At 70.3% G+C, this 114,612-nt stretch carries 106 protein-coding genes and 1 tRNA gene (2 of these 107 running past the window's edge); 64 read left to right on the top strand and 43 right to left on the bottom strand.

The window, feature by feature from the left end; genetic code table 11:
• From AHOG_RS17480 to asnB, 4 genes are all read left to right on the top strand, one after another.
• Positions 1-466, top strand: the end of a protein-coding gene (locus AHOG_RS17480; RefSeq protein WP_093942318.1) for a DUF6002 family protein. The gene continues 920 nt to the left of window position 1, outside the view; only the last 466 of its 1,386 coding nucleotides appear in the window; its start codon lies beyond the left edge, outside the window; its stop codon occupies positions 464-466.
• A gap of 23 nt (positions 467-489) precedes the next feature.
• Positions 490-1,521: a hypothetical protein gene (locus AHOG_RS17475; protein ID WP_093942317.1), complete on the top strand. Its 1,032-nt coding sequence runs from the start codon at positions 490-492 to the stop codon at positions 1,519-1,521.
• Positions 1,522-2,296: 775 nt separating this feature from the next.
• Positions 2,297-2,893: a hypothetical protein gene (locus AHOG_RS29525; protein WP_211290432.1), complete on the top strand. Its 597-nt coding sequence runs from the start codon at positions 2,297-2,299 to the stop codon at positions 2,891-2,893.
• Between the two features lie 178 nt (positions 2,894-3,071).
• A complete protein-coding gene (asnB, locus tag AHOG_RS17465) occupies positions 3,072-4,901 on the top strand; it encodes an asparagine synthase (glutamine-hydrolyzing) (protein ID WP_093942316.1) in 1,830 nt (609 codons plus the stop codon).
• Between the two features lie 71 nt (positions 4,902-4,972).
• Here asnB and AHOG_RS17460 read toward each other — a convergent pair whose 3' ends face one another.
• On the bottom strand, positions 4,973-5,944 hold the full coding sequence (locus tag AHOG_RS17460; RefSeq protein ID WP_093942315.1) for an ArsR/SmtB family transcription factor: 972 nt from the start codon (positions 5,942-5,944) through the stop codon (positions 4,973-4,975).
• A 59-nt stretch (positions 5,945-6,003) separates the two neighbouring features.
• Between AHOG_RS17460 and AHOG_RS17455 the strand changes: the two genes are divergently transcribed.
• Positions 6,004-7,209 (top strand): MFS transporter, encoded by a 1,206-nt coding sequence (locus AHOG_RS17455; protein WP_093942314.1) that lies wholly within the window; start codon positions 6,004-6,006, stop codon positions 7,207-7,209.
• A 406-nt stretch (positions 7,210-7,615) separates the two neighbouring features.
• Here the strand turns inward: AHOG_RS17455 and AHOG_RS17450 are convergent, their stop codons facing one another.
• From AHOG_RS17450 to AHOG_RS17440, 3 genes are all read right to left on the bottom strand, one after another.
• Positions 7,616-8,026 (bottom strand): arsenate reductase ArsC, encoded by a 411-nt coding sequence (locus AHOG_RS17450; protein WP_093944545.1) that lies wholly within the window; start codon positions 8,024-8,026, stop codon positions 7,616-7,618.
• A 277-nt stretch (positions 8,027-8,303) separates the two neighbouring features.
• Entirely contained in the window at positions 8,304-9,389 is a 1,086-nt protein-coding gene (gene arsB / locus AHOG_RS17445; RefSeq protein ID WP_093942313.1) for an ACR3 family arsenite efflux transporter, read from the bottom strand.
• Positions 9,386-9,754: an ArsR/SmtB family transcription factor gene (locus AHOG_RS17440; RefSeq protein WP_093942312.1), complete on the bottom strand. Its 369-nt coding sequence runs from the start codon at positions 9,752-9,754 to the stop codon at positions 9,386-9,388. Before AHOG_RS17440 ends, arsB begins: the two co-directional genes overlap by 4 nt.
• An 84-nt stretch (positions 9,755-9,838) precedes the next feature.
• On the opposite strand from AHOG_RS17440, the gene AHOG_RS17435 reads away from it, so the two are divergent.
• The 8 genes from AHOG_RS17435 (at position 9,839) to AHOG_RS17400 (ending at position 17,640) form a co-directional block, all read left to right on the top strand.
• Positions 9,839-10,285 (top strand): ArsI/CadI family heavy metal resistance metalloenzyme, encoded by a 447-nt coding sequence (locus AHOG_RS17435; RefSeq protein ID WP_093942311.1) that lies wholly within the window; start codon positions 9,839-9,841, stop codon positions 10,283-10,285.
• Between the two features lie 512 nt (positions 10,286-10,797).
• Positions 10,798-11,712, top strand: a complete 915-nt coding sequence (locus AHOG_RS17430; RefSeq protein ID WP_211290431.1) for a hypothetical protein — start codon at positions 10,798-10,800, stop codon at positions 11,710-11,712.
• A complete protein-coding gene (locus AHOG_RS17425) occupies positions 11,709-13,115 on the top strand; it encodes a UvrD-helicase domain-containing protein (RefSeq protein ID WP_245856281.1) in 1,407 nt (468 codons plus the stop codon). Before AHOG_RS17430 ends, AHOG_RS17425 begins: the two co-directional genes overlap by 4 nt.
• Positions 13,116-13,367: 252 nt before the next feature.
• Complete coding sequence (locus AHOG_RS17420; RefSeq protein WP_093942309.1) at positions 13,368-13,664, top strand: type VII secretion target; 297 nt, start codon at positions 13,368-13,370, stop codon at positions 13,662-13,664.
• Entirely contained in the window at positions 13,664-14,842 is a 1,179-nt protein-coding gene (locus tag AHOG_RS17415) for a DUF6973 domain-containing protein (RefSeq protein WP_093942308.1), read from the top strand. The genes AHOG_RS17420 and AHOG_RS17415 overlap by 1 nt, the downstream gene beginning before the upstream one ends.
• A 1-nt stretch (position 14,843) precedes the next feature.
• Positions 14,844-15,290, top strand: a complete 447-nt coding sequence (locus AHOG_RS17410) for a hypothetical protein (protein WP_245856280.1) — start codon at positions 14,844-14,846, stop codon at positions 15,288-15,290.
• A gap of 1,136 nt (positions 15,291-16,426) precedes the next feature.
• Positions 16,427-16,780 (top strand): helix-turn-helix domain-containing protein, encoded by a 354-nt coding sequence (locus AHOG_RS30355; protein ID WP_342746034.1) that lies wholly within the window; start codon positions 16,427-16,429, stop codon positions 16,778-16,780.
• A gap of 104 nt (positions 16,781-16,884) precedes the next feature.
• On the top strand, positions 16,885-17,640 hold the full coding sequence (locus tag AHOG_RS17400; protein ID WP_157736883.1) for a site-specific integrase: 756 nt from the start codon (positions 16,885-16,887) through the stop codon (positions 17,638-17,640).
• On the opposite strand, the gene AHOG_RS30270 is transcribed toward AHOG_RS17400, so the two are convergent.
• The 3 genes from AHOG_RS30270 to AHOG_RS17395 all read right to left on the bottom strand — a co-directional run bounded on the left by AHOG_RS30270 (position 17,635) and on the right by AHOG_RS17395 (position 20,341).
• A complete protein-coding gene (locus AHOG_RS30270; protein ID WP_281258031.1) occupies positions 17,635-17,760 on the bottom strand; it encodes a hypothetical protein in 126 nt (41 codons plus the stop codon). The two genes, AHOG_RS17400 and AHOG_RS30270, sit on opposite strands and share 6 nt — an antisense overlap.
• Positions 17,761-19,074: 1,314 nt before the next feature.
• Positions 19,075-19,599, bottom strand: a complete 525-nt coding sequence (locus tag AHOG_RS28705) for a GNAT family N-acetyltransferase (RefSeq protein WP_157736882.1) — start codon at positions 19,597-19,599, stop codon at positions 19,075-19,077.
• Entirely contained in the window at positions 19,592-20,341 is a 750-nt protein-coding gene (locus tag AHOG_RS17395; RefSeq protein WP_093942305.1) for a GntR family transcriptional regulator, read from the bottom strand. The genes AHOG_RS28705 and AHOG_RS17395 overlap by 8 nt, the downstream gene beginning before the upstream one ends.
• A 383-nt stretch (positions 20,342-20,724) precedes the next feature.
• Between AHOG_RS17395 and AHOG_RS17390 the strand changes: the two genes are divergently transcribed.
• The 20 genes from AHOG_RS17390 to AHOG_RS17300 all read left to right on the top strand — a co-directional run bounded on the left by AHOG_RS17390 (position 20,725) and on the right by AHOG_RS17300 (position 33,476).
• Positions 20,725-20,916, top strand: a complete 192-nt coding sequence (locus AHOG_RS17390; protein ID WP_093942304.1) for a helix-turn-helix domain-containing protein — start codon at positions 20,725-20,727, stop codon at positions 20,914-20,916.
• A complete protein-coding gene (locus AHOG_RS17385; RefSeq protein WP_093942303.1) occupies positions 20,916-21,380 on the top strand; it encodes a DUF3307 domain-containing protein in 465 nt (154 codons plus the stop codon). The genes AHOG_RS17390 and AHOG_RS17385 overlap by 1 nt, the downstream gene beginning before the upstream one ends.
• Positions 21,381-21,405: 25 nt before the next feature.
• The gene (locus tag AHOG_RS17380) at positions 21,406-22,149 is read left to right on the top strand and encodes a DUF4097 family beta strand repeat-containing protein (protein ID WP_093942302.1); all 744 of its coding nucleotides are present in this window, start codon (positions 21,406-21,408) and stop codon (positions 22,147-22,149) included.
• A 196-nt stretch (positions 22,150-22,345) separates the two neighbouring features.
• Positions 22,346-22,549 (top strand): hypothetical protein, encoded by a 204-nt coding sequence (locus tag AHOG_RS17375; protein ID WP_157736880.1) that lies wholly within the window; start codon positions 22,346-22,348, stop codon positions 22,547-22,549.
• On the top strand, positions 22,546-22,743 hold the full coding sequence (locus tag AHOG_RS17370) for a hypothetical protein (protein ID WP_093942300.1): 198 nt from the start codon (positions 22,546-22,548) through the stop codon (positions 22,741-22,743). Before AHOG_RS17375 ends, AHOG_RS17370 begins: the two co-directional genes overlap by 4 nt.
• A 79-nt stretch (positions 22,744-22,822) precedes the next feature.
• On the top strand, positions 22,823-23,086 hold the full coding sequence (locus AHOG_RS17365; RefSeq protein ID WP_157736879.1) for a hypothetical protein: 264 nt from the start codon (positions 22,823-22,825) through the stop codon (positions 23,084-23,086).
• A gap of 106 nt (positions 23,087-23,192) precedes the next feature.
• On the top strand, positions 23,193-23,444 hold the full coding sequence (locus AHOG_RS17360; RefSeq protein WP_093942298.1) for a hypothetical protein: 252 nt from the start codon (positions 23,193-23,195) through the stop codon (positions 23,442-23,444).
• 16 nt (positions 23,445-23,460) lie between these two features.
• Positions 23,461-23,682, top strand: a complete 222-nt coding sequence (locus AHOG_RS17355) for a hypothetical protein (protein ID WP_157736878.1) — start codon at positions 23,461-23,463, stop codon at positions 23,680-23,682.
• A 357-nt stretch (positions 23,683-24,039) separates the two neighbouring features.
• Positions 24,040-24,189, top strand: a complete 150-nt coding sequence (locus AHOG_RS28700; protein WP_157736877.1) for a hypothetical protein — start codon at positions 24,040-24,042, stop codon at positions 24,187-24,189.
• Entirely contained in the window at positions 24,186-24,410 is a 225-nt protein-coding gene (locus tag AHOG_RS17350; protein WP_093942296.1) for a WhiB family transcriptional regulator, read from the top strand. Before AHOG_RS28700 ends, AHOG_RS17350 begins: the two co-directional genes overlap by 4 nt.
• A 94-nt stretch (positions 24,411-24,504) precedes the next feature.
• Positions 24,505-24,843 carry a hypothetical protein gene (locus AHOG_RS17345; protein ID WP_245856279.1) on the top strand — a complete coding sequence of 113 codons (339 nt, stop codon included), beginning with the start codon at positions 24,505-24,507 and terminating at the stop codon, positions 24,841-24,843.
• A gap of 488 nt (positions 24,844-25,331) precedes the next feature.
• Positions 25,332-25,778 (top strand): hypothetical protein, encoded by a 447-nt coding sequence (locus AHOG_RS30010; RefSeq protein ID WP_245856278.1) that lies wholly within the window; start codon positions 25,332-25,334, stop codon positions 25,776-25,778.
• Positions 25,775-27,970 (top strand): hypothetical protein, encoded by a 2,196-nt coding sequence (locus AHOG_RS17335; RefSeq protein WP_093942294.1) that lies wholly within the window; start codon positions 25,775-25,777, stop codon positions 27,968-27,970. The genes AHOG_RS30010 and AHOG_RS17335 overlap by 4 nt, the downstream gene beginning before the upstream one ends.
• 397 nt (positions 27,971-28,367) lie before the next feature.
• Complete coding sequence (locus AHOG_RS17325) at positions 28,368-28,793, top strand: RapZ C-terminal domain-containing protein (RefSeq protein ID WP_093942292.1); 426 nt, start codon at positions 28,368-28,370, stop codon at positions 28,791-28,793.
• Positions 28,794-28,889: 96 nt separating this feature from the next.
• On the top strand, positions 28,890-29,273 hold the full coding sequence (locus AHOG_RS17320; protein WP_093942291.1) for a hypothetical protein: 384 nt from the start codon (positions 28,890-28,892) through the stop codon (positions 29,271-29,273).
• Complete coding sequence (locus AHOG_RS17315) at positions 29,270-29,518, top strand: hypothetical protein (protein ID WP_093942290.1); 249 nt, start codon at positions 29,270-29,272, stop codon at positions 29,516-29,518. The genes AHOG_RS17320 and AHOG_RS17315 overlap by 4 nt, the downstream gene beginning before the upstream one ends.
• Positions 29,515-30,498: a bifunctional DNA primase/polymerase gene (locus AHOG_RS17310; RefSeq protein WP_157736876.1), complete on the top strand. Its 984-nt coding sequence runs from the start codon at positions 29,515-29,517 to the stop codon at positions 30,496-30,498. Before AHOG_RS17315 ends, AHOG_RS17310 begins: the two co-directional genes overlap by 4 nt.
• Before the next feature lie 172 nt (positions 30,499-30,670).
• Complete coding sequence (locus AHOG_RS28695) at positions 30,671-30,826, top strand: hypothetical protein (RefSeq protein WP_157736875.1); 156 nt, start codon at positions 30,671-30,673, stop codon at positions 30,824-30,826.
• A gap of 200 nt (positions 30,827-31,026) precedes the next feature.
• On the top strand, positions 31,027-32,271 hold the full coding sequence (locus AHOG_RS17305; protein ID WP_093942288.1) for a DUF3631 domain-containing protein: 1,245 nt from the start codon (positions 31,027-31,029) through the stop codon (positions 32,269-32,271).
• Entirely contained in the window at positions 32,271-33,476 is a 1,206-nt protein-coding gene (locus tag AHOG_RS17300) for a tyrosine-type recombinase/integrase (protein WP_093944542.1), read from the top strand. The genes AHOG_RS17305 and AHOG_RS17300 overlap by 1 nt, the downstream gene beginning before the upstream one ends.
• Positions 33,477-33,557: 81 nt before the next feature.
• On the opposite strand, the gene AHOG_RS17295 is transcribed toward AHOG_RS17300, so the two are convergent.
• Positions 33,558-33,631: transfer RNA gene (locus AHOG_RS17295), tRNA-Pro, on the bottom strand.
• Positions 33,632-34,500: 869 nt separating this feature from the next.
• Here AHOG_RS17295 and AHOG_RS17290 point away from each other — a divergent pair.
• Positions 34,501-35,427 carry an aminoglycoside phosphotransferase family protein gene (locus tag AHOG_RS17290; protein ID WP_093942287.1) on the top strand — a complete coding sequence of 309 codons (927 nt, stop codon included), beginning with the start codon at positions 34,501-34,503 and terminating at the stop codon, positions 35,425-35,427.
• Here the strand turns inward: AHOG_RS17290 and AHOG_RS30550 are convergent.
• Together AHOG_RS30550 and AHOG_RS17280 are read right to left on the bottom strand one after the other, a co-directional pair.
• Positions 35,402-36,088, bottom strand: coding sequence for an RNA polymerase sigma factor (locus AHOG_RS30550; protein ID WP_093942286.1), 687 nt, complete (start codon positions 36,086-36,088; stop codon positions 35,402-35,404). The genes AHOG_RS17290 and AHOG_RS30550 overlap by 26 nt on opposite strands.
• A gap of 441 nt (positions 36,089-36,529) precedes the next feature.
• Positions 36,530-37,162 (bottom strand): TetR/AcrR family transcriptional regulator, encoded by a 633-nt coding sequence (locus tag AHOG_RS17280; RefSeq protein WP_093942285.1) that lies wholly within the window; start codon positions 37,160-37,162, stop codon positions 36,530-36,532.
• Between the two features lie 72 nt (positions 37,163-37,234).
• Here AHOG_RS17280 and AHOG_RS17275 point away from each other — a divergent pair, with 72 nt between their 5' ends.
• Positions 37,235-38,077, top strand: a complete 843-nt coding sequence (locus AHOG_RS17275) for an alpha/beta hydrolase (RefSeq protein ID WP_093942284.1) — start codon at positions 37,235-37,237, stop codon at positions 38,075-38,077.
• A 17-nt stretch (positions 38,078-38,094) separates the two neighbouring features.
• On the opposite strand, the gene AHOG_RS30545 is transcribed toward AHOG_RS17275, so the two are convergent.
• The 3 genes from AHOG_RS30545 to AHOG_RS17260 form a co-directional block, all read right to left on the bottom strand.
• Entirely contained in the window at positions 38,095-38,634 is a 540-nt protein-coding gene (locus AHOG_RS30545; protein ID WP_211290429.1) for a GNAT family N-acetyltransferase, read from the bottom strand.
• 231 nt (positions 38,635-38,865) lie between these two features.
• A complete protein-coding gene (locus AHOG_RS17265; RefSeq protein ID WP_093942283.1) occupies positions 38,866-39,444 on the bottom strand; it encodes a hypothetical protein in 579 nt (192 codons plus the stop codon).
• Positions 39,411-40,349 carry a hypothetical protein gene (locus AHOG_RS17260; RefSeq protein ID WP_093942282.1) on the bottom strand — a complete coding sequence of 313 codons (939 nt, stop codon included), beginning with the start codon at positions 40,347-40,349 and terminating at the stop codon, positions 39,411-39,413. The genes AHOG_RS17265 and AHOG_RS17260 overlap by 34 nt, the downstream gene beginning before the upstream one ends.
• Positions 40,350-40,452: 103 nt before the next feature.
• Between AHOG_RS17260 and AHOG_RS17255 the strand changes: the two genes are divergently transcribed.
• Complete coding sequence (locus AHOG_RS17255; RefSeq protein ID WP_157736874.1) at positions 40,453-41,271, top strand: hypothetical protein; 819 nt, start codon at positions 40,453-40,455, stop codon at positions 41,269-41,271.
• Between the two features lie 154 nt (positions 41,272-41,425).
• Here AHOG_RS17255 and AHOG_RS17250 read toward each other — a convergent pair whose 3' ends face one another.
• Both AHOG_RS17250 and AHOG_RS17245 read right to left on the bottom strand, forming a co-directional pair.
• Positions 41,426-42,094, bottom strand: coding sequence for an HAD family hydrolase (locus AHOG_RS17250; RefSeq protein WP_157736873.1), 669 nt, complete (start codon positions 42,092-42,094; stop codon positions 41,426-41,428).
• Positions 42,095-42,349: 255 nt separating this feature from the next.
• Positions 42,350-43,645, bottom strand: coding sequence for an SMI1/KNR4 family protein (locus AHOG_RS17245; RefSeq protein ID WP_093942279.1), 1,296 nt, complete (start codon positions 43,643-43,645; stop codon positions 42,350-42,352).
• 840 nt (positions 43,646-44,485) lie between these two features.
• Here AHOG_RS17245 and AHOG_RS17235 point away from each other — a divergent pair.
• Entirely contained in the window at positions 44,486-45,955 is a 1,470-nt protein-coding gene (locus AHOG_RS17235) for an SDR family oxidoreductase (RefSeq protein ID WP_245856277.1), read from the top strand.
• A 433-nt stretch (positions 45,956-46,388) separates the two neighbouring features.
• Here the strand turns inward: AHOG_RS17235 and secA2 are convergent, their stop codons facing one another.
• The gene (gene secA2 / locus AHOG_RS17230) at positions 46,389-48,818 is read right to left on the bottom strand and encodes an accessory Sec system translocase SecA2 (RefSeq protein ID WP_245856276.1); all 2,430 of its coding nucleotides are present in this window, start codon (positions 48,816-48,818) and stop codon (positions 46,389-46,391) included.
• 783 nt (positions 48,819-49,601) lie between these two features.
• Here secA2 and AHOG_RS17225 point away from each other — a divergent pair.
• On the top strand, positions 49,602-50,537 hold the full coding sequence (locus AHOG_RS17225) for a proteasome assembly chaperone family protein (protein ID WP_093942276.1): 936 nt from the start codon (positions 49,602-49,604) through the stop codon (positions 50,535-50,537).
• 96 nt (positions 50,538-50,633) lie between these two features.
• Here AHOG_RS17225 and AHOG_RS17220 read toward each other — a convergent pair whose 3' ends face one another.
• Complete coding sequence (locus AHOG_RS17220; protein ID WP_157736872.1) at positions 50,634-51,662, bottom strand: helix-turn-helix transcriptional regulator; 1,029 nt, start codon at positions 51,660-51,662, stop codon at positions 50,634-50,636.
• 1,693 nt (positions 51,663-53,355) lie between these two features.
• On the opposite strand from AHOG_RS17220, the gene AHOG_RS17210 reads away from it, so the two are divergent.
• Genes AHOG_RS17210 through AHOG_RS17200 form a run of 3 tightly spaced genes read left to right on the top strand, consistent with a single transcriptional unit; the run spans position 53,356 to position 56,183 of the window.
• Positions 53,356-54,396, top strand: a complete 1,041-nt coding sequence (locus tag AHOG_RS17210; RefSeq protein ID WP_093944540.1) for a FecCD family ABC transporter permease — start codon at positions 53,356-53,358, stop codon at positions 54,394-54,396.
• On the top strand, positions 54,397-55,188 hold the full coding sequence (locus AHOG_RS17205; RefSeq protein WP_093942273.1) for an ABC transporter ATP-binding protein: 792 nt from the start codon (positions 54,397-54,399) through the stop codon (positions 55,186-55,188).
• The gene (locus AHOG_RS17200) at positions 55,185-56,183 is read left to right on the top strand and encodes an ABC transporter substrate-binding protein (RefSeq protein ID WP_093942272.1); all 999 of its coding nucleotides are present in this window, start codon (positions 55,185-55,187) and stop codon (positions 56,181-56,183) included. Before AHOG_RS17205 ends, AHOG_RS17200 begins: the two co-directional genes overlap by 4 nt.
• Before the next feature lie 155 nt (positions 56,184-56,338).
• Here AHOG_RS17200 and AHOG_RS17195 read toward each other — a convergent pair whose 3' ends face one another.
• The 3 genes from AHOG_RS17195 to AHOG_RS17185 form a co-directional block, all read right to left on the bottom strand.
• Positions 56,339-58,225: a serine/threonine-protein kinase gene (locus AHOG_RS17195; RefSeq protein WP_093942271.1), complete on the bottom strand. Its 1,887-nt coding sequence runs from the start codon at positions 58,223-58,225 to the stop codon at positions 56,339-56,341.
• Positions 58,226-58,642: 417 nt separating this feature from the next.
• Positions 58,643-61,684, bottom strand: coding sequence for a glycine--tRNA ligase (locus AHOG_RS17190; protein WP_093944539.1), 3,042 nt, complete (start codon positions 61,682-61,684; stop codon positions 58,643-58,645).
• Between the two features lie 247 nt (positions 61,685-61,931).
• Positions 61,932-62,411: an acyl-CoA thioesterase gene (locus AHOG_RS17185; RefSeq protein WP_093942270.1), complete on the bottom strand. Its 480-nt coding sequence runs from the start codon at positions 62,409-62,411 to the stop codon at positions 61,932-61,934.
• Positions 62,412-62,699: 288 nt separating this feature from the next.
• On the opposite strand from AHOG_RS17185, the gene AHOG_RS17180 reads away from it, so the two are divergent.
• The 5 genes from AHOG_RS17180 (at position 62,700) to AHOG_RS17160 (ending at position 68,895) form a co-directional block, all read left to right on the top strand.
• Positions 62,700-63,722, top strand: a complete 1,023-nt coding sequence (locus tag AHOG_RS17180; RefSeq protein WP_093942269.1) for a hypothetical protein — start codon at positions 62,700-62,702, stop codon at positions 63,720-63,722.
• 143 nt (positions 63,723-63,865) lie between these two features.
• Entirely contained in the window at positions 63,866-65,557 is a 1,692-nt protein-coding gene (locus tag AHOG_RS17175) for an alpha/beta hydrolase (RefSeq protein WP_157736871.1), read from the top strand.
• An 819-nt stretch (positions 65,558-66,376) separates the two neighbouring features.
• Positions 66,377-66,991: a tyrosine-type recombinase/integrase gene (locus AHOG_RS17170; protein ID WP_093942267.1), complete on the top strand. Its 615-nt coding sequence runs from the start codon at positions 66,377-66,379 to the stop codon at positions 66,989-66,991.
• A gap of 101 nt (positions 66,992-67,092) precedes the next feature.
• Positions 67,093-67,641, top strand: a complete 549-nt coding sequence (locus AHOG_RS17165; RefSeq protein ID WP_093942266.1) for a GrpB family protein — start codon at positions 67,093-67,095, stop codon at positions 67,639-67,641.
• 735 nt (positions 67,642-68,376) lie between these two features.
• Positions 68,377-68,895, top strand: a complete 519-nt coding sequence (locus AHOG_RS17160; protein ID WP_093944538.1) for a DUF4231 domain-containing protein — start codon at positions 68,377-68,379, stop codon at positions 68,893-68,895.
• 255 nt (positions 68,896-69,150) lie between these two features.
• Here AHOG_RS17160 and AHOG_RS17155 read toward each other — a convergent pair whose 3' ends face one another.
• Positions 69,151-69,522, bottom strand: coding sequence for an ArsR/SmtB family transcription factor (locus AHOG_RS17155; RefSeq protein ID WP_093942265.1), 372 nt, complete (start codon positions 69,520-69,522; stop codon positions 69,151-69,153).
• 145 nt (positions 69,523-69,667) lie between these two features.
• Positions 69,668-70,066, bottom strand: coding sequence for a VOC family protein (locus AHOG_RS17150; RefSeq protein ID WP_093942264.1), 399 nt, complete (start codon positions 70,064-70,066; stop codon positions 69,668-69,670).
• Between the two features lie 195 nt (positions 70,067-70,261).
• Between AHOG_RS17150 and AHOG_RS17145 the strand changes: the two genes are divergently transcribed.
• The gene (locus AHOG_RS17145; protein WP_093942263.1) at positions 70,262-71,344 is read left to right on the top strand and encodes an Rv2578c family radical SAM protein; all 1,083 of its coding nucleotides are present in this window, start codon (positions 70,262-70,264) and stop codon (positions 71,342-71,344) included.
• Positions 71,345-71,450: 106 nt separating this feature from the next.
• Here AHOG_RS17145 and AHOG_RS17140 read toward each other — a convergent pair whose 3' ends face one another.
• Together AHOG_RS17140 and AHOG_RS17135 are read right to left on the bottom strand one after the other, a co-directional pair.
• A complete protein-coding gene (locus AHOG_RS17140) occupies positions 71,451-71,825 on the bottom strand; it encodes a hypothetical protein (RefSeq protein WP_093942262.1) in 375 nt (124 codons plus the stop codon).
• Entirely contained in the window at positions 71,774-73,219 is a 1,446-nt protein-coding gene (locus AHOG_RS17135; protein WP_169725874.1) for a helix-turn-helix domain-containing protein, read from the bottom strand. The genes AHOG_RS17140 and AHOG_RS17135 overlap by 52 nt, the downstream gene beginning before the upstream one ends.
• A gap of 588 nt (positions 73,220-73,807) precedes the next feature.
• On the opposite strand from AHOG_RS17135, the gene amcB reads away from it, so the two are divergent.
• Both amcB and amcA read left to right on the top strand, forming a co-directional pair.
• Positions 73,808-74,935 (top strand): cyclophane-forming radical SAM peptide maturase AmcB, encoded by a 1,128-nt coding sequence (gene amcB / locus AHOG_RS17130; RefSeq protein ID WP_211290427.1) that lies wholly within the window; start codon positions 73,808-73,810, stop codon positions 74,933-74,935.
• Positions 74,901-75,086: a multiple cyclophane-containing RiPP AmcA gene (gene amcA, locus AHOG_RS30540; protein WP_093942260.1), complete on the top strand. Its 186-nt coding sequence runs from the start codon at positions 74,901-74,903 to the stop codon at positions 75,084-75,086. The genes amcB and amcA overlap by 35 nt, the downstream gene beginning before the upstream one ends.
• On the opposite strand, the gene AHOG_RS17120 is transcribed toward amcA, so the two are convergent.
• From AHOG_RS17120 to AHOG_RS17105, 4 genes are all read right to left on the bottom strand, one after another.
• Positions 75,083-75,748 carry a pentapeptide repeat-containing protein gene (locus AHOG_RS17120; protein WP_093942259.1) on the bottom strand — a complete coding sequence of 222 codons (666 nt, stop codon included), beginning with the start codon at positions 75,746-75,748 and terminating at the stop codon, positions 75,083-75,085. The two genes, amcA and AHOG_RS17120, sit on opposite strands and share 4 nt — an antisense overlap.
• 301 nt (positions 75,749-76,049) lie before the next feature.
• Positions 76,050-78,677: a cellulose binding domain-containing protein gene (locus AHOG_RS17115; RefSeq protein WP_169725873.1), complete on the bottom strand. Its 2,628-nt coding sequence runs from the start codon at positions 78,675-78,677 to the stop codon at positions 76,050-76,052.
• A 395-nt stretch (positions 78,678-79,072) separates the two neighbouring features.
• Positions 79,073-79,720 (bottom strand): hypothetical protein, encoded by a 648-nt coding sequence (locus AHOG_RS17110; protein ID WP_093942257.1) that lies wholly within the window; start codon positions 79,718-79,720, stop codon positions 79,073-79,075.
• A gap of 349 nt (positions 79,721-80,069) precedes the next feature.
• A complete protein-coding gene (locus tag AHOG_RS17105) occupies positions 80,070-80,879 on the bottom strand; it encodes a helix-turn-helix domain-containing protein (RefSeq protein ID WP_093944536.1) in 810 nt (269 codons plus the stop codon).
• Between the two features lie 139 nt (positions 80,880-81,018).
• Between AHOG_RS17105 and AHOG_RS17100 the strand changes: the two genes are divergently transcribed.
• Positions 81,019-81,387 (top strand): nuclear transport factor 2 family protein, encoded by a 369-nt coding sequence (locus AHOG_RS17100; protein WP_093942256.1) that lies wholly within the window; start codon positions 81,019-81,021, stop codon positions 81,385-81,387.
• A 138-nt stretch (positions 81,388-81,525) separates the two neighbouring features.
• Here AHOG_RS17100 and AHOG_RS17095 read toward each other — a convergent pair whose 3' ends face one another.
• From AHOG_RS17095 to yczE, 3 genes are all read right to left on the bottom strand, one after another.
• Positions 81,526-82,002 (bottom strand): PPOX class F420-dependent oxidoreductase, encoded by a 477-nt coding sequence (locus AHOG_RS17095; RefSeq protein WP_093942255.1) that lies wholly within the window; start codon positions 82,000-82,002, stop codon positions 81,526-81,528.
• Complete coding sequence (locus AHOG_RS17090; RefSeq protein WP_093942254.1) at positions 81,999-82,574, bottom strand: NADPH-dependent FMN reductase; 576 nt, start codon at positions 82,572-82,574, stop codon at positions 81,999-82,001. The genes AHOG_RS17095 and AHOG_RS17090 overlap by 4 nt, the downstream gene beginning before the upstream one ends.
• Before the next feature lie 100 nt (positions 82,575-82,674).
• Complete coding sequence (yczE, locus tag AHOG_RS17085) at positions 82,675-83,358, bottom strand: membrane protein YczE (protein WP_093942253.1); 684 nt, start codon at positions 83,356-83,358, stop codon at positions 82,675-82,677.
• Positions 83,359-83,492: 134 nt separating this feature from the next.
• Between yczE and AHOG_RS17080 the strand changes: the two genes are divergently transcribed.
• Positions 83,493-84,035: a MarR family winged helix-turn-helix transcriptional regulator gene (locus AHOG_RS17080; RefSeq protein ID WP_093942252.1), complete on the top strand. Its 543-nt coding sequence runs from the start codon at positions 83,493-83,495 to the stop codon at positions 84,033-84,035.
• 243 nt (positions 84,036-84,278) lie between these two features.
• On the opposite strand, the gene AHOG_RS17075 is transcribed toward AHOG_RS17080, so the two are convergent.
• The gene (locus tag AHOG_RS17075; protein WP_093944535.1) at positions 84,279-86,822 is read right to left on the bottom strand and encodes a glycoside hydrolase family 3 N-terminal domain-containing protein; all 2,544 of its coding nucleotides are present in this window, start codon (positions 86,820-86,822) and stop codon (positions 84,279-84,281) included.
• Between the two features lie 469 nt (positions 86,823-87,291).
• On the opposite strand from AHOG_RS17075, the gene AHOG_RS17070 reads away from it, so the two are divergent.
• The 5 genes from AHOG_RS17070 (at position 87,292) to AHOG_RS17050 (ending at position 91,543) form a co-directional block, all read left to right on the top strand.
• Positions 87,292-88,590 (top strand): ABC transporter substrate-binding protein, encoded by a 1,299-nt coding sequence (locus tag AHOG_RS17070; RefSeq protein WP_211290426.1) that lies wholly within the window; start codon positions 87,292-87,294, stop codon positions 88,588-88,590.
• Entirely contained in the window at positions 88,587-89,483 is an 897-nt protein-coding gene (locus AHOG_RS17065; protein ID WP_245856275.1) for a carbohydrate ABC transporter permease, read from the top strand. The genes AHOG_RS17070 and AHOG_RS17065 overlap by 4 nt, the downstream gene beginning before the upstream one ends.
• Before the next feature lie 2 nt (positions 89,484-89,485).
• Positions 89,486-90,382 (top strand): carbohydrate ABC transporter permease, encoded by an 897-nt coding sequence (locus AHOG_RS17060; RefSeq protein WP_093942251.1) that lies wholly within the window; start codon positions 89,486-89,488, stop codon positions 90,380-90,382.
• A 79-nt stretch (positions 90,383-90,461) separates the two neighbouring features.
• Positions 90,462-91,073 (top strand): hypothetical protein, encoded by a 612-nt coding sequence (locus tag AHOG_RS17055; RefSeq protein ID WP_157736869.1) that lies wholly within the window; start codon positions 90,462-90,464, stop codon positions 91,071-91,073.
• Between the two features lie 269 nt (positions 91,074-91,342).
• On the top strand, positions 91,343-91,543 hold the full coding sequence (locus tag AHOG_RS17050) for a DUF6243 family protein (protein WP_093942249.1): 201 nt from the start codon (positions 91,343-91,345) through the stop codon (positions 91,541-91,543).
• A gap of 247 nt (positions 91,544-91,790) precedes the next feature.
• Here the strand turns inward: AHOG_RS17050 and AHOG_RS17045 are convergent, their stop codons facing one another.
• From AHOG_RS17045 to AHOG_RS17030, 4 genes are all read right to left on the bottom strand, one after another.
• Positions 91,791-92,066: a hypothetical protein gene (locus AHOG_RS17045; RefSeq protein ID WP_093942248.1), complete on the bottom strand. Its 276-nt coding sequence runs from the start codon at positions 92,064-92,066 to the stop codon at positions 91,791-91,793.
• Positions 92,057-92,479: a hypothetical protein gene (locus AHOG_RS17040; protein WP_157736868.1), complete on the bottom strand. Its 423-nt coding sequence runs from the start codon at positions 92,477-92,479 to the stop codon at positions 92,057-92,059. The genes AHOG_RS17045 and AHOG_RS17040 overlap by 10 nt, the downstream gene beginning before the upstream one ends.
• A 175-nt stretch (positions 92,480-92,654) precedes the next feature.
• The gene (locus tag AHOG_RS17035) at positions 92,655-93,836 is read right to left on the bottom strand and encodes a helix-turn-helix domain-containing protein (protein WP_093942246.1); all 1,182 of its coding nucleotides are present in this window, start codon (positions 93,834-93,836) and stop codon (positions 92,655-92,657) included.
• A 411-nt stretch (positions 93,837-94,247) separates the two neighbouring features.
• Complete coding sequence (locus tag AHOG_RS17030) at positions 94,248-95,360, bottom strand: Gfo/Idh/MocA family protein (RefSeq protein ID WP_093942245.1); 1,113 nt, start codon at positions 95,358-95,360, stop codon at positions 94,248-94,250.
• A gap of 314 nt (positions 95,361-95,674) precedes the next feature.
• Between AHOG_RS17030 and AHOG_RS17025 the strand changes: the two genes are divergently transcribed.
• A complete protein-coding gene (locus AHOG_RS17025; RefSeq protein WP_184450939.1) occupies positions 95,675-96,031 on the top strand; it encodes a VOC family protein in 357 nt (118 codons plus the stop codon).
• A gap of 30 nt (positions 96,032-96,061) precedes the next feature.
• Here AHOG_RS17025 and AHOG_RS17020 read toward each other — a convergent pair whose 3' ends face one another.
• Together AHOG_RS17020 and AHOG_RS17015 are read right to left on the bottom strand one after the other, a co-directional pair.
• Positions 96,062-97,114, bottom strand: coding sequence for a LacI family DNA-binding transcriptional regulator (locus tag AHOG_RS17020; RefSeq protein ID WP_093942243.1), 1,053 nt, complete (start codon positions 97,112-97,114; stop codon positions 96,062-96,064).
• Between the two features lie 425 nt (positions 97,115-97,539).
• Positions 97,540-98,733, bottom strand: a complete 1,194-nt coding sequence (locus AHOG_RS17015) for an EamA family transporter (protein ID WP_093942242.1) — start codon at positions 98,731-98,733, stop codon at positions 97,540-97,542.
• A gap of 278 nt (positions 98,734-99,011) precedes the next feature.
• Between AHOG_RS17015 and AHOG_RS17010 the strand changes: the two genes are divergently transcribed.
• Positions 99,012-99,908 carry a LysR substrate-binding domain-containing protein gene (locus AHOG_RS17010; protein ID WP_093942241.1) on the top strand — a complete coding sequence of 299 codons (897 nt, stop codon included), beginning with the start codon at positions 99,012-99,014 and terminating at the stop codon, positions 99,906-99,908.
• A 287-nt stretch (positions 99,909-100,195) separates the two neighbouring features.
• Here the strand turns inward: AHOG_RS17010 and AHOG_RS17005 are convergent, their stop codons facing one another.
• The gene (locus AHOG_RS17005) at positions 100,196-102,031 is read right to left on the bottom strand and encodes an amidohydrolase family protein (RefSeq protein WP_093942240.1); all 1,836 of its coding nucleotides are present in this window, start codon (positions 102,029-102,031) and stop codon (positions 100,196-100,198) included.
• Positions 102,032-102,095: 64 nt separating this feature from the next.
• On the opposite strand from AHOG_RS17005, the gene AHOG_RS17000 reads away from it, so the two are divergent.
• The 4 genes from AHOG_RS17000 to uvrA all read left to right on the top strand — a co-directional run bounded on the left by AHOG_RS17000 (position 102,096) and on the right by uvrA (position 107,903).
• Complete coding sequence (locus AHOG_RS17000) at positions 102,096-102,641, top strand: hypothetical protein (RefSeq protein WP_093942239.1); 546 nt, start codon at positions 102,096-102,098, stop codon at positions 102,639-102,641.
• Between the two features lie 625 nt (positions 102,642-103,266).
• Positions 103,267-103,872 carry an ATP-dependent Clp protease proteolytic subunit gene (locus AHOG_RS16995; RefSeq protein WP_093942238.1) on the top strand — a complete coding sequence of 202 codons (606 nt, stop codon included), beginning with the start codon at positions 103,267-103,269 and terminating at the stop codon, positions 103,870-103,872.
• A 166-nt stretch (positions 103,873-104,038) separates the two neighbouring features.
• On the top strand, positions 104,039-104,656 hold the full coding sequence (locus tag AHOG_RS16990; RefSeq protein WP_093942237.1) for a PadR family transcriptional regulator: 618 nt from the start codon (positions 104,039-104,041) through the stop codon (positions 104,654-104,656).
• 727 nt (positions 104,657-105,383) lie between these two features.
• The gene (uvrA, locus tag AHOG_RS16985; protein WP_093942236.1) at positions 105,384-107,903 is read left to right on the top strand and encodes an excinuclease ABC subunit UvrA; all 2,520 of its coding nucleotides are present in this window, start codon (positions 105,384-105,386) and stop codon (positions 107,901-107,903) included.
• Between the two features lie 61 nt (positions 107,904-107,964).
• On the opposite strand, the gene manD is transcribed toward uvrA, so the two are convergent.
• The 4 genes from manD to AHOG_RS16965 all read right to left on the bottom strand — a co-directional run bounded on the left by manD (position 107,965) and on the right by AHOG_RS16965 (position 112,402).
• Positions 107,965-109,197, bottom strand: coding sequence for a D-mannonate dehydratase ManD (manD, locus tag AHOG_RS16980; RefSeq protein WP_093942235.1), 1,233 nt, complete (start codon positions 109,195-109,197; stop codon positions 107,965-107,967).
• 145 nt (positions 109,198-109,342) lie between these two features.
• Positions 109,343-110,221 (bottom strand): carbohydrate ABC transporter permease, encoded by an 879-nt coding sequence (locus tag AHOG_RS16975; protein WP_093942234.1) that lies wholly within the window; start codon positions 110,219-110,221, stop codon positions 109,343-109,345.
• Positions 110,221-111,111 carry a carbohydrate ABC transporter permease gene (locus tag AHOG_RS16970; protein ID WP_093942233.1) on the bottom strand — a complete coding sequence of 297 codons (891 nt, stop codon included), beginning with the start codon at positions 111,109-111,111 and terminating at the stop codon, positions 110,221-110,223. Before AHOG_RS16970 ends, AHOG_RS16975 begins: the two co-directional genes overlap by 1 nt.
• A 1-nt stretch (position 111,112) precedes the next feature.
• Positions 111,113-112,402 (bottom strand): ABC transporter substrate-binding protein, encoded by a 1,290-nt coding sequence (locus AHOG_RS16965; protein ID WP_093942232.1) that lies wholly within the window; start codon positions 112,400-112,402, stop codon positions 111,113-111,115.
• A 718-nt stretch (positions 112,403-113,120) separates the two neighbouring features.
• Between AHOG_RS16965 and AHOG_RS16960 the strand changes: the two genes are divergently transcribed.
• Positions 113,121-113,927: an IclR family transcriptional regulator gene (locus AHOG_RS16960; protein WP_211290425.1), complete on the top strand. Its 807-nt coding sequence runs from the start codon at positions 113,121-113,123 to the stop codon at positions 113,925-113,927.
• 179 nt (positions 113,928-114,106) lie between these two features.
• On the top strand, positions 114,107-114,612 hold the 5' portion of the coding sequence (locus tag AHOG_RS16955) for a class I SAM-dependent methyltransferase (protein ID WP_093942230.1). 286 nt of this gene lie beyond the right edge of the window; 506 of the gene's 792 nt are visible here — the first part of the coding sequence; it begins with the start codon at positions 114,107-114,109; the stop codon falls past the right edge of the window.

The following is a 114,612-nucleotide window of genomic DNA, read 5'->3' as shown; positions in this document are numbered from 1 at the left end:
GTACGCCATGCGGCCGGACGGCGTGTGGGTTCAAGACCGCTCCGACCACTTCCCCCACCGCACCTGGTCTCCGCAGGAGACGCTGGAGCACACCTTCTACACCCACGAACCGGCCACGGCCGCCGAGATGAGCGGACTCGTCTCCGCCCATGGCGGGACGGGAGTCGTGGTGTCCTTGCTGGAATGCATGGACCGGTACGCGGAATGCCGCGCGCTGTTGAGGGCGAGCGCGGTGCCGCTCCCCGAGGACCCCCGTGACCTCACCGAGTGGTCGTTGGTCATGGCCGTGACCGGAGTGCTGAACGCGATCGACCGCGGACTGCTGCGGGACGCCGACGGCGTGACCATTCACGCCTCCGGCACGTACGGCCGCGACGACTACACGCCCCTCCCGTCCGAGTGGATCAACCATGTGGACGGCGCGGCGCAGGTGCTCGACGCCGTGCTCGACAGGGCCCACACGTAACGGATCGCAGATTGGTCTCGGCAATGACGGACAGCCCCAGCCACTTCATCCGGGAGAACTCGGGGATCACCGAACTCCGCGAGCGGGCAGGCACCGCCTACCTGGGAGTCAAGGAGGGACTGACCTACATCGCGCCGTTCGTCGAGGACCAGTTCCTGGTTCGGCAGTCCGGGGAGCGGACCGAACCGATCGGAGAGTTTCCCGACCTCGCCGATCGGTGGTCCTCGATCGACGCGGACGTGGCGGTCCTGGTCGCCCCCACCGACGTGGTGAACAAGCTCGCCGAGCCTGGCGACATCCGGGCCGTGTCCCGAATACACCAGGTGGTGGACACCAGTCGCGGCGCCCAGGACGTGCTGTCGCGGCTCTCGCGTCGCGAGGTGAGACGGCGCAGGCAGGCGGAGAAGGACGGTTTCGGCTACGACGTGTCCCATCAGGACGAACACTTCTTCGAGTTCTACCGGAACATGCATGTGCCGACCATGCACAACCGGTACGGAGGCAACGCCAGGAGTGTGGCGGAGGAGAAGGCCTTTCGCACTCTCTTCCGAGAGGGCGTGCTGTTCCGGGTGCACAAGTCGGGGGAGTGGGTGTCGGGGAGCGTCAGCCAGATCGACAGGCGGAGCCGCACGCTCAACGCTCGGCTGATCGGGGTCAAGGCAGGCGACGACCGGTACCGTTCCGCGGGCGCGCAGAACTACGTCTACCACGCGATCCTCGACTGGGCCGCCGAGGCGGACGACATCGACATCGTCGACTTCCAAGGCTGCGAACCGTTCCTGACCAAGGGAACCCTCCAGTACAAGAAGCGGTTCGGAACCACGGCGATCATCCCCGCGAACATCTTCGGCGATCTGCGGATGCTCATCCGGCTGAAGTCGCTGACACCGTCGGTACGCCGTTTCCTGGTGAACAATCCCGTCCTCGCCGAAGGGCCCGACGGTTCTCTGGTCGCGAAGTACTTCCACGACAAGGCGAACGACCTCCGGTCGGACATCCCGCACAGCTCGCCGGGGATCACCGGAACGTCGATCACCGACCTCGACGAGCTGTAGCGAACGAGGCTCGGCACCCACCACGATTGGAGTCGCAGTCGATGCCCCACCCTTGGTTCGGCGAACTCCGCCTGCCCCCGCCCGCACCGGCCGACCACATCCGCGACACCGTCCGCGGCGAGATCAGCGAACTCGGCAACGCGCCGCACACCGTCCTTCCCGCCGCTCCCTTCGCACTGACCCGGACGTCCTACGCCGAGATCTTCCGGGCCGCCCGCGCCCTGCTGGACCTGCTGCGCCGGACCGTGCTGGAGATCGCGCCCACCTCCCAGGGCCGGATGGCGGTCCTGGGAAGCACCGAACACGACTACCCCCTCTTCCTCGACGACACCGGGTTGGAGGAGCGCTACGCGGACTGCATGGCGCGACCGGACATCGTGATCGGTCCGGACGGTCCGCGCTTCCTCGAGTTCAACGTCAGCGGCGGATTCGGCGGTGCCGTCCCGCTGCACTGCCTGTACAAGGCGTGGCGCACGCTCTACGAGCGACCGGACGGCGGGCTGCCCTATTCGTTCCACGATCCGTTCGCCGCCCGTGCCGCGCTGTTCTCCGACGTGTGCGACGAGTTGGCGCTGCCCCCGAGGCTCGCGTGGCTCGCCACTGTCCGCGATCTCCAGCACACCGACTCCACGTACTACTTCGACGTGGAGGTCGACTACCTGAACCGGCGAGGCTTCAGCGCCCGCCACGTCGAGCCCGAGGAACTGGACCAGCTCTGGGACGGGCCCCCGGGCCTGCGCTATCCCCTGGGGTTGCGCCACTTCACGGTCTCCGAATGGGACGAACTCGGCATCAGCATCGAGCCGGTCCGGCGGGCTCGAAGAACGGATGCCTGCTGCTGGCCCCGCAGACCGCGGAACTGGTCGCCAACAAGCTGGTCATGGGCATGGTGTCCGAGGGACGGCCGTGGATGTCCGCCGCCGACCGTGCGCTCGTCGACAGGTACCTGCCGTGGACCCGGATCCTCACCGACCGCCGCACCACCCACGCCGGGAAGCCGGTCGACCTGCTCGCCCACACCATCCGATACCGCGAGGACCTCGTGCTCAAGCGGGGCATCGGCCTGCAGGGCCAGCAGGTCTTCCTTGGCAGGGACACCTCGTCCGAACGGTGGACGAGCCTCGTCGAGGGTGCCGCCGCGGCGGGCGACTCCATCGTCCAGGAATACGTTCATGCTCAGCACTGTCCGCTGTTCGTCGTCGAGGACGGGGTCGAACAGCCGCGAGAGATCGCCGTCGCACCCGTGCTCAGCCCCTTCCTCTTCGGCGGACGGCCCGGCGGCCTCTGGGCGCGGTTCTTCACCACGGGAGCGGTCGGGATCATCAGCATGGACGGCCACGGGGCGTTGGACAACGCCGTGGTCGCGGTATAGGTCCGGCAGCCTCGTTCGTGGGCGGTGGACGACGGCGATTCCTGGGATTCGGCGACCGGTGGGGCGACGTGTGCGCCGTCCAGCCTCGCGGATCGAGGCGTCGATCCGATGCGGTGCGGGGAGTTCCAAGAAGGACGGTGTCGCGGCTCGCGCGCACCGGCCACGAGGGGAGCAGCGGATGTGCGGGTTTGTCGGCTGGCTGGACTTCGCCAGGGACCTGCGTGGCGAGCAGCGGATTCTCGACACGATGACGGACACCATGGAGGATCGCGGCCCCGACGGCCGGGGAACGTGGCTCGGCCGACATGCGGCACTGGGGCATCGGAGGCTGTCGGTGATCGACCTCGCCGGTGGTGCCCAACCGATGATCTCGGAGGTCGGTCCACAGCGAATGCCCGTGGTGCTCGCCTTCGCCGGAGAGATCTACAACTTCGTCGAGCTGCGTGCGGAACTGATCGCACTCGGCCATGAGTTCCGAACCCGGTCGGACACCGAAGTGGTGCTGCACGCCTACCTGGAATGGGGTGCGGACTGCGCCGAACGGCTCAACGGCATGTTCGCCTTCGCGGTGTGGGACTCGGTTCTCGACGCGATGGTGCTCGTCCGCGACCGCCTCGGCGTCAAACCGCTCTACTACGCGCCGACACCCGACGGCGTGCTGCTCGCCTCCGAGCCGAAGGGCATCCTGGCGAATCCGTCGTTCAAGGCGTCGCTGACCACGGAGGCACTGCCCATCCTGCTGAACTCGCGTCTCGCGCTCCCCGGCGAGACTCCGATCAGCGGGCTGCGTGAGGTGAAACCCGGCCACACCGTGCGCATCGATCGGCGGGGCTGCCACGAGACTCCCTACTGGCGGCTGTCCAGTCGACCACACACCGACGACTTCGACACGACGCTGAGCACCATCAGGGATCTGCTGGAGGACACGGTCGAACGGCAGCTCGTCGCGGACGTCCCCCGGGCGGCGATGCTCTCCGGCGGCCTGGACTCCAGTGTGGTCGCGGCCATGGCGATGCGCCGCATGCGCCGCGACGGCGAAGGGCCGCTGATCACCTATTCCGTTCGATTCGAGGGCGAGGAGAACGACTTCCGGCCGACGGCGCTGCGACCGGAGCGCGACGCCCCCTACGCCGCGTCGGCCGCGCGGCATCTCGGCACCGAGCACGTCGAGGTCGTGCTCACCGCCGCTGATCTCGCGGCTGCCGCGCCCGCCGCGCGCCGGGCGCGGGACCTGCCCAGCCTCGGACAGTTCGACACCTCGATGTACTCGATGTTCGCCGCACTGCGGGAGCGGTGCACGGTCGCGCTCTCCGGTGAGGCCGCCGACGAGATCTTCGGCGGCTACCCGTGGTTCCACGCCTCCGACCTGGTGTGGCGTGACGGGTTCCCCTGGCTGGGCGACGCTCCCCGGCTGGCCGACTGCCTTTCTCCCGATCTCCGGGCGGCGCTGCGTCCGGCCGAGTTCGAGGCCGACCGCTACGCGACGCTGCGCTCCCAGGTACCCCGGTTGCCCGGCGAGGACAGGCTGAACGCCAGGATGCGCGAGGTGCTGTTCTTCAGCCTGCAAGGTCCGCTGTTCACCCTGCTGGAGCGCAAGGACCGGATGAGCATGGCGGTGGGACTCGAGGTCCGGGTGCCGTTCTGCGATCACCGCCTGCTGGAGTACGTGTGGAACGTGCCGTGGTCGATGAAGGCGGCCGACGGCAGGGAGAAGAGCCTGTTGCGCATGGCCGCCGCGGACCTGCTGCCGCCGGAGATCCTGAACCGCAGGAAGAGCGCGTACCCGGCCATGCACGACCCGCGTCAGGAGACGCTGGCCCGGACCGCCGTCCGAGAGCTGGTGGCAGACTCCTCGTCACCCCTGTCCGGCCTGCTCGACCACGATCGAGTGCTCAGCCTGGCCGCCGACCAGCACTCGACCATGACCCATGCGAGCACCGCGCACCTGCTCACTCCGTTGCTGGAAGTGGACACCTGGATGCGGGAGACGGGTCTCGACGTCACCTGAGCTCGGGCGGGATGCCGCCGCCTACCAGGGCGGCACGGGCTCCCGCCGGGCGGACCCGGCCCCACCGACGCTCAGCGGTCCTGCTGCGCCTCGACCAGGAACTCGCCGGCGTCGGTGCGGTAGTAGAGCACCGACCGCCCGGCGCGTCGCCGCCAGATCAGGCGTGCGTCCCGCAGAACCTTCAGGTGACGTCCCACCGAGCCGAGGGCCTGCCCGGTCAACGCCACGAGATGCGTGGTGCTCTTCGGCGTGTCGAGCAGCATGAGCAGGTCGGCTCGCGTGGTTCCGAGCAGGGCACGCAAGGCCCGGGGGGCCGGTGCCCGATCCGCCTCGACCAACGGTCCGTGACACGGATAGGTCACGGCGTAACGCCGCGGCTTGTCCCAGGAGACCCAGCCCTGACGCGACGTCACGGGAACGAACAACACCTTCGCACCGGAGATCTGCTGTGGAGGATGACGATAGGCGTTGATCTGCAGCCTGCCGTCGCCAAGCCAACGCATCCCCGGACGCAGATCGTCCAGGGCGGCCGCCCAGCCGCCTCGGGTCAGTTGCCGTGCCCGAGCGACGATGTCCGCCTCGATGATCCGCCGACGCCGGGGCCAGTAGGGCAGCACGGTCTCGTTCCATACCCATTCCAGCAGGTCGGCCGCACGATCCGGCAGGTCGGGGCGGTCCAGTTCACCGGGCAGCGGACCACGCAGCGACACGGTGAGGTCGGCGCGGGCCGCATCGGGCGGGGTCCTCCGCAGCTCGCGCAGCTCCTCCGCGAACGGCTGCTCGCCTTCCCCCAGCGGGGTGGGGGTGAGGAAGTCCGCCATCCAGCGGCGCGCGAACCCGCCCCGCACCAACAGGGCGGTGATCGGGTCGTCGGTCAGCAGCTTCCGGTAGGCACTCTGGTGAACGTCGAGCCACGCGCGTTCGCCGGGGTGCGCCGCCGTTCCCCGCTCCAAGGTGAGCAGACTCGCGGTGGCCTCGGCCAACGCGGAGACGACGAATCGGCTTCCCGCGAGAGAATCCGTGTTGATGCGCCACCAGCCCATTGTTTCGCCCCCATGAGAAACAGTGGCCGCTGCGCGGCGGCGTCGTCAAGAGTTCAGCCATGCGCACCTATGGAGAACTGTTCCGGACACCGGAGTTCAGCCCGTTCTTCCTGACCGTCTCCGTGCAGATCGCGGCCATGACGGTGAGCCAGCTCGCCCTGGGAACGTTGATCTACGAGGTGACCGACTCTCCGCTGCTCTCCTCGCTCGCCATGTTCGGTCCTTCCCTGGCGCAGGGTATCGGCGCCCTCACGTTGCTGTCCGCAGCCGATCGACTGCCTCCCCGCGTCACCCTGGTGGGGCTGGCGCTGCTCGCGAGCATCGGCACCGCGGCCCAGGCCGTTCCCGGCTTACCGGTGTGGGGAGTCTTCGCGCTGCTGATGGTGCTGGGACTGCTCGGCTCGTTGAACGGCGGTGTGCGTTACGGACTGCTCAACGAACTCCTCACCGACGAGGGTTATCTACTCGGGCGTTCGGTCGTGAACATGTCGGTCGGAGTCACGCATATCTGCGGATTCGCGCTCGGGGGCGTCCTCGTGGCGTTCCTGACCCCACGAGGCACGCTGCTCGTCGGCTGCGCCCTCTATCTCGTCGCCGCGGTGGTCGCACGACTCGGCCTCACCCGCCGCCCGCCGCGGGCGGCCGGTCGACCGTCTGTCGCCGAGACCTGGCGTAACACCGCCGTGCTCTGGTCCTCCAAGCCACGCCGCCACGTCTACCTGGCCCTGTGGGTGCCCAACGGGTTGATCGTCGGTTGCGAGTCCCTCTTCGTCCCCTACGCGCCGGGCCATGCGGGTCTCCTCTTCGCCTGCGCCGCGGTGGGGATGCTCGCCGGGGACACCCTGATCGGCCGGTTCGTCTCACGGCGGTGGAAGAACCAGCTCAGCATTCCCCTGCGGCTGCTGCTGGCCGTCCCGTACCTCATCTTCTTCCTGCACCCGGGCCCGCCGCTGGCTGTGACGGCCGTCGTCCTCGCGTCGATCGGATACTCGGCGAGCCTGCTCCTGCAGGAGCGCCTGATGGCGGTCACGCCGCCCGAACTCAGCGGCCAGGCCCTGGGGCTGGACTCCTCCGGCACCCTCGGCATGCAGGGCGTGGGCGCGGTCCTCGCCGGTGCCGTCGCACAGTTCACCTCGCCTGCGACGGCGATGGGCATCATGGCGATCGCCTCCGTCGCGGTCACCGTCGCCCTGATCCCCGCACTCCGGGCACCGCTCCCGCGACGCGACGCCGACGTCCTCGGCGCGCGATCCACCGGCGAATGAGACGCCGATGCATCCGGTGCGGAACGTGTCCCCGTCACCGATCACGACGGCGGCGACGGGGGCGTTCCGGAGGTGGGAGTCGCCGGAGTACCGGCGGCTCCGTGATTCCCGGCCTGTGACCGCGTGGTGCGCCGGCGGTGGAGACGCCGTTTCCGACGGCCGGGTATGGCCGTCATCGGCTTCCGTATCGGGTCACGCGGAACGGCGCGGGAGACACCCGGATACGGTGCCGGCCCGTGACGTGCCGGAGGTGATCGCTGATGAGCGGCCGGGCGGTGTCGGAGGCCTGGACGAGTGTCGACGACGACCTGGAGGCAACGTCGGCGTCCGGGGTCGGGCATCGATCACCCGGTCACCCCGGGCGCGGGTTACCCGAGGCGCCGGCCGGGCAGCGTGTGTCGGCTGTTCAGTCGGAGACGGCGGTGAGTTCGGTGAGCAGGGTACGGACGCGTCGGTCGATCTCGTCGCGGATCGGCCGGACGGCGTCGAGGCCCCGACCCGCGGGGTCGTCGAGTCGCCAGTCGAGGTAGCGCTTGCCGGGGAAGACGGGGCAGGCGTCGCCGCAGCCCATGGTGATCACGACGTCGGCGGCCTGGACGGCCTCGGTCGTGAGGGGTTTCGGGAACTCCTTCGTGAGGTCGAGACCGAGTTCGCCCATCGCCGCGACGACGGCGGGGTTGATCGAGTCGGCGGGGGCGGATCCGGCGGAGCGGACGACGACCCGGCCTTCGGCGTGGTGGTGGAGCAGGGCCGCGGCCATCTGGGAGCGGCCGGCGTTGTGGACGCAGACGAACAGCACCTCGGGAAGTTCGGACACGGTGGCTCCTTCGTTCTCAGCGGTGGCCTGGAGGCGCGGGGTGGACCGCGGCGCGAGCACGGCCGGCGGAAGTGGAGGGAGGCGGTCTCGGCGAGTCGATCCAGTCGTGGTGGCCGAGGCCTGCCCCGGTGTCGGCGCGGCAGACTTCGTCGAAGCGGGCGGCGGGCCGAGCGTTTGTGCGCGTCGAGTCGTGCCCGCACCCGTGGTCGACCGAGGCGGCAGCGCTCCATGTCGACGCCCGGTCGGCCTGCGCGGCGGTGGCTGTTCGGTCAGGCGGCTACGCGGAATCGGGGGAGGGACGGGTGAAGCGTCGACGTAAGGCCAGGGAGACGTAGACCAGGCCGACCAGGACGGGGACCTCGATGAGCGGGCCGACGACTCCCGCCAGTGCCTGGCCGCTGGTGGCACCGTAGGTCGCGATGGCCACGGCGATGGCCAGCTCGAAGTTGTTGCCCGCCGCGGTGAACGCCAGTGCCGTGGTGCGTTCGTAGCCGAGTCCGACGGCCTTGCCGAGGGCGAAGCCGCCGCCCCACATCACCGCGAAGTACACCAGCAGCGGCAGGGCGATGCGCAGCACGTCGAGCGGGCGGCCGAGGACCTGATCGCCTTGCAGGGCGAAGAGGACGACGATGGTGAACAGGAGGCCGTAGAGCGCGACCGGGCCGATCCGGGGTAGGAACCTCGTCTCGTACCACTGGCGGCCCTTCGCCTTCTCCCCGAAGTGTCGGGTCAGGAATCCCGCCACCAGGGGGACTCCGAGGAAGATCAGCACACTCTTGGTGATCCGCCAGCCCGACACGGCGAGGTCGGTCTGGGCGAGGCCGAGCCACCCGGGCAGCACCGCGAGGTAGAACCAGCCCAGGACCCCGAACATGAGGACCTGGAAGACCGAGTTCAGCGCCACCAGGACGGCGGCGGCCTCGCGGTCGCCGCACGCGAGGTCGTTCCAGATGACGACCATCGCGATGCAGCGGGCCAGTCCGACGATGATCAGCCCGGTGCGGTACTCGGGCAGGTCCGGCAGCAGCAGCCACGCCAGGGCGAACATCAACGCCGGGCCGATGATCCAGTTCAGCGCCAGGGAAGACCACAGGAGCCTGCGATCGGCGGTGACGGTGTCGACGCGGTCGTAGCGGACCTTCGCCAGCACCGGGTACATCATGATCAGCAGGCCTGCGGCGATCGGCAGGGAGATCCCGTCGATCGACACCGCGTTCAAGGCGGTGTCCAGGCCGGGGACGGCCCGACCCGCGAGGAGACCGGCGACCATCGCGACGGCGATCCACACGGGCAGGAACCGGTCCAGGGTCGAGAGCCTCCCGACCAGACCCGGCTGGGCGGTGGTCTGCTCGGCGACGCTCACGTCGAGATCACGGCGGCGCGGCCGGCGGGCGTCAACACCGTGGACAGTCGGGACAGCACTTCGGGATGGACGCGGTAGTACACCCAGGTGCCCCGTCGTTCGCCGTCGATCAGCCCGGATTCGCGCAGCACCTTCAGGTGGTGGGAGATCGTCGGTCCGGTGACGTCGAAGGCGTCGGTCAGGTCGCAGACGCAGGCCTCCCCGCCGGCATGGGAGGCGATCAGCGAGAGCAGGCGCAGTCGGATCGGATCGGAGATGGCCTTGAAGATCTTCGCCAGCTCGACCGCCTGCGCCGGTGCCAGGGGTTCGCGGGCCAGTGGGGAGCAGCAGGCGTCCATCGCCGCCACCGGCAGTTGCTTCGACATGTGTCTATATTGACAGTCTTCGAGATAGAGGGCAAGCTGCATCCCGTCTTGTTTCGATAGTCATCTATCCAAGGGAGCTCGTTCATGTCTCGCGTCCAACTAGCCCTCCGCGTCGGCGACCTCGAGGGCTCGATCGCGTTCTACTCGACGCTGTTCGGTGCCGAACCGGCCAAGCGGCGCCCCGGGTATGCCAACTTCGCCGTCACCGAGCCCGCGCTCAAGCTCGTCCTGCTCGAAGGAGAACCCGGCCAGGCCACCGTGCTGGATCACCTCGGCGTCGAGGTCGCCTCCACCGACGAGGTCGACGCCGCCTCCCGGCGGCTCACCGGCGAGGGCATGGAGACCCTGGTCGAGAAGGGCACCACCTGCTGCTACGCCGAACAGGACAAGGTCTGGGTCCACGGCCCCGGCCAGGAATCCTGGGAGGTCTACACCGTGACCGGCGACTCCGCCTCCTACGGCCAGGACAGCCCCACCGCGGCCGCGGCGGCCTGCTGCGACGCCGACACCGACTCCCCCGCGGTCGGCTAGCTCGTCCGCCCGGGGGTGGTGCCGCCGGCGTGCACCGCCCCCGGCGATGACCGGACCCTGCGCCGGAAGAGACCAGCCGTCGACCAGGGTCCGCCCCAGGGGGCGACGACTCGACCACATCGGCTTCCCACGCTTTGAAACCCGCCGCGCTCCTGATCCACGACCGTCGGCCCGTCGGATCAGCCCGGCGCCGCTGATCACCCCGGTGTGGGCGCACACGCCCGAACTGGGCGAGCAGTGCTCACACCAGTGCTCCACGAGAGGACCGACGACCAGCCAGCCCGCGATCGGCCGTCGGTCGAAGGCGGGCGGCGACGGCGACGGCCAGGGCGACGGGCAAGCCGCGGGCCCGTGGCGACCATGGTGCGCGGCGACCAGCTGCGCGGCGACCAGCTGCGTGACGGACAGATGTGCGGTGAGCGGACGCGGGGCCCGAGGCAGGGCCACCGAGGCCACCGGGCGGCAGGACGAAGAAGACCCCGGCGGAGACCGGTGAGCGAGAAGGTCGCGGCGTGGCTCAGAACGGTGCCTGCCTGCCAGGCGGACATCGCCAAGCGCGGCAGGGAGCCGGCGAGCAGCTGCCCGCCCGGGGCGATGACGTACCTGCCGCGACCCAGGCAGCCGCCCGATGCGGCCGGAAGTCCAGCGGCGTCGAGCTGGCCGAGGTGTCGTTGTGGCTCAACACCATGCACCCCGGCATGCGGGCACCCTGGTTCGGCCTGCACCTGCGGCGCGGCAACTCGCTCATCGGTGGGCGACGAGCGGTCTACGCGGGAGAGGACGTCGCCTCGGCGGCGAAGGCGTGGCTGAAGACGAAGGGCGGGTTGGCACCGACCCCGTTGCCGTTTCGAAAGGACGGCGTGGAGCAGCCGCTGCCACCGGACGCGGTGCACCAGTTCCTCCTGCCGAACCCGGGATGGGCGGCGGTCACCGGGATAAGCGAGGCCAAAGACCTGGCGGGCAGCGAGGTGGCGCAGCTTGCTGCCTGGCGGCGGGGTGTCCTCCAACGGCCGAAGCGCAGTACGGCGCACCTGAACAAGAACACCGGCGAGCCCAAGATGAAGAACGGCCGGCCCCAACCAGAGGCGCCGTCCCAGTTCACTCGGCTGCGCGACGCCGCCAGGCGGGTGGAGTTCCTGTGGGCGCTCGTCGTCGAGCGAATGGAGATCTCCGAGCAGGCGATCGCCCGCCGGATCGACGTCTGGGGCGCTGATCCGACCGATCCCGAGTTCGGCTTCCTGCGGCGGCCGGAGCACGCGGTGCAGAAGGAGCAGGTCTTCGAGGACCTCTTCCACGCCGTCGACACGCCCTACTGGCGGTTGAAGACCGTTATGGACGCCTGGTGTGCGCTCTGGTTCTGGCCGGTCGACAAGGCTGCGTCGGTGGACCGGGCACCGGCAAGACCATCGTTGCTCTGCACCGAGTGAAGCACCTCGCCGAACAGCTGTCGCCAGGCTCAGACAAGCCGATCCTGCTGACCACCTTCACGAAGAACCTCACCACGGACCTGCGTGCCCGCCTTGCCTCGCTGCTGGAGCCCGAGTTGCTGGCCCGCGTTGAAATCACTCACATCGACCAGCTCGCCGCACGAGTTCTCAGCGAGAGCGTCGGCGTCGGTAGGCAGCGGGTATTCGACACCGTGGCGCTCGGCGTCCTCCGTCAGGTGCTCGCTGAGGTCGACGACCAACGCTGGGACGCCGAGTTCCTTCTGGAGGAGTGGGATCAGGTCGTTCTCGGCCAGTCACTGAACACCCGCAAGGCATACTTCGATGCCCGTCGCGCAGGTCGCGGCCGATCGCTCACCCGCCCGGAACGCAACCAGATCTGGAAACTGCTGGAACAGTTCACCGTACGTCTGGACAAGGAAGGCATCGAAACCTGGGGCCAGGCTGCGGAGCGGGCGGCTCGCCTCGCGATGGAGCGGGCTGCGAAAATCGAGGCACGGCGGGACAACGAGGCGGTTGGTGGCGCGGAGGAGGCCCAGCCCGACGACAGTTCGGGCAGGTGCTATCGCAGTCACCGCTATCGGCATGTGGTCGTCGACGAGGCCCAAGATCTCCGCGCCGCTCACTGGACGATGTTGCGTGCCATGGTCCCGAAGAGTCCCAATGACCTGTTCATCGCCGGCGACACCCACCAGCGCATCTACGACCATCAGGTCACCCTCGGCACGGTGGGTGTCAACATCCGTGGTCGTTCCTCACGGCTGACCCTCAGCTACCGCACCACGCGGGAGATCCTCGCTCGCGCGATCGGAGTCGTCGATCCGCAGAAGGTCTCCTACGACAACCTCGACGACGGTGCCGACACTCTCGAGGGCTATCGCTCGGTGCTCCATGGTCCAGCCCCCGAACTCGCGGCCTGCTCATCATGGGAGGACGAACTGATCCAGCTCGCCGCAGCCTTGAAGAATTGGCGCACAGAGATCTCCACTGGAGACAACGGGATTCGGCGCGACCCCCGCGGCAACGTGGCAGTCTGTGTCGCGGATCGGGACATGGTCGCCCAGGTCATGAGCTATCTCGCGACGCAGGCGGAGATCAGTTGCGCCGAACTCACCAAGGACGGCCCCAAGGGCGATGGTGAGGTTCACGTCGGCACCATGCACCGCTTCAAGGGACTCGAGTACCAGAAGCCGGCGATCGTCGGCGTGTGCGATGGCGTCATTCCCCGCACGGCCGTGATCGAGCGCTACCGGAAGGAGGATCAACAGCGCTCCGCTCGCGAGGAACGTAAAGCACGCTCGCTGCTTTTCGTTGCCGCGACCCGTGCCCGCGACACGCTGAGGATCAGCTGGTATGGCAGGCCCAGCCCGTATCTGCCGGTGTAGACGACGCGACGGCTAGCGTCGCTTCGTCAATCCCTGGGTAGGTCACGGCTCCGTGAGGAGTCGGGAAAGCACTGTTCGTTGACTGTAGCGACATGATCGACGCAGAGTAACCATGGGGCCCGTTGCGGCGTGTGATGACGCCACGTCAGGTCGACAGTTCCGGTTCCGAAGGAGAGTTCCCGGATTTCCGGCAATCACGGATACAGCCTGCGGTGTCGTTGATACCCTCGGTAGGGGAGGGAGGGGGGAAGGGTGACGGATTTCGAGGTCGATCCAGCAGCGCTGCGCGCTGCGGCTGACGCCGCGCAGCAGGCAGCGGATGTCGTGCGAACGCTCGACTTGGGTCGGGTGACGGAGCTCGCCACCGCGCTGCCGGGGACGGAGTCCGCTGGGACCGCCGGTCAACTCGGTCCGCATTGGGAGGACAGCTGCGCGAGTTGGGCCGAGGGCATGAACTCCTACGCGGCGAACCTGAACTCGGCCGCCGATGACTACCAGGAGCGAGACGATGCGAATGCGCATGGTTTCGGCCAGACGGTAGGCGGTTGATGGCCACTTGGGACGAGATCAGGCAGTGGCGGCCGGACATGATCGGTCAGGTCGGTGACCATCTCTCCGCACAGAACAAATTGGTCGTCGGTCTGCAGGACGAGCTCGATGGCGCCAAGCCGGCTGAGTGGGGCGGGGATGCGGCGGAGGCTGCGGAGAGTGATCTCCGGGCCCGTCGCCAAGCGCTTGAGGACCTCGTTGCTCGACTGTCCGCTGCAGTGACGATCATTGATGACACTGAGAGAGCCGTGCAGGATCTGGTCCGCAGCGTCGAGGCGACCGAGGAGCACGCATTGAGGAACGGATACCGGATCGAGAACGGCGAGGTCGTCGAAACTGCGGATTCCGAGGGATTCCTCATGCTCATGACCCTGCACGCGGAGGTGCAGGGCATCCTGGGCCGTGCGGCCACGATCGACACCGAGTTGAACTCCGTGCTCGCACACATCCTGTCCGGTGAGATCGACGACGCGGGAGCGACGACGCTGGCGGAGGCGGCGGAGGCTGGCGAGGACCGTATCGTCGATGAGCAGCGGCATCGCGATCTGCTAGCCGAGTACCAGGTCAGGACTGACGATACGACCATGTGGCCAACCGGTCTGGCTGGCTGGATCGCGGAACTGAGAGACATCCCGCAGGAACGGCTTACCCAGACCGAGGCGCAGATGCTCGACGACCTGCAGAAGCGCAAGGGACTGCTCGGACTTCAGGAGTTCGGCGACATCCGACAGGATGCACTGCATGTCTCGGAAAGCATGTTCGAGGGAAAGGGCGGGACCGATGGGCACGCGGACGCGTTCCGGCACGCCTACTGGAATGCTCTGATGACACAGCGTTACGGCGAGCAATGGGCGGGCGAGTTCGCCACCGCACATGAGCGGAACCCGGCCGGCCACCACATCCCGGTGGCCATGGATCTGCACAATAATGAGGTGGGCCGCGAGATCGCGGGAGCCAATCCGGACGCTAGTTCCGAGGAGTTGGCCGCATTGGTCGAGCAGGCGGTCACGGATGGCAGAATGGTGGTCATCGACAAAAACGACACCCTAGTGCCATCCAATCAGGTGAACCCGGGCGAGACCCGCGATACCAGTGGTGACCCCTGGCCGACGGACAATCCTGGGCGCGGCGACGACCACGACCCCGGCGAACCGTCGGCGACTCCGGACCAGTACTGACATGCGCTTGATATTGCCCCTGCTTGCACTGCTCGCCCTGGTGGCGGGATGCGGCGCGAACACCTCGGGAGTGCAGGTGGAGTTCGACGTGGAGCTCGAGACCGCGATCGTCGAGTTGGGCCGGTCCGGCGGCTCGCGGCCGTTCAAGGAGCTGGCCCCCGGCGACTGGACCTCCGTGCACGTCCTCACCGGACCCGCGACCGGTGCGTCGATCGAGAGAGAACTGGGTCGACCCGTCGAGATGACGGGTGACGGTACCTACGACGGTGACTACGTCCAGGAGGGCAACCTCTTCGTTTTCCAACGCGACGACGAGATCGTGCGGATGGTCAGCCTGGGTCAAGTTGCCGCGCTCGGTGTGGGTGAGTACCGGGATGACGTGGTCCTGCAAGAGCAGGACGGTGCCATCAAGATGGTCGACCCGGATGGACGTCCCGCAGGCCGCTGACCGGGCTTCCGCTGAGATCGGCCGCCGCTCTTGGACGCTTCGACAGGTTCGGGCATGGGCGCTCGATCGGGTGATCGGGCCTTTGTGGTCTGCGTGACGCGGGGCGATAGGCCAAGGCGTGTGTGCTACTCGGGCCCGTGGGTGAGCCGATCGAGTCGGTGGTGAGGTTCCTGCGGGACATGCGGGCGGGGCGGTCGAACGTAGTTGTGGTCGCCACGATCCTCCCGGAATCCTCCCGCTTGCGGACATTTCGGCTGATCATTGGAGCGTTACGTGGTCACGACTACGGTCAACCGTCAGGCCTGAGCGGTCCCTCGTGCTGTCGTCTCCGGACGAGCAGCTGTGGTGCAGCGTGGCGACGTGGTCGAGTGCATCATCGAGTACATCTCGATAGCGGGCTGCGGCATTCCGGAGTGGCGGGAGCGGGCTTCGACTCGGCGACTTGAACGCCAGATGGGCCTCGGGGATGAGCGCGATCGGCGTGCCCCAGCGCCGGACTCGCGGCGCGGTTGGAGCGTCCACTGGACGTCCTTCTGCGCGGAGCTTCGGGGAGGGAAGCGTCTGCCGACACGCTGGATCAGTCTTAAGTAGATCTCGGGCGAGTCGTCCATGATGTCCGGATATCGGCGAGCCCGCCAGACTGTGCCAGCCGATCAGCCCTGATCGGGCAGGGTCGCACCCGGCCTTCACAGCCGGGCCTCATTGCGGCTCGAAGACGCGGGGCACGGTCAGCACGAACGTCGGGTCGCACCCGGCCTTCACGGCCGGGCCTCATTGCGGCCACCGGACCGCATACGCGCTGTCCCTGCGGGCGCCGGTTGTACCCGGCCTTCACTGGCGGGCCACATGCGGCCGCCCGGACTGCCGGGTGCTGGGGACGCGCCGCGAGCGTTGCCCCGGCTTTCATGGCCGGAGCCTTATTGCGACATCTAGATGGCCATCGTCCTGGCGTCCCGTGGCGAGTTGCCCCGGACTGTGCGGGCTTGGCCGTACTGCAGGTCGACCGACCGGAGCCTCGGGATCCGCTTGATCATCGCCGGGTGAGGTGTCGGGTCTGAGGGGGTGGAAAGTCGTGGTTCTGCTGTCGAATTTCGGCTTTCTCGGCGGAGTTCAGGGGTGTCAGCTCCGACTCGCCTGTGGAGGTCTTCGTGAACCTGATCGACAGCGGCACTGCCTACCGTCCTCCTTCGCGGTCACGAGGGGCGTCGTCTGCGGCGCCTGGGCCTGAGTCGGGTAGCTCGACTATCTCTAGGACTGGAGAGAAGGCGGTGAGTCCTCGGGACAGGTCGGTGTTGTTGTACAGCCCGGCCGAGGCGGCGCGGTTGTTGGCGGTGCGGGAGTCGTGGTTGCGTCGTGCGGCCGGGCGTCGGTTGATTCGGTGCACGTTTCTCGGTAAGCACCTGCGGTTCTCTGAGGCTGACCTGACGGCGGTGATCGCTGCCGGAGCCCGTCCTGCCCGCGACGTCCGTCGGTCGCGTTCGGCGCTCTGAGCTGCCCGGCTGTGGGTTGGGCGGGTAGCTGGCTCTCTGTGGTGATTGGAGCGTCCATGGTGTCGTGGCGCGTCCGCGGCACGGCGGGTGAAGGGAGAAATGCGGTGGCATGGGTGGAGAAGCGTGGCACGAGGTCATGGCGTGTGCGGTACGTGCGTGACGACGGCACCCTCGGATCGTTGCCGGGCTTCGCGACGAAGCGAGCCGCTGCCGATCACGCCGAGGACATGGAGAGCGATCAACGACGAGGCAACTGGATCGACCCCGCCGCCGGCCGACTCACTCTCGCGGAGTGGAGCGTTCCCTGGATGGACGCGCTGGATCTCGCCGCCAACACGGAGAATCAGTACCGCAGCCTGCTACGCAATCACCTGCTTCCCCGGTGGGGCGACGTCGCCATCGGGGACATCACCGGCATCGCGGTGGCCGCTTGGTCGAAGAAGGTCCGTGCCACCGGTCACGCCCCCGCGAGTGTCGCCACCATGGTCAAGCTCCTGTCGATGCTGTTGGCCGACGCCGCCGACGAACGCCTGATCCCCGCCAACCCGATCCGCCCCAGCCGCCGAGGACGCCGCCGACGTACGCGCGCCCCCGAACGGCAGTGGGCCACCCACGAGCAGGTCCTCACCATCGCCGATCAGGCCACCGCCCTGGGCGGCGCCTGGGCGGGGACCCTCATCATCACCGCCGCCTGGACCGGCGCCCGCTGGGGCGAACTCCTCGGGCTGCAACGGCACAACACCCACCTCGACGACGCCCGCATCGTCATCGACCCCGACCACGGCGCCCTCCACGAGATCAACGGCAAATTCAGTCTCGGCCAACCCAAGACCGCCGAATCGTCTTCATCGCTCCTATGAGGAGTTCCAACCACGGCCCGTATATCCCTCGTTGGTGTCCTCACGAGTCTTCATCGCTCCTATGAGGAGTTCCAACACGACGTCGAACGGCCGCCGATCCTGCCGTACCCGCGTCTTCATCGCTCCTACGAGGAGTTCCAACTGGAACGCCGGAATGGAGCTCGACGGCTGCGCCGAGTCTTCATCGCTCCTACGAGGAGTTCCAACATGCGCCGCTCGCCGACCTGCCAGAGTCCGGCCCCGTCTTCATCGCTCCTACGCGGAGTTCCAACGGCATGCGGATCGCGAGCCTCGCCCGGTCGAGCAGAGGTCTTTATCGCTCCTACGAGGAGTCTTGCCTGCAACTGTGGGGCTCGGTGATCTGCCGTTGAACGAGTGGGGGGGGGGGGCGTCCGGGAGGTCGCTGCTCGCGGCGCGGTGACGCTGGTTGGATCAACGGTGTGGCGGGCCACCACCTTGGTTCCGATCTCGGCCGCGCGGCTTGACCGGTGCTGGGCGGGGTCCCATCGAGGTGAACCCGCAATGCACCGGCTACCCGTGTCGACTCGCTCTGGCATCCGAGCCCGCAGGAGGTCGGCCATCGGCCCATCGGGCTGGGGCGGGATTCGCCGGTTACGGCCGGATCTCGTTGTGGTTGCTCGGTGCCCGTCGGCTTGGTCGGCTTCGACGAGCTGCTGGGAGCAGCTGGTGGGGGGCGGAAGGGGTGCCTCCGGGTGTGTTCGACGACGCTGAACCACGTCCGACGGTTCCCCGAGGGGCTCGACCCTGCCTGCCGTGAACGTAGTGGCGCGGGTGGCGGCTCTTGCGAGGCGTCGTTCATATCGAAGGGTTCACCGGTTCGGTGAGGATGGGGTCGGCGTCGGCCCTGGTCAACCGACGATGGTGATCTTCGTCGGCGGGCTGTCGATCGACTGGGGGATCCGGGGGAGCGCCCCCGGCGGGCCCGGTCTGATCACCTGCTGAAAATCTCCGCCACTTTGCTGCCCCAAGCCGTACCGGATACCGTGGGCAGGAGCGAACCCGGGATCGTTACCTGTTAGTGACCTGGCGGGTGTCGCCGGCGCGACCCCATATCGCGTTCGTCAAGCGGATCCTCCCAGAATCCTCCCAGAACCGGTCGCAAGCCGCCGAGAAGGCCACAGTGGACGGACGAGGAAGATCGACATCGGCACACGAAAAGCCCCGCTGACCTGGGCTTTCGCCTGGTTCAGCGGGGCTTCGCGACCGTCGGGACGACAGGATTTGAACCTGCGACCCCTTGACCCCCAGGACGTTGGGTCAAGTGCTGACCTGCGCGAAGTGCTTCTCCTCAGGTCTGCCTGATGGTCTGCTGTTGCTGTTTTCTCCACCGTCGCGACATCGCATGGTCCACAGGTGGTCCACGGGCTCAGCGGACGGGTATCCGGCGGAGCGCGGCCCTTGCAGGGGAAAGCTCTAAGTGAGGTATGGAATCTCGATTTGCTCGGCTACTGGCCGCTCAAAGAGTGCTCCGCTGCGACGCCCTGGGATGTGGACCGTGCCCATGTAGAAGAACCCCTGATTCAAGTAATACTGATGTAGATCCGCGTTCGTCTTCCATGCGTCAAGTCTGAGCTTGCCGACCTTGCCAAGCGCGTAATTATTCGCCCAATTCAGCATTGCGCCACCTAGGTTTCTTCCCGCGTATTTCCTTGTGGTGGCCATTCGCGAAAGGTACAGGGCCGGTGTTGCGTCTTTCCAGAATGGTTCTCCTGAATCGCCAAGCGTGATCGTTCCGGCCAGTTGGCCGGCTGGTGACTCAAGCAGCCATACTTTTCCTTCTCGTATTCTCTCCGCCATCCTTTCTCGCGGATCGACTATGGGAAGCGACCATTGATCTAGTCCCCTTTCTGCAATCCACAAAGAGCGCTCCTCGATCAAGGACGCTGCTTCATTCAGGTCTTCAATTGCGGCCAATCTCATCCGAAATCGGTCACTCATTTTTCCCTCCGACGACGTACTCAAGTTCCCACCGGTCGCCAGGAAAAATGCTCACCATGTGTCGAACAGGAGTATCGTCAATCCTGAAAGACGTTCGAACATGTTGAATCACGTAGACGCCGGGGGCGACGTCCAGACTCTCAATCTCAGCGGAACTTGGGCGCCGGCACGTTACGTGATCGACACTTTTACCGTCCATGGGAATACCCAGCTTGGCCATCACGTGTCGACCCCCGGTAGGGATGTCGCTGGGATCGGCGATCGGGCTTCCTGCCACGTGGCTGCGCACGAAATATGAGTCCGCAAGAGCGTAAGGGATTCCGTTCACGCTGCGAACCCGTTTCCGGGCGATCAATGCAGTACTGCTAGAGACTTCGAGCTTCTCGGCGATACGCTCATTAAGAAGCGTCTCGACAGAGATGGTCTGGCTAGCCGTCATTCCTTGCTTCTCAACTGCGGCAACGAAGGAATCAATGGGCTGACGGTTGTCTTCGAAGCGGGTGAGGGGAAGACGAACCCGAGTAGGCCGGTACACGGTGGTGCCGTGACGCGCGCGGCTCACGACGTAGCCCTCGTGAAGCAGCAGCGTCAGCGCGGTGTTGATCACCTGCTTGCTGACCCCGTAGGTCTCTTCCATCTGCGGCCGGGTCGGTAGCTGATCGCCGTCGGCAAGCGCGCCGCTGTCGATCTTTGCCGCCCACTCGGACGCTATCCGCTGGTAGGAGGGTGTTTCGAGCCCCATCGGTGCACCTCCGGCACTGCTCCAAACGAGTGATAGAACATGTTCATTCTATTCAACCACTTGCGCGGGGCGGGCCGCCATGGTCACTATGAACATGTTCAACATGCAGTGCGGCGGATGAAGGGCCTCCTTATGACGGGGCCGCGCACCGCCGCCGCGTTCATTGACAAGTTCAGAGGGGTAACGACGCCTGCACCCCTGGCAGCGCTCTGCGATGACCCGCGTTCGATGCGGTGAGCGGATGTGTGGCATTGGACGCCGATGTTGGGAGATCGAAAGCTGAGGTTACCCCCGTATTGTTCTCTGGCACTTCCCGTGCCGGATGTTTCGTTGATCCCCGGTGTGTCCGGAGGTCTTCGTCTCGTCCGTGAAGGGAGACAGGGATGCAGTTTTATCGAGTGAAGGTCGCCGCCGAGATCTTGGATGTGTCGCCGGCGACGGTGTATCGAGAAGTCGGCGCCGGTGCGCTCACTGCGTTGCGGATTCGTGGTGCTGTCCGCATTCCCGAGGCATCGCTTCTGGCGTATGTGCGGGAGCGCGAGATTCCGTCGGGCGTTGCGTCGGCGGTGACGTGATGGTGGTGGACCTGGTGTCGGCGGTGACGTTCGCCGTGGTGCTGCCTGGCCTGTTGGTCGCGCACATGGTGGCGGATCATTGGTTTCAGTCCTCACATCAGGCGGGTTGCAAGGGCCTGGTCGGGTGGGCGGGTCGTCGAGCGTGTGCGGGGCATGTGGCGGTGTACACGACAGTCACGGCCGTGGTGGTGGCAGTGCTCTGGGTCGCGTTCGGATTGGCGATCACTCCGGCCGGTTTCGTTCTGGGGCAGGCGGTGAGCGCGATCACGCATTACTGGGCAGACCGTAGGTCGACGCTGAAGAAGTTGGCTGAGGTCACTGGCAAGGGCCAGTTCTACCGTCTCGGATCTCCTCGGGAGAACCGGGATGACAACCCGTCGTTGGGGACGGGCGCGTATGTGCTCGATCAGTCGTGGCATCAGGGGTGGTTGTTCGTCGCTGCTCTGTGCACGGCGTTGATCTGATTCGAATAGGGAATGGGGAGTCACAGTGGATTCAGTTCGTGTGCTTGACGGTGATAGTGCGCGTGCCGTTGTCGTGGATGTCGGAGCGGGGAACGTGACGGTTCGTGCCAGTGATCGTCCGGGCATCACGGTCACCTTGTCACCGATGTCGCCTGGTGACGAGGTGGCCGCTGGGCTGATCTATCGGGCTGATGCCCGGTGGGACGGCGGCGTGGTGCGCATTTCGGTGCCCCGGCCGACGGGGGGCGGCGTGGTGACCGGCATGACGGTGATCAACGGTCGGATCGTCGGCGCTCAGATGGCCAATGGTCACGTGTTCGGCGGGGCGGTGTCGGTGCTGGTCGAGGTTCCGACGGGTACGGCGATCTCGGTGACGACCGAGTCCGCCGATGTGCGGACCCTGGGCACGGTGTCGGAGGCGTGGGTGTGGACGGTCTCGGGCGATGTGGCCGTGGACACGGTGTCATCGCTGGTCGCGCAGACGGTCTCTGGTGATGTTCGGTCGTCTGTCGGTCCGACGCTCGTGGACCGGGCGCGAGTCAAGACGACCTCGGGCGATGTCGATCTGCGTGCGAGCGGCCCGGCGTCGGTCTCGACCGTCTCTGGGGACGTGCGGTTGCATGGGACCGGTCCGTCGGCCGATCTGACGGCGCGCACGGTCTCCGGTGACATCACGATCTCCGCCGACCCGTCGGCGCGCATCGCTCCCATCGCCCGCACGGTGTCCGGTCGGGTCCGGACGCCCGCCGTGCAGGGCCGTGGGTGGTGATGTCGGTGTCGGTGGAGCTGTGGCCCGGCCGGTGGGAGGTCGCCGACCGGGTCGCTGACGGGCGGATCGCGCTGGACGCGGCGATGACCGCCCGCCGCCGCTGCCGGGGGGCGTGTGGCCGGGTGATGCCGTATTGCGTTCCGCCCAGCACCGATCGGCGGTGCTGGGACTGTTTCACAAAAGAAGGGAATTCGGAATGAAGATGGTTGCCGTGGAGAAGCTCACGCTTGGTCATCAGATCATCGTGAATGACACTCGGTGGGAGATTGTCATCGTGAATGAGTTCGACCGAAAGAATCCCACCTTGGTGCGACTGTGGGTGTGCGCGCCGGGCACCGCAGGGCGGACGAAGTCGAAGCCGCTGACCTTTCGCACCGGGGAGAAGGTGCGGGTGGCATGAGGCGCGATGATCTGCTGCTGTTCAGATCCAAGATCAAGCCTCTGCACGCGGCGATCAACGCGAAAGACATGAAGACCGCACAGAAAATCATCGATTACCTGTTGCGGGAGGCGTCATCTCCGGCGGCGATGATCGAGGTTCTGGAAGAGATGCACCTTCGGGTCAAAGGACGCCCGTTCGACGGAAAGAAGTGACGGACCGGGCGGGATGCCCTGAGAAAGCCCCGCCCGGACCCTGCCTCATCCCTAGACGAGACGTGAGAAGGGTACACCCATGCGCATTCCAGATTTGCTCGCACCAACGGACGCGCTCACGCTGCTGAAGGAGCTGCCGAAGTCCATCGCGGCAAATTCGAATCGACGCGCCGAGATCAAGGCGGTCAGCAGACTGATCAGCGCTTCCGTGGAACTGGGAGAGCGAATCTATCTCCCCGGAAAGACGCGTCGTCTGAGGCCGGATGCCAAGCCTGCTGACATCGCTCAACTGAAGGAGATGTCGCGGGAGATCTACCGCCGCGCCAAGGCACTCGGCTACTAGCAGTTCGCCCCGCTCCGCAGGCGGACCGCCCGTTCGAGTCGGGCCGGGGCACCGCGACCCGTCGTCAGACGGCGTCGAGATCAAGAATCACGAAGGGATCATCAGCATGTCTTTCCTGGGATCGGTCGGAAAGAATCTGTCGCGCAAGGCGATCGAGAAGGCGCGGGGCAAGCTGGCCAGTCGCGGTGCCCGGCCCACCTGCATCAAGTGCGGTAAGCCGTCGGCGCCGGTCGGGAAGAAGGGAGACTTCGACGCGACCTGCGGCGGGGGCCGCTGCCACAAGTGGGTCCAGGACGGCATCCGCCGCAGCGATCCCGTTGTCCTGCGAAAGATCGGATTCGACGCCGACGATCTGTGAGAATGGAGAACGTGTGATGGCGAAGAATTTCGGAGTGACCGACGACGGGTCGGGCGGATTCTGGGTTCGCGTGCACGGGAACGCGGGAATGGTTCTTCTCAGCGTGAGCAAATCTGGCCGGGTGATCACCGCGTCGGGTGCGGCGGTGAGCGACGCCGACATGAAAGCGGTTCTTCACGTTCTGGCGTGCATGGGGAAGACGGCACTCGCGAACAGGGTCAAGAGGCAGATGACATGACGCGGATTGCTGCTGGTCGACTCGCTGTGGGAGATCGATTCCTGGAAGACCGTATCCGCATGCCGGTGAGAATCACCAACGTTCGCCGTTTCAGTGACTGTGTCGAACTCGGGATCGAGGCGGCCGGGACGGCTGGTGCGAACCACTACAGCCTGACGAGCGTGATCTACAAGACCGCGAAGATCGTACAGAAATTGTAATGCCCCGGCCCGGCGGGCTTCCGCCAAGAAATCCCCGCCGGGCCGGGCTTCTTCCCTCCCATCCGATGAAAGGGAACTACCGATGGTACAGCGAATATCACCCTCACCCGCACGCCTGGTCCTACGGTGGCTGACCGTCCCGGCCGGAGTTGCTTACGTGCTGATCACCGTGGCCACCCTGGCCGCGCGCATCGTGGCCGTCACCGCCGGCCTGATCGCCGAGGTCGCCGACCGGCTCGCAGCCGCCGGGGACATCGCCCGCGCCGATGCTCACCTGACGGCGCGACCCGACGGGGGGTTGCGATGACCCGCGACTGGCGTAGCAAGGGCGAGTGCCGCAAGCACGACCCGGAGGTGTTCTTCCCAGTCAGTTTCCGAGGAGTGCAGAACGCCAAGCAGATCTGCGGCCGGTGCCCGATCACCGAGCAGTGTTTGACCTGGGCCTTGACCACGGGTGAGGACCACGGCATCTGGGGCGGGACCACGTCTGAGGAGCGGCGTGCTCTGCGGCGGAAGAAGGCCGCGTGATGGCGGAGGACCCGGACCGCACTGACAGCGTCCACGGCCACCTCATCGATGAGGTGATGCGCCGGATGGAAGAGATGCGCAAGCGGGACAAGCGATGACCGGCGGGCACGTCGGCCTGGTCGTCGTCGGAGTGGCAATCATGCTCGCCGGTCTCGGCCTGGTCGCGGTGTGGCGATCCGCGCGCCGAACGGTGCGCACCGCCGAGCGAACCACACGGGAGATCACCCGGATGACCGTCGGTGCCCTGCGCACCGTGGTGGCCGCCGTGGTGATCGTGGCCATCCAGTACACGGTCCTCACCGCCGAAGTCGGCCTGGTGTGGCACTGGTGCGTGCTGGCCGTCCCCGGCCTGCTCGCCGGGGCCGCCACCGCGCGACTTCTTGGAGCCACCACCGACACCCGACCGATGCTCGTGAGAGGAGTCCGACGATGACGACACAGACCAAGGGGAGCGCGTACCCACCCGCCATCGCGGACTTGCTACCGCGTGCGCGCGAGATTGCCGACGAACTCGGGTCTGTTCCGAGCCGGAACCGCGTCATGCGTGAGTTCCGCATCGGTGGGCCGAAGGCGACGGCGATCGTGGATGTGCTGCGGGCCGACGCCGAGCGGACCACCGAGAGCGGACCGGCTCGGCTTCACCTCGTCCAGAGTACCGATGCCGACGAGTCGACGGCTGCACCGACCGGCGGTGAGGCTGCACCGACCGGCGGTGAGGCTGCACCGACCGGCGGTGAGGCTGCACCGACCGGCGGTGAGGACGCACCGACCGGCGGTGAGGACGCAGGAGCAGACCCGGAGTCTGATCCGGACACGACTGTTGTCCCGTCGAGCACGGCACCACGTGACGACAACGCCGAGCAGGTGACGCCAGAGCAGGTCAGACCAGTCGTAGACCCAGGCACGCCCGCTCCGGTCGAGGTGCGAGAACGACCGAGGAAGCCCCCGGCAGCGTGGCCGGTGCTGCTGTTGGCGCTGCCCGCGTTCGTCGCGATCTGGTCGGGCTGGGTCGGTCTGGGCGAGCTGACGGGGTTCGGGGTTGTGAACCCGCTGCCGGGGATCTGGGACTCGCTGGCGCTGAACACCGCGATCACTCTCCCAATCGGGATGGAGGTCTACGCGGCCTACGCCTTGCGGGTCTGGCTCTCTGGTGACGTTCCGCCCGAGGCACGCAGGTTCGCTCAGGTGTCTGCGATCGGGTCTCTGATCGTGGGTGCGGCGGGACAGGTGGCCTATCACCTCATGGTCGCGGCGGGCATCACTGCCGCGCCGTGGCCGATCACTGTGGTCGTCGCGTGTCTGCCGGTGGCCGTACTCGGGATGGGCGCCGCCTTGGCACATCTGCTGCACGCACGGAGACACCGATGAGCGCGCAGGCGCACCCCGCCGACGATGAGGGACGCGACAACGTCGTTCCGTTCCCGTCGTCGGCGGGTCATGACGAACAACCCACCACCGCACCCGCCGAGTCGGGTGCGGTGGTGGGGCCGGTGCTGCACGGTGAACTCGTCGACGCCCCCCCGGTGCCGCCGACGGTGCTACCTCCATGGCTGCGGGATCGGGCCACGGCCTCGGCGACGGTGCGATGGGCGGCGGACTTCGCCGGGCGGCACGCCCTGTTCCACTTGGTCCGGCTGCCGGTGTACGGCGCGCGCATCGCTTGGTGGACCGTCCGTGGGGCGGTCATCGCGGTGGGACGGGGGTGGCGGTGGATCACGGCGCGCGATGAGTTCGCCGACGAGATCCGCGCCCACCGCACGGCGGGACGCCTGGCCGAGGCGCGGGAGCTGAACGCGCTGCGGCGGGAGGTGCGTCGCGGACGGATGAGGCTGAGCGCGGTCGGTCTCCTCGTCGGTGCCGGTGGTATCGGTGCCGCGTGGGTCTGGCTGCCCGCGTTCGGCACCTGGGCGACCCTCACCAGCTTTGCCGCCGTGGGTGGTGCGGCGTGGCTGGGGCATCCGGTGGGCGCTCCCATCGCGACGGCGGCGCCTTCTCTGCCTACTCGGGTGGATATGACCGCCGACATGCTCACGGCCGCTCTGCGGGCGGCCGGGCTGGTCAAGGGAGAGGCGACACCGGCGTTGGTGACGCCGATCCTGCGGGACGGTCGCGGGTGGGCGACGACGTTCGACCTGCCGCGCGGCGGCGGGAAGACCGCCGCCGACGTCCTGTCCCGCCGCGACACCGTGGCCGCCGAACTCGGAGTCGACGAGATCCAGGTATTGATGTGGCGGGTTCGCGCCGCTGCCGGCGGACACGCGGGCCGGGTCGGACTGTGGGTGGCCGACGACGACCCGTACCTCGGTACGCCCACGCCGTCGCCGTTGGTCGACGCCCCGCGGTTCTCGATCTGGGAGCCCATCCCCTTCGGACAGGACGCACGCGGACGCCGCATCGACCTGTCGTTGATGTGGCAGTCGATGTTCTTCGGCGGCTTGCCACGCCGGGGCAAGACGTTCGCTCAACGGCTGCCCAGTGCCGCCGGGGTACTCGATCCGTGGGTGCGGCACTACGTCGCCGACGGCAAGGGCGGAGCGGACTGGATGCCCATGCGGTCGGTCGCCCACCGCCTGGTCATCGGCGCCGAGGATGAGGCGATCGCCCGGTTCATCGCGATGGTGGACGAGCTGATCGTCGAGATGGGACGGCGGTTCACCGTTCTGGGCTCCCTGCCGATGTCGGTGTGTCCTGAGGGCAAGCTGACGCCGGAGATCAGCCGCAAGTACGACATGCCCGTCACGATGATCACTATCGATGAGTTGCAGGAGTATCTGTCCGCGATGGACAGCAAGACCCGTGAGGAGGTCGTCGAGAAGCTGTGCAGATTGGCGCGTCGTGCCCCGGCGGCCGGGTTCATCCTCAACGCCGCGAGCCAGCGGCCCGACGCAGACTCCGTGCCGACGAAGCTCCGGGAAATCATCACCTACCGGTACTGCACACAGGTCGTCGACCGCACCTCGTCAGACATGGTGTTGGGCAAGGGCAAGGCCGCCCAGGGCGCGGACGCATCGATCCTGTCCGAGGACCACAAGGGCGTCGGGGTATTGGTCACCGGACCGGGGAGCTTCGAGATCCCCCGGTGCGACTTCATGGACGTCCCCACGTTCGCTGTCATCTGTGCTCGTGGCCGGGTGCTGCGGCAGAACGAGGGGACGTTGACCGGGGACGCCGCCGAGGACACGGTGGCCGCCGCCGAGGCGGCCGGGGTGGAGATCCCGCCCGTGCTGGCCGACGTGCTGTACGTCATGCACGGCGTGGCCCGGATGCACACGACCACGATCCTCGATCGGCTCGCCAACGCCGACGAACACCGGTACGGCGGCTACACGCCCGAGCGTCTGGCGGTCGAGCTGGAACGCGCCGGCGTCGAGCGGACCGGCACTCAGGTCAAGATCGACGGCACCAACCGGGCCGGGTACCGCCGTGCCGATCTGGAAGCCGCCGTCCCGGCCGGGGCAACCCTTCCCCGACCGACTTCCGATACCGAGGGTGACGGAGTAAAGGGGGAGGGGTCTACCCGACCCGCTACCGACGGCGAGAGTCACACCGACGGCGGGTAACCCTCTCCCTCTACCCCGGTAGAGGCCCCGGTAGCCCCTTCCCACCAGCGCGGTAGCGGGAGGTAGAGGGGTCCGCCGCTGGCAAGCGAAACCCTGTGTCGAGCCGCTACGCGGCCATCTCATCCCAGAACCGGCGGTCACACAGTGCGTGACCGCCCGATGCCTCACACCCAACCGACAACTACAGAAAGTGACGAATCGCTATGTCTGACTCGGCGCGCTGCGACGTTCCCCGGTGGGACGGCAGCGGACAGTGCCCCGGCCGCCAGATGTGGGCCTGGCGGCACGGACGACCGGAATGCCACCTGCACATCTGCGACCGGCACTACCTCCTCCTCCCCGCCTCGCTCCGGCGTAGCTGGAAGCACATCGGAGACGACCAGTGGGGGGGCCTCTGATGAGCCGTCATGTCATGCCCGGCCGACGCGGCCACACCGTCGTCATCGGCTGGGACCGACCGCTGAACACGTTTTTCGCGCAAGTGTTCGACCCCGGCGGGGAGGTGATGATCGACCGGGGCGACGACCGCGACGTGATCAGCACCCCCGCCGACGCCATCGACCTCGACCTCACCGGACTGCACGCGACGGTCCGGGCCGTGGTGCTCCGCGCCCCAGGAGCGGCCGCGCTGGTCGACGAACTCACCGCCGACGTCGTAGCCCGGCCGACCGGGTCGGGTGTCCGTCTCGCGATCGGGTGCGCGGGCGGGCGACACCGCTCCGTCACGCTCGTCGAAGCGATCGCCGCTCGACTGCGCGAACGCGGCTACCTCGTGCGCATCACCCACCGTGACATCCACCGGCCCCGCGTCATCAAGCGATGACCGGAGATGTCCGGTCTCGGCTGCGTGCCGCCGCCCTCGTCGCCCGCGCCCGCTGCCTGCCCTGCACCCGACCAACACCCACGGGGAGATGCGATAATGATCGACTTCGACGAGCACGCCTGCCAGATGCCGGAGCTGCTGCGCTGGATACACCCTGCGCGTGATCCGCGACACCAGGACGTCCGCACCATCTGGGCGGAGGTCCCCCAACAGCACCGGGCGCCACTGACCGAGGGCTGCGGACAAGACCGTCCCTTCGTGCCTCTGCTGATCAAGGTGCGCTTCATCCGTCAGCAGGACGGTGACTGGTCGGTGTCCGTCACCATCGGCGGCCCGCAGATCCGCGCGAACGGCAGCATCGGCACCCGGCTGATCATCCGCTCCTACCGGACGCACGACCCGATGCCGATCTGGGCGGCTGACTACGTCCTCGACCACCACCCGGACACCACCCCGTCCCCGTCAAAGGTGACCCGATGACGACCGACACCCACCGACACCTCACGCCCGACGCCGCCGACATCGACGACTGCGCGCACTGCACCCCGGACGGCTGGTGCCACTACCACCGGGGATACCTGCGCGGATGGGTCGACGGCACGGCCCACATGACCCGCCGCTTCGGACGGTGCGGGGATTGCTTCGGCGGCGGCCTCGACCCGGTCGAGGGTCTTGAGCCGTGTCTCTGCGAGTCCTGTTGCGGCACCGGCCGCACGGCCCAATGACCCGTGACATCCGGTCCGCGCTCCGCTCCGCCGCCCTCGACGCGGCGGGGCGCGGCTGGCCGGTCTTTCCCCTGCGCGCACCGAACGACCCCATCGGGGCGAAGAAACCGGCCTCGTTCTTCCATGGCGGGGCGCGGTGTACCAGGCAGGGCTACTGCCGTGATGGGCATCAGGGTTGGGAGGAGTTGGCCATCACCGACCCCGACCGCATCGGGCGGGCGTGGTCCCGTGCCACCCACAACATCGGCATCGCCTGTGGTCGGGCGGGGCTGCTCGTGATCGACCTCGACCAGCCGAAACCGGGCGCCCTCCCGCCGAAGAACGCTGAAGCCGAGGGGGGATTCGCCTGGGGAGCCGACGCCCTGGCCGCGCTGTGCGAAAGGGAAGGCGGCGACTTCACGGCGATGTGGGAGACCCGCACCGTCACCACCCCGCGCGGCGGCATCCACCTGTACTACCAACAACCGCCCGGCGTGCGGCTCGGCAACACCCAAGACCCCGAACGGCTGATCGACACCAGGGGCCACGGCGGGTACGTCCTGGCCCCTGGGTCGATCACGCCTGACGGGGTCTACCGGCTCGTCGAAGACCTCCCCCCGGCGCCGTTGCCGGGGTGGCTAGCCCGACTACTGGCTCCCAGGCCGTCTACGGCCGTCTCACGGCGTCCTGTGAGGGCCGCAGAGCGTCTGCCAGCCTATGTGGACGCCGCCGTCCAGGGGGAGTGCGAACGGGTCGCCACGGCCGCACTGGGCGCGCACAGTCGTGTTCTGCTCGCCTCGTCGATCGCCCTCGGGCAGCTCTGCGGCGCAGGAGCACTCCCCCCGGCTACAGCCGCTTCTGATCTCGCCGACGCCGCGCGACACATGATCACCAACCCCAAATGCGACTGCACCGATCGCGAGATCACCCGCACCATCACCAACGGCCTCCGCCTCGGAAGCACCCGACCCCGCCGCATCCCCAACAGGAAAGCGGCATAGCTTGGTCGGTCCGAACAGGACTCAGAATCAGAAAGAAAAACCGTGACCACGGCCATTCTCACTGCTGACCTCGTTGTCCTCAACGCCCAGCCGCGACCCCCGAGGCCGCGTCGTGAGCTTCGCCGCCGTCCACCACGTCCTGAGTGGATCTGAGAAGTAGAAAGGACAGATCATGATGATGAAGCTTCGCCTCGTCGTCTCCGTCGACGACCAGGAGAGAGCACTGAACGCCGTACGTAAGGGATTCACCATCACCGGCCGCATCACCACGGACCCCACCCCCAGCCGCGCCGGCGTCATCATCCAACTCACCGCCGTACCTCGCTGAAACAATGAACGCCGCCTCCGGCGAGCACTACGCCAACTGTCCGAAAGTCAACGCGCCCGTCCCTCTCAAGCTGAAGAACCGTAAGGCGTGATTTAGGTGAACCCGTACGGAAACGGTCCGCACCTGTCTGGGGCGCGGACCGTTTCCGTATGCAATCCGCGAGGCTGCACTCCACACTGTGATTCAGAAAGGTCACTCCCATGCCCGACGGCGGCAGGATACTCGACGACATCCAGCGGTTCATCCAACGATTCAACGTATTCCCGTCCCAGCACTGCGCGCCCATGCTGGCACTGTGGTATGCACACACGCACCTTGCCCATCAGTTCTACGTCACCCCGCGACTTATCCTCTCCAGCGCCGAACCCGGGAGCGGCAAGACCCGCGTCCTCGAAGTCGCGCAATTCCTGGTGTACCGGCCCGAGATGATCCTCTCCCCCTCGACGGCGGCCTTGTTCCGCATGATCACCGAGAAGCCGTTGACCATTCTCTTCGACGAGGTCGACACCGTCTTCAATCCGAAAGCCTCCGGGACCGAGGACCTACGCGGAATGCTCAACGCTGGATACAAGCGGACGGCGACCATTCCGCGCTGTGTCACAGAGAACGGCACGGTGCGCGTGGAGAAGTTGCGGGTCTACTCCCCGGCCGCGCTGGCCGGGATCGCCGGACACATGCCGACTACCATCACCACCCGCGCAATCACCGTCCACATGCGGCGACGCGGCCCCGGCGAAACCGTCGAACCCTTCCGGGAACAGACCGTGGAAGCCGAGGCAGTCCCCCTGCGGGACGCCCTCGCCGGCTGGGCCGCCTCGATCGCCGACACCATCGGCGCGACCGTCCCCACCATGCCCGACGGCGTCACCGACCGCCCCGCCGAGATCTGGGAACCACTGCTGGCCATCGCTGAAGCCGCCGGTGGGGACTGGCCCGAGACGGCCCGTGCTGCGTGCAGGCATTTCGTGATCGAGTCCGCCACGGCCGAGGAAGCCTCCCTCGGTGTGCGCCTGCTCGCCGACATCCGCGCGATCTACCAGCGCGACCAGGTCGACAGGATGCCCACCGCGCGGCTGCTCTGGGAACTCAACGACATGGAGGAAGCGCCCTGGGGTGACCTTCACGGCAAGCCCCTCGACGGACGTCGACTCGCGAAGGAACTCGGCAGGTATGGCGTGAAACCGACCGTCTTCCGCGACGGCGGCAAGACGCCTCGTGGGTACACGGAGGCGGGGGAGACCGGCCTGTCTGACGCCTGGTCTCGCTACCTCCCTCCCGACACCCGCAACGAGCGAAACATCCGCAACACCGCAGGTCAGCTTGTTGCACTCCCCGACCGTGTTGCGGATACATCCGCAACACCCGATTCAGCCGCAACGGCTCTGACCAGCAATGTTGCGGATGTTTCGCATGTTGCGCCCCCTCAGGAAGGGTGGAGTGCCTGATGGCCATCCCGCAGGTCCCGCCCCCCGCAATGAAGCTCAGCGGGGACATCGAACTGCTCAACAGGCCGACCCCGTACCGTGCGCGGGTGCGGTGGACTGACCCGCACACGAAGAGGCGCCTGTCTCGCTCGGAGTCGTTCCACAGCCTCGAAGCGGCTCAGAAATGGATTGATGAGCTTAAGAAGGCAGCACAAGGCGGGGTGAATCCGCTTATGGCTACGATGTCTCTGGCTGAATTCGGCGAGTCAGTGATGGACTTGGCAACGCGTGGTCTGGAAAAGAAGACGCTCGATCCGTATCGCGCCGGATGGCGGAAGCGTGTCGTCCCAACACTGGGGCACATTCCGGTTCGCATGATCACCAACGGGGTCGTGGATCGCGGCCTGCGATCATGGATCGCCGACGAATGTGGTCGGTCGACGGTGAAGAATTCGTTGGCAATTCTGGTGCGAATCATGGAACAGGCTGTGCGTGATGGCATCATTGATCGAAATCCGGCGCGCGTCACCGGGTGGCAACATGAGTTCCGGCAGGCCGAGGATGAACTCGACGACCCTCGTTCGTTGGCTCTGCCGGATTGGGATGCGTTGGTTCGTTTGTCGAGCGCACTCGTTGAACGATCAGCCGATGGTTACCAGGGGTGGGGCGACGTGGTGACGTTCGCTGCGTGCACTGCCGCCCGGATCGGTGAAGTGTCCGGCGTTCGAGTGGGAGACATCGATCGGAAGTCCTGGCGGTGGACGGTGTGCAGACAGACGACCTCAGGCCCCGGGGGGCTGATGGACAAGGGCACCAAAGGGAAGCGGCGGCGGTGGGTTCCATTGATCGGCGAGATCCGCGATCTCGTCGCTAAGAGGCTCGACGCGGCGGGACCGGACCCGGAAGCGCGTGTGTTCACTGGTCCCCGGGATGGTCGAATCTCAACGGCGGTTCTAAGGGACGCGACGCACTGGGACGACGTTGTGGCGAAGCTGGGATTCGAGCATCTCCGGCGCCACGATCTGCGGCACACGGGACTGACGTGGATGGCCGATGCGGGTGTGCCGGTACATGTCCTCCGCCTCATCGCGGGACACGGGTCGCTGTCGACGACGCAGCGGTACCTCCACCCGGACCGCCAATCCTTCGACGACGCGGGAACGGCCCTCAGCGCCCACTTGGCCGCCCGTCGGTCCACAGGTGGTCCACAACTGCGCGCGGTCTAGATCAACACCGACACTGACACCACGATACGAAAAGCCCCGCTGACCTGGGCTTTCGCCTGGTTCAGCGGGGCTTCGTGACCGTCGGGACGACAGGATTTGAACCTGCGACCCCTTGACCCCCAGTCAAGTGCGCTACCAAGCTGCGCCACGTCCCGGCCGCACCTCATCGGTGCCTCATAAGAGTACAACATCCGCAGCGGCGTGCGCGCAGGCCCCCCGAATTGCCGTTGACCTGCGACGACAGCATTCTCGCGGCGGATCGTGAGCACCCGGACGATTCGGCGGGCCGTGGCCCTGTGGGCCGACGGCTCGCCAGCCGAAGGGTGGCGCTCGACGCGCCCGTGTTCCTCCCTGTCTCGTGCGCCGACGGAGCGTCAGTGCGCCTCGGTCAGCGAGACCGGCTCGCGGCGGGTATGCCGTACTGGTGGCGGCGCGTCGGTCGGGGGCCTCCGGTGCCTGCTCGTGCCACGCTTCGTTGTTCGGGGTGGTCGAATGGAGGAATAATCCGCTTGCGTTTCCGGCGAGGGAGGGAGAAGTGCCGCAGTCGCGGCGAGATGGCGGTTCATGGCACTGATACGTGCTGATACATGCTTTCCTCAGGCAGCCGTCATGCCGTCGATTCGACGGAGCGGGTCACGTCGAGTGTCGCTGCGCGACGACGGGTCGATGGGTCGGGTGCCGGCGGGAATCGGTCGATGGGGGAGCGCGATCGCTTCTTCCCCGGGAGACGGGCGATGACACCGCCATTCGGTGAGCGCGCTGGACCCTGATCACGGCTTGTCGGTGCAGGCGTCATCGACGACGGCTGGACGTCCGGAGACATCGTCGCGAGCGCCATCCCCCAGAGGGACGTCGGCGCGCACCGCTCAGAGGCCGCTCTTCGCGAAAGCGTGCTGACCGCCAAAGCTGAATCGGCAGGGCTTCGTATGGCCGGGTGATCCCGGCGGAGCCTCCAGAACCATCCCGTGCCGCAGTCGGGCGAAAATCCGTTGCCGTCGTCGACGGCGCCTAGGACGATTTCAGCATGGGCCCACCTTCTGCGGACGGCCGCGCAGGCATCGACGCCGCACTCGTGAGACGGTTGATCGCCGTGCAGTTCCCGCAGTGGAGCGGCTTGGCGGTGACCCCTGTCGAGGTCGACGGCTGGGATAACCGAACCTACCGGCTCGGCGATCAGATGACGGTGCGGCTGCCGACCGCGGCAGGGTATGTGCCCGCCGTGGCGAAGGAGAGTCGCTGGCTGCCTCGGCTGGCGCCCTCGCTGCCCCTTCCCGTGCCGGTCGTGCTGGCCGAGGGCGCCCCGGGCGAGGGATATCCGTTCCCCTGGTCCGTGCGAGGATGGTTGCCTGGCCGGACGGCCCATGCCGAGAACATTCGGGACATGTCGCGGTTCGCGGTGTCGGTGGCGGAGTTCCTCGGCGCCCTCCGACGCTGCGACACCACCGGGGGTCCGCACGCCGGGGCGCACAGTTGGTACCGCGGCGCCCCGCCCGCTCACTACGACGACGAGACCCGCCGCTGCCTGGCCGCGCTCGAAGGACAGGTCGACACGATCCGGGCGACCGCGGTCTGGGAGGCCGCCCTGGCCGCCGAGCACACCGGCGAGCCCGTGTGGTTCCACGGTGACATCGCCTTCGGAAACCTTCTCGTCGCGGACGGAGAGCTGGCGGCCGTCATCGACTTCGGCACCTGCGGTGTCGGTGATCCCGCCTGTGACCTGGTGATCGCCTGGACGATGTTCGCGGGCGAGAGCAGGCGCGCCTTCCGACACATGATGGACCTCGACGAGGGCGCCTGGGCCCGTGCGCGTGGCTGGGCGTTGTGGAAGGCGTTGCTGACCCTTGCCAACAGTATCGACACCAACCCCGCGCTGGCCGCCGTCAACCGGCACGTGATCGGCGAGGTCTTGGCCGACCACGGACGCGTCACCGGGCGCGGTGATCAGGACTAGCCATGTCACACACCCGAGTCCGCCGCGGCGCATGACGGCGATCCTCGCCCGGCCGGCCGCACCGGTGATGGTCGCTGCGTCGGCGAGCAGACGGCCGGCGTAGTCCGGGGCGGCATCGGTCGGAAGCCTCGAGCCTCGTTCCATGTCGCAGCGCCGCCGTGGGCGGCCAGTGCGGCCGCCCGGACTGTTCCGGGGCGCCTCGACGCTCGCCCGAGGTGCTCGGCGGGACGGCGCCTCGGCGGCGTGGTGGGTTCGGATCGGTTAGGTCGCGCCCGCCGGGTACGCCGAGGTGCGAGCGGAGCCGCGGGACACCGGCGCCCCATCGGCACGACGTGCTCCCGCGGCGACGGCACGCTGTCGTGCGCCGCAGCCGGAAGGGCTCCGCAGATCGTGATTCGCAGGCTGCCGGTAGGCCGGGGGCGGTGGTGACGGGGTCTCTGGCGCGTGTTCTGGTGATGTCGACCGCCTTGCGGTCGGCGATGGTGATGAGCCAGGCCTGGACAGCGGCGGTGCGGTGGAGGTCGGGGTATGTGCGTAGGGCGGCGAGGGAGGTCTCCGACCAGGCATCTTCGGCGTCTGTCTGACCGAGGACGGCTCGACACACGCGTAGCACCAGGGGCCCGTGCTCGGTGACGATCTGCTCGAAGGGCTTCGGGCTCATACCAGGTAGACGTGCGGGCGCGGTGGAACGTGAGATGCGGGATGCGCGATGACCCGATCGATGTCGACGTCCGGTCGAGGCGCCCGGCGTCGTCGCCGAGGGGAGAGGGCGGGATCTGCGCGTGTCCGGCGGCGGGACCGTGTGTCTGGCCGAGATCGCGAGGTGTCGGACGCCGCGTGCCCCGTGTGCGCCCCGCCGCCCTTCTCCCGCCCGCCGCCTCGTGCGGCAGGCGGCCGGACCACGTCGACGACGGGTTCGTCGGTTCGGCGGTCCGGATACCGATACCGGACGGCTTCGTCAGCATGTCGAGGGCTTCACCCGAGGCGTGGACCATGCCTCTGGGCCCCATGACCGAGCGATGATGCGGCCGCGCCCGGCCTCGCGCTGCCACGCCCCGCGATGGATCGGCTCGCGGCCGAGACGCCGTCCGCTCGGCGGTCGTCACAGGTCCGTTCGCGGACCTCGTCGATCCGGTCGAGCCTGGTCGAGGAGCTCGAAACCCCGGCCGACCTGCTCGCGTACGTCCCGCTCGATGTCGGCCGGGTGCGCGTCCCCGACGAGTCCGTCCCGGAGGATGTCGTGGCGCAGCATGAGCAGGCCGACCACGAGTGCGGCCCACGGCCGGGAGCCCTCGGCCCGTGCCAGTGGCTCCAGCCAGGAGTGCAGGACGGCGGACCGGCGGGTGGACAGCGTCGGGGAGTCCCGTTCGCATCGGCTCCAGGCGCGCATCGCCGCCCACTCCGCGGCGCTGACGGACGCCCATGCCCGATGGTCGGCGAGAAGCGGGCCGTCGAGTGCGAGCGGTCGGATCGCGTCCTCTGGAGTGGTCGTCGTCGATCTTCCCGCGATCGTCGCCACCAGTGCGTCGAGGACGGCGGGCTCCGCGTCGAAGAAGAGATCCTCCTTGGCACCGAAGTAGTTCGTCACCGTCTTCACGGAGACGTCGGCGGCAGCGGCGATCTGCGCGAGCGTCACGTTCTCGAAGCCGTCGCGTTCGAAGAGCCGTGTCGCCCGGTCGGAGATGCACTGGCGGGTCGCCCTGCGCTTGCGCTCACGCAGCCCAATTTCTTCCATGAAGAAAAAGTTACCACGGTAGTATGTTTGCGCCCGTCTCGCACCGCACCACCCGACCCCGAAGAAGGACCGATGAGCACAGCCACCCTGCGCGTCTCCCGGCGTCGACTCCCGTCGACCGCCGTCGGGGAGGACGTCGAGTACCGCGTCCTCGTCCCCTCGGACCACCGCGACGGCGAACGGCTGCCCCTGCTGCTCCACCTGCATGGGGCGCTGTCCTCCTCGGCGTCCCTGGAGCAGGCTCGTCCGCTCTACCAGCAGCTGTTCGACGTCGGCGAGTTCCCTCGCGCGGTCGTGGCCTGCCCGAGCACGCCGACCAGCGACGGCTTCTACCTTGATCGAGCCGGCGGTCCGCGGTGGGAGTCGCTCGTCGGCGACGAGCTCCCCGCACACCTCGCGGCGACCGTCGGCCCGCTCGGCGGTACGGCGCTGCTGGGTGCGTCGATGGGCGGCTATGGAGCGCTGAAGATCGCCTTCGCCGCTCCGGAGCGATTCGCCGCGGTGGTGGCGCTGTCGCCCGCCGTGTTCCCCGGCGAGACTCCCGTCTCGGTTCCCGAGGCGAACCGGCCTTCGATCCTCGGCGAGCTGCACGCCGCCATGGGCGCCGACCTCGCCACGTATCAGGGCAACTGCGTCCACGGACGTGCCCGGCGGCATGCCGCGGAACTTCGCGCCGGTGGACTCGCGATCCTCCTCGACTGCGGCGCCGCCGACGAGTTCCTGCTTCATCACGGCGCCGCCCACCTGCACGGAATCTTGACGGAACTCGGCATTGCACACTCGTTCCGCCTCGTCGAGGGGGCGGGCCACGTGGGGCATGCGGCGGAGGCTCGGACCAGGGACGCCATCCGATTCGTCGGCGCCGCCATCACGGCGCTCGGCGCACCGGAGCCCGCCGGTTCATCGACCGTGTGACGCAGGGCGTCCGTGCGCTAGCGGTCGTGCGGCCGCGGGTCCGCCGTCCTCGTCGGCGAGGGCGGAGAGCCGACGCCGTCGAGAATCCTGGTCGACGCAGGGTTGACGCGCGGATCTCGTCCGTCGACATAAGGGCGTGCGGCACATGGCCGCAGCGTCGATAGAGCCGCAACGCGGCGGTATCGCGGACGCCGGTCTCCAGCAGCATCCGTGTCGCGCCGCCGATCTGGGCGTGCCGTGAGGCCGCGTAGGACACGGCGGCCGATGCCCGCGCCTCGATGCGACCTGGACACGTACATCCGCTTGACCTCCGCAGTCCGGCGGTCGAGCAGCCGGATGCCGCCGCACGCCACCGCCATGCCGTCCAGGCGCGCCACGACGAACAGTCCGCGCGGCGGGTCGAAATGGTCTCCGGGTGTGTCGTCCGGGTCGTCGGCGAAGCCGTACAGGTCGAGCTGTTCTCCATAAAGGGCCCGAACGAGACGCCGGGCTTCGACACCGTGGTATCGCACGGGCGTCAGCGTCGACGACGACGTGGCGGCGGTGCACGCGGTCATACGTTCGAGGGTTGCCCATGCCGGGCGGTCACCGCGTCGTCCGTCGGGGGACGGATCGGCGTGACCGGATCGGGCACTGCGCGTTGTGATCGCGACCCCGTTCGCCCCATGTGCCGAGAGGAACGATCGACGGCGCGCGCAGGGCTTCCGCATCCCGAGCGGCCGGCTCCGATGGGGGACACCGGCGTAGCGACGGGGCACGCGGACGGGAGTCGCAGGCGGCCGTCGAGCCTAAGAGCCCTGCAGGATGCCGATGCGGTAGCCGGTCCGGGCGTACAGGTCGTGCGCCCGTGCCGGATCGTGGCTGCGCATCGCCTCGGCGACCTCCTCGCCCGGAACGGCGATGCCCGAGTTGAACAAGCGGTCCGCCCTCATGATGTACACGAAGAACAGCGCGTAGGTCACCAGCGCGGCCACGACCGAGGCGATGTGGAGCGACACCGCCCACGTCTCGATGCCGCGCTGATATCCGGCCTCCCACACGGCGTCGCCGCCGAGTACGTAGATCGCGACGCCGAACATGCTCACGAACGGCAGGGCGAGGACCAGACTCGTGCCGCGTCCTCTCTCGACGATCCACCGCAGTCGCAGGCACAGTGCGACCCATAACGCGGCGCTGCCCGCCAGACAGAGGGCGTGGAGGGCCACGAGCCCCACCTGCCAGGAGACCATCGTCGGGAAGGCCGACGGGGTGACGGCGAGGGCGAGCGCGCCGATGCCCGCGCAGAGGACGGCGATGACGGCGGGCACCCAGCGCCCCGCGTGGCCCCTCGGCGTCAGCCCGTCGGCGCCCACCCAGGCGGGCCGCACCGGACCGGCTCCGGTGTCGCCGTGGGCGGGAGAGCGCAGCGACTCCGGATCGGCGGCGAACGGCGTCCGACGAGTCTGCGTCGCAGGAAGACACGCATCGGATCGTCCGGTGCGTCGGGGTCGACCCGGACGTCGAACTCGCCGCCTCGGGCGGGCGCCCAGCATGGATAGTCGGTGAACCGCACGGACTCGCGGCGCGGACCGCTCGAATCGGTCCACTCGAGCGTCATCCGCAGGACGGGCAGCCCGTCCAACCACGTGTCCACCGGCTCGACTTCGGTCACCACGGCGACCCGGTGTTCACCGTGCCCGATCACCTCGGCGCGGCGCCGCTCGGCGCGTCGCAACCAGTCGCGCCCGATCGCCAGCTTCCGCGCGGCGTCGATCAGAATCAGGACGGCCACGCCTGCCGTGAGGACGGCGACCAGGACCGCGGCGGCACGGCCCAGCGGACCCGCCTCGGAGGCCGGTGCCGCCCAGAGGCCGATGACGGCGACGACCCAGCCGACGAGCCACCCCGCCGCCGAGGCGACTCGGCTCGCGGGATGCGAGTGGCCGGGGCTCCGGCTGACGTTGTGAGTCTGTGTAAGGGAGGCCTGTGCGTATCCGTAGACCTTGCGGGCAGGTCCACCGGAGATCTGGTGCCAGCAGATCGCGACGACCGGCATGAACAGATACGCGGCCGTCGGCAGCATCGGCCCGGGCAGTCGGAGGTCGAACCAGTCGGTGCCCAGCAGCAGCGCCAGCGTGACCCCGACGAACAATGCCCCGAACGCCGCCCACAAGGCGCTCAGAATCAGCAGTTGATGGCGTCGACTCGTGCGATAGGAACGTTGCAGCACAGGAGAGACGGGCTCGACGAACGTGTCCAGTTCCGGCTGGGCAAGTCGTAATTCGAACGTCATGCGGCCCCCCTTGCGTCGAGTAGGCGGTCGACGACGGCTACTCGATTTCTCGGATTGATGTCATTGCCCATGACACTATGGCTTCCTGGGGAAGAAGGGGGTCGTGATGGAGACACGGTGGCCGGGGAATCCGCAGGGAATCTGGGACACGGTGGACGACGACGGCTCCCGGCTGTGGGTCCCGAGCGCCGAGTCGCTGCCGAAGTGGGACTCCCCACGAGAGCTGCTCCGCGAGTACGTCATCGTGCCCGCCTGGTGGCAGCGCGCCGTCCTGCTGTTCATCGCGCTCTTCGTCGCCGCCGTGGCCCTGTTCTCCGGCGGCCTGGGCTTCGACGGGAATTCCACCGGTCCGGTGCGTCGGGTGCTCGCCGTCGTACTGATGGTGCTGGTCGTCGGGTCGGTGCTCGCCGCCGCCTGGCACTTCGTCTACCGAGAGATCCGCTGGCGACGGATGCGCGCCGAGTCGCTCGCACAGGCGTCGGAGACGCTTCGCGACCACGGCGTCCCGATCTGGGGACTGCTCGTCGGGAAGGTCCGACTGGGCGATCGCACCTCGGGACCCAACGGCACACCGGACGACATCCAGTTCATGTTCGATCTACGTGTTCCCCGCGAGACGCTGCGACGACAGCGGGCGGTCGTCACAGCCTGGGTCGACGCGGTCGCCGTCGCCGACACGAACGTTCCGAACGAGCTCGGCGCGGCGTTCGACGGGCGATTCTCGGTGCATTGTGCCGACGTGTTCGGCGAACGGCTGCGCGGCGTGTGGATGTGGCGCAAGGCCAGTGTCCTGCCGTACGAGGTCCTCGGCCTGTCGTATGTCGATCCGCGGGTCGCCGAGGAGTTCACCGACGACGACGCCGTGTTCCTGCGGAGGACTCCGCGCGAGCTGCGGCGGTTGTCGAGGATGGCGAACGCCTGAGCCTCGTCCGATCCGGGTTCGGTCGTCGCGGCGTCCGTGCCCCGGCCCCCGCGACGGCGGGCCGCGTCCGCGGCCGGGAACAGGCCGCGAGGGCGTCCTCGCTCCGGTCCGACAGGCGATCGCCGCCCCGGCACGCCCCGCGGGGGAGTTCCGGTCATGGCTGGTGTGGCGAGTCCGCGGAGTGGTCGCTGATGATGCGGAGCGCCTCGAGGACGGTGTCGACCTGGTACGCCGGCGGCGGCAGCCGTTCGGGCCACGCCCTGTCGCGGCGGACCCAGATGGTACGGGCTCCGGAGGACATCCCGCCCATCACGTCGCCGTCGGGATGGTCGCCGGTCATCCACGAGTCGGTCAGATCCGTGCCGCACCGGCGGGCGGCCAGGGCGAAGATCTCGGGGTCGGGTTTGCGGACGCCCGCCGCCTCGGAGACGACCCAGCCGTCGAGGACGGCGGTCAAGCCGGTGCCGTCCAGAACGGCATCCTGGAGCGCGGTGGGTCCGTTGGTGACGACGCCGACCCGCCAGCCGGCGGCCCGCAGCGCGGTGAGTCCGGCGAGCACCTCGCGTGGGCACGAGGCATGTCCGGGGTAGTCACGCCGAAAGTCCGCATACAGATCGTCGGCCGTCGCCGCCAGGCCGAACCGGTCACGCACCGTCTCGAAGAAGCGATCCAGGGGCAGCCGTCCGTCGTCGTCGATGGCGAGCAGCAGGCCGACCGCGTGGGCGCCTAAGGCGTGCGCGGCGCTGAACTCCCGTGCCCAGCGGTGAAACGCCTGCACGCGGTCCACCAGGGTGTTGTCCAGATCGAAGAGCGCGAGTCCCATGACATCCGACGTTACCGACGAAAGGCGACCGGCCTGCGTTCGGCGATCTGCCCGAGGCATCGTCGAGCCGGGTCCACAGTGGATGCCGGATCGTCGGCGAAGCAGCCCGCCTCGGTTCCCCGGCGCAGGGCGGGCGCCGCACAGACGCCCGTCCTGCGCCGTCGGGTTTCACGTCGCCGGTCGAGTGGTGGTCGAGACGCCGATCCAGTGGGCTCGCCGAACCCGCCCGACCGATCCCGCCCGTCGCAGGCCGGATCACGGTGCCGCGGCGGGAGCATCCGCGGCCGCGGCGGGGCCGTCCGGCGTCGACGGCCGGTCCGTCCAGTTCCCGACCACTCGACGCAGATTGATCAGCACCCCCTCGTCGGTCTCGGCGGCGAGCATGCCCGCCAGCCGGGGAAGCAGGCCTCGTTCGTCGCGCCGATCGGCCGTCTGGACCGCCAGGAGCCGCACGCGGGGATGCCCGTCGCGGAGTGCATGATCGAGAGCGCCGATCACGGAGTCACGGGCGTCGACGAGTCGAGCCGCGGCCGAGCCCCGGATGTGATGGTCCGTGTGGTCGAGAAGCGGCGCGACGGCTGCCGAGGTGAGTTCGCCGCTGTCGGCCAGGGCCCACAGGGCACGGTGGATCAGGTCACGGTCGTCATCGGCGAGCTGCGCCGTCGCCCGGGCGGCGAGGTCCGACGTGCGGTGGACGCGCAGCACGCTGATCGCCTCGGCTCGCACGGCGGCCTCCGGATCGGACAAGGCATTTCGTGCCGCGTCCTCGATGGCGATCCCGGCCCGCCAGGCGACGCCGAGGGCGGCGGTCCGAACGATCGCGGCGGGGTCCGTGGTCGCCGTCGCCAGCGCCCGCACGGCGGCCGGGGACAGGCGCGCGAGGTGAGCCAACGACGTCGCGGCGCGGGCTCGGCGGCTCGCGGCGGGGTCGGCGGCGAGGACACGGATCAGTGTCGCCTCGTCCCCGGGCAGCTTGGCGCCGAAGCCTGCGACGCGATGTCCCGCCAGGAGTTCGTCGAGCCAGCGTTCATACCAGTCGAGGAAGTCCCGATCCTCGAGGACGTAGGGCGGCACCGAGCCGTCGAGGTTGACGTTCACCAGCCGTCCCCGGCCCGGCCCGGTCACCACGAGCTGCGTGTAGTCGGCACAACCGTGGTGGACGACGGCCAGCGTGCCCTGAAGCGGATCGGGACGGTCGTCGGGTCCCCAGAAGTCGTCCCACCAGTCCTCGCCGTACTCGGCGCCCGGCACGAAGGGGCTCGGTTCGCGGAGTGCGCCGGGGAAGGAGTCCGAGACCTCGGCGTAGGCGTCCGACAGGCGGAGCAGCCCGTAGCTCGGCCCGGCCCCGCCGTCGCCGACCTCGAGGAGGAACCGTCGATAGCCGTCGGGCAGCGTGATGCCGTGCTCGGCCTCGAACGCGGCGACGGTCGACTCCGTCGACGGCGCGTTCAGCGTGTACTCGTGGTTCTTCGCTCCGAAGGACGTCAGGAGACGTGGATCGGCTCTCGCCCGCGACAGCTTCGCGATGATGCCCGCCGACCGGATGTCCATCGCCGCCTCGCCTTCGTCGGGGCTCCGCGCCCGCCTGTGCGGGATGCCACTGTGTCTAGTGTGGACGATGCGGGCCTGTCACCGCCTTCGGCGCGGAAGGTCGCTCGTCCACGCGGGACAGGCCGCCGCCGACCACGTCGACGCCGACGGTCCGTCAGGGCAGGCACGGGCTGCCTGAGTCTGGCGGGCGTGCCCTGAGGGCATCGCCTCGTTCGTCGGCAGGCTGTCCTCCGACGGCCGCCGACTCCTCGGCCGTGCGATTCCCCGGCCGTGCGGCGGGAATCTCACGGGCTCGCGCAGCGCGGCCGGCCCAGCGACCGGTGCGGTTCGGCCTCGGTCCGACGGCAGGACCCGCGACGTGACGGCGGCGACCACGGCCAGGACCGTGCCCGGACCCAGGGCGCCAGGGCGCCGAAGAGGGTCCCGGCGACCGAGGTCCGGGGCCGAACCGCGGTCAAAGTCGACGCAGGTCCACGGCTCGGGCGGCCGGCCGGCGGTCTGCCCGGAGGCGCCGAACGTCGGCAGCGGGGTGTCCGCGGCAGTGCCTCGACGTGGTCCGACGGCGCGGATGGACGATGCCATCGGGCCTCGACGCGCCGCGCCGACGTGAACGAGCCCGGTGTGTCCTCGTCGAGCGGTCACCGACGGTTCTCGCCGGACATCGGACTCGCCGCGCCGTCCCACGGATCGACAATGGAGTTTGCATAGCCTATCTCTTCAGTCTTGATTGAATATGATGGCATGTGCGCGACCCGCGCCGCGCCGGACTCGACACCGCACCGGACGACCCGACACCGGCTCACACGCTGCGGCGCCTCGGACCGGACGCGAGAATGGGCTGTGCGAATCCTCGTGACGGGTGCGACCGGATACATCGGCGGCCGGATGGTGCCCGCGCTGCTGGACGCGGGGCATCGGATCCGCTGCCTCGTGCGGCAGCCCGCCAAGCTGCGAGACGTCCCCTGGGCGTCGGCCGTGGAGGTCGTGCAGGGCGACCTGACGGCGGAGGGGGACGTGCGCGCGGCCGTCCAGGGATGCGACGCGCTCTACTACCTGGTCCACTCCCTGCAGTCGCGCGGCTTCGCCGCCAGGGACCGCCGAGCCGCGCTGCTCACCGCGCAGGCGGCGCGCGAGGCCGGCCTGCGTCGGATCGTCTACCTGGGCGGGCTGCACCCCGCATCGACAGAGCTGTCGGAGCATCTCTCCTCGCGGGCCGAGGTGGGGGAGATCCTGCTGCGCTCCGGGGTGCCGACCGCTGTTCTGCAGGCCGCCGTGATCATCGGCTCCGGCTCCGCGAGCTTCGAGATGCTGCGCTACCTCACGGAGCGGCTGCCGGTCATGGTCACTCCGAAGTGGGTGCACAACCGAGTGCAGCCGATCGCGATCAGCGACGTTCTGCACTATCTGGTGGGCTGCGCGAGCCTGCCCGCCGAGATCAGCCGGACCTTCGACATCGGCGGGCCCGACGTCCTCACCTATCGGGAGATGATGCGCCGCTACGCGGAGGTGGGGGGCCTGCGCCCCCGCCTGGTCGTGCCGGTGCCGCTGCTCACTCCTCGGCTGTCCTCGCTCTGGGTCAACCTGGTCACCCCCGTGCCGAGGAGCCTGGCCACACCGCTGGTCGAGTCGCTCGTGCACGAGGTCGTCTGCGCCGAGGACGACATCCGGCGGGTCGTCGGCGACCCGACCGACGGGCTTCGGGACTACCGGTGCTCGGTGTCGCTCGCCCTGGCCAGGGTGCGCGCGGCCGATGTCGAGACCCGCTGGTCCGGCGCCTCGCCGCCGGGGGCGCCCTCGGACCCGCTGCCCTCGGACCCGTCCTGGTCGGGCGGCTCGGTCTTCCAGGATCGACGGAGCCGGGACACCGACGCGCCCATCGAGGCGGTGTGGCGGGTGGTAGAGGGCATCGGCGGAGAACGGGGCTGGTACTCCTTCCCACTGGCGTGGGCCGTTCGAGGCTGGGCCGACCGGCTCGTCGGCGGCGTCGGGCTGCGGCGCGGTCGGCGCGATCCGGCCCGGCTGCACGTCGGTGACGCGCTGGACTGGTGGCGCGTCGAGGAGATCGAACGCGGCACCCTGCTGCGGCTGCGGGCGGAGATGCGGGTGCCCGGCCGGGCATGGCTGGAGATGCGAGTCGAACCCCGCGGCGCGGGCACCCGGTATCGGCAGCGGGCCGTGTTCCTGCCGCACGGCCTCGCCGGGCATCTCTACTGGTGGCTGGTGTGGCCGTTCCACGGCGTGGTCTTCGGCGGCATGGTGCGCAACATCGTTCGTGCCGCCGAACGCTCGACTCGTCGACCGGCCGGGTGACGAAGCGTCGGGCGTCGGGCGTCGGGCGTCGGGCGTCGGCTTCTGGCTCGGCCCCCTGCCGCCGGCCCGGCGAACAGCCGAGCCGGCGACGCCGTGCGTCCGCCATACCGGCCGGCGTCCTTCACCCCGATCCGATCGGGCGGCACTCGCCTCGGGCACCGCCTCGCCGGCGGGTTCTCTTGCGGCTGCGGCGTGATCGGGCATCATCCTGGTCCCGAGCCGAGCCGAGCCGAGCCGAGCCGAGCCGAGCCGAGCCGAGCCGAGCCGAGCCGAGCCGAGCCGAGCCGAGCCGAGCGCGATGGCAGCCGACGGCCGTGGCGCGAGACCGGAGCCTCGCCGTCGGTATCGAGCCTGCGGGCCGGCATCGGGCGCGGCCCCGTGGTCGCTCAGAGCTGGGCAGGGGACCGCCTCGTCGGCAGGCTGGGGCGTCGGTTCAGTCCGTCTTCTTCCGGCGCGGTGTCTTGGTCGTCTCTCCGCCGATCATGGCCCGCAGGCCGCGCACGGCCCGGTCCGCCTCGGTGCCGAAGGGATTGTCGTTGATCAGGTAGGTCCAGGTGGCGCTGGGCCTGCGCAGCCCCTCGCCCTCCAGGTCGACCCCGTCGGCGGTGATCTCGGCGGTGGCGAAGGTGTCGGCGGCCTTGTCCGCCGCCTCGGTGAGGATCTCGCGGAACGCCGGGATCGCGGCGCGGTGGAACTCGTCGAGCGGGTTCTCCCTGGCCAACGACCGGAGGTGGATGCTCTCCCGCAGGTCGGCCAGGTAGGCCAGGTGGTCGGCCCACCGGTCGTCGAGGTGGTAGAGCGCGATCAGCCGGGCCGCCTGCTCGACCGCCTCCTCGCCGACCTCCTCGACGAGGTCGGCGTGCCGCTCGGGGTGCCGTTCGGCGGCCTCGCGACTCGCCAGGTCGGTGCGCAGCAGTTCGTCGCGCCGCTCGCTCACCAGACCGCGCTGGTGGGAGACCAGGCTCGTGTAACGCCAGGTGTTGCGATGTATCTCCAGGCTGACGCCCTCGGCGACGCGCTGGGCGTGGTCGAAGACCTGCTGGGCGTCGCGGCCCGTGAGCCTTCCATCCTCGTCGGCGGCGAGTCGGTCGGCGGCCTCCGGAGCGTGCTGGGTGATCAGCTCGTCCTCGGCGCTGGCGAAGAACACGGAGTCGCCGGGGTCGCCCTGCCTGCCCGCGCGGCCGCGGAGCTGTTGGTCGAGTCGCCTGCTCGGGTGGCGTGCGGTGCCCACCACGCAGAGCCCGCCCAGTTCGACGATCCGGTCGCGACCCTCGCCCGTGTGCCCGCCCAGCTTGATGTCGGTGCCCCGACCCGCCATCTGCGTCGACACGGTGACCCGCTCGTGGGCGCCCGCGTCGGCGATGATGGCGGCCTCCTCGGCGTCGTTCTTGGCGTTGAGGACCACACAGGGCACCTCGGCCTCGGCCAGCAGCTCGGCGAGACGCTCGGACTCGGCGACGTCCTGGGTGCCGACGAGCACCGGCCTGCCCTCGGCGTGCCGGGCGGCGATCTCCGCGACGATCGCCGCCTCCTTGGCCTGCCGGGTCTGGAACAGCTGGTCGGGCCGGTCGACGCGGACGCAGGGCTCGTTCGGCGGGATCACCGCGATGGACGCCTGGTAGAACTCGTAGAGCTGTTCGGCGGCGGGCATCGCGGTGCCGGTCATGCCGCACAGCGTCGGATAGCGGCCGATCAACGCCTGGACGGTGATCTCGTCCAGCACGTCGCCGCTCTCGCTGACGGCGAGCCCCTCCTTGGCCTCGACCGCCGCCTGGAGGCCGTCGGGCCAGCGTTGGAGCAGCGCGACGCGGCCTCGCGAGGCGTTGATGAGCTGGACCCGACCGTCTCGGACGATGTAGTCCACGTCGCGGTGCAGCAGCGCGTGGGCATGCAGGGCGATGTTGACCCTGGTCAGGGTGCTGCCGACGTGTTCCTCGGAGTACAGATCGACGCCGCCGAGGGCCCGTTCGACCTCGGCCGTGCCCGCGTCGGTGAGGAAGACGTTGCGCTCGTCCTGGTCCACCTCGTAATGCCTGCCGAGCCGGAGCCTGCGCACCACCTTGGTCATCTCCTGGTCGGCGACGCCCGCCCCTCGGGCTCCGGCCAGCACCAGCGGCACCTTGGCCTCGTCCACCAGCACCGAGTCGGCCTCGTCGACGACGACGACATCCGGTGTGGGGACGACGATCTGCTCGGCGTCGGTGGCGAGTCGGTCGCGCAGCACGTCGAAGCCCAGTTCGCTCACGGCCGCGTAGGTGATGTCGGCCGCGTAGGCCGCGCGGCGTTCCTCGGAGGTGGAGCCTTCGTTGACCCAGCCCACCGTCACTCCGAGGAGGCGGAAGGCGGGCGCCATCCACTCGGCGTCGCGGCGGGCGAGATAGTCGTTCACCGACAGCACGTGCACCCGGCGGCCCTGGAGGGCGTAGCCCGCGGCGGCCAGCGCACCGGAGAGGGTCTTGCCCTCGCCGGTCGACATCTCCACCACGTGTCCGGAGAGCAGTGCCAGGGTGCCTACGAGCTGCACGTCGAAGGGCCGCAGACCCAGGCCGCGCTCGGCGGCCTCGCGTCCGACAGCGCAGAACTCGGCGGCCTGGGCGTCGGTGAACCGGGGGTGCGTCGGCCCGCCCTTGCGCCTCCTGCCGCCCTTGGCTTGACCGGCCTCCTGCTCCTCGGCCGTCGCGCGGACCGCGGCACGCAGGCGGTCGGCTGCCTCGGTGAGCCTGGTGTCGGACCAGTCCGCGACGGCGTCGGCGTCGGCGCCCGCCGCCGCGACGATGCGCCGGAACGGCTTGAGATCCACCGATCCGTGCCGTTGGAACAGCCGTCTCAGGCGGTCGCGCAGCCCGTCGACGAATCCGGTCACGTGAGGTCCTCTCCTGGCGTGGGCATCGCGGCGCGCGGCGTCCGCGGCTGCCGGCCCGTCGGGTCCCCGGCCCGCTGTGGGTGGTCTCGACCGGCGGATCGGCCTGCGGGGCGCGGGGGACACGAGGACCGCGGCACCGGGGCGGTGGAGCCCGGCGAGGGCGCGTGCGCCTTGGATGTCGCGGCGCAGGCGTCTGCTGCGTCGATCGGCCTCGGACGCCCGCGTGGCCGCGTCGCGGCACGTGTCGCCGCGTCGACGCGTGATGACAGCATCCGCCCGCCCGTCCTGTGGTCGATCTCCTCGGTTCTCCCTTATTTCTACCCGGCTCGTCGGCGGTCTCGGCGGGCGAGCCCGCGCGTGGATGGAGTGGGCGAGCCCGCGCGTGGATGGAGCGGGCGAGCCCGCGCGGAGACGGAACGGGCGAGCCCGCGCGGAGATGTCGGAGATGTCGTGGGGGAGCCCGGATGAGGATGCGGCGAGCCCACGTGACGGCGTCGGCGCGGGCAGGCCGTGATGAGACCGCTCCGACGCGCCCGCGTCGACCCGCTCTCGACCGGCGCCCGCGAGGCGGCGCGGGGGGCGACGCGTCGGCGGGCGATGGCAGGATCGATCGTGAGGGTCGTCCCGCCGAGGGCGCCGGGACGCCCGGGACGGCACTCGTCGAGACTGTTGCGACGATCTCACGCGGGTCGTCGAATTGGTCCGCGGATGCGGGATGGAACCGAGGTCGTGCCGCGTTGCACCTGAGCGACGACAGGCAGGCCGAACGGCTGGAGGTTACAGGTGGTGCTCGATCCACGGGATCTGTACGAGGTGGACTCCGACGTCCCCGACCTGAACGGTGCGGTTCTCCTGCATCACTTCGAGGGGTTCATGGACGCCGGTTCGGCGGGCAGGCTGCTGGCCGAGCACCTCGCCGAGGGCGGTGAGGGCCGCATCGTCGCCCGGTTCGACGTCGACGGTCTGATCGACTACCGGTCGCGGCGTCCCACGATGACCTACGCGGTCGACCACTGGGCGGCCTACGACAAGCCGGAGCTGGTCGTCTGGCAGCTCTTCGACGAGGAGGGAACGCCGTTCCTCCTGCTGACCGGGCCGGAGCCCGACCGGCACTGGGAGCTGTTCATCGCCGCCGTGCGCAGTCTGATGGACCGGTGGGGCGTGCGGCTCGCCGTCGGCTTCCACGGCATCCCGATGGGCGTGCCGCACACCCGGCCGCTCGGGGTGGTGGCGCACGCCACGCGGACCGAGCTGCTGGACGAGTGGACCGCAGGCGGCCACCCGGCGTTGGGGGATCGGTTCCAGGTGCCCGGCAGCGTGGCGGCCCTGCTGGAGCTGCGGCTGGGCGAGGCCGGGTTGGACGCCATGGGCTTCGCGGCGCACGTGCCGCACTACCTCGCTCAGTCCAGCTACCCCACGGCGGCCGTGACGTTGCTGGAGTCGGTGAGTCGAGCCGCGGGCCTGTCGCTGTCCTCGGCGGAGCTGACGGCCGCGGCGGAGCGGGTGAACGTCGAGATCGACCGGCAGGTGGTGGAGTCCGCCGAGGTCTCGGACGTGGTGCGTGCTCTGGAACGCCAGTACGACGCCTTCGCGCTGGCGCCGGGCAAGCGCAGCCTGTTGGTCGAGGAGGGCGAGGCGCTGCCGACGGCCGAGGAGATCGGCTCCGAGTTCGAGCGCTTCCTCGCCGAGCAGGGGCCGACGAATCAGTCCGAGCAGTGAGTCGCGCGGCCCGAGCGCGGAGGGCGGGGGCGGCTCCCTCTCGGGCTGCATCCGTCGCAGGTCACGGACCGGCGTGACGGTGCGGGCCGCCGCGGCTCAGCCTCGGTCGCTCGAGGCGGGCTGATCGAGCCGAGGCCCGTCGAGGGTGAGCAGCGCGACCAGTTCGCCCCTGCTGTGCACGCCGACCTTGACGAAGATCGACTTCAGGTGGTCCTGCACGGTGGCCTGCGCCAGGGACAGCGCCTTGGCGATCTCTCTGGTACTGCCGCCCCGCAGCACCTCGGCGGCGACGAGCCGTTCGCGGCGGGTCAGGCCGTGGGAGCTCAACACCACGGGCATGATCTCGGTCGGTGTCGGCGTCGAGGCGGTCACCACGACCTGTGACAGGCCGACGCCGTGGAGGACCGAGCCACGCAGGATGATCCACTGGCCTGCGCGCGTCTGTACCCGCATCGTCGCCGGGATGCCGCTCGGGTCGGCTTCGGCGTGCCGGGCCAACCGGGAGATGACCAGGAACACGGCGGGCACGGCCAGTACGTCGAACACGGAGTCGGCCAGTTCGAGCAGCAGTGCATGCCCCGGCTGGTCGGCGGCGACCAGCTCGTCGTTCGGTCCGAGGACGATCACGGCGGGCACCGGGGCGGCGGTGGCGGGTCGGGTCTCCGGGCGGTAGCTGCGGCGCAGTGCACCCGTGATCAGCCGGTTCGCCTGACCGGCGAAGCGCAGTTCCTCGGTGGAGTACGGGCCGCGTCCCTTCTCCCGCATCAGGGCAGCGAACCCCCAGGTCCCTTCGCCGAGATCGAAGCGCAGCCGCAGCTCGTCGCCGAACCCGTACACGGACAGGTGTTCGCGCATGCGGATGCTGCGTTCCGGATGTCCCTCCGTGACCTGGCTGAGGGCGGCGACCAGGCTGCCCTGCGCGTTCATCTGCCGGATCGTGGCGATGTCGCCGCCGCCGAACTCCAGGTCCATCGCGGGCCCCATGCCGCGCGGATCGAGGGTGGTGCTGACCATCGAGGTCGGCAGACCGGTCACCGGATCGGTGTGATGCCAGCAGACGGCCTCGAATCCCATCACCGAGGGAAGCAGGTCGTCCAGCTCGGCGAACAGCTCTCTGGAGCTCATGCCCGCCTTCGCGAGGTCCCGAAGATCCCCGAGGGCCTGCCGTTCGCGCTGTCGACGATTCACCACCGATGCGGTTCCCGTTCTCGTGTGCCGCTCTGGCGACGTGTCGTCCGGTCCGCGGGCTCGTTCCCGGGTTCCCGGTGGACGGACGTGGTCCGAGCCGGAGGATCGGGGCGGGGCGCCCGGTACGACGACGGCCACCGTGATCAACACGACGATACTGCGCGCATTCGGCCGGTGGCACGCCGTACCCCCAGAATTCTGGGATACCGCCTGTCCTCAGGGCCCGACATCATGAGATCGGGCACGAGATCCACTCCCGGGCCCGTAGGCGACGGAGACGAGCACCCTGCCGTGGCGACCGAAGGGGGATTCGGGTCGCGGTGGCGACGCGGCAGGGCATCGTCTCCGGTTCGCCGGTCCGGGGTGGCTTGCGGCCGTGATCGGACCCGGCCGGCTTGGGGGCGGCCGGGCCCGCTCGCCGTGGTCGGACCGGTGGCCGGGGCGGCGGATGTGGGAGGGCCGTCGGGACAGGGGTGCGACGGCCCGGCCGCCACGCCGTGACCCGGATTCGCCCCTTCTTCAGAGGGCGTGGACGCGCGTGCCGCGGCGTGTGGTCGCGGCCGGCGACCCGCCGTCGCGCAGGCGACGGCCGGACGGGACCGCGTGACGGCGGCCGACGACGAGACGTTCGGGACGCCGACGAGACGGTTTCGCCGTCGGCGTCGGAGACGCGGGCCCCGTCCGACCGGCCCCGCCCGATGTCCGGGATCGGTCCCCGCGGTCGGCGCGGGCGGGTCTGCTGCTCCGTCTCATCCGACGGCCTGTCGACGGTCTTCTCGGGTACCCGGCCGCGGGGACCGTCGCCGAGGCCGTCGGCTGCTGTGCCGATCGGCACCCCGCCCGCCTCGCTGTGCAGGGCGGGCCGGGCACGGTGGCCGGTCGGCCCGTGGCGGCGATGCTCGGCATGCCCTGCCTCTCGATCTCGCCGTGCCGTGCGAGCGGGCGACGCGCATCGCCGGCGCGGGCTCCGGCGAACCGGCGCGCGGTGCGGGCGGCGTCGACGGCGACGTCGGCGATCTTCCGTCGGCTTTCGTGGCCGTTCACGCGGCGAGGTGGGACGGGGCCGCCGCGATCCCCGAGGCGGCGTCCCCGGGCGAGCGGGATGTCGATGAGATCGACTCATGCACGATCATGCATTCCTATTGACAATGATTTCCATTCGGTGTGAGGCTGAGTCGCGACAGCTCATTCCCAGCAGGCCGGATCGGCCCGCCGGTCGCACGGCCGCGGACACCGCCGACGTGACCGGAGCCGACGACACAGACAGCAGGGCGGGACTGCATCGCGGCCGTGATCACCCGAAGCCGCCCGCATGTCGGCGTGCATGACTCGGAGGTAGGACCATGCCGGTCGCCGACTCTCGGCGGCGGAACACGCCTCGGGCGGACCTCGCCCACCTGCCGGCGGACCGCAGCGACGAGGCGGGCCGGTGACCCCACCCGGTTCGCCCTCCCGACCTGAGCCCGCGGTCACCAGAGTCGATCCGGCGACCGTCGAGGCGACGCCGATCGAGGCACGACAGGACCCGGCCGACCGGTCCGAGTCGACGCCCGGCGGAGTCGAACCGGGCGGCCGTTCGACCTCGACGAAGGCGACGTCCACGGCACAGGCCGCTCGCCGCGGAGGTCACCTGCGCGGTCGCCGGGGACTCGTGCTCACCGCCGTCGCCCTCGCGCTGGCCATCGCGGTGTCGGTGGTCGTCGCGATCAGCCTCGGCCCGACCACGGTGCCGCTGGGCGACACCCTGCGCTTCCTCGGCGCGGCCCTCACCGGCGGGACGATCGACGCCGTCGACGTCTCGCAGTACACGATCATCTGGGAGGTCCGCACCCCGAGGGTGCTGCTGGCGGTGGTGGTGGGCGCGGGGCTGAGCGTGATCGGCGTCGCCGTGCAGGCGATGGTGCGCAACGCCCTGGCCGACCCGTTCGTGCTGGGAATCTCCTCCGGCGCCTCGGTGGGAGCCAGCGCGGTGGTGGTGTTCGGCGCCTTCGCCGCCCTGGGCGTCTACGCGCTGTCGGCGGCGGCCTTCCTCAGCGCGCTGGTCGCCTCGGCGCTGGTCTACGCCGCCGCACACAGCAAGGCCGGTCTGAGCCCGCTGCGACTCGTGCTCACCGGGGTCGTGCTCGCCTACGGATTCCAGGCGATCATGACGGTGATGATCTTCCTCTCGCCGAACGGCGAGGCGGCGAGGACCGTGCTGTTCTGGCTGCTCGGCAGCCTCGGCGCGGCGACCTGGACGTCGTTGCCGGTGGCGACCGCGGCCGTCCTGATCGCCCTCGTCGTGCTCCAGCGCCGCAGCCGGTCGCTCGACGTGATGGCGATGGGGGACGAGACCGCGGGCAGCCTCGGGGTGGACAGCGCGGCGTTACGCCGGGGACTGTTCCTGCTCACCGCCGTCGTGACCGGAGCGATCGTCGCGGTCAGCGGTGCGATCGGCTTCGTCGGACTGGTGATGCCGCACCTGGTCCGGCTGCTGTTCGGCTCGAGCCACGCCAAGGTCCTGATCATCACGCCGTTGGCGGGGGCGTTGTTCCTCGTCTGGGTCGACCTGGTCTCCCGGACGCTCGTGGCGCCCCGCGAACTGCCGCTGGGCGTGATCACCGCCCTGGTCGGGGTCCCGGTGTTCATCACGTTGATGCGTCGGCGCGGCTACGTGTTCGGAGGTCGGTGAATGCGGCTCACCCTGGACGCCGTCTCGGTCGAGATCGCCGGACGGACCCTCGTACGCGAACTGCGCCTCGCCGTCGAGAACGAGGAGATCGTCGGGCTCATCGGCCCCAACGGCAGCGGGAAGTCCACCGCGCTGCGCTGTGTGTACCGGGCGTTGCGGCCCACCGCGGGCGCCGTGCTGCTCGACGACGTCGACCTCGCGAAGCTGACTCTGCGGCAGAGCGCCCGTTCGGTGGCCGCCCTGACCCAGGAGGCGAGCACCGACCTGGACTTCACCGTCCGGGAGGTCGTCGCCCTCGGCCGGGCCCCACACCTGCGAGACGATCAGGCGCTCGACGCGCGCGAGGAGGAGTTGTGCGCGGCGGTGATGCGCCGCGCCGACGTCGCGCACCTGGCCGATCGCAGCATCCTCACGTTGTCCGGCGGCGAGCGGCAGCGGGTGTACATCGCCAGGGCCCTCGCCCAGGAGCCGCAGGTCCTCGTGCTCGACGAGCCGACCAACCATCTCGACGTCCGACACCAGATCGAGCTGCTGTCCTTCCTGCGCACCGCCGGCCTGACCGTCCTGATCGCGCTGCACGACATGAACCTGGCCGCCGCGGCCTGCGATCGGATCGGTGTGCTCTCCGGCGGCGAGCTGGTCGCCGTCGGGAAGCCCGGAGAGGTGCTCACCCCGGAGTTGATGCACGACGTGTTCGGGGTGGCGGCGACCGTCGTCAGCCATCCCGTCACCGGAACACCGCAGCTCCTCTACGAGCTGACCGAACACCATCCGGAAGGAACCAGGACATGACCCTGCGCCTCCCACGCCGAGTGTGGCCGATGCTGGCCGTCGGCGTGCTCGCCGTGAGCGCCTGCGGGGCCGAGGTGGCACCGCAGGCCGTCGACGACGCCGACCTCGTCACCATCGAGAACTGCGGGCGCGAGACCACCTATCCGCGCCCGGAGCGTCCCGTCGTCTACGAGGGCGGCGGCGCCGAGAAGCTGTTCGTGCTCGGCGTGACCGACGAGATCCGGGGGTGGATCGCCACCCCCACCAACGACCCGGCGATCGAGCGTTCCCCGTACCGGGAGCAGTTCGAGCAGATCGAACGGCTGAGCAACGACCTGTTGAACCGGGAGATCGTGGTCGATGCCGGCGCGGACTGGGTGTTCGCCGGCTGGAACTCCGGTTTCAGCGAAGAACGCGGGATCACCCCGCAGTTGCTGGACGACCTCGGGATCGACAGCTACATGCACACCGAGAGCTGCTACAACTACGGCGACGGCGCGGTGGACGTCACGCCCCTGGAGGGTCTCTACATCGACCTCACCGATCTCGGTGAGATCTTCGGCGTCCAGGACCGGGCTGCCGAGGTCGTCGCGGAGCTGCGCGACCGGGTCGCCGCCGTGGAGGAGGACCACCCCGAGGGCGAGCCCGCCGAGGTGTTCGTCTACGACTCCGGGACCGACCAGCCGTTCACCGCCGCGGCACACGCCCCGCCGAACGACATCATCTCCGTGGCGGGTGGCCGCAACATCCTGGCCGACCTGGACGAGCGGTGGACGTCGATCGGCTGGGAGGCCGTGATCGAGGCGCAGCCCGAGGTGATCGTCATCATCGACTACGGTGATCTGCCCGCCGAGGACAAGATCGATTTCCTGCGGTCGCACCCCGCGCTGGAATCGGTGCCCGCCGTGCGCGACGAGCACTTCTACGTCCTGGACTACGGCGAGGCGATCAGCGGCCCGCGCATCGTGGACGGGGCGGAGAAGTTCGCCGACTATCTGCGCTCCATCGGGTACTGAACCACCGGTGCGGCCGGCGGTTCCGACGTCGTCGGCCGCCACATGAGTGAGACCCCTGGCGCCGACGGTTCGCAGCATGCTGTGACCGTCGTCGGCTCCAGGGGGCCTTGTCGTCGGTTCCAGTGTCCGGCGGGCCGCCCGCGTGGCGGGCTCGATCAGACCGTGACGCGCCGGGGCTCGGGCTTGCGCCGGGTGCGGAATCGGTCGGCGGCACGCAACGCCCAGCTGCCGCCGACGCACCCCCCGACGAGGGAGAGCACATTGATCGTGAGGCCGTCGACGACGACGATGCCGAGCCAGCCGTAGCGGGCGCAGAGCATGCCGACGAGGAAACCGGCGAACGCGCCGACCAGCCAGACCAGGAACATCAGTGTGCCTCGTCGAGCCTGGGGGACCGCGAACGTCCCGAGGACGACCGAGACGGCGGCGCTGCCGATGGTCAGTCCCGCCACACAGCCGACGGCGATGACGATCTCGAGGTCCGGCATGCCCGTGTCGACGGTGATGACGTCGATGGGCAGCCCGTCACGTTCGGTCAGTCTGCCCAGGACGAAGCCGCCGACCGGCATCCCGAGGAGCAGACACCGGCGCAGGAGCGCGGTGCGCCCTTCGACGGCCCGTCCGCCGACCGCGCTGATCAGCGTGCAGACGAGCACACCGACGGCGGCGCCCGCGAGCAGCCCGAAGCCGCCGGGGCTGTCCACGATCCACTCCACGGGGCCCAGGACCCGGCGGAGTCGCGAGTCGACGGAGCCCTCGTCGAGGAGACGGGTGTCGACGGCGAAGTTCGCGGCGTACACCCCGGCGACGATCCCGGCCAGCGTCAGGATCAGCAGGCCCGCCGTCGTGCGGACCTGACGGAGTGCGGGGCTGTTCACTCCGGTGCGCAGTCGCCCTCGGCCGCTCGTCAGCGCGCGGCGGGCCCGGCCGCGCAGTGCCTTCCACCGGCTCGCGCGCGGCGGCAGCGCCGGGGCGGCCGCCCGCTGTTCCGCCGCCGAATGCTCGGGGCCGCCGTCCGCCCGTCCGCTGTCGTCGGCGTCCCAGTCGTCGAGTCGCCGAACCTGTAGTCGCGTGCGCGGCGGCGCGGCTCGGGCGGCGTCGGCCTGCGCCGAGGCGGCCGCGGGCTCCGGGTGCGCCCGCGGTCCCTCCGACTGCTCCACCAGCCGCTCGACCTCCGCCCGCTGGGCCCTGGTCAGCGCGTGCACCTCGTCGGGCCAGGGTCGGGCATACGGTGCGATCCGGCCGATCATCTCGACCAGCCGCGCCGCGTCGGGTCGGGCGGCCGGGTCCTTCGCCAGGCACGCGGCGACGATCGTCCGAATGCTCGCGGGCACGGCGTCGAGATCGGGTTCGGTGTGCACGACGTCGTACAAGACCTGGAAGTCGGACGCTCCCGCGAACAGGCTCGTCCCGGTCCCCGCCGTCACCAGCACCGCACCGAGGGAGAACACGTCGCTGGCCGGGGTGATCGCCCCGGCCAACGCCTGCTCCGGCGACATGAACTCAGGCGATCCGACGACGAGTCCGGTGCGGGTCAGCTCCCGCCCGTCCCTGCGGTCCAGCGCGCGGGCGATCCCGAAGTCGATCAGCCTCGGCCCCTCGTCGGCGAGCAGGATGTTGGAGGGCTTGAGGTCTCGATGCACCAGGCCCGCCTGGTGGATGCGCACCAGCGCGGCGGCCAGACCGGCCGCCAGCCGCGGCAGGGACTCCTCCGGGAGCCTGCCGGTGGCCTCGACCGCCTCCCGGAGCGAGGGACCGAAGACGAACTCGGAGGCCAGCCACGGCGTCGCCGCCCGTGCGTCGGCGTCGACCACCGTCGCGGTGTAGACCCCGGGCACCGCACGGGTGGCGCGGATCTCGCGCTCGAAACGGGCGCGGAAGCCGTCCTCCTCGACGAGATGGGAGTGCACCTGTTTGACGGCGACCAGCCGTCCGTCCGGGCCGCCGCCCAGCAGCACTCGGCCCATTCCGCCTCGCCCCAGCTCGGCGAGCAGCCGACAGCCGCCGACCTCGCGTGGTTCGGACGCCCCCAGCGGTCGCATGACCACCCACCCCCGGCAGGTCTGAGCAGGCCCGAACGAGTCGGACCTGCGAGAAGATCATGGTAGGGGACCGAGGCCGCGTTCGGGTCCCTGTCGCGTGATCGTCCGACGGCACCGTGCGGGAGGCCGTGCCCGCGGCCGGCGCGTCACGTCGACGCGAGGGCGACGGTGCGTACTCCGGCGATGCGGTCATCGGGCGAGGTGCCCACCGGAAGACGTGCCTGCTCGGGCGAGGTGCCCACACCTGACGCGCACTCGGTCGATGCGGCCGTCCGACGACGCGCGCACGCGAACCGGCTCGCACCGGACGACCGTGCCCCCGAGACGACGTCGGGCGGCACACCGTGTCGGTGTGCCGCCCGAGGGGCCGCGGCCGAGCCGGGCGAGGCCCGCCGCGACTCAGTCCTTGCTCAGCACTCAGTCCTTGCTCAACGCGGTGCCCAGGGCCCGCCAGTCCAACACGGGCGCCGCGGCGTCGCGGATCGACGCCAGCAGCCCCAGCCGCGCCGCCCGCACCTGGGCGTCCTCGGCCATGACCAGCACGTCGTCGAAGAACGCCGCGATCGGCGCGACGATCGGCGCGGCCTCCTCGACGAAGCGCGCGAGATCCGGCGTGGTGCCCCCCAACGACGCCTCGACCCGCTCCCACGCGGTGCGCAGCGCGACCTCGGCGGGCTCGGTGATGTGGGCGGCGTCGTAGGTCGCCGGAGCGTCGTCGGGGACGATGCGCCGCACCCGCTGCAGCGCGGCCGCCAGCTCGACGAAGGTCGGATCGGCGGTGCGGCGGTTGACCTCGGCCAGCGTCTCGTCGGCCGTGATCGGCGAGTCGGCCAGCGGCAGCACGGCGGCGACGACGGCGTGCTGGTGCCCCGCGTCGAGCAGCTGCTGCTCGTACCGTCGGACGACGAACTCGTGCGCCTCGGCCAGCGCCGAGTCGGTGACCTCGATGCCCTGCGTGGCGAGGACGTCGGCCGCGATCCGCAGCGCTCGGCTCACCGTGACCTGTCGGAGCTGCGGGAAGGAACGCAGCACGCTGATCAGGCCCAGCGCCGCCCGGCGCAGGCCGAACGGGTCGGAGCTGCCGGTGGGCGACGCGCCGACGCCGAACAGACCGACCAGCAGATCGAGCCGGTCGGCCAGCGACAGCAGTGCGCCGGGGACGGTGGCGGGCAGGGTCCCGCCCGCCGACCGGGGCTGCTCCATGTCGTACAGGGCGGCGGCCACGCTCGGCGACTCGCCCGCCCGCAGCGCGTACTCCCGCGCCATCGTGCCCGCCAGGCTCGTCAGCTCGACGACCATCTGCGACCCGAGGTCGAACTTCACCAGCTGCGCGGCGCGGTCCAGCGTCTGCCGCTCCTCGCCGGACAGCGGAACCAGCCGGTCGCCGCTGCTCTGCACGCCCTCGGGGGCGGCCACGGCGGCGTCGCCGAGTTCCCTGGCGACGGCGGCGATCCGCTCGGTGCGGTCGGCCATCGAGCCGAGCCGCTCTTCGAAGGCAAGCCGCTCTAGGCCGAGCTTCATCGTCTCCGGCTTCACGGCCAGGTCGGCCCGCCAGAAGAACGCCGCGTCCTCGTAGCGGGCGCGCAGGACGCCCTCGTTGCCCGCTCGCACCGCGTCGTGGTCGCAGGCGCCGTTGGCGACCGCGACGAAGTACGGCATCAACGCGCCCGCGGCGTCCCGGACCGGCAGGTACCGCTGGTGCTTGCGCATCACGGTGGTGAGGATCTCGTCCGGCAGCTCCAGGTAGTGCTCGGAGAACGAACCCAGGATCGGGGTCGGCTGCTCGACGAGGTTGACGATCTCCTCCAGCAGCACGGCCTCGCCGTCGAAGTCGACGGTGCCGCCGACCTCGGAGACCAGCCGTTGGGCGGCCCCGACGATCTGCCCGCGCCGGACGTCGATGTCGACGACGATGCCGTGCGAGGCGAGGAAGTCGACGTAACCCTCCGCGTGCGGCACGCCGACCGTCGGCGTCGCGGCGGTGCGGTGCACGCGGGTGGTGACGCCGCTGAGCAGCGACGAGGCCGCCACGGGCACGCCGACGTCGCCGAGCATGGCCAGCAGCCAGCGCACCGGGCGGCTGTAGGACAGCGTGGAGTCGTTCCACCGCATGTTCTTGTCGGCGCGCAGCTCCAGCACGACGCTGGAGAGCAGCTCGCTGAGCACGGTCACCGCGCCTCGGCCGACGTCGGTCTTGACGGCGACGACGAACTCGACGCCGTCGATCACGGCCCGCCCCAGGTCCGCGACGTCCACTCCCTGGCCGCGTGCGAAGCCCGCGGCGGCCTTGGTCGGCGCGCCCGCGGCGTCGAAGGCGTTGGCGACCCGGGGGCCGCGCACGGTCCGTTCGGCGTCGGGCTCGCCCGGCTCCACCGCCTCGACCACCGCGACGATCCGCCGGGGTGTGGCGTAGGTGCTGATCCGGCCATGGCCCAGCCTGGTCGCGGCGAGCTTCTCGGTGAGGGCGGTGCGCATCGCCTCGGCGGCGCGCCGGACCTCGGCCGCGGGCAGTTCCTCGGTGCCCACCTCGAACAACAGCGTCGCGGGCTCGGAGACCGAGGGCAGCTCGTCGGGCACCGTCGCGGCGGGGAGGGCCTCGGCCACCCCGAGCGGGTGACCCAGCTCCTCGCGTCGCTCGGCCCAGAGCCGGACGACGTCCCTCGTCAGCGCCCTGGTGCGCCCGAAGGCCTTGGCCCGCTCCGTGGTGGACACCGCGCCTCGGGCGTCGAGCACGTTGAACGTGTGGGAGCACTTGAGCACGTAGTAGTGGGCGGGCATCGGCAGACGCGCGTCCAGCAGCCTGCGTGCCTCGTTCGCGTACTCGTCGAACAGCCGACGGTTCATCGCCACGTCGGCGTCGTCGAGGTAGTAGCGGCTCATCTCGTACTCGGCCTGGCCGAAGGCCTCGCCGTAGGAGATGCCGGGAGCGAAGGCGATGTCCTTGAAGTGACTGACGTTCTGCAGCGCCATGAGGATGCGCTCCAGGCCGTAGGTGATCTCCACCGAGATCGGGTCCAGCGTGGCGCCGCCCGCCTGTTGGAAGTAGGTGAACTGGGTGATCTCCAGGCCGTCCAGCCACACCTCCCAGCCCAGGCCCCAGGCGCCGAGCGCGGGGAAGTCCCAGTTGTCCTCGACGAAGCGGACGTCGTGGGCTTCGACGTCGATGCCGATGGCCGCCAGGCTGCCGAGGTACAGCTCCTGCGGGTCGCCCGGGTCTGGCTTGAGGATGACCTGGAACTGGGTGTGGGTCTGGAGACGGTTCGGGTTCTCGCCGTACCGGGAGTCGTCCGGTCGTACGCTCGGCTCGACGTAGGCGGTCCGCCACGGCTCAGGACCCAGCACGCGCAGCACGGTGGCCGGATTGAGCGTTCCCGCACCGACCTCGGTGTTCAGGGGCTGCACGACCATGCATCCCTGGTCGGTCCAGTACTTGGTCAACGCGAGAATCGCGTCCTGCATGGTCAACACGGAGGACAACCTCAGACAGTCATGGCGGGCCTGTCGACTGCCCGCTGTACGGACGGCGTGAACGACGCGAGCACCAGCCGGGTGGCACACGAGATCGGCCGAGTCTAATGGACTCGGCTCGCGGCCGGACCGGCGGTGTTGCCCCTGTCCAGGCGTCGTCGACGCGGCACGGGAGCGCCGCCCCGCCGCCGGACTCGGGGGTCGGGGAACCCGGCGGGGCGCGGTCGGACCGGGCGGGTCAGCCGCCGACGACCAGGCCGCGCGGGCGGCGCAGTCGATGGGCCTCGGCGACGAACTCCACGCTGTACGGGACGGCGTGGTGGGTGGCCGGGTCGAGTCGGAGCTGCGTCCGGCTTCCCTCGGCATGCAGCACCGATCGATCGGCGGAGTGCACGTGAAAGCCGTAGGTCAGGTCCGTGGTGCCCACCTGCTCGATCCAGAAGTGCACCCCGACGAGGCCCATGCCCGCGATAGGAAGGTGGTAGGTGATCGCGAAGTGTCGGACCACCTGGAGCACGTCGGCGAAGCGGGACAGCGAGGGATCCAGATGCCAGCCCCGGTCGAGCCAGTAGTCCATGACGGCGCGTTCCACCAACAGCAGGTAGCGCGAGTCATGAACCGTTCCGGTCGCATCGAGGTCCTCGAAGTTGATGCGAACGGAGGCGACGTGGCCGAAGCGCGCCGGAACATCCGTCGGCGTGTCCTCGGGGCTGGTCATCGCTGCTCTCACCTGTTCCGGGTTCGTGGGGACGGTTCGTGGGGGGACGGTGTCGACGTGCGGCGGTCCGAGTCGTTCTTCTCGTCGTGGACTCGTCGTCGCCGATGCGCCGCGGCGCGTCCGCCCGTGCGGCGCCGTCGGTCGGGCGGCCGTGGCGGCGGGGGATCGATCTTGCCGGATCGATCTCCGCATTGTCACCTTGTCGGGGTGAGCCGAGTCGCGCGGGAGACCGCGGCTCGGGCGATGCGCCGCGGGTCGGCCCGACCCGGACGATGCAAGGGGGTCGAGATGCTGATGTCCGAGGCACGGGTCGTCGCCGCCGACTGGGTGAGTCGGCATGCCCGGCACACGGAAGGCTTCGCGGGCGCCTATCTCCACGGTTCGACGATCGAGCTGCCCGACGACGCCGAGCTGCCGCCGACCTCGGACCTCGACGTCGTGGTGGTGACCGCCGCGCCGCCGCCGACGGGACCGGGCAAGTTCCGGCACCGCGGCGTTCTGCTGGAGGTGACGTACCTCGGCCGTGATCTGTTCGCCGCCGCGGAGCACGTCCTGGGCTCGTATCACCTGGCTGGCGGGCTGCGCCTCGACACGATCGTCGCCGACCCCGAGGGGCTGTTGCGTCGCCTGCAACCGGTGGTGGCCGAACACTTCGGGGAACGGAGGTGGGTGCGGCGGCGCTGTGCCGACGCCCTCCGCCGCATCGAGAGCGGGCTGCGAACCGTCGACGGCGCGGCGCCATGGCACCAGCAGGTCACGTCGTGGCTGTTCCCGACCGGCGTCACGACCCACGTGCTGCTGGTGGCCGCCCGCCGCAATCCCACGATACGGCTGCGATATCCCGCCGCCAAGGCCGTCCTGGCCGACCACGGGCTCGACGCCCGGTATCCCGAGCTGTTGAGCCTGCTCGGTGTCCGTGATCTGACCGCCGCCCGGGTACGCGACCATCTCGCGGCGCTGGCCACGACCTTCGACGTCGCCGCGCAGGTCGCCAGGACGCCGTTCTTCTTCCGAGGCGACCTCACCGCCGAGGCACGGCCGATCGTCGTCGACGGCAGCCGCGACCTCATCGCGGCGGGCCTGCACCGCGAGGCCTTCTTCTGGATCGTCGCCACCTTCGCCCGTTGTCATGCGGTGCTGGCCGCCGACGCGCCCGAGCTGGACGTGCGGCGGGAACCCGCGTTCCGGGCCGCCGTCGCCGATCTCGGGATCACCGACACCGGGGACCTGCGGCGACGTGCCGACGAGGTCCTGCGTTTCCTCCCCCGCCTCGTCGAGATCGCCGAACCGGTGCTGCGCGCCGAGAACTGATCGGGCGCGGCGGCCGACCGGCCCGCAGGGATCCTCCCTAGGTCCCTCACCCGATGTGGTCATCGTCGCCTTCGGCTTCAGTGTCTCGGTACGGCCGGCTCCCGTGGTGTGGGGCCGGCTCCCATCCGGACGAGGAGGCAACGATGCATCCACCTATCCGCCGAAGTACGGGTCGGGTCGCGACGGCCATGGCGCTCGTCGTCACCGTCTGCGGCCTGCCCGCGACGGCCTTCGCCGTCGAGGACTCCCCGGTGGCGGCCGAACCCGCCGTGCTGGGCACCGGCGGTGCCGCGGTCCCCGTGCTGGAGTGGGGGCCGTGCCCCGAGGGGACGGCGTCCGCGGCCTACGAGTGTGCGACCGCGGCGGTCCCGCTGTCCTATCAGGACCCGCACGGCGAGCGGATCGAGGTCGCGGTGGGCAGGCTGCCCGCCGCCGACCCGGAGAACCGGATCGGCTCGTTGTTCTTCAATCCCGGCGGCCCCGGTGGTTCCGGTCGCATCCCGCCGGTGCTGGCTCCTGAGCTGCACGAACGCTTCGACCTCGTCGGATTCGATCCGCGCGGGGTGGCGGACAGCACGCCGCTGCGCTGCTTCGCCGACGTGTGGGAGGCCGCCGACAGCTTCGGTCACGTCTTTCCCACCACGCCGAGCGAGGAGCGGCGGGTGATCGAGGCCACGCGGACCGGCACCGACGCCTGCGCGGAGGAGGCGGGCCCCGTTCTCGACCACATGTCGACGGCGAACGTCGCTCGCGACCTCGACCTGCTGCGGGCCGCCGTCGGCGACGAGCAGCTCACCTTCCACGGCTTCTCCTACGGCACTCATCTCGGGGCGGTCTACGCCAACCTCTTCCCGGACCGGGTGCGGGCCATGACGTTGGACGGCGGCCTCGACCCGGTGGCCTGGACGACGGGGGCCTCCCCCGCCGACGCCGAGCTGCCGTACACCACGCGCATCGGCAGCGCCGCCGGCGCGCAGCGGGCCCTGTCGACCTTCCTGGACGTCTGTGCCGAGGACGAACGATGCGCGTTCCGGGAGCCCGGCGTCGATCTGCGCGAGAAGTACGACCGGGTGCTCGACGCGGCGCGCACGGCGCCGATCGAGGTCCCCGACGAGGACGGCTGGGTCATGGAATGGTCGTATCCGCTGGTCGTCGGCGTGGTCGGCTCGGCGCTCTACGACGCTCGCGGTTCGGCGTTCCTCGGCGACTACCTCCAGTCGCTCGTCGACGCGGTCGAGGGCCGAGCCGCCCGCGGTGCGTCCGCGGCTGTCACCGCCGTCGCGGCCGACGTCGCCGCCGCCGTCGGCGGGCAGGAGCGGTACGCGGGTCCGGAGCAGAACTTCGGGGTGGCCTGTCTGGACTCCGACAACCCGAGTGATCCGGCGCGGTGGTCCGAGGCGGCGGCCGCCTCGGACCGAGAGGCGCCGGGCTTCGGGGCGATGTGGACGTACGAGTCGCTGCCCTGCGCCACCTGGCCGGGAGTCGACGAGGATCGATATCAGGGTCCGTGGGATCGTCCGACGGCGAATCCGGTGCTCGTGCTGGGGAATCGGCTGGGCGACCCGGCCACACCGTATGAGGGCGGCCGTGAACTCGCCGACCTGCTCGGTGACGGCCGTCTGCTGTCGCTGGACGCCTTCGGTCACGGCGCGTTCGGTCTTCAGATCAGCGACTGCGTGGACGCGGCGGTGATCGAGTACTACCTGGGTGGCGAGCCGCCCGCGGACGGCACGGTCTGCGCGCCGGACCGCACGCCGTTCGATCCGATCGACGACGAGGCCGGCGTCGTGGCGGCCGAGCACACCGGACTGCCGGTCACGGCGCTCCTCGGCTGAGTCGACGGGTCGACGGCCTCGGCGGTGTCGTGGCGGTCGGCTCGCCCGTCACCGCCGAAGGTCGCGGACGCCACGCTCAGTGGTCGTCCACGCCCGAGTGTCCCCCCATGTCGAAGACGATCTCCCCCTGCCGGCGGTGGTCGTCGCCCGTGAACGGGTGTTGGCTTCGCAGGTGTTCGCGAGGCGTCTCGGCACTCGGCTGCCGTGATCGCCGCTGATCGGCGGCGTCGGGATGTCGTCGACCTCGCGGACATCGCCTCCCCGCATGCGGTCGGGGGTGGTCCGGCCACCGGGTCGCGGCGCAGCGCGCCGAGTCGGCGTTCCCCGCGAGCGCGGGGGTGGTCGGCGGCGCGGCCCGGCGCGCCGTCCGGCGTCGCCCGATCGAAATATCAGAACGGCACGCACGATCGACTTCTGATGTTTCGAGTCTCGAGCGCAGTACGATCACGAGGAGTCGTGCCGCCGAGAAAGCGAGAGGGCCGCCGTGGGCGAGGTCGCCGGAGATCCCGTGGGCGAGGTCGCCGGGGAGTCCGTGAGCGGGGTCGCCCCGCAGCGGGCACATCGGGTGTTCACCCGCTACGAACGCGCCCTCGCGAACTCCACCCTCGCCTCGCCGACCCGCCGCGCCTATCGGTTCCAGATTGCGGGCTTTCTCACCTGGCTCGTCGAGCACGACAGCGGCCCCGAGGACCCGCTCACCGAGCCACCGGCCAGGGACGCGGCCGTGCGTGCCTACCGCTCGTGGTTGAAGACCGCTCTGGGCAGTAGACCCGCCACGATCAACGCGGTCCTCACGGCGCTCGATCACTTCTACGATCACTGCCTGCGGGTCGGCCATGCCCCGATCGATCGGGAGGAACAGACGGCGCCGCAGTCCAGGGCTCTGCAGGTCGACGAGACCCGCAGGCTGGTGGCGGCCGTGCTGGCGGGCGGACTGCCGCGAGACATCGCCGTCGTGCACACCCTGCTGCACACCGGGGTCCGGGTGACCGAACGGTCGCGCTCGACGTCGACGATGTGCGTCTCGGCGTTCGACAGGCGCACATCCGGGTCACGGCGCGCGGCATCGAGCCGAGGGAGATCCCCTTGTCGGAGGAGCCCCGGCTGGTCCTGCGTGACTGGGTCGCCACTCGTCGGGGCCGGTCGGGCGTCGAGCGGACGCCCGCGTTGTTCCTCAACCGGCGGGGCGGCCGACTGTCCACCCGCTCGGTGGACACGCTGGTGGTCCGGATCGGCGGCATCGCGGGCCTGGAGGCAGACGCCGGGCAGCCGATCACCCCGCACGTCCTGCGGCAGACCTTCGGCCATCGCCTGCTCGCGAACGGCTCGGCTCCCGACCGGGTCGCCGAACTGATGGGTCACCGCAGCAGCGACACCGCCCGGCGATACGGGGCGGTCCGCGCGGGCCGCCCGCCGGACGACGTTCCGGGATGACCCCGCGCGGCGCCCGCCGAGCCGGGGCCGCCCCCAGACTCCCGCTCCGGCCGACACCTCGCCCACACCCGCCCCGCACGTGATGAAGGACTGAGAGAGCGATGACCGACTCCGTCGAGATCGTGGACCACGACTCACGCTGGTCGTCGGTGTTCGAGGAACTCCGTACCCGGATCAGCCGCGTCCTGGGTTTCCACAGTCAACGTGTCGAGCACGTCGGCAGCACCGCGGTTCCCGGCCTCGCCGCCCGCCCGATCGTCGACCTCGACGTGGTGATCGCCGACGAGCGGGCGCTGGCTCCGGTGATCGGCAGGCTGCGACCCCTCGGGTACACCCACCAGGGCGACCTCGGCGTCCCCGGCCGGGAGGCCTTCACCAGACCGCCGCACCGGCCGCCGCCGCATCACCTCTACGTGTGCACCGAGGACAGCCTCGCGCTCGCCCGGCATCTGGCGTTCCGCGACCAGCTGCGGCGCAGCACCGACACCGCGGCCGCCTACGCGGAGTTGAAGCGGACGCTGGCGGCCCGGCATCCCGACGACGCCGCCGCCTATGTCGAGGGAAAGACGGCCTTCATCAGTCAGGTCCTCGACCAGGTCGCGGACGCCGCCCGCGCGGAACACCCGGTCTCGGACCCGCAGGGGGCCTGAGTCGCGGGAAGAGCCCACACTCTCGGCGGGTGTGGGGAAGAGCGGGGCCGCGGTGCCGGCGGACCGGTTCCCGGCCGGACGACGGGGTCTGCCAACCCGTCCGCCGCCGACGCGGTGCCCGCGTCGAGGGCTGCGAGATCGCCGCAGGCCTCGCGGTCCGACCGGGTGCGGCCCGTGCCATCGCTTCGTTCCGACCTTCGCCGCGCCGCCGGTAATCCCGCCGCCGGTAATCCCGCCGCCGAGTCGGCACAGCGGCCGACGCCGAGTCGAGTCAGATCGGACGGGCGCCGCCGCGATGCGATCCGTTCCGACGCTGAGTGATCTCAACGAAAAGGGCATGCAGGGTTTCCGGGAGTCCGGCGTGCTGCCCGCGACCGCGTCGGCGCGGGTGCTCGACGCCGCGCGTGGGAACGGGGCCGAACCGGTGCGGGGGACGCCGCCTCCTCGTCGCGCGGGCCGGCGGGTCGCCGCGGCGGATGGCGCCGTCCGGGCCGTGCCGGGCAGGACGTGTCCGTCGGGCAGGGCGCGTCGTGTGCTGCCTCGAAGGAAGGAGTGCGGCGGCGCGTCGTCCCCGTCTGCGGCGCGGACGTGCGGCCGGGTTCACCGGAAACGGCCGCACCCAGCGTCGTCGATCGTTAACCTGACGTGGCGATCGCGGCGCGTCGGGAGTGGGTGCACGGACGATCCGTCCGGGCCGGGCGGCCTCGATCGCCGGGGGTGATCAGGGCTGTGCGGATGACAGGACGACTTCTCGACCGGGGGCCGCGATCGGCGGCACCGGACCGTTCCTCGCCCACCGCGGACGTGCACGGCCTCGCCGAGGCCCATGTTCGTCGGCTTCGGGCCCGCTACGACTGGCGTGCGGAGTGGCATCGTCGCTTCTTCAGGCTGGGCGGGCTGCTGATCATCCTGGCCAGCGCCTCGCTTCCGCTGCTCACCACCTTGGAGTACGAGAACAAGGACTTCGTGCTCTCGGCGGCGGGCGTGGTGATCGCCGTGCTCACCGGACTGCAGACCTTCTACCGCTGGGACAAGTCGTGGGCGACGCTGCGGGCCGCGGAGTCGTCCCTCACCGAGCTGCTCTGGGAATGGCGGCTGCGGCAGGAGGAGGCGGCGGGCCTGACCGGTGAGGAGGCCGACCGCGTGCGGCGTGCGGCCACCGAGCGGATGCTGGCGGGCGTCCGCGAGGTGCGGCATCGCGAGTCGGAGGACTACTTCGCCGAGCTGCGCTTCCCCGCCGCCCGGCCCCGCTGAGCGGGAGAGCCGGACGCATCGGCTCGGTGGGCGCGGGCTTCTCCCGTCGGTCGCGGAGGACGACGCCGGACGTCTGTGGAGTCCTGCCGGAGCCGGTCGGATCGCGAGCGACGCGAGGAGACGGCCGTCTCCCGTTCGAAAGGCGCTTCGACCTCACTGCCCAGGCGCCCGTTCGGGCCGGGTTCGCGATCCGTCGACGGATCGGGGGCGCGCGACGGCCGGGAGACCGTGCCCCGGCCTGAAGCGGGGCCGAGATCAGCGGGCGGAGGCCTCAGGCGGCGCGGAGTCCGCGGCCGAGACGGAACGGCGTTCGCGCCTGCCCCTGGCGAGTTCGGTGGCCAGCGCGTCCAAGGGCTGAGTCCAGAAGCGACGGTAGCGCTCCAACCACCCGTCGATCTCACGCAGCGGTTCCGGGTCCACCGAGTACAGCCTGCGGGCGCCGACCGCTCGGACGGTGGTGAAGCCGTTCTCCCGTAGCACGCGCAGGTGTTGGGACACACCGGGCTGCGAGATGCCGAACTCCTCCTGGACGATCGAGGTGATCTCGCCCGCCGCTCGTTCGCCGTCCGCGAGCAGTTCGAGGATGCGACGACGGACCGGATCGCCCAGTACGTCGAACGCGTGCATGATCTGACAGCCTTCCAAGCTCGTCGTCGGAAAGTCAAGCGGTGTCCGCGCCGCGGGCGACCGTCCGTCTCCGGGCCGCCGACGTGTCCCGGACGCTCCTTCGCCGAGGCGGCGGACCATGCGGCCGGGCCGTCGGCTCGACGCCTCAGGAGGCGTCGATCGGCTGACTGATCCCGATGAGGTTGCCGCAGGTGTCGTCCAAGACCGCCATCATGACGTCGCCCGCCTCCACCGGCGGTGACAGGAACTCCACCCCGAGGCCGCGCAGCCGTTCGTACTCCGCCGCGAGGTCGTCGACACCGAAGAGCGTGGCCGGAATACCCGCCGCACGAAGCGACTCCTGGTAGGTCGTCGCGATCGAGCTGCTGTTCGGCTCCAGCAGCAGCTCGACTCCGTCGGGGTCGGCGGGGGAGACGACGGTCAGCCAGCGGGCGCCGCCCGCGGGCACGTCGGTCTTCGGCAGGAAGCCGAGGACGCGGGTGTAGAAGTCCAACGCCTTGGCCTGGTCCTCGACGAAGACGCTGGTGACGGTGATCTTGATCATTCGTGTCTCGTTCCGTGTCGGGTCGGGTGCTCGGGGGCGGTGCGGGCGTGGCTCGCGTGCACCTCGAAGGTAACAGCCCTAGCTTATATAAGCAAAGCGTTATTTTACTCCCTGCTCGCCCTGGCGAGTCGTCGTCGGGAGCGGTGGCGGCCGCCGCGATGGACAGATATTCGAACGTATGATCGAATCATCGGCATGAGGTGGGACGCGCAACGCATGGACGAGGGTGGCGAACAGGCGCTGCCGCTGGAGGTGACCGGACGAGGCGGGATCGTGCGCGGCGGCGGTCGCGGCGGGCTGCGGCTGCCGCCCCCGGTGCCGATCGAGGCGGGGACCGACGACGAGGCGATGGCCATCGAGATCACCGCGAAGTCGATCCTCAATCGGGTGCCGGGCGGATCGAGGATGCCCTTCGAGTGGACGCTCAACCCCTACCGGGGCTGCGGACATGCCTGTCGATACTGCTTCGCACGCAACACCCACACCTACCTCGACCTCGACACGGGCCGCGACTTCGACACCAGGATCATCGTGAAGGTCAACGCCGCGACGTTGCTGCGCAAGGAGCTGGCGAGCCCACGCTGGGCGGGCGAACCCGTCGCGATGGGCACCAACACCGACCCCTACCAGCGTGCGGAGGGGCGCTACCGGTTGATGCCGGAGATCATCGCGGCGCTACGCGACCGGGCCAACCCGTTCTCCATCCTGACCAAGGGGACGCTGATCCTGCGCGACCTCGACCTGATCGTGCAGGCCGCGCGAGTGGCGCCGGTGTCGGTGGCGCTCTCGGTGGGCTCGGTCGACGAGCGGCTGTGGCGGGCCGTCGAGCCGGGCGCGCCGTCGCCGGTGCGGCGATTGGAGGTGGTGCGCCGGTTCGCCGAGGCAGGCGTGGCCTGTTCGGTGCTGATGGCGCCGATCCTGCCGGGGCTCGGCGACTCGCCTGCCGAGATCGATCGCACGGTGGCGGCGATCGCCGAGGCGGGGGCGGTGAACCTGACACCTGTCGTGCTTCACCTGCGGCCGGGCGCGCGGGAGTGGTATCACGCCTGGCTCAGCCGCGAGCGTCCCGCTCTGCTGCCGCTGTACGAGCGGCTGTACCGCGACGGCGCGTACGCCCCGAAGTCCTATCGGCGGGAAGTCGCCGACCGCGTCGAGCAGGCCAGGCGTCGTCATGGGTTGGCGGACCCGCGTCGATCGGAGAACTTTCGGACGAGGCAGCATGATCCGCCGCGGTCCGACGCCGATCGAGATCGGGAGCGGCAGCTCTCCCTGCTGTGACCCGAGCCCGACGAACTCCGCGACAGTCCAGACGCGGGCAGGCGCGCCGACACCCGCCCGGCCGTGGTGCCGGGGCGGGTGCCTCGCGACCGCCGCCGACCGCGTGTCAAGCCGTGCGCGGCGCGACCGCGTTCTCGATGCGCTCGAAGATGTCCGCATCGGTCTCGCGCTGCCATTCGGGCATGTCCGCCCAGTCGGCGACGTACGCGGGCCTGGGGTCGGCGAAGTGCCGGTGAATCTGGCCGATCCAGCACAGGGCGACGAACCGGCCCTTCTGCTCGCGAGTGAGCTTGGCCGTGCTGCCGTCGGTCGCGACGATGAAGTCGTGCACCTGCCGGTACACGGCCGCCGCGCAGGCGCGCTCCCAATCGGGCGTGTCCGCCCACGGGGCGATGTAGCCGGGCTTCGGCTCGCCGGGGTAGTGCTTGTTCACCCCGGCGATCCATGCATCCCGGAAGGTCCGTCCCTGCTCGTCCGACACTGACTCTCTCCTTGCTGTCTCGGGCCGAATACGGTCACCACGTCTGTGATCCGCGAATCCAGATACCGCACGTGCCGGTCGCCGAGGAACGGCACCAGGTGCTCGCGCAGATCTCGGAGCCTGCGGCCGAGGTAGCCGGCCGATGCCGTCTGTCGGGCGCTGTCCACTGCCGCGGCGCCACTCATGATCAGTTGATCGACGTCGCCTCGTTGGGCGCCGACGGCCGCGAGGTCGACGAGCACGCTACCGCGACGTCGCGCCGAGGCGGCCTGCCCCAAGGCCTTGTCCAGCGCGGGCTCGGCCAGGTCCGGGCGGCGCAGCGTGACAAGACATGAGGCGCGCTCCTCATCCAGCCGGGACCCCTCGAAGCGGAGCCAACCGGTCGCGGGCGCCATGTCCGGCAGGCCGGCGACCTGCTCGGCCCTGTCCAACGCGCGTTGGCAGGCGGGCAGGTTCCCGAGTCCGGCGTACGTCTGCGCCTGGACGGCCGCGACCCAATGCCGAGTAGTCCGGGTGGGGTCGCCCCTCGCGGCGAGCTGTGCGGCGCCGTCGAGCAACGTGGCGGCGTGTGTGTATCGGCGATCGTAGATGCTGATGAAGGCGTGCCGGGTCATCGCACATGCCCAGAGGTCGAACTCGCGTGCTTCCTTGCTGACGTGGGCGGCCTCGGCGTAGCACTGCGCGGCGTCCGCGTAGTCGTCGCTGTCGAAGAGGACCTCCCCGCAGAGCTGGAACAGGTCACCGGCGAGCGCGCACAACCGGCGGTGCACGTCGGCGGGCTGCGGCTCGTTCAGACTGGCGTTCACGGCGGTGAGCTGCCGGCGTGCGGCCGGCAGGACATCACGTTTGGACCGCGACTCGGCGAATCGTGTCCACAGCTCGGCGTTGAGCCGCTCGTAGACGTCCACGGTCGCGGGGTCGAGGTGGCGAGGGTGCGCCGCGGCGTGCCGGACTCGGTCGACGTCGATGGCGGGGATCGCGAGCAGACTGCCCGTGACCGCCACCAGGCGGAGTAGTTCACGGCGATTCACGTCGTCATGGTGCCGATCGTCGTCGGGCGGCGAGCCGGGAGACCGCGGTGATCGTGTCGCCGGGTCACTCCTTCGCACCGGCGCGCCGTGCAGCTCGGCGATCCTGATCCGCTTCTCGTCCGCGACCACACGGTCGAAGTGGGCGAGAAGATCGCCGTCGGCGTCGAGCACTCGATCGGTGGTCTCCCAGAAGTCGCGGCCGGGAAACTGGCGGCCTGCCTCGATGTGGGAGATCGATGTTCGCGAGTAGGCGGTGATCCGCCCGATGGCGCTCTGGTCGAGCGGTGACGTCTCCCGATAGCCGCGGAGCGCGGCCCCCAGGGCGCGGCGCAGTTCTGTGATCGCTTCTGGCGTACGGGCCATGAAGGTCTCCAGTCGAGTGCGCGGCACGTATCCGGTACGCGCCTCAGCGCAGCCGGCCGCACGAAGGACTGGACACGGCCAGGTGTGGGAGTTCCGCCCACACCGTCCCCCACAACGGTTCCACACGGTTACGTGATGGCTGCGTAGAGCAGACGAAGCGGCTGCGTCGACCAGAACCGAAGGGAGGGCCACGATGCGCATCCTGCACGGCGGCGGACGTCGCGGTGGCCGTCTTCGTCCTCGGGCTAGCCGTGATCAGCGGGTCAGTCGTCTACGTCGACGAGGCGCGGACACGGCGCGAGCGATCGCGGCGCAAGACCGAGCCGGGGGCGCCGAACGGGCTGGAGGCGGCACCCCGTGGACTCGCCGGAGACCGACCGTTGTGGCAGGACTGCGCCGTCTGGCATGGGGTTCTCACGCAACCTTCTGTGTTGCATCGCGTGTTCGCGGGCGTGAAGCGGTCTAGAACCCGGCTTGCGTGATTCGCCGCCCGACCGGCACCGAGTCACACGGTCTGGCCGAGGTGTCGAGTCGGACGCTTCGGCCGGGCCGTATCCAACTCGACCACTGCGAGGGAAGGACCACGCTGTGTCAGAACAGGCCCGAGCGTCCGAGATCATTCCCGTCGCCGAACCCGACAGCGTGATCATGCAGCCGACGACGTTGTGCAACCTCGATTGCCGGTACTGCTACCTGCCGCACCGCAAGGACAACCGTCCGATGGCACCAGCCGTCGCGCGGGCGGTTGCCGAGTCGGTTCGGAACTGGACGCCGGAACGTCCGGTCGACATCGTGTGGCACGGCGGTGAACCGCTGGCGGCCGGCCGTGAACGGCTCGGCGCCTTGTTCGACCAGTTCGCCGATGTCGAGGTCTCGCACAGCGTGCAGACCAACGCGGTGTTGATCGACGAGGCCTGGTCGGCGTGGTTCGCCGAACGGGGTGTGCGAGTCGGCGTGAGCGTGGACGGCGTCGAGCAGGACAACGGCGCGCGCGTCGACCTCGCCGGCCGTCCAGCGTTCCCGCGTATCGAGCGCGGCATTCGGCGCCTGGTCGACGACGGACACGACGTGTCGGTGATCGCGGTCGTGTCCGATCCGACGCCGGAGCGGGCACGCCGGTTGTACACGGCGGCGGCTGACCTGGGAGCCCGTTGGCTGGGCGTGAACATCGAGGAACGCGAGGGAGTCAACAGCCGCAATAACGTGCACGACTCCGGCCAGGTGCGGGCGTTCTGGTCGGCGCTTGCCGAGGCGTGGTCGAGCGACTGCCGAATCGAGTTGCGCGACGTCGACCGGGTGCTCTCCTATGCGAGCGAAGTCCTCGACGGCCGAGCGCCCTACGGTGCGGCTGCGATCGATCCGCTGCCGACGGTCGCATGGAACGGTGCCGTGACCCTGATTTCGCCCGAACTCGCCGGGTTCAAGTCCAACCGGTTCAACCGGTTCGAATGTGGCAATGTTCTAGCGCTCGGACTCGATTCCATCATCGAGCGCGGAATGAGCTCGGAATGGGTCGTCGAGTATCGGCGCGGCCTCGATCGGTGCCGTTCGACCTGTCGATTTTTCGATTTCTGTGGAGGTGGTCAACCGTCAAACAAGTACTTCGAGCACGGCCGATTTGATGGAACGGAGACCAACTACTGCCGAAACGGCAGAATGGCATTGATCGAAGGGGTTCTCGATGCAGCTCGGAGAAATAGTCGAACTGTCAGGTAGTGTACGCGAAGTCGAATCCGGATTGCGGGTGTTGCTGAGTCTCCGTCCGCAACCGGCGGCGACTGGCGCCTGGGACAATCGCGACTCGTGGGACAACGTGGGGGGCGGCTTCGATAACCGTCCCTCGTGGGACAACTGGAACAAGCGCTAGTCGCTCACAGTGAGGCCGGCCTCGGCGGCGATCAGGATCGCCGCCGAGCCTGCTTGCTCTGCGGTGATCCGGGCACCTCGGAGGCCAAGCAGTCCGCGGGCCACGTCGGAGACCCGCGACGTCGTCAGATCGCAGTTCGCGGCCTTGTCGGCCTCGAACTCGACGCCGCCTAGGTCGCAGTCACGGAACATCACGTTCGACAGGTCGCCGGTGATGACGGCCTCGCGGAACATGCAGTCATTGAACACCAGCGCACCCTTGACACCTTCGATGTGGATCGAGGAGTAGTCCCAGCGGCAACCGTCGATATAGACGTCTTTGGCTGACTCCAGGAAAAGTCGGAAGCCCATCGTGCGGCTGCGAATGATCTCAGTGCGGCGCATCGTGACGGGCTGCCATGACGCGTTTGACAGGTCGACGTCCTCGAACCGGACGTCGGCCAGTTCCAGTGGCGACAACTGCGATTCTGACAGGTTGACGGAACGTACCAGTGACCGCGCGAGGGTGCCCTCGCCCTTGGCGTGGGAGAAACCGCCGGATTCGACGAGAAGTTCGTCGCCGTCGAATTCTCCTTGGAACGAGAATTCGTTCTCATCGAGGTCGGCGAGTTCGAACGACGGGCGCTGAATGGATCGGCGGTCGCCCAGATCGCGGAAGTCCATGCACGGACCATACCGGAGTTGCGCGCGTCCCAGGGCACGGGACAAGCGGAAAAGCGAGAAGTGCACCGCGTCGAAGTCCCGTGACGGGTTCGGCGCGGGAACGCGGCATCGATGTGACCGTCCTGATGACGCCGAACCTGCCGGGTGAGTGACTCACCAGCACAGCCGGCGGTCGGGCGGGAGCCTCGTCGGCGCCCACGAAACCCCGGCCCGGAACCCCGCGCCGGCGGCCTTCTCGAATACCTCGGCCGCCGGGCCCGACCGCGTCGCCGCGGGTCGGGCCCGGCATGCCTGCCGAGCCTCAGCCGCCCGTGCAGTCGATCCGGGCCGGGGTGCTGTCCGGGCCCGAGCCGGTGCCGTTGAAGCCGACCGTCACCGATCCGCCCGGTGGGACGACGCCGTTGTACCCGGCGTTGCGGACGGTGACCTCGCGGCCTGCCTGGGTCGCCTCGCCGTTCCACGCCTGCGCGACGGTCTGCGCGCCGGGGAAGGTCCACGACACCGACCAGCCGTCGAACGCGGTCGAACCGGTGTTGCGGACGGTCACCGCGGCCTGGAAGCCGCCCGCCCAGGAGTGGGCGACCGCGTAGGTCGCGGAGCAGCCGTCGCCGGTCGGCGGCGGAGTCGTCGTGGGGGGTTCGGTGCCCGCCGACTCGCCCACCTGGATGCCGCGGCCGTTCGTGCCCACATAGACGCGGCCGTAGACCCGGGGGTCGCCGCTGAGCGCCTCGCCCATGTTGCCCCACTGGTGCTGGTCGTCGTTGATCCGAACCCAGGCGGCTCCCGCGTCGTCGGACCGGAACACGCCCTCGACGCCGTCGACCGTGCCGACCAGGTAGAGCGCGGGATGGTCGACACCGGGCGCGGCCGCGCCGTGCGCGATGTTGCGCGCACCGTCCACTCCGGCGACCGCGGTGAACGTGGTCCCGCCGTCGGTGGAGCGCACCAGCCCGCCGTCGCCCGCCAGCCAGATCTCGCCCTCGCGATCCGGCAGGGCCGTGAACTTCACGTTTCCGGTCGGCAGCCCGGCCGCGGGGCTCGCGGTGAAGCTCGCGCCGCCGTCGGTGCTGATGTAGAACCGGCCGCCGCTCGCCCCGTAGAACACCTCGGGGTTCACCCGGTCGGCCTCCACGATCGCGCCCGCCGGGATGCCGGCGGACGCCGTCCACGCGCTGCCGCCCATGTCCGCGCGATGCACGCCGGCGCCTGCCGGACTCCACACCACGGAGCCGCCGTCGGCGGCCGAGGCGATGGTTCCGCCGCCGGTCACGCCGTCGGGCTCGCTGCTCGCCGGGTACCAGTTCGCGCCGCCGTCCTGGGAGAACGCCGCGCGGGCGACTCCCTCGGCGTTGCCCGCGCGGACCACGACGTCCGGGTTCGTCTCGGCGAAGTCGAGGCTGGTGGTGCTGGTGAAGTTCGGCGCGGAGAACATCCGCGTCGGCACGGTGTCCAGGTCGTCGTGCCGGAATCCGGCGATGTCGCCCAGCGCGCTGAGCAGTGGCGCCCCGCTGGGCGGGCTGGCGAGGTCGAGCACCGCGGTCTCCTCCAGCCCGCCGACCATCGGCTCGATGGTGATCCGGCCGCCCTCGTCCCAGGCGGAGAGGTTCTCGGTGCCGTAGATCGTCGCCCCGGTGCCGTACATCATCCGATCGGAGTCGAACGGGTCGATCTCCAGCGCCTCGGTCATCCACCCCAGCTTCGGGGTGACCTCCGGCGGCTCGGGCTCGGTCGCGAAGTCCAGCCACGGCACCTCGGAGATGTCCATCTCATAGCGGAAGGAGCGCTCGGGATAGTTCGTCCAGTCCCAGGCACGCGTCCACGTCTCGCCCGCGTCGGTGCTGCGGAAGATCACGATGTCCGGCCACCAGAGCAGCTGGGTGGCGACCATCAGGGTGTCCGGGTTCTGCCGGTCGATCGTGAGCCCGCTGTACCCGAAGTCGGCCCCCTCCGACCCGGAGGGCACGGGACTGATCCGCGTCCACTCGCCGGTGTCGGTCGCGTACTTCCAGACGTCGCCCTCGGCGCCGTCATACGGGCCGCCCGTGTCGCTGGTCGCGATGTAGAGGAGTCCGTTGACGTGGTCGACGACGCCCTTGTGCGCCAGGAATCCGGTCGGCTGACCCGCGATCCGCTCCCAGCCTGCCCCCGCGTCGGTGCTGCGGTAGACGGTGTTCTCCTTGTCGGCCACGCCGATGTAGACGTCCGGTGTCGGGTCGCCTGCGCTGCCGGAGGACTCGTCGAAGGCCACCCAGGTGACGCCCTGATTGTCGTCCAGATAGCCGTTCGGGTCGTCCGGGTCCGCCGCGTAGTTCCCCGGGTTGGGGAAGTTCGAGACCTCCGACCACGTCACGCCGTAGTCGGTGCTGCGCCACAGTCCGTGGCCGCTGGGCGCGCCCAGGTAGACGACGCTGTTGTCGTTGGGGTCGACGGCGATCCGCTCTCCCATGCCGCGGCCGGGCATGTTGCCGCCGAGCTTGAAGGGCAGCTCGGTCACCTCCCAGGTCTCGCCGCGATCCGCGGAACGCAGGATCGCGCCGTTGTTCGGGTCCCAGTCGTTGGTGTACATGCCGGCCGCGACGTACACCCGGTCCGGGTCGACGGGGTCGGTGGCCAGGCCGGCGACGCCGTTGTACCCCCACTCGTCCCAGCCGACCCAGTCCAGCAGCGGGGTCCATCGGCCGCTGTCGGGCTCCCATCGGTATGCCCCGCCGATGTCGGTGCGCGCGTAGATCAGGTCCGGCTCCGTCTGGTTGAACACGATGCCGGGGACGAACCCGCCGCCCGCGATCTCGACGTTGCGCCACGAATAGGGCTCGTCGAGGGTCTGTGCCGCCGCCTCGGACCCGCCGGTGGGCACTTGGGTGAGCGCCAGCGCGCCCGCGGCCAACGCGGCGGCCAGCAGGGCGGAAAGGAATCTACGCTCGGTCACGTCGAACCTCTTCCTCGAGTTGACGTCGGTCGGACGGCGGTGGCGCATTCGGCCCGAGGAAACGATGTTCGCCGGGATTTCGAGATGCCATGCCGCAGGTCAGGGCCGTTTCTCCTCGGTCGACTCGCACCGCCGGTCCGCTGCCGAGATTCACATATCCCCAGAATCCTGTCAATGGTGTCGCATCGTCGAACTCGAGCGTTCGACGACGGTTCTTCTGGGGCGTTATCGGCGCGCTTATGTATCGAAATGTGATTCGACATCGTGGTGTGTGATTCGTCGATCGCCTTTCGACGCGGGGTCGTGAATCGGCGCGTCGAATGCCGCCGAGCGGCGCCGTCGGTCGTCTCGCTGCGGTCCGGTCGACGACGCCGCCGTGACGGCTGTGGTTCCCTCTAGTGGTGTCCGGTCCTGGCGAACTCGCAGCCCTCGACGTCGGCCGGGATGCGGTGGGCCTCGATGTCGACCGGCGTGCACCACAGATAGTGCAGGCCCAGTTCGTCGTTGCCCACCGGCCCGGCCGTGACGGCGAAGCCGTTGCCGAACGCCCAGGTCGGGTCGTCGACGAGTCGGTCCTCCTCCTGGGCCTGCTGCCAGGACCGCTGGAACTCGATCAGCCGATCGGGTTCGAAGCGCACCAGACCGAGTCGGTCGTACGGCGGGATCGAGCACGTCGCCCACTCGGCGACGAAGGGCGCGTAGTGCTCGGCCAGCTGCGGGCCGAGGTAGTCGACGAGGTCGTCTCGGTCGGCGGGCGCGAGGTCGCCGCACTCGCCTGTCTCCTCCTGGACCCAGCTCGCCAGTTCGTCCATCGAGTCGACGGGCTCGCCGAGCGCGGCGATGCCGCCCGGTCCGTGGCCCGCGTGCTGGTCCGCGTCGGCGGCGTCCGAGCCCGCGATGCCCGGGGCGCCGCTCTCGACGTCGCGACTCGGGGCGGTGCGATCGGCGCCGCCGTCCGCACCGGCGCAGCCTGTCGCCACGACCAACGCGAGCAGCACCGCCGCCGTCGTCCGAAACCTCCTGCTGTTCAGCGCGATGTCCACAGACGTGACCTCCTTGTCGGCCCCGGCCCGGCGTTGCGGGCGGGGACTCGGTGCTCACGATGCGGTGACGGCCGAAGGGCGGTGGCATCGCGGCGCCCGGCGCGGTGGTGTGCCGCGAGGACGGCGGGGCGTCGCCCTCGGCCCACCGGCATGCGGACGTCGGTCCCGGATCGCGACGCCACGCTGCGTCGACTGGTCATCGGATCGCTCCTCTCCGGTACCGCCGGAGTGGCGAGCTCTGTCTCCTTCGGACGGTAGGAGTGCCGGCCTGCATCGGTACAGGCCCGGATGGCCGCATCCGCGCCGGCACCCGGCGGAGGGTCGCCGCCTGCCCGCCGCCTCGGTCAGGTCAGCTCGCCGAGGCGGTCCTGGCGCGATGGGCGTGCAGCGCCGCCGCGGTCTCGTCGTCGGCGGGCAGGAACGACTCGACGGCCAGTTCGTCCATCGTCACGTCCAGCGGGGCACCGAAGGTGGTGACGGTGCTGATGAAGGAGAGCACGCCCCCGTCATGTCGCAGCCGCAGCGGCACGGCGAGGTCTCCGAGATCCGGCCCGCCGTCGGAGCGGTCCGGCGCCGGATATCCGTCGAGTTCGGCGTGGAGCGCCCGCAGTTCGGCATCGCCGCCGTTGGCCGCCTGACGGCTCAGCCGGTCGAGGAGGTGCGTGCGCCACTGTCCGAGATTGACGATCCGGGGTGCCATCCCGTCGGGATGCAGGCTGATGCGCAACGCGTTGGCGGGCGCGGCGAGCAGTTCCGGTGCCGTGCCTCGGGTGAGCAGGGCGACGCCCGTGTTGCCGTCGACGATGTTCCACGCCCGGTCGACCAGCACCGCGGGGTAGGGCTCGTAGGCGGCGAGGACCCTGGACACGGCGGCCCGCACCGCCTCCAGGCGGGCCGAGTCGAGGTCGGACTCGGGATAGCCGGGAGCATGTCCCGCCGCGATCAGCAGGCCGTTGCGGTCGCGCAGCGGGACGTCGAGATGCTCGGCCAGCCGCAGCACCATCTCCCTGCTCGGGACCGCCCGGCCGGTCTCGACGAAGCTCAGGTGGCGGGTGGAGACCTCGGCCTGGTTGGAGAGTTCGAGCTGACTCCAGCGTCTGCGCTCCCGCCAGGCGCGCAGCAGCGTGCCGACCGGCGTGGCCGCGGTGTGGCGTGTCATCGGACCCCGATTCACGAGCATTACCTGACAGGTAATCGACGACATTACCTCTGGCTCGGCATGATCCCCGTGTCCGGCCGAGAAGGCCGATTCGGCGGCCGAATCCGGCTCGCCGCGACGGTGCCACGAAGGGAACCCCATGAACGCCATGACCGACCTGCTGCCCCGCTACATCGAGACCTGGAACGAGACCGATCCCGCCGCCCGGCTGCGGGCGCTGGCCGAGCTGTGGACCGAGGACGGCGTCTACACCGATCCGTTGGCCTCGGTCACCGGGCACGACGGCATCTCGGCGGTCATCGGCGCCGCGCAGGAGATGTTCGCGGGCCACGTGTTCCGGCTGCTCGACGGCGCCGAGGCACACCATGACATCGTCCGATTCCGCTGGGAACTGGTCCCGGCGGGCGGCGGCGAAGCGGTGGCCGTGGGACTCGACGTGGCGGCCGTGGCCGCGGACGGCCGAATCCGGCAGGTCCACGGCTTCCTCGACAAGGCCCCGTCGGCCTGAGTCGGCCTGCCGCCGGTGCGGGCCGGCGCCATACGGGTGCCGGCCCGGCTCGCCGGGGCCGAGTCCGCCGCCTGCCCGAACCGCCGCGATGATCGACGGGCCAGGAGCGGCAGGTCGACGTCCGCGGCGACTCGGTTCTCAGGACGGCAGGTCGACGCCCACGGTGCCGCCCGCCGGGGACCAGCCGTAGGCGCGCTCCGGCCGGAGCCGCAGGACAAGTCGTCGGTCGGCGACCATGGCGGCGCGGTACTCGTCCCAGTCGGGATGCTCGCCGGCGACCGCGCGGTACACCTCGACCAGCTCGGCCACGGTCGCGTCCGCCGGGTCCTCGGCCACCGGTGACAGCGTCGCCGTGGCGTCCAGGACCAGATAGGCCCCGAGGTCTGTCGCGCTCACCTGGAAGGAGGCTCGGGGGTCGCGCCGAAGATTGCGGGTCTTGGCCCGGCCCTCGGTCAGCGACGCCAGGATCTCGCCGGTCTCCGGGCACAGAGCGTAGGAGATCACCGAGGACTGCGGGCGACCATCGGCGCGCAGTGTCAGGAGGACCCCGCGTCGCTGCTCGCGCAGCAGCGGAAGCAGTGCGCCGAGGCCGGGGTCGTCGGAGCTGATGATCATGACGCCACCCGCTCGCCGCGCAGCGGGGCCAGCGCGGCGGACAGCCGCTCCAGTTCGTCGAGCATTCGGACGCAGGCGGCCCGCCGTCCAGGGTCGTCCGCGGCCTCGCCGTCCTCGATCACGCCGTTCACGAAGGGGATCGCCACGGCCTCGGTGACCGGATGCATCTTCACGGTGGTCACCACCTGCTTGAACATCTGCACCGCGCGGACGCCCCCGGAGCTCATTCCGTAGCTGACGAACCCGACCGGCTTGTGCCGCCATTCCGTGTAGAGGAAGTCGACGGCGTTCTTGGCGACGGCGGGGAAGCCGAAGTTGTATTCGGGCATGACGAACACGAAGGCGTCAGCCGAGTCGACCAGCGTGCTCCAGTCCTTCGTGTGCTGATGGTGATAACGGCCCGTCGCCGGATGCTCGGGTTCGTCGAGGAAGGGGAGGCCGATGTCGGCGAGGTCGACCGTCCGGACATCGAACCCGCCATGGTCGGCGGCGACGGCGGCGCACCATCGCGCGACGGCGGGTCCGACCCGGCCCGGTCGGGTGCTCGCGACGATGACGTGAAGAACTGGCATGAAATCACTCCTGTGCTGGTGGCGTGGAGGAGAGGTGCATCGACGCGGCGGGGCGGGCACTCGAAGCGCGGCGCGGCCGGATCGCTGTACGTCGACTGGTTCAGCCGCAGGTCGGCGCGTCGGCCGTGGTGGCGGGCTCGGCGGCGTCGACGGGCGCGGGCTCGGCGGCTCGGGCTCGAGGCGGAGCGGAGAGACGGGGCAGCAGCACCTGCAGCAGCGGGCCGATGCCGACCGCGTACAGCACGGTGCCGATGCCCGCGGTTCCGCCGATCAACCAGCCGATCGCCAGGACGCCCACCTCGATGCCCGTGCGGGCGACACGGATCGACCAGCCTCGTGCCGCGAGTCCGGTCATCAGACCGTCCCGAGGTCCCGGGCCGAGCCCCGCACCCAGGTAGAGCGCCAGTCCGATGCCGTTGACGAGCATTCCGCCGAGAAGGAAGGCCGCACGGACGGCGGGATGACCAGGTTCGGGCAGGATGCTGAGCGCCGCCTCGCTGAGCGGGCCGATGGAGGCGACGTTCAGGACGGTGCCGATGCCCGGGCGCTGCCGTAGCGGAATCCACAGTGCCAGGACGACGACGCCCGAGGCGATCACGATGACGCCGAACGGCAGGCCGGTGCGCAGCGCCACACCCTGATGGAAGACGTCCCAGGGGGAGACCCCCAGGCCTGCGGCGAGCATCATCCCCAGCCCCAGACTGAACAGGACGAGGCCGACGGCGAGCCTGACGAGGCGGCCCGCGAGGTCGACGCTCGAGCGCGCTGCGCGAGGCTGCCGCATCCTGACCTGCGATGGAGCGCTTCCCGATAGTGAATTCGACTCGCCCGTCACGTGCCGACCTCTCATTGATTGATATGTCAACGAGAATGTAGGCGGGGATGTGTGACGTGTCAACAAGGTTGTAGGGTGGTGGCGTGACCGACCCGAACTGGCTCGACGGCGACCAACAGCGGGCCTGGCGGGGCTACCGTCGAATGCGGCTGCTGCTCGACGCCCGGCTCGCCAGGGATCTGACCGCCGACTCCGGGCTCTCGATGTCGGACTACGACGTCCTGTCCACGCTCTCCGAGTCCGAAGGGCATCGCCGCGGGATCAGCGAGCTGGCCGGTCGAATGCTGTGGTCCAAGAGCAGGCTGTCACACCACCTCACCCGCATGGAACAGCGCGGACTCGTCACCCGACAGGTGTGCGCCACCGACGGAAGAGCCGCCGTCGCGGTGCTCACGGACGCGGGCCTGCGGACCCTCCAGGCCGCCGCGCCGGGCCACGTCGACGCGGTGCGCGCCCACTTCGTCGACCTGCTCACCTCCGAGCAGCTCGCCGTGTTCACCGAGATCGCCGCCGCCGTCCTCGCCAACCTCGGCGAGAGTTCGGTGAGCCTGGACGACCCGACGGCGGACGACCCGACGGCGGCCTGGCCAGACCCGGCCGCGCCCGAGCGGAACCCGCGCGCCTGATCGACGGACGCTCGAGCCCGAGCGTGGTGAGGCGGGAACCGCGACGGTCGGCCTGCTCGGACCGTCCCCCCGCGTCGTCGCCGAAACGCCGATCACCTCCGCCGCGCTCCGGCGCCGCGCCGAGTGATCGTGCCGCCCGGACCGCCTCCCGACGGCGCGCGTCGGCGCCCCGGTCACCCGGCGGTGCCCGGAGCGCCCCCGCGGCGGGCGCGGATCCGACCCCGGCGTGTCGGATCCGCGCCCTCAGCCCGTCGTCGCGGGCCGCTCGTCCCCGAGGGTCACAGGCGTGTCAAGCACCCGATCCGGGCCGACCTGCCTCGGGGAGCCGGTGAGGACGAATTCGCCCTGGAGGCGCAGATCGGCGCTCGACGCGCCGACGTGCACCTCCACCAGGCCGGGTTCGACGAGCCGGTGTCCGGCGCGGCCGGTGAAGGACGTCCGGTCCGCGTGCAGCCGGAAGCGGACCTCGCGTTCCGTTCCCGCCCGCAGCGCGACCCGGGCGAAGCCCGCGAGCTGACGGACCGGCCTGGTCACCTGGGCCACCGGATCACGCAGGTAGAGCTGGACGACCTCCACGCCGTCGCGGTCGCCGACGTTGGCCACCACGCAGGACACCTCGACGACGCCGTCCGTCGAGACCCGCGCCACGGCGTCGTCGACGTCCGCGCCGCCGGACACGCCCGCCGCGCTGGACGGCCCGTCGTCCGCCGACGCCGTGACCGCCCGGACCAGCAGCGCCGAGTAACGGAACGTCGTGTACGAGAGCCCATGGCCGAACGGGAACAGCGGCGTGGGATCCGCCGAGCTGACCTGCGAGCGCAGCCCCAGCGGCGGGGTCAGATAGGTGGCGGGCTGCCCGTGCGGCGTGGCGGGCAGGCTCACGGGCAGCCTGCCCGACGGGTCGACCCGGCCGGTGAGCACGCCGACCAGCGCCGCCGCCCCCTCCTCCCCGGGCAGGAACGCCTGCACCGCCGCCGCGAGCCGGTCGGCGACCGCGCCCAGCGCATACGGCCTGCCGCTGATCACGACGGCCACGGTCGGCACCCCGGTGTCGACCACCGCGGCGAGCAGTTCGCCCTGCACACCGGGCAGGGCCAGGTCCGTGGCGTCACAGCCCTCGCCGGAGGTGCCGCGGCCGAACAGTCCCGAGTGGTCGCCGACCACCACCAGCGCCAGCTCCGCGTCTCTCGCCGCCGCCACGGCGGCGCCGATCCCGGATCGATCGTCGTCGTCGACGGCGCAGCCCCGTTCGGCGCGGAGGGTGCTCGTGCCCAGCTCGGCGCGCAGGACGTCGAGCACCGTGCGGATCTCCACGCCCACCGGCAGATCCGGGTAGGAGACGCCGACGTGGGCGGGAAACGAGTAGCAGCCGAGCATCGCGTGGACGTCGTCGGCCAGCGGCCCCAGTACCGCCACCGTGCCCGTGTCGCGCAGCGGCAGCACCTCCTGCCGGTTCGACAACAGCACCACCGACTCCTCGGCGAGCCTGCGCGCCACTCGGCGGTTCGCGGGCGGATCGAGGTCGACGACGGGCGACTCGGCGGTCCCGGGATCGTCGGCGGCCCGGCGGTCCCGCAGCGCGGGCGGCTCCGGCGACCAGTCCGGATCGAGCAGCCCCAGTTCGCACTTCTGCCGCAGTACTCGGGTCACGGCGCGGTCCACCAGTGATTCCGGCACCAGTCCGGCGCGCAGCCGTTCGGCCAGCGGCTCGCCGAAGCAGCGCACCGTCGGCAGCTCGACGTCGACGCCTGCGGTGAGCGCCTGCTCCGCGGCCTCGCCCTCGTCGGCCGCGGTCCCGTGCAGGCGGTGCAGGAACGCGACGCCGAAGTAGTCGGCGACCACGACACCCGCGAAGCCCCACTGATCTCGCAGCAGATCGGTGAGCAGCTCCTCGTCGGCGGCGACCGGCACACCGTCGATCTCGGCGTAGGAGTGCATCACCGATCGCGCGCCGCCGTGGCGCAACGCCATCTCGAAGGGCGGCAGGATGACGTCGGCGAGTTCGCGGCGCCCGAGCGCCGCCGGGGCGAGGTTCCGGCCCGCCCGCGAGGCGGAGTAACCGGCGAAATGCTTCAACGTGGCCACCACGCCCGCCCCCTCGACACCGCGCACATAGGCGGCGCCGATCGTGCCGACCAGGAACGGGTCCTCGCCGATGGTCTCCTCCACGCGCCCCCAGCGGGCGTCCCGGACGACGTCGAGCACCGGGGCCAGCCCCTGGTGCACGCCGACCGAACGCAGGTCGGCGCCGATCGCCGCCGCCATCGTCTGCACCAGTTCCGGATCGAAGGACGCGCCCCAGGCCAGCGGAACGGGATAGACGGTCGCCTTCCAGGCGGCGAACCCGGCCAGGCACTCCTCGTGCGCCATCGCGGGTATGCCGAAGCGGCCTGCCGCGACGATCTCGCGCTGGGCGTCGGCCAGCATCCCGGCCCCGGTGGCAGGGTCGACGGGCGTGGTGCCGAAGGTCCTCGTGAGCTGACCGAGTCCGAGACGGATCGCCTCCGGCCAGGCGGGCGGCTCCTCGGTCTGCTCGTGCTGATGGGGTGCGACGCCGTCGGCGCCGTCGGCCGCGCTGACCCACACGCCGACGAGCTGGGCCAGCTTCTCGCCCAGGGTCATCCGGGGCAGGAGGTCCGCCACCCGTTCGTCGACCGGGAGTTCCGGCCGCCGCCACGGCTCGACGTCATCCGCGGCGGTTGCGGCGGAGGGACGCTCGCGGGCGGCGTCGAGTGCCGTCGAGTCGGGAGCGGACGAGTCGGCGCGGCCGGGATTCTGCTGGTCCATGTCGAACTTCTCCACTCTGGACGGCCGACCGCGCGGTGTCGGCGGGCGGGGTGGACAGGCAGGGCTGTGGACCGTCGCCGGGGATGGTCCTCGTCGTGCACGTCGATTCGGCGACTGATGTTCCGGTCCGACCCTCGACACTATCGGAAAGAATCGAGCGCGGTCCAGGGTGGAGATCATGGTCGGGCCGAAGAGCCTGTTGTCGTAGACACCGCAGGTGAAGGGTCGGTTCTTGACGAATAGTCCCGCGAGCGCGTTTTCGCGATGCCGGGTCTTGACGTGAGCAATGACACCTCCGTACGCTGCGTTCTCACCGAAACTATCGGTTATTTTTCGATCGCCTGGGCGTGTCGGCTTCCCGGCAGCCATCGGATCGACTCGACGATGGCGTCCGGATTCGCGGACGACCCGATCCGGCGGCCGCGTCAACGGAGGCTCTCGTGCCCTCGATGTGCTTCCAGGAGCGGCGATGAAGGAAATCATGCTCGGACGTCGGCGATTCATGACCGCCTCGGCGGCAGGCCTGGCCGTCCTCGGCCTGGCCGCGTGCGGCGGCGGCAGCGATCCGACGCGGAGCGGCACCACCGTGTGGTCCCTGGAGGACCCGGTGCAGAACCCCATCCAGGAGGCGGCGATCGATGCGTTCAATCAGGGCGCGACCAGCCGGTTTCGACTCGAGACCTTCGCCAACACCGCCTACGCGCAGCGGCTTCGGGTGTCGATGGGCACGCCGAACGCTCCCGCGGTCTTCTTCAACTGGGGCGGGGCCAGCATCCGCTCCTATGTGGAGGTCGACCAGGTCGCCGACCTCACCGACCGGCTGGCGGCGGACACCGACTGGCGGGACTCCTTCTTACCGGCGGTGCTGGACGCCGGGCGCATCGACGGCCGCAACTACGGCATCCCCCTGCGGGGAATGCAGCCGGTCGTCCTCTTCTACCACACGGAGCTGTTCGCCGAGAACGACCTGCGCCCGCCCGAGAACTGGGCGGAGCTGCTGGACCTGGTCGATCGCTTCCAGGCCATGGGGGTCACCCCGTTCGCCCTCGCGGGCACGGAGAGCTGGACCCAGCTCATGTGGCTGGAGTACCTCGTGGACCGTCTCGGCGGCGAGCAGGTCTTCGAACGCATCGCCGCGGGCGAGGAAGGCGCCTGGGGCGACCCCGCGGTGACCGGGGCGCTCGACCGGATCACCGAACTCGTCGACCGGGGCGCCTTCGGCACCAACTTCTCCTCCGTCAACTACGGCGCGGGCGGCGCCTCCACCCTCTTCGCCATGGGTGACGCCGCCATGCACCTCATGGGCACCTGGGAGTACCCCAACCAGCTCGATCAGCAGCCGGACTTCGCCCGCGACGCCCTCGGCTGGACGACCTTCCCGGCCCTGGAGGACGGCACCGGCGATCCGAGCGCGGTGGTCGGCAACCCCACCAACTACTTCTCCGTCAACAGCGCGGCCGCCGACGTGGACGAGGCGGTGGAGTTCCTGCGCGAGCACATGAACTCCGAAGCCTACGTCGACGCCCTCATCGACGCGGGCGACGTGCCCGCCATCACCGGCATCGAGGACCGCCTGCGTACGGCGCCCAACGCGGAGTACGCCCTGTTCATCTACGAACTCGTCGGCGGCGCCGCCGCCTTCACCCCCTCCTGGGACCAGGCGCTGCCGCCGGAGGAGGCCCAGCTCATGCTGACCACCCTCCAGGAGGTCTTCCTCGGTGAGCGGGACTCCGCGAGCTTCGTCGAGGTGCTGGAGTCGGGCAGGTGAGCGACCGAGCCCTCGACCGGACCACCCGGCCGGGAGTCTGGTACGCGGTGCCCGCGATGGTCTTCTTCGGGCTGTTCGCCCTGGTTCCGCTGGTCTTCGTCCTCGTGTTGTCCTTCACCCACTGGAACGGTCTCGGCGACCCGCAGGCCGCGGGCTGGGCCAACTGGGAGCGGCTCGCCGCCGACCCGACGGTCCTGGACTCCCTGCGCATCACCGTGGTGCTCGGCGTCGTGTGCTGGCTCGTGCAGACGCCGCTGAGCCTGCTCCTCGGTGTCTGGGCGGCCGGGCATCAGCGCAACCGGGCGGTGCTGTCCGCGGTGTTCTTCCTGCCGCTGCTGCTGTCCGGGGCCGCCGTCGCCATCGTGTGGCGCTCGCTGCTGGACCCGAACTTCGGACTCGCCTCGGTGCTCGGTCCGCTGGTGGGCGTCCCCGACGGCAACCTGCTCGGCAGCGGCACCAGCGCGCTGCTGGTCATCGTCGTCATCGTGGCCTGGCAGTTCGTGCCCTTCCACACCCTCCTCTACCAGGCCGCGGCCCGACGCATCCCGCGTCAGCTCTACGAGGCGGCCCGAATAGACGGCGCGAACCGGCTGCACCAGTTCCGCCACATCACGCTGCCGCAGCTGCGCAACACCATCATCACCTCGTCGCTGCTGATGGTGGTCGGCTCGCTGACCTACTTCGAGACGATTCTGATCGTCACCGACGGCGGGCCGGGCAGGGCGACCGAGGTGCTGCCGTACCGGATGTACGAGGCGGGCTTCCGCAGTTACGAGATGGGGTACGGCGCCGCCATCGCCTCCGCGCTCGTGCTGATCGGCACCCTGTTGTCGCTGATCATGGTCCGTTTCAGCGGCTTCAGCAAGATGCGCTCGACCCTGGAGGGCCTGTAGCCATGAGCCTCACGACCGCGACGGCGCCGCCCGCGGCGCCGGGCCCGAAAGGTCGCCGGAGTCGGCAGGCGCGGCGCAGTCGGCTGGAGCCGCCGAACCGCTGGGCGGGCCTGCTGACGATCGGCTGGCTGATCGTCGTCGCCGTCCCCCTGCTGGTGATGATCAGCTGGAGTCTCCAGAGCCGGGACGCCTATCTCGCGGAGGGACCGCTCGCCCCGCCCAGAGCGATCACGGCCGAGAACCTGGTGACGGTGTTCGACTCCGGGTTCCTTCAGTTCTTCCTCAACACCGCCGTCGTCACCGTCGCCTGCGTCGGCCTCACCCTGATGGTCGCGGTGCCCGCCGCCTACGCCATCGTCCGGTCGCCGAGCCGGATCGTCGCGGCGGGGTTCCGAGGGTTCCTCCTGGGACTCGCGATCCCCGCGCAGGCCACGATCATCCCCATCTACCTGATGATCGCCCGCATGGGGCTGTACGACACGCTCGGCGCGATCATCCTGCCCACCACGGCCTTCAGCCTGCCGCTCGCGGTGCTCGTGTTGGCCTCGGCGTTGCGGGACGTGCCGCGTGAACAGTACGAGGCGATGACTCTCGACGGTGCGAGCTCCTGGCGGATGATGTTCTCGCTGGTCGTCCCGATGTCGCTGGGCAGCGTGATCACCGTGGGCATCTACACCGCGCTCACGGCGTGGAACGGCTTCATCTTCCCGCTCATCCTCACCCAGTCCGAGGATCAGCGGGTACTCACCCTGGGACTCTGGAGCTTCCAGAGTGAGTTCGGGGTCAACGTGCCGGGCCTCATGACGGCGGTGCTCCTGTCGGCGCTGCCGGTCTTCGTCGCCTACCTCTTCGCCCGGCGCTGGCTCATCGCGGGACTGGCCGGAGTGGGCGGGAAATGACGTCGACCGCCCGCCGCGGACATCTCGACGGCACGCGCGATTCGCGGTGGGGGATCATGGCCGGATGAAGAACTCGCCGGTGAGGCGTCTGCCAGCAGGTCTCGTGGGCGCCTGGGGACTGCTCACGGGGCCGAGCGCCGACCCGGTCCGCTCGGCCGTCGTCGCGGGCTGTGCCCTCGGCGGCGGCGTCGGCGCGCTGCTGCTCGCCCCGCCGAACTGGACGTCGTGGCAGCTGCTGCCGGCCGTCCTGCTCGCCGTCGACCTGGTCGGCGGGCTGGCCGCGGGAGCGCTGCCCCCGTCGCGGCGGACCACGGCGTCGGAGCGGACGGCGCCGGCTCGGCTGCTCGTCGTCGGCGCGCACGTGCTGCACCCCGCGCTCGCGGTGCTGTTGTTCGGCGCCCGCTGGGAATGGGGTCTGCTCCTCTTCCTCGCCATGGCCTGCACGGTCCTGGTGCTGCCGCGCGTGCCCGCCGATCTCGTCGCGGTCGTCGGGCTGGTGGCGACCACCGTCGCCCTGACGGTGTCGGTCGCGTTCTTCGGCGGGCCGCCTGCAGGCCTTGCCTGGCTGGCGCCCGCCTATCTGGTGAAACTGGTCGTGAGCGCGATCCTCGGACAGACGGCGACATCCCGGACGTGGACGGCCGCCGAACCCGATTCGAAGCCCGTCTCCTCGGCGCGCGCCTCCTCGTGACACCGGGCAGGTCGTCGCGGTCACGCGGTTCCGGCGTCGCGGTCCGCCGAGGACGGGAGCCGGTTCGCGTCGTCCCGGTCGAGGGGATCGTCCCGCTTCGCGCGGCGGCGTGCCTCACGTCGGACACGGCGCCTCGACCGCCTCGCCGTCCCGGTCCCGCCGTCCGCCGTCGTCGTCGCTAAATGATTCGCTCTGGGGGCGCGCGTCGGCCACGATGAGCGGCGACGGCCGCGATGGTCGGCGACGAGCTCGGCAGGTAGGAGAGCAGCATGGCCAGGAAGCGCAACAGCCTTCTCGGGGTGGGCGGCCAGCGGACCAAGTCGCCGCGCACGGCGCATCACCCCGACGGCATGGGCGTCGGCCCGAGCCAGGACGCGGTCGATCGGAAACAGGAGATCCTCGCGAAGATGCGCAGGCTGTCCGAGCGACCCGCCGACGCGGACGGCGAGACGGCGAAGAGCCAGGACTGACCCTGCCGGGGTCGGTGCCTGCCACCGACGGCCTGCCTCGGCGGCAAGAGGTTCACGAGCTCGGCCCGGGCGGGTCCTGCGGCTTCGACCGCCGCAGGACCGACTCCGACCGTGCCCGCGGGCCGTCGTCGAGCGCCCGGCATGACGTCTGACCACGACGCCCGACCTGATCCCGTCGGGGACCACGGAACGCAAGGTGCCCCGCGGTTCGCCGTCGCCGTCGAGCACCCGATGTCCGGGTGCGACCTCAGTTCGTGGCGGGCGGCTCCGTCATCCCCGCGACATGGTCGGCGAGACCCGGATGACAGACCGGGCACCTCGGGAGCGCGCCGCCGTCCTCGACGGGCTCGCAGATCGCCCCGCACACCCCGACGTCCACCTGTCGGTAGGTCGGGTCCCTGCGGTGTTCGAGCCTGCGGAACACTCCGGCCCATCGACGTCTGGGCGGCCGAGTGCCCTCGGCGGCGCGGCGTCGAGAACCGTCGTCCGTCGACGTCGGGATGTCCTCGTCGATCAGGGACATGTCGCCCCCACCGGGGTGCACAGCAGACGGACGCCCTTCTGCACGGAGTCGGCGAGCTCTCGGGCCGGGGCGCGTTCCAGCCGCCACACGTCGGTGAGCGCGCCGCGTCCGGACAACGACAGCTCGACCGCGTCTGCCGAGGTCCGCACCCAGAGCACTCGGATGGCCAGTCCGGGGCCGAGGGCGGGCAGCAGCCGGGACAGCGCGCGGGGCGCACGCAGCACCCGGCACAGCACCTCCGCCTGCTGGGGTTCCAGCGCCGCCAGCCCGCGTGCCGTTCGACCGCCGAGCTGGAGCAGGACTCGACCCTGGGTCCGGTCGATCGTCACGATCACCGGCTGGCGTCGATCGCGCGGCCCGACCAGCGTCGCGGAGATCGGCACCGCGAAGGACACGTCGTGGTAGATCATCACCCGCCCGCTCTCGTCCTGGTGCGTCGCGGCGTGGCGACGGTCCTCGGGACGCGGGTCGGGGGCAGGGCTGCTGGTGGTGGAACTGGGGTCACGTGATCTCCTCCGGTGAGGAGGCCGACGTTAGGAGCGGGACCGTCCGCGCGGCTAGGACGCCATGTACCACTGCCCGGATGTGTCAGTCGGAGACACCCAGACGATGGGCCAGCGCGCGCAGCGGGGTGGACCGTTCGGCACCGAGCAGTTCCGACACCACTCGTCGCGGCAGTGTCTGGTACTCCATCCAGTCCGGGGCCATCCGCTCCGCGACCAGCAGTGCCTGCACCGCCTGCTCCCGTCGACCGAGCCGGGCGGCGGCGAACGCCTGATCGGTCAGGTGGCGCGCGCGGGAGGCCAGGGGGAGGGTCGAGTTCGGCGGCATCCGGGCGGCGGCGGTCAGCGCGCCCGCATAGTCCTCGGTGACCACGGCGACGTCCACCGTCTGCATCGCCACCTGGGACGGCCCGAAGTAGGTCTCGTAGTCGACGCGGTCGCCGGTGTGCGCGGCGACGTCGGCGGCCTGCGCGAGCAGGTGTCGTGCCTCCGCGGCGCCGCCGGCTCTGGCGGCCGCGGTGGCGCCGGTGGTGATCAGCGATCCGTAGGCGGCCAGCCGGTCGGGGCTCGCGTCCGGGCCGGGTTGGATCGATGCCGCCGCGTGGGCGGCGAGGCGCTGTGCCTCGACCTGGCGACCCTGTACGAGCAGCTGCCAGGCCGCGGAGCCCCGCAGCACGGCGGCGAGCAGATCGTCTCCGCCGCGATCGGCGGCGCTGATCGCCTGTCGGATCGCCAGCCAGGCCGGGTCGGGTTGTCCGAGGTGCACCAGCGTGCAGCCCGCCAGCCACAGACAGCGGCTCAGCAGCTCGTGCGGCTCCGGGCGGGTCGACGCCGCCGCCGTCGCTCGAAGCTCCGCGATCATCGAGGGCAGCAGCCCCAGGAGCCGGGTGTAGCGACCGCGCCAGTAGGCGGCCCAGCCGTAGCCGACGGTACGACCGGCCTGCTCCGCCGACGGCGCCTCCTCTGGCGTCGCCTCGTCGTCCAGCAGGTCGTCGATGGTCGTCAACGCGTGGCGGACGGCGATCAGACTCGCCTGCGGCTCGCTGGCGAGCGGCCCGCCGCGGCCGCCCAGGAGGTCGGCGACGTCGACGTCCAGCGCGCGGGCGATGGCATGCAGGCTGCCGATGGACGCCCTCTGTCGGGCCCCCTGTTCCAGCTTGCGGATCAGATCGACCGAGACGCCTGCCGCGTCGGCGAGCTCGCGCTGGGTGAGGACCCGGCCGCGCAGACCGCGGATGCGCGCGCCGATGTGGGATTCCGCCGACACCGCTGCTCCCAGCGTCGAAGTGGGGGCGTCGACCGGAACCGTCGCGTGCTCGGCGTCGCACCGTGCGGCCCGACGGCCGGCGGTGCGACGTCGACCTCGGCCCGAAGATCGTTTCGAGCCTAATGCCGAGATCGTCTTCTCGGGTTCACCTGATGCGGTGGTTCCTCACACCGTGCTTGACACGCGGCTCGTCCTGGCGTCCGCGATTCCCCGCGCGTGCCGCCTCGCCGATCGCGCGTGGCCGCCGTCGCGGGTGCCTGCGTCGACTGTCGTCACTCCGGTCCGTCGCCGACGATCAGACGGCGCGGTACGGCGCCGGTCTCTCTTCCCGGTCCCGCGCGCTCCGACGACCGGGACGCCCGCACCGCCGCGGGTGCGTGTGAGCGTCCAGCTCGTGCCGGGCCCGCCGCCTCAGTCTTCGCCCGAGGGCGCCCAGCCCGGGATGTCGCCGTGCAGTCGGTGGTAGAAGGGGTCGGCCGGATCGAGCTGGTCGCGTCGGACGACGGCCCCGGTGAGCGCCGACCGGTATAACGCGGTGATCAGCTCCAGCGTCTCGCGCCCCTGGTCGCCGCTCACCGGCGGGCGCTCGCCGCGTTCCATCGCGTCGAGCACGAGGGTGAGCTGAGCGCCGTGCGAACTCGGCACGTCGGCCGAGGGCGACGCCCAGGCGAGCGGGCGGGCCGCGTCGACGACCGAGGGCGCCGGGGTGTAGCGCCAGTCGGCGTTGCGATGGCCGTAGAGATGCGTGACCTCCACGGTGGCCTCGGTGAGATCGATCCGCAGCCTGCTCACCTCGTCCGGCGACAGCACGCTGTTGACCACGGAGGCGAGCGCGCCGGAGGCGAAGCGGACCGAGGCCACCGAGACGTCCTCGGTCTCCACCGCGCGCTCCAGCCTGCCCGCCATCGCGCTGACCTCGGTCCACTCGCCGAGCAGGGCGAGCAGCAGATCCATCTGATGGATGCCGTGGCCCAGGGTCGGCCCGCCGCCCTCGGTGGACCAGCGACCGCGCCAGGGCACGTCGAAGTACTCGGGGCCGCGGAACCAGGTGGTCTGGCAGAGCGCCACCAGGGGTCTGCCCAGCTCGCCGCGGCGAATCAGCTCGGCGGCATGCCGCGCGCCCGAGCCGAACCGATGCTGGTACACGACCGACGCATAGGGGCCGCCCGGCCGTTCGGCTGCCTCGATGCGGTCGAACTCCGCCAACGATCGACACGGCGGCTTCTCGACGAGGACCCAGGCACCCGCCGCCAACGACGCGACGACCGCGTCGACGTGGGCGGCGGGCGGGGTGCAGACGTGCACGAGATCCGGGCGTCGACGGGCCAGCATCTCCTCGACCGTGGTGTACCCGTGTCGGACGCCGGTCCGGGCCTGGAAGTCGGCGAGTCGGCGGGGATCGACGTCGACCGCCGCGACCAGCTCCACCCGGTGGGCCTCGGCTCGTAGCGCCGGGATATGGCAGACCTCGGCGATTCCGCCGGTCCCGACGATGGCCGCGCGCAGGGGACGGGAGAGGGTCATGGGGCTCCTCTGGTATCGCGGGCACCGGGAGGGGCGTGGTGATCTGGCGGTGGTGTGCCCGCGGCGAGCGGGCCGGACGCGCGCCGACACGACCGGGGACGATATCGAAACTTTCAGTCTGCTCGACGGTATTCCAGTGTGTGAGCAGTCGTCAAGGCCGGCCGATCTCCCGGCGGAGTCGGCGGGATTCAGGCGATGCCCACCGGGTTCAGCGGTTCCGGCGAGGTGTCCGGTCCGGAGGCGTGCCGTCCGAAACGATCGGAGGCCTCCGCGGCGAATTGTCGGCCTGGCGGTGTCGCGGGACCATGTCTCTCATGATCGGACGCTGGCACGCCCTGGTGATCGACTGTCCCGAACCCGCCGAGCTGGCGGAGTTCTATCAGCAGCTGCTCGGCATGGTCCGAGTGCAGGACGAATCGGACTGGGTGGTCATCGGCGACGCCCCCGACCGGCCGGGCATCGCGTTCCAACGTGCTCCCGAGCAGCGGGCGCCCCGCTGGCCCGATCCGCATTCGTCGCAGCAGATGCACGTGGACGTGCGCGTCGACGACCTCGACGAGGGAGAGCGGGCGGTGCTGGCGCTGGGGGCCCGCCGCCTGCCGAGCGACTCGCCGAACTTCCGGGTCTTCGCCGACCCGAGCGGGCATCCGTTCTGCCTCGTCGCCTGGTGAGGCTCTACTCAGGGTGTCGGGGGTGCCGGTTCACTCCGGCGGCCTCGGGGGTGCAGTGCTGCCGCGCACCACCAGGCTGGTGGCCAGTTCGATACGGGTGTGCACCGGTTCGTCGCCCACCGCGAGGGCCAGGGCGAGCCGGGCACCCGCCGCCGCCATCTCCTCCAGCGGTTGACGCACCGTCGTCAGCGGCGGCCCGATCCACTGGGCCACGGGCAGATCGTCGAAACCGATGACGCTGAGGTCCTCCGGCACGCGCAGGCCCGCCTCCCGCGCCGCCTGGTAGACGCCCATCGCCTGGAGGTCGCTGCCCGCGAACACGGCCGTGGGTCGGTCGGGTCCGCTGAGCAGCGCCGCGGCCTGCTGATAGCCGGCCTCCACGTGGAAGTCGCCGTGGCGCACCAGGTCGGGGTCCACCGTGAGTCCGGCGGTCTCCATCGCCGAGCGGTAGCCGTCCACTCGCGCCCGGCTGCACAGCGTGCGCTCCGGCCCGCCGATGACGGCGATCCGTCGATGGCCGAGGCCGATCAGATAGCGAGTGGCGGTGAGCCCGCCGCTCCAGTTCGTCGCGCCGATGGAGGGCACGTCGGGCCCCGGCTCGCCCGCCGGGTCCACCACCACCAGAGGGATGCCGCCGGAGCGCAGCCGGGCCTGCTGTTCGACGCTCAGATCGGAGAACACCGAGATGACGGCGGCCGGCCGCCGTCGCAGCACGTCCTCCACCCAGCCTCGGCCGGGGGTGCGTCTGCCCTGGAACTCCGAGAGGACCACGGCCATGTCGTTGTCCCTGGCGACCTGCTCGACACCCCGGATGATCTCGATCGCCCAAGCGCTCTCGAGTTCGTGGAACACGAGGTCGAGCAGGTTCGCCTTGACGGACCGCTGATCGCTGCGTCGTTGGTAGTCGTACTTGCGGATGATCTCCTCGACGCGCCTGCGCGTCTCGCGGGCGACGTCGGCGCGGCCGTTGACCACCTTCGAAACAGTCGGAACCGAGACGCCCGCCTCCTCGGCGATCTGCGCGATGGTGATCTTGCCGGTCGGGGTCTTCGCCGAGTCGGCCGAGTCTGTCGTCGCGCGCATGCCCGGAGTCTACCCAGGTCCCTAGGCCGGACGTCGTCACCGGATGGCGGGGGACTGCGCCGATCGGACCCTGTGCCTTCTCTGCGCTCGCCCTGCCGTGGCAGAAACGATCGGACATATGGGCGAAACATTCAGGAACCTCCGGGTCGAATCGATCGCTCGGCACCTCGATCCGCGTACCGGACGTCGCCTGTGCGGCGCGATCGTCGCCCCTCGAGAAGGGGTGAGCCGGATGAGACCGAGCAGCATCGCCGCGGCACCGGCGGGCTGCTCCGTGATGGCTGCCTGCCCCGTGACGGCCGGCTGTCCGTCGATCGCCCCATCCCGAGCACGCGCCGGTCTGCCGCCCCCGACCGCCACGGTCGGGGGCGGCGAAGCGGCGGTGCCACGTGCGGGCTAGGGCACGCCGGGGTGTGCCTGCTCTCTCACCGCGGCACGTCCTCCCCCGCCGGATCGGGACAACCGGTGCGCACGGTGTCGCCCGCCGGCGGCTCGGACGGCGGCGTCGCCCGCGTTCGCGGTCGCATGACCCCGATCGCCGGATCGGGCGGTGACGACGTCACCCGGCTCGGCTCCGAGCCGACCGCCGTGGAGTTCACCGCCGCCGGGTCGACGGCCGCAGGGATCCCCGCGGCGGGATCCGTCGCCGCGACGCCCGAGACCCGCGGGCCGCTCGATGCCGGTGACACCAGGGCCGGGTCGTTCGGCCCCGACTCCGTCGGGACGGCGAGCTGCGCGATGAACGCACCCAGCACGACGACGACCGCCCCCACGGTCTGGGGGAGGCTCAGCGTCTCGCCGAGCAGCAGCCAGGCCAGCGCGATGGCGGTGACGACCTCCAGATAGGCCACCGCCCCGGCGATCGGCGCGGAGAGACGTCGGACGGCGCCCACCCCGGCCAGGTAGGCGACCGAGGTGGACACCACGCAGAGCCAGGCGAGCAGAGCCGGCGCGGGCATCGCGAGGCCCGCGACGTCGACCGTGCCGCCCACCAGCTCCCAGGGCAGCGACCAGGGCTGGACGATCGGCACCAGGACCAGACTGCCGACGATCGCGCCGTAGGCGATCACGGCGGGCGGATCGACGTCCGGACCACCCGCGTCGGAGAGCAGGAAGAACGCGGCCTGGCAGGCGGCGGCGACGAGGGCCAGCGCGATTCCGATCGGATCGAGTCCGCCGCCGCCGGTGAACGCCTCGACCAGCAGCGTCAGGCCCGCGACGGCGAGGATCACGCCGACCACCGCCTGCCGGGACACTCGTCTGCGACGCACCACACGCAGCCACAGCAGGACCAGCACCGGGCCGAGGAACTCCAGCAGCAGCGCCACCCCGACGGGGATCCTCGCCAGCGCGGCGAAGTAGAAGGCCTGGATGCCCGCCATCGGGAAGACGCCGTAGGCCAGCAGCAGCCAGGGGTGCCGCCGCAGCGCGGCCCGGCGGCGCAGTGCCACGGGCAGCAGGAAGAGTGCCGCTCCCGTGACGCGCAGCCAGGCGACGTGCAGCGGGTCCAGCCCCGCGTCGATCAGGGGACGGGCCAGCGGGCCGGAGGCGCCGAAGGCCAGGGCGGCCAGCAGCGCGAAGCCCAGCCCGGCGGGCCTGTCACGACGATGTTCGGTCACGTCGCCGCCTGTCCGGGGTGCCGTCCGTGGTCGGTCGAGATGTCGACGCCGCGGCCTGCGGGGCAGGTGCGGCGGCGAGCGATGCGGCGATCTCTCGCGGGCCGCTCGTCGGGATGCCGCCTGGTCCACGGCGCGGGGAGCGGGGCCGAGGACGGCGTTCGTCGCTGATCTGACACGGCGTTCACGCTGCCGGCGGCCCGATCGTCAGTAAAGTGAATGAAATTTAGGCTTCGTCGTCAGCTGGGCTTACCGGTCCACCCCGTGGAAGGGGCGTCGTCGTGCTCGATCTCCACCGGCTCCGTCTGCTGCGCGAACTCAGTCATCGCGGCACCCTCGCCGCGGTGGCCAAGGCGCTGTCCTACACCCCGTCCGCGATCTCGCAGCAGCTCACTCAGCTTGAGGCCGAGGTCGGCGTGCCGCTGCGCGAGCCGGTGGGCAGGAGAGTCCGGCTGACCGCGCAGGGCGAGATCCTGGTGGCCCATGCCGAGGCGGTGCTGGAACGGCTGGAACGAGCCGAGGCGGATCTGGCCGCGTCCATGCGGGAGGTGACGGGCACGCTGCGCATCGCGGCCTTTCAGACCACGATGCTCACGCTCGTGCCGCAGGCCCTGACGACCCTGCGGCAGGCCCATCCCCGGCTGCGGGTGGAGGTCACGCAGTCCGAACCCGAGGAGGCGCTGCCCGCGCTGCTGGCCAGGGACTTCGATCTGGTGCTCGCCGAGGAGTATCCGCACGATCCGGAGCCCCGACCGCTTGAGATCGAGCAGGAGGACCTGTGTGAGGACGTCATCCGGCTGGCCTGCAGCCTGCCCGTCGAGGGCGCCGATCCCGCCGCACGGCTGCGGTCGGCCGCCGCCCGTCCGTGGATCATGGAACCCGCGGACAACGCGGCGGGACGCTGGGCGATGTCGCTGTGTCGCTCCGCGGGGTTCGAGCCGGACGTCCGCTTCGTGACGTCCGACGCGCTGACCTGCCTTCGGTTCGTCGAGCAGGGCCACGGTGCGGCGTTGATCTCCGACCTGGTGTGGGCCGCTCGGTCGCCGACCGTCTTCCTGTCGCTGCTGCCGGAGCCGTGGGGCAGGCGGCGGCTGTTCACCGCCGTGCGGCGGGGCAGCGGGGCGCACCCGGCGGTGCGCGCCTGCCGGGACGCGCTGCGCGCCGCGGCCGCCGCCTGAGAAGGGCGGACTGAGGGGCCTGCCCGCGGACGCCGATTCCGTGTGCCCGCCCCGATGTGGCCGGTCCCGCCCGGGTCCGGTTGAGTCGTGCCGCCGTGGGCGGTCCGACCGGAGCCCACCGGAGTCCGCTCCACCACCGCGGCGCGTCCGTCTCCGCCCGACCGCCCACCCGGCCCGTCCCGCACGAGTGCGGGGGGCGCGGGCCGCCCGACCGTGCGGGGCTCGTAGGCAGACGATCGGCGCCGCGGCCGCACCCGCCCCACCGCGGCGGACTGTCGGTCCCGGCCTCAGCGTCGGCGCAGCACGGCCGAGGGCTTGTTCCGGATCTCGTGGCTGATCAGATCACCCGTGGCGGCGTCGTACCGGTTGACGGCGCCCCAGAAGCGACGCCACCGGGGCATGACCAGCTCCGTCTCCACCTCGGCGCCGCCGGAGTCCCGCTTGGTCAGTTCGAACTCGGTCAGCTCCAAGGCGCCGCGTCCCGTGGTGCCGAGAGAGAGGAAGGGGAGGGACGACTCGGCCGAGGTGACGAACGTGGCTGGGTCGAACAGCAGCCACTGCATCCAGACGCCGCCGCGCAACAGATAACCGCGGGTGACGGTCCTGCCCTGAAACGTGCCGGTGAGGGACAGCCTGCTGCCCGCGCTCGTCACCGCCAGTCGGGTGTCCTCACCGGGGATCTCGCAGGTCCAGGCCGTGGTCACCAGATCAGGGCCCGCGGTCACGGTCTCGGTGCGCAGCACGTGTCCCTCGGCGTCGACATAGCGCAGCTCACGGACGCCCTCGGCGTCGAAGCGCGTGGTGTCGTACTGAACCGTGACGTCGCCTGCGACGGTGTTCCCGGTGGCGTCGGTGAACGTCAGGACGGCGGGGTCGGGTGCGGTGTAGTCGGACAGGGCGGGCACGTGCCGCTCCGGCGCGGTGAAGACGGTCCTGCCCTGGTGGAACACGCGGTCGATGTCGCCGACGTTCTCGATCTGGTCCAGCGGACTGCCGTTGAGCAGCAGCAGATCGGCCACCCGGCCCTCGGCGACGACGCCCCGGTCGGTGAGGCCCAGGAACTCGGCGGCGTCCGCCGTCGCGGCCCGGACGACGTCGGACTCCGACATGCCCGCCTCGACCATGCGCCGCAGTTCGCCGTGCAGCGTGTTCGCGGGCATCGCGCCCACCATGCTGTCGGTCCCCGCCACGATCGACACCCCGGCGCGATGCGCGAGCCCGAGGTTCCGGCTCGCCCGCTCCTCATGGGAGACGCCGTCGGGATCGCGTACCAGCGCCGCGATGGTCAGCGTCGGCACCAGCTTCGCTCCGCTGTCGGCCCAGCGTCGCAACGTCTCGGTGCCGACGAGGTCGTGCTCGATGACGCCGTGCTCGAAGCTGTCGACGCCCGCGTCGATCAGCACGTCGACGTCGTCCTGGTAATGGGTGTGCGCGCTGGCCGTCATGCCCAGCCGGGTCGCCTCGGCGACGATCGCCCTGGCCGTCTCCTCGGGGAGCTTGCCGAGCTCCACCCGGTCCTCGCCGTACAGGCCGCCCTGGTATACGAACTTGACGACGTCGACGCCCGCCGCGTGCAGTCGCCGGACCTGGGCGCGCGCGTCGTCGGGGGAGGCGGGATGGACGACCATGTGCCTGCGCAGCCAGGGGTTGTCCCGACAGACGGTCGTCTCCGGGTGCCCGCCCGGCGCCGTGAGCACGGGCCCCGCGACGACCATGTGCGGCCCGGAGGCTCGGCCGCTGTTGACGCGGTCGCGCAGTCGGAGGACCGGCTTGAGCGGATCGCCCATGCATCGGATCGCGGTGACGCCGTTGTGCAGCAGGTCGCGAAGGGCGCGGGCGAGCCGAAGCCTGCTGTGCAGGCGGCCGTGCAGTCCGTTGCGGACGGTGAGGAAGTCGAGATGCAGATGTGCGTCGATCAGTCCCGGCATCAGGGTCTTGCCCGCGCCGTCGATCACTCGAGCTCCGTCGATCGAGACACGGTCGTTCGTCATCCGGGCGATGCGGCCGTCGGCGATCACGACGTCGACGTCATGACGTTCGGTGCCGTCGCCGCAGACGACGTGCACGCCGCGGATCACGAGGGGGGAGGTGTCTGAGGAGCCGGTGCCGGACTGGGAACTCACGTCATATCGCCGATCGCGCCGAGGTAGGAAGTTATCGATTACTTACAACGCTAAGGTGGGTCGTATGAGCGAGTCAAGGCGGACGGCCGAGCAGCGGCGCGCGGCGGCCGTCGAGGCGGGACTGGCGGCCTTCGCCGATCACGGCCTGACGACCGCCGCCGTCACACGGGCGGCCCGGGAGATCGGCGTCTCCGCGCCGTACGTGTTCCGGCTCTTCGGTGGCAGACGAGGCTTCTTCCTCGCCTGTCTCGACCGGTTGGAGGAGTTGCAGATCGAGGCGTTCACCGGCGCGGACGCGGTGCCGGGGGAGAGCTTCGAGCAGATGGGCGCGCGGTTCCGCGCCCTCGCGGCGGGCGACGCGATCAGCGGCTTCTCCATCCAGGCGGTCGCCGTCGCGCGGACGGACCCCGCGGTGGCCGACCGGTATCGCCGACTGCTGTCCCGGGTCCTGCGGGCGGTGGCGCGGCACACCGGGGCGAGTCCGGCCGAGCTCACCGTGTTCCTCGCCCGCGGTGCGCTGATCGTGCAGTTCGAGGCGTTGTCGATGGACCTGGCGACTCTCACCAGCGACCAGGTCGTCGAGTCCCTGCTCGCGGACGAGGCACCCTGACGCAGGCCGGGCGCGTCGTCCGCGATCCGCCCCGGAGGCCTCGCGCGGTCGGTCCGTTCTCGTCGACGAGATCCGGTCGCCGGGTCCGACGACGTTCCCTCCGGCGCGGTGCCGAATCGGCCGTGCCTCCGAACGGACGGGGACTCCGGCGCGCGTCTCGGCGGCCCGGGCCCTCGCTCGCGCCGGATGCCGGTACCGGGCCGACACCCGGCGCCGACCCGGCCTCGCCGAGCGTGGCGTCGACCGTGCGGTGTGCTCGGCGCGGATCTCACCGCGCGGGCTGGGCTGACGGTACGAGTGCGGTCGTACGGGCGGACGGGATCGCGGTGGGACGGGCCGAGAGGCCGTGGCGGCCGACCCGGCGTCGCGCCCCCGCTTCCGACACGTCACCCGGCTGGACGTCGCGGATGCTGTGCGACGGCGCCGCCCGCACACCGCGTCCGCTGTTCTGCGATCATCGGCGTGGAGTCGGTTCGTACTCCGTCGGCCCTTCAGCGCAGGAGTCCCGCCGTGAGCGGCTCGGGTCCTGCCCTGAACGAACACGGCGGCCGTCGGGCGGAGCCGGGCCTAAGGTCGAGGTGCGGTGCCATCGACAGCGATGCGGGGAATGAGGAAACAGGCGACTATGACGGAGAACTCGACGCCCGAGATGCATGCCGGGTCCGGGCTCAATCTGAGCGACTCGGTGTTCGAACGACTTCTCCAGGAACGGATCATCTTCCTCGGGTCCGAGGTCAACGACGAGATCGCCAACCGGATCACCGCGCAGCTGCTGCTGCTGGCCGCCGAGGACGGCGAGAAGGACATCACCCTCTACATCAACTCTCCCGGCGGCTCGGTGTCGGCGGGCATGGCGATCTACGACACGATGCAGCTGATCGAGCCGGACGTCGCCACCTTCGCGATGGGCTTCGCGGCGTCGATGGGGCAGTTCCTGCTGTCCTCCGGCGCACCGGGCAAGCGGCATGTGCTCGCCCACGCACGGGTGCTGATGCACCAGCCGTCCGCGGGCCTGGGCGGCTCGGCCTCCGACGTGGCGATCCGGGCCGAGGTCTACTCGAAGATGAAGCGGCGGATGGCCGAGCTGATCGCCGAGCAGACCGGCCAGACGGTGGAGCGCATCACCAAGGACTCCGACCGGGACCGCTGGTTCACGGCGAAGGAGGCGCTGGAGTACGGCTTCGTCGACCACGTGGTCTCGCGCCCACAGCGCCCGCGACACGGCGCCTGAGCGGCGCTCCAGGACGATCCCGGCGGGGCCTGCCGTGCGGCGCCCCGACCGGGAGTCCTCGTGTCGTGCGTGGTCGGCCCGCAGGGGGACGGCACAGGCGGACCGAACCGATCCGACGCTGGTCTAGCCTGTGCGCGGACGGATACCTCGGTCGAACAGGGAGACGATGTCGGCGACGCGACTGCTGGTCCTCGGTGTGGTGCGGGGATTCGGAAGGGCGCACGGCTACCTGCTGCACACCGAGTTGTCATCCTGGGCCGCCGAGGGCTGGATCGACGTCAAATGGGGCTCGATCTACCACGGGCTGCGGCAACTGGCCAAGCTGGGACACCTGCGGGCCACCGAGATCGAGGCGTGGCCCGGCCGAGTCGACTATGAGCTGACCCCGGCGGGGGAGACCGAGTTCTTCCGGCTCCTTCGGGACGCCCTGCGGCGGGCGGAGCACCGTCCGGACGTGCTCGCCGCCGGCTTGGCGCTGATGCCCGCGCTGTCCCGTGACGAGGTGATCGCGTTGCTGCGGGAGCGGCTGGCCGCCTTGGAGGACGAGATCGCCGAGCTGCCTGCCGAGCCGTCGCCCCGTGACCCGCGTGACCGGCAGGCGCATCTCGACGAGTTGTCCGTCCTCAGCGGACACACCGCGCGCGGTGACGCCGAGTGGACCCGGCGGCTGATCGCGCGCCTGACCGACGGCGCCTACCTGTTGCGCGGGGACGGATCGGCGGCCGCAGGCGTCCCGGGGAGCTGGACGCTGTCCGGCGAGGCACGCGGCGACCGGCGCCGGTAGCGCCCGTCCGGGCGTGAGGGGCGCGCGGTGTTCGGCGTCCCGCTGTCGCGGGGTGCGAGAGAGCGATGTTCGTCGGTGGCGGACAGGCGGTGTCGGAGCGGGCGGCATCGTGGCGGGCCGTCGTGGCCGGACCGCCGTCGTCGGGCGCTCTCTCGCCGTGTCGTGGGCCGGGTGCCGCCGTCGGGGTCCTCGATGTGACAGGGCACGAGCGTATGGCGGTCGCGGCGGCGACGTCGCGGCCGGCCCCGCCGCTCGCCGCCGGCTCCTGCCGCGTCGTCCGACGTGCCTGGCGCGGTGTTCCGACCGGCGTGGCTCGGCCCTGGCCCTCGGCACCGGCGTCATCATCCGGTCGGTTCCCGCATGCGATGAGGTGACTCGTCCCGGCGTCGTCGGCGAGGCGCGGGCGGATTTCGCGGGTGTACTCAAGTTTGTGGATCGGACGGCGATGTTCTAGGTTGAGGAACCCCCGATCGCAGGTCCGCAACGGAGCCGAGCCGGCAACTCAAGCTTGAGCAACCGCGATTCGAGGGACCCGATCGAAGCGGTTCTCGACGTCGAGCGGCCACCGCTCGCCCGGAAACTCAAGTTTGAGTAGGAGCCGTGTGGGTCACCACTCGACACCACAGCCGTCGACGGGCGAACGCCGCCGTCGTCCCCGCGTGCTCGCGGCGTCCGAGCCGCCCGCTCCACACGCACACCCCCGGCCGGTCACGCAGGAAGGAACGTCATGACCACAGTCGACCTGGAGGCCCCGGCCCGTGCCTCCTCGACGCCCGCCCTCCCCGACACCCTCTCCGTGCGGGGCGCCCGCGTGCACAACCTGCGCGGGGTGGATCTGGACCTGCCGCATCGCAGCCTGATCGTCTTCACCGGGGTCTCCGGCTCCGGCAAGTCCTCGCTGGCCTTCGACACGATCTATGCCGAGGCGCAGCGCCGCCAGGTGCAGTCGATGACCAGCTTCGCCCGGCAGTTCATGAACGAGATGGAGAAGCCGGACGTCGACCGGCTCGACGGGCTCTGCTCCGCGGTCGCGGTGGACCAGCGCTCCTCGGCATCCCGGAACCCCCGGTCGACGGTCGGCACGGTGACCGAGGTCTACGACCTGATGCGGGTGCTGTGGGCCACGGTCGGCAGCGGTCACTGCACGGACTGCGCCGCCGCACTCGTCGATCGGGCCTGCCCGGCGGGGCACGACACCGCGCTGCCGGACCTGACGGGCCCGGCCTTCTCCTTCAACCTGCCCTTCGGCCGGTGCCCGGCGTGTCTGGGCCTGGGCAGCACTCGCGAGATCGACCCGGCGTTGGTGGTACCCGACGAGAGCCGATCGATCGACGAGGGCGCGGTGGCCCCGTGGCGCAACGCGCCCGCCGAACGAGCGGCCGCCGTCGCCGTGGTCGAACGGGCCGGTCGCAGCACGGCCGTCCCGTGGCGGACCCTTCCCTCCGACCTGCGCGAGACCCTCCTGCACGGTGTCGGCGGCTCCGGAGCCGACGGCGTCGCCGAGGACCGCGGCCAGGCGGCGGCCGGACGTCTCCCCGGGGTGATCCCCTGGCTGGAGCGGCGCCGCGCCTCGGCGGGCGAGGGCGCCGCCGACCCCGCCGAGCCGTATCTGCGCACCGTCGCCTGCCCCGATTGCGCCGGAGCGAGGCTGAACCCCGCCCAGGCCGCGGTGCGGGTCGGCGGTCTGGGCATCGCCGAGGCGTGCGCGCTGCCGGTCGCCGATGCCTTACGGTTCTTCGCAGGGTTGACGGTCGGCGACCGCGATCGACGGGTGATCGAGCAGGCCGTCATCGAGATCACCGACCGGCTGACCTTCCTGATCAAGGTCGGTCTCGGCTACCTGACCCTGGGCCGGACCGCCAGGACGCTCTCCGGCGGCGAGGCTCAGCGCATCCGGCTCGCGGGACAGCTGGGCACCCGACTGTTCGGTCTGCTCTACGTGCTCGACGAACCCACCGTGGGGCTGCACCCCGAGGACACCGCCGCGTTGATCACCACCTTGCGCGGGCTTCGGGACCTCGGCAACACCCTCATCGTGGTCGAGCACGACCACGCGGTGATCCGTGCCGCCGACCGGATGGTCGAGTTGGGGCCCGCCGCGGGCGAACTCGGCGGCAGGCTGATGTTCGCGGGCACCGCCGAGGAGCTGCTCGTCGACGACGACTCCCTCACCGGCCGATTCCTGCGCGACCCCGGCGGTGCGACGGCTCGCCCCGGCGGCGTGCCCCGGACACGGCGCACGCCCGGACCCGGTCGGGAGCTCGTGGTCCGGGGTGCCAGGGCGAACAACCTGCGCGACGTCGACGTCACGCTGCCGCTGGGCATGCTGGTCGCCGTCAGCGGGGTATCGGGCGCGGGCAAGTCGACGCTGGTCGACGAGATCCTGTGTCGGGCGGCCGACCGCGCGCTCGGCGGCGACGCCCCGCCGCCGGGCGACCACGACGAGGTGCTCGGTCTCGCCTCGATCGACCGGGTCATCCGCGTCGACCAGTCGCCGATCGGCCGTTCGGCGCGATCCACCCCCGCGACCTACACCGGCATCCTCGACACCGTTCGCAAGGTGTTCGCGCAGACCGACGAGGCACGGCGGCGCGGTTTCAAACCCGGTCGCTTCTCCTTCAACTCCCCGGGCGGCCGTTGTGCGGCCTGCTCGGGTGACGGCACCGTGCGAGTCGAGATGGGCTTCCTGCCCGATGTCTTCCTGCCCTGCGACGTCTGCCACGGCGCGCGGTTCGACGACGCGACGCTGGCCGTTCGCCATCGGGGACGGTCGATCGCCGACGTCCTGGCGATGTCGGTGGACGAGGCCGCCGAGTTCTTCGCCGACCTCGGTGCGGCCGCCCGGCCGCTGCGCGTGCTGGCCGAGGTCGGCCTCGGCTATCTTCGGCTCGGCCAGCCGGGCAACACCCTCTCCGGCGGGGAGGCGCAGCGGATCAAGCTCGCCAACGAGCTTCAGCGCAGGCCGGGCAGGCACACGCTCTACCTGCTGGACGAGCCGACCACCGGACTGCACTCCTCGGACGTCGCCCGGCTGGCGGGCGTGCTGCACGATCTGGTCGCGGCGGGACACAGCGTGGTGGCCGTCTCGCACAGCATGGAGGTGGTGGCCGCCGCCGACTGGGTGGTGGACCTCGGTCCGGGCGGCGGCGCCGACGGCGGCCTGGTCGTCGCCGAGGGAACACCCGAGGCCGTCGCGGCGGGCGACGGCGCCACCGCACGTCATCTCCGGGGGCTGCTCCGCGGCTGAGCGGCGTCCGGGCCCGGCGGCGGGTTCCGCGAACGGGACCCGCCGCCCGACGCGGCGCGGATCACCAGTCGTGCATCGTCCCGTCCCGCAACCGGTTCACCGGCAGGTAGGCGGGCTCGTACGGGAAGGCCGCCGCGGCCTCGCGGTCCAGCCGCACGCCGAGACCGGGCGTCTCACCGGGATGCAGATAGCCGTCGGTGAACGTGTAGTCGTGCTGGAAGACCCGGTAGGTGTCCTCGGTGTGCGGCATGAACTCCTGGATGCCGAAGTTGTGGATCGCCAGGTCCAGGTGCAGCCCGGCGGCCATGCCGACCGGCGAGATGTCGGTGGGCCCGTGGATGCCGGACTTCACCTGGTAGAGCGCCGCGTAGTCGAAGAGCTTGCGCATCGGCGTGATCCCGCCGGTGTGCGTGACCGCCGAGCGGACGTAGTCGATCAGCTGCTCGCGGATCAGGATCTGGTAGTCCACCACGGAGTTGAAGACCTCGCCGATCGCCAGCGGGGTCGTGGTGTGGTGGCGCACCAGTCGCAGGGACTCCTGATTCTCCGCGGGCGTGCAGTCCTCCATCCAGAACAGGTCGTAGGGCTCTAACGACTTGCCGAGCCTGGCCGCCTGAATCGGCGTCAGTCGGTGGTGCACGTCGTGCAGCAGCGGCAGATCGGGGCCGAACTCGTTGCGCACCGCCTCGAACACGGTCGGCAGGTGCCGCAGGTAGGCGCGGGTGTCCCACACCTCCTCGGAAGGCACCGGGTGCCTGCGGGCGGGTTCGTAGTCGTAGCGGCCCGTCCCGCCGATCGTGCTGCCCGCGCCGATGCCGTAGATGGTGCCCAGGCCCGGCACCGCGGACTGGACGCGGATCGACTTGTAGCCCTCGTCGAGGTGGGCGCGGATCGAGTCGAACAGCTCGGGAAGGTCTCGGCCGCTGGCGTGTCCGTAGGCGCGGATGCCGGTGCGGCTGGCCCCGCCGAGCAGCTGATAGAGCGGCATCCCGGCCGCCTGGGCCTTGATGTCCCACAACGCCACGTCGACGGCGGCGACGGCCGCCATCGTCACGGGACCGCGCCGCCAGTAGGCGCCGCGGTGCAGGTACTGCCAGGTGTCCTCGATCCGATGGGCGTCCCGGCCGATCAGCAGCGGGACGACGTGATCGGTCAGATAGCTGGCGACGGCGAGCTCCCGGCCGTTCAGCGTTCCGTCGCCGTAGCCGCGCAGCCCGTCCTCGGTGGTGATCTCCAGGGTGACGAAGTTGCGGCCGGGGCTGGTGACGACGACTTCGGCGTTGACGATCCGCATGTGAATCCTTTCGTGATGGCGACGTCGACGCGACGAGGCCGAGTCGACTCTTCTGGTGCGATGCCGACGTCGTCGCCGGTGCGACCGGCCGGGTGTCGTCGGCATCGGGGGACCGTGATCGCCCGAGGACGAGCCTGCGTGACGGTCACCCCTTCGTGGCTCCCGCGGTGAGGCCCGCGACGAGATACCGCTGCCCGAAGACGGCCGCGAGGATGACGGGCACGCTCATCAGCGTGGACGCCGCCATCAGGCCGCCCCAGTCGACGCTGGCATAGGACATGAAGTTGAACAGCGCCACCGGCAGCGTCTTGGTGGACTCGTCGGACAGGATCAGAGCGAACATGAAGTTGTTCCAGCTGAACACCAGCGCCAGCACACAGGCGGTCGCGGTGCCGGGCGCCGCCAGCGGCAGCGAGATCCGCCGGAAGGCGCCGAACGCGGAGAGGCCGTCGACGCGACCCGCCTCCTCCAGTTCGGCGGGCAGACCGGAGAAGAATCCGATCATGATCCAGGTGATCAGCGGAACCGAGACGAACATGTGGCTGAGCACCAGCACGGTGTATCCGCCGACCATCTCCAGCCGGGCGAACAGGTAGTACCAGGGCACCAGCAGCGACACGGCCGGGATGATGCGCGCGATCAGCACCCAGTTGCCCGCCCGTTGCATGGCGAACCGCCCGATGGCCCAGGCGGCGGGCACCGCGATGAGCGCGGAGAGCACCGTCGAGACGATGCCGACGATCGCGGAGTTCAGCATCGCGGGGAGGAACACGCCCTCGCTCACGACGTTGCGGAAGTTCTGCGTGGTCGGGGTGAACACCACCGCGTCCGCTGGATTGCCGATCTGCACGTTGGTCTTGAACGCGGCGAGCACCATCCAGATCAGCGGCGCGGCGAACACCGCGCTGACCAGGGCGATCCCGGCGAGCCGCAGACCGTTGAGCGTGCGGCGGCGTCGGTGGTGTCCCCGGACCCCGGCGGAGGGCGCGGAGGTGGGCGTGGGATTCGGCGACAGGACGGTCATCAGGAGGCCTTCGATGAACGGCGCCGGAGCGCGAGGACGATCAGGACGATGATGACGGTGAAGACGACGAGGACCGCCGCGGCGAGCCCGTACTCCTGGTAGTCGAACGTCAGTCCGTAGGCGTAGATGTTGAGCGTCTCCGCCTCATGGCTCGATCCGCCGCCGGGTCCCTTGGTCGCGTAGATCAGATCGAACGTCTTGAGCGCGTCGACGCTGCGCAGGACCAGCGCGGTGATGATCGTGGTGGTCAGCATGGGCAGCGTGACGTGCCGGAACCGTTGCCAGGGCGAGGCTCCGTCGACGAGCGCCGCCTCGTCCGGCTCGGTGGGCAGCGTGCTCAGGCCCGCCAACAGCAGCAGCGTCATCATCGGGGTCCACTGCCAGACGTCGATGAGCACCAGCGTCGGCAGCGACTGGGCGATCGAGCCGAGGAACGGCTGTGGCGGGATGCCGACGAAGCCCAGCAGCGTGTTGGCGATGCCGGTCGTGGGGTCGAGGATGAGCAGCCACAGCACGCCCACGGCGACCGGCGTGGCCAGCAGCGGCACCATCATGATGGTGCGCACCCAGCGCATGCCCCGGAACGGTCGGCGCAGCAGCATCGCCAGGGCGAGGCCCAGGGTCAGTTCCAGCGCGACGGCGGCGAGGGTGAAGACGACCGTGCGGCCGACGGCAGGCCAGAAGCGACGCATGTCGCTCAGCGAGTCGGTGAAGTTCAGCAGGCCGACGAAGGAGCTGTCGGCGTTCACCGCGCCGAAGGCGTCGGTCAGGCTGAGATAGACGGTGTAGAGGATCGGGAAGACGATCATCACGCCGATGAAGATCAGCGCCGGGGCGAGCATCGTCCACTTGAGACGACGGTTCTCCTGCTCGAGTGTTCGAATGGCCATGTCAGAGCTGCCTCTGTCGTGCGTCGCGGACCAGGAAGTCGTCGAACTCCGCCGAGGCGTCTCGCGCGGACGAGGCGACGTCGTCGCCGAGGATGCTCGCCACGATCGGCCGTCCGACGATGTCGCGGGCCCGACCGACCTGGACCACGTCGGGTCGGTCGGCCCCGACCCCGGTCGCGATGCCCGCGGCCATCGACTCGGCGAGATCCGGCGGGAAGGAGGCCAGACTCGCCTCGTCCGCCCAGGCGGAGTCCCTGGCGCTGGGCACGCCCTCGTTCTGCAGCCGCAGCGTCATCTCCGGGCCGCTGGCCCAGCGGATGAACTCCCAGGCGGCGTCCCTGCGCTCCGAGAACACGTTCACGGTCAAGCCCCACGACGGGATGTTGAAGGGGCGCGAGCCCGCGGGGCCCGCCGGGAAGGCGGCGAACCCCGTACGGTCGCCGACCAGTGAGGTCGCCGGGTCGATGAAGTTCTGATAGACCGCGTCGGCGTCGATCGCGAAGACGGCCTTGCCCTGGGCGAAGATCGGCGTGATCTGCTCCAGGGTCATGTTGGTGGAGCCGATGGGCCCGACCTCACGCAGCAGGCGCCCGTAGTACTCGTAGGCGGCCAGGGCCTCCGGCGAGCCGACCCCGGAGCGGCCGTCGACGATGAAGTCCCCGCCGAACGAGTACAGGTAGCTGGAGAACATGCTCACCGCGCCCGCCCGCTGCCCTCGGCCCGTGAAACCGTGCAGGCCCGCGCCGGGATCGTGCAGCCTGCGGGCCGTCTCCAGCATCTCGGTGAGCGTCGTCGGCGGCGCGTCGACGAGATCACGGCGGTAGTACAGCGTCGGGCGCTCGCTGATGATCGGGACGCCGAAGATCCGGCCGTCGATCGTGACCCGCTCCTTCGCCGCGTCCTGGACGTCGTCCCAGTCGTAATCCGGGTCGGACTCCACGAGGTCGTTCAACTCGGCGAGCCAGCCGTTGCGGGCGAACAGGAGCTGCTCCTGTAACGGCCGGTACATCATGACGTCGAGGTCGGGGGCGCTGGCGTTCAACTTGACGTTGTAGGTGTTCGACAGCTGGTCCGAGGTCATCGTCGAGACGAGCACCCGGCGGCCGGCGAGGTCCTCGAACTCCTCGATCTTCGGCCGCACGGCGTCGGTCCACACGTGGTTGACCATGGCCACCCGCAGCGGGCCGTTCGCTCCGCCCCCCGATCGGCCGCACCCGGCGAGTCCGAGCGCACCCGAACCCAGGACCGCGCTCAGTCCCAGTATTCGCAGGGCTTCGCGTCGCTTCAGCATCGTTGCCTCCAGCTCAGTTCACTGCCGATCTCACCCGGGCCGCGGGCTCGCGAGCGTCGTCGCCGCGGCCCGGTCTCCGCCCGGGGTGAAGCGGGGATGCCCTTCTCGACGGGGCGTCGACTCGCCGTCGTCGGTGGTCGGTCGTGGCCAGACTCGGTCTGCCTGGCGGGTAAGCGTGTTCGTCGGAGGCGCGTGGCGGGTCGCCGCGGGTACTCCGCCCCGCCGGGCACCGCGGGACGACGTCGGTTCGGTGCCGCGGCGCCCACGACGAGGCCGCTTCCGAGCGAGGGCCGGCCGCCTGAGAGTCGTCAGAACCCGAGGACGGCCGCGGAGCGCGGGGCGTCGGTCGACGTCATCGTCCGGGGGACAGGGCGGGGTGGCCGCCTGCCCGGCCGGTCACGGTGTCGATTCCGGCGATTCGGCGGCAGGACCGCCGCCGAGGGCGTCCCGAGCCGTCGACCGGGCCGCGGGGGTGTGCGGCGCCGTCCTAGGCGAGCGGATCACCGTCGACCGGATGACGGTCGGACTCGCGGTCGCGGGTCGTCCACCCGAGGACCGCCCGCGCAGCCCGGTTCTCGGTTCGAAGATGACATCGGACATGCGTCCCCCGTTCGCCGTTGCCGCCGACGTTGACCACATATGTGAACCGTGGTCAGATTTCTGGAAGATACGGCATCGATCTCCGCTGCGGAAGGGTCGCGGGGATCGGGAGGAAACCGTGAGATCGCGAGACGAGGAGACCGGAATGGCCCTGGACCCCGGCGGTGGAGCGCACGCTCCGGTCAAGTCCGCGGACCGGGTGCTGGCGATTCTGGAATGCCTGGCGGAGCACGGCGAGCTGACGCTCGGCGAGCTGCGGACCCGGCTCGACATTCCGAAGTCCAGCCTGCACGCCCTGCTGCACACCCTGCTTGACCGGCGGTGGATCGACCAGGACGGCTCCCGCACCCGCTTCTCCCTCGGCGTGCGCGCTCTCCAGATCGGCACCGCCTACGTGGACGCCGATCCGGTCACCGCCCGATGTCAGGAGGCGCTCGACGAGATCGCGCGGCGGACCGGGGAGGCCGTCCACCTCGGCAGGCTCGACGGCGCCGACGTCGTCTACCTCGCCAAGCGCGAGTCGGTACATCCACTTCGGCTGTTTTCGGCCATCGGCCGCAGACTGCCCGCCCACGCGACGGCGCTGGGCAAGGCGATGCTGGCCTGCCTGCCACCGGAGGACGTCCGACGCATCGTCGGCCCACGCCTGGAGGCGCTCACCGCCGCCACCCGGACCGACGTCGACACCCTGCTCGCCGAACTGAGCCAGGCCGCCGAGCGCGGCTGGGCGAGCGAGTACGAGGAGAACGAGCCGGGCGTGTCCTGCGTCGCGGTGCCGTTACGGCTCGGCCAGGCGTCCCTGGACGCGATCAGTGTGACGGCGCCCTCGGCTCGATGGAACGAGACGACCACCCCGCGGATCCTCGCCGCGCTGACCAGCGTCAGAGACGAGTTGGAACGGTTCGCGTCGCCGCGGCGGCGGTAGCCGTGGTCGTCGCCGTGTCGGACGACGCCGCGGAACCGGCCCGGCGGAGTCGGCTCGGCGGACGCCCGGTGCCCAGGGCGGACCGCGGGCGAGCAGGCCCCGGCGCTCCAGACGGTCGAAGATCACGCCGAGAGCGGAATCGCCGTCCCGCCGATCGCGTCACCTGAGAGAGTGTCGGCATGACGGATCTGGGGTTTCGCGGCGAGGTGGCCGATTACTACCAGCGTTATCGACGGGGCTATCCGGACGAGGTGATCGACGCGCTGACGGCCGTCTTCGGGCTGACCGGCGACGACGTGGTCCTCGATCTCGGCTGCGGCACCGGCCAGCTCACTCTGCCGTTGGCCGCGCGAGTCCGCTCGGTGATCGGCATGGACCCGGAGCCGGACATGCTGCTGGCTGGTCGGCGGGCCGCCGCCGACCAGGGCACGACCAACGTGAACTGGCTGATCGGCGCCGACTCGGATCTGCCTGCCCTCGGCGCTCTGCTGGGCGCCGGGTCGCTGGGTGCCGTGACCATCGGTCAGGCACTGCACTGGATGGACCGGGACACGCTGTTCCCCATGCTGTCCTCGCTGGTGCGGCCGGGCGGCGGGGTGGCCGTGGTGACCAACGGGACCCCGTTGTGGCTCCAGGAGACCGACTGGTCACGGGCGCTGCGCGCCCTCCTGGAACATCGGCGGGG

It is taken from the genome of Actinoalloteichus hoggarensis (genome assembly GCF_002234535.1).
Classification (GTDB): Bacteria; Actinomycetota; Actinomycetes; order Mycobacteriales; family Pseudonocardiaceae; genus Actinoalloteichus_A; species Actinoalloteichus_A hoggarensis.
Note: the sequence above shows the minus strand (reverse complement) of the source record. Positions and strands in the feature narration are given on the sequence as shown.

Coding starts and splice junctions, on each gene's coding strand:
- AHOG_RS17475 (WP_093942317.1), top strand. CDS start 490: ATGACGGACAGCCCCAGCCACTTCATCCGGGAGAACTCGGGGATCACC.
- AHOG_RS29525 (WP_211290432.1), top strand. CDS start 2,297: ATGGGACGAACTCGGCATCAGCATCGAGCCGGTCCGGCGGGCTCGAAG.
- asnB (WP_093942316.1), top strand. CDS start 3,072: ATGTGCGGGTTTGTCGGCTGGCTGGACTTCGCCAGGGACCTGCGTGGC.
- AHOG_RS17460 (WP_093942315.1), bottom strand. CDS start 5,944: ATGGGCTGGTGGCGCATCAACACGGATTCTCTCGCGGGAAGCCGATTC.
- AHOG_RS17455 (WP_093942314.1), top strand. CDS start 6,004: ATGCGCACCTATGGAGAACTGTTCCGGACACCGGAGTTCAGCCCGTTC.
- AHOG_RS17440 (WP_093942312.1), bottom strand. CDS start 9,754: ATGTCGAAGCAACTGCCGGTGGCGGCGATGGACGCCTGCTGCTCCCCA.
- AHOG_RS17435 (WP_093942311.1), top strand. CDS start 9,839: ATGTCTCGCGTCCAACTAGCCCTCCGCGTCGGCGACCTCGAGGGCTCG.
- AHOG_RS17415 (WP_093942308.1), top strand. CDS start 13,664: ATGGCCACTTGGGACGAGATCAGGCAGTGGCGGCCGGACATGATCGGT.
- AHOG_RS17410 (WP_245856280.1), top strand. CDS start 14,844: ATGCGCTTGATATTGCCCCTGCTTGCACTGCTCGCCCTGGTGGCGGGA.
- AHOG_RS30270 (WP_281258031.1), bottom strand. CDS start 17,760: ATGAAGACGCGGGTACGGCAGGATCGGCGGCCGTTCGACGTCGTGTTG.
- AHOG_RS28705 (WP_157736882.1), bottom strand. CDS start 19,599: ATGAGTGACCGATTTCGGATGAGATTGGCCGCAATTGAAGACCTGAAT.
- AHOG_RS17395 (WP_093942305.1), bottom strand. CDS start 20,341: ATGGGGCTCGAAACACCCTCCTACCAGCGGATAGCGTCCGAGTGGGCG.
- AHOG_RS17390 (WP_093942304.1), top strand. CDS start 20,725: ATGCAGTTTTATCGAGTGAAGGTCGCCGCCGAGATCTTGGATGTGTCG.
- AHOG_RS17385 (WP_093942303.1), top strand. CDS start 20,916: ATGGTGGTGGACCTGGTGTCGGCGGTGACGTTCGCCGTGGTGCTGCCT.
- AHOG_RS17375 (WP_157736880.1), top strand. CDS start 22,346: ATGAAGATGGTTGCCGTGGAGAAGCTCACGCTTGGTCATCAGATCATC.
- AHOG_RS17370 (WP_093942300.1), top strand. CDS start 22,546: ATGAGGCGCGATGATCTGCTGCTGTTCAGATCCAAGATCAAGCCTCTG.
- AHOG_RS17365 (WP_157736879.1), top strand. CDS start 22,823: ATGCGCATTCCAGATTTGCTCGCACCAACGGACGCGCTCACGCTGCTG.
- AHOG_RS17360 (WP_093942298.1), top strand. CDS start 23,193: ATGTCTTTCCTGGGATCGGTCGGAAAGAATCTGTCGCGCAAGGCGATC.
- AHOG_RS17355 (WP_157736878.1), top strand. CDS start 23,461: ATGGCGAAGAATTTCGGAGTGACCGACGACGGGTCGGGCGGATTCTGG.
- AHOG_RS17350 (WP_093942296.1), top strand. CDS start 24,186: ATGACCCGCGACTGGCGTAGCAAGGGCGAGTGCCGCAAGCACGACCCG.
- AHOG_RS17345 (WP_245856279.1), top strand. CDS start 24,505: ATGACCGGCGGGCACGTCGGCCTGGTCGTCGTCGGAGTGGCAATCATG.
- AHOG_RS17335 (WP_093942294.1), top strand. CDS start 25,775: ATGAGCGCGCAGGCGCACCCCGCCGACGATGAGGGACGCGACAACGTC.
- AHOG_RS17325 (WP_093942292.1), top strand. CDS start 28,368: ATGAGCCGTCATGTCATGCCCGGCCGACGCGGCCACACCGTCGTCATC.
- AHOG_RS17320 (WP_093942291.1), top strand. CDS start 28,890: ATGATCGACTTCGACGAGCACGCCTGCCAGATGCCGGAGCTGCTGCGC.
- AHOG_RS17315 (WP_093942290.1), top strand. CDS start 29,270: ATGACGACCGACACCCACCGACACCTCACGCCCGACGCCGCCGACATC.
- AHOG_RS17310 (WP_157736876.1), top strand. CDS start 29,515: ATGACCCGTGACATCCGGTCCGCGCTCCGCTCCGCCGCCCTCGACGCG.
- AHOG_RS28695 (WP_157736875.1), top strand. CDS start 30,671: ATGATGATGAAGCTTCGCCTCGTCGTCTCCGTCGACGACCAGGAGAGA.
- AHOG_RS17305 (WP_093942288.1), top strand. CDS start 31,027: ATGCCCGACGGCGGCAGGATACTCGACGACATCCAGCGGTTCATCCAA.
- AHOG_RS17300 (WP_093944542.1), top strand. CDS start 32,271: ATGGCCATCCCGCAGGTCCCGCCCCCCGCAATGAAGCTCAGCGGGGAC.
- AHOG_RS17290 (WP_093942287.1), top strand. CDS start 34,501: ATGGGCCCACCTTCTGCGGACGGCCGCGCAGGCATCGACGCCGCACTC.
- AHOG_RS30550 (WP_093942286.1), bottom strand. CDS start 36,088: ATGAGCCCGAAGCCCTTCGAGCAGATCGTCACCGAGCACGGGCCCCTG.
- AHOG_RS17280 (WP_093942285.1), bottom strand. CDS start 37,162: ATGGAAGAAATTGGGCTGCGTGAGCGCAAGCGCAGGGCGACCCGCCAG.
- AHOG_RS17275 (WP_093942284.1), top strand. CDS start 37,235: ATGAGCACAGCCACCCTGCGCGTCTCCCGGCGTCGACTCCCGTCGACC.
- AHOG_RS30545 (WP_211290429.1), bottom strand. CDS start 38,634: ATGACCGCGTGCACCGCCGCCACGTCGTCGTCGACGCTGACGCCCGTG.
- AHOG_RS17260 (WP_093942282.1), bottom strand. CDS start 40,349: ATGACGTTCGAATTACGACTTGCCCAGCCGGAACTGGACACGTTCGTC.
- AHOG_RS17250 (WP_157736873.1), bottom strand. CDS start 42,094: ATGGGACTCGCGCTCTTCGATCTGGACAACACCCTGGTGGACCGCGTG.
- AHOG_RS17245 (WP_093942279.1), bottom strand. CDS start 43,645: ATGGACATCCGGTCGGCGGGCATCATCGCGAAGCTGTCGCGGGCGAGA.
- AHOG_RS17220 (WP_157736872.1), bottom strand. CDS start 51,662: ATGAGCTCCAGAGAGCTGTTCGCCGAGCTGGACGACCTGCTTCCCTCG.
- AHOG_RS17205 (WP_093942273.1), top strand. CDS start 54,397: ATGCGGCTCACCCTGGACGCCGTCTCGGTCGAGATCGCCGGACGGACC.
- AHOG_RS17200 (WP_093942272.1), top strand. CDS start 55,185: ATGACCCTGCGCCTCCCACGCCGAGTGTGGCCGATGCTGGCCGTCGGC.
- AHOG_RS17195 (WP_093942271.1), bottom strand. CDS start 58,225: ATGCGACCGCTGGGGGCGTCCGAACCACGCGAGGTCGGCGGCTGTCGG.
- AHOG_RS17190 (WP_093944539.1), bottom strand. CDS start 61,684: ATGCAGGACGCGATTCTCGCGTTGACCAAGTACTGGACCGACCAGGGA.
- AHOG_RS17185 (WP_093942270.1), bottom strand. CDS start 62,411: ATGACCAGCCCCGAGGACACGCCGACGGATGTTCCGGCGCGCTTCGGC.
- AHOG_RS17180 (WP_093942269.1), top strand. CDS start 62,700: ATGCTGATGTCCGAGGCACGGGTCGTCGCCGCCGACTGGGTGAGTCGG.
- AHOG_RS17175 (WP_157736871.1), top strand. CDS start 63,866: ATGCATCCACCTATCCGCCGAAGTACGGGTCGGGTCGCGACGGCCATG.
- AHOG_RS17165 (WP_093942266.1), top strand. CDS start 67,093: ATGACCGACTCCGTCGAGATCGTGGACCACGACTCACGCTGGTCGTCG.
- AHOG_RS17160 (WP_093944538.1), top strand. CDS start 68,377: ATGACAGGACGACTTCTCGACCGGGGGCCGCGATCGGCGGCACCGGAC.
- AHOG_RS17155 (WP_093942265.1), bottom strand. CDS start 69,522: ATGCACGCGTTCGACGTACTGGGCGATCCGGTCCGTCGTCGCATCCTC.
- AHOG_RS17150 (WP_093942264.1), bottom strand. CDS start 70,066: ATGATCAAGATCACCGTCACCAGCGTCTTCGTCGAGGACCAGGCCAAG.
- AHOG_RS17145 (WP_093942263.1), top strand. CDS start 70,262: ATGAGGTGGGACGCGCAACGCATGGACGAGGGTGGCGAACAGGCGCTG.
- AHOG_RS17135 (WP_169725874.1), bottom strand. CDS start 73,219: ATGGCCCGTACGCCAGAAGCGATCACAGAACTGCGCCGCGCCCTGGGG.
- amcA (WP_093942260.1), top strand. CDS start 74,901: ATGCAGCTCGGAGAAATAGTCGAACTGTCAGGTAGTGTACGCGAAGTC.
- AHOG_RS17120 (WP_093942259.1), bottom strand. CDS start 75,748: ATGGACTTCCGCGATCTGGGCGACCGCCGATCCATTCAGCGCCCGTCG.
- AHOG_RS17105 (WP_093944536.1), bottom strand. CDS start 80,879: ATGACACGCCACACCGCGGCCACGCCGGTCGGCACGCTGCTGCGCGCC.
- AHOG_RS17100 (WP_093942256.1), top strand. CDS start 81,019: ATGAACGCCATGACCGACCTGCTGCCCCGCTACATCGAGACCTGGAAC.
- AHOG_RS17095 (WP_093942255.1), bottom strand. CDS start 82,002: ATGATCATCAGCTCCGACGACCCCGGCCTCGGCGCACTGCTTCCGCTG.
- AHOG_RS17090 (WP_093942254.1), bottom strand. CDS start 82,574: ATGCCAGTTCTTCACGTCATCGTCGCGAGCACCCGACCGGGCCGGGTC.
- yczE (WP_093942253.1), bottom strand. CDS start 83,358: ATGCGGCAGCCTCGCGCAGCGCGCTCGAGCGTCGACCTCGCGGGCCGC.
- AHOG_RS17075 (WP_093944535.1), bottom strand. CDS start 86,822: ATGGACCAGCAGAATCCCGGCCGCGCCGACTCGTCCGCTCCCGACTCG.
- AHOG_RS17070 (WP_211290426.1), top strand. CDS start 87,292: ATGAAGGAAATCATGCTCGGACGTCGGCGATTCATGACCGCCTCGGCG.
- AHOG_RS17060 (WP_093942251.1), top strand. CDS start 89,486: ATGAGCCTCACGACCGCGACGGCGCCGCCCGCGGCGCCGGGCCCGAAA.
- AHOG_RS17050 (WP_093942249.1), top strand. CDS start 91,343: ATGGCCAGGAAGCGCAACAGCCTTCTCGGGGTGGGCGGCCAGCGGACC.
- AHOG_RS17045 (WP_093942248.1), bottom strand. CDS start 92,066: ATGTCCCTGATCGACGAGGACATCCCGACGTCGACGGACGACGGTTCT.
- AHOG_RS17030 (WP_093942245.1), bottom strand. CDS start 95,360: ATGACCCTCTCCCGTCCCCTGCGCGCGGCCATCGTCGGGACCGGCGGA.
- AHOG_RS17025 (WP_184450939.1), top strand. CDS start 95,675: ATGATCGGACGCTGGCACGCCCTGGTGATCGACTGTCCCGAACCCGCC.
- AHOG_RS17020 (WP_093942243.1), bottom strand. CDS start 97,114: ATGCGCGCGACGACAGACTCGGCCGACTCGGCGAAGACCCCGACCGGC.
- AHOG_RS17000 (WP_093942239.1), top strand. CDS start 102,096: ATGAGCGAGTCAAGGCGGACGGCCGAGCAGCGGCGCGCGGCGGCCGTC.
- AHOG_RS16995 (WP_093942238.1), top strand. CDS start 103,267: ATGACGGAGAACTCGACGCCCGAGATGCATGCCGGGTCCGGGCTCAAT.
- AHOG_RS16990 (WP_093942237.1), top strand. CDS start 104,039: ATGTCGGCGACGCGACTGCTGGTCCTCGGTGTGGTGCGGGGATTCGGA.
- uvrA (WP_093942236.1), top strand. CDS start 105,384: ATGACCACAGTCGACCTGGAGGCCCCGGCCCGTGCCTCCTCGACGCCC.
- manD (WP_093942235.1), bottom strand. CDS start 109,197: ATGCGGATCGTCAACGCCGAAGTCGTCGTCACCAGCCCCGGCCGCAAC.
- AHOG_RS16975 (WP_093942234.1), bottom strand. CDS start 110,221: ATGACCGTCCTGTCGCCGAATCCCACGCCCACCTCCGCGCCCTCCGCC.
- AHOG_RS16970 (WP_093942233.1), bottom strand. CDS start 111,111: ATGGCCATTCGAACACTCGAGCAGGAGAACCGTCGTCTCAAGTGGACG.
- AHOG_RS16965 (WP_093942232.1), bottom strand. CDS start 112,402: ATGCTGAAGCGACGCGAAGCCCTGCGAATACTGGGACTGAGCGCGGTC.